This is a genomic window from Pseudomonas sp. RC10, from assembly GCF_038397775.1.
GTDB classification, from domain to species: Bacteria; Pseudomonadota; Gammaproteobacteria; order Pseudomonadales; family Pseudomonadaceae; genus Aquipseudomonas; species Aquipseudomonas bambusae.
Window position 1 is genome coordinate 6,187,348 of sequence record NZ_CP151650.1, and the last position, 115,343, is coordinate 6,302,690.

General features: G+C 60.2%; 87 protein-coding genes, 2 tRNA genes and 1 riboswitch (2 of these 90 only partly in view). Of the genes, 37 read left to right on the top strand and 52 right to left on the bottom strand.

The window, feature by feature from the left end:
- Window positions 1–1,869: the 5' portion of a ribonuclease R gene (gene rnr / locus AAEO81_RS27835; protein ID WP_341960305.1), read on the bottom strand. The gene continues 765 nt to the left of window position 1, outside the view; 1,869 of the gene's 2,634 nt are visible here — the first part of the coding sequence; it begins with the start codon at window positions 1,867–1,869; the stop codon falls past the left edge of the window.
- A 226-nt stretch (window positions 1,870–2,095) separates the two neighbouring features.
- Between rnr and AAEO81_RS27840 the strand changes: the two genes are divergently transcribed.
- Together AAEO81_RS27840 and AAEO81_RS27845 are read left to right on the top strand one after the other, a co-directional pair.
- Window positions 2,096–2,182: transfer RNA gene (locus tag AAEO81_RS27840), tRNA-Leu, on the top strand.
- A gap of 219 nt (window positions 2,183–2,401) precedes the next feature.
- Window positions 2,402–2,488: transfer RNA gene (locus tag AAEO81_RS27845), tRNA-Leu, on the top strand.
- Between the two features lie 159 nt (window positions 2,489–2,647).
- On the opposite strand, the gene AAEO81_RS27850 is transcribed toward AAEO81_RS27845, so the two are convergent.
- From AAEO81_RS27850 to AAEO81_RS27905, 12 genes are all read right to left on the bottom strand, one after another.
- A complete protein-coding gene (locus AAEO81_RS27850; RefSeq protein WP_341960307.1) occupies window positions 2,648–4,582 on the bottom strand; it encodes a methyl-accepting chemotaxis protein in 1,935 nt (644 codons plus the stop codon).
- 150 nt (window positions 4,583–4,732) lie between these two features.
- Window positions 4,733–6,025 carry an adenylosuccinate synthase gene (locus AAEO81_RS27855; RefSeq protein ID WP_166596010.1) on the bottom strand — a complete coding sequence of 431 codons (1,293 nt, stop codon included), beginning with the start codon at window positions 6,023–6,025 and terminating at the stop codon, window positions 4,733–4,735.
- Window positions 6,026–6,079: 54 nt separating this feature from the next.
- Entirely contained in the window at window positions 6,080–7,267 is a 1,188-nt protein-coding gene (locus AAEO81_RS27860) for an ATP phosphoribosyltransferase regulatory subunit (RefSeq protein WP_166596011.1), read from the bottom strand.
- A 294-nt stretch (window positions 7,268–7,561) separates the two neighbouring features.
- Complete coding sequence (gene hflC, locus AAEO81_RS27865) at window positions 7,562–8,431, bottom strand: protease modulator HflC (RefSeq protein WP_166596012.1); 870 nt, start codon at window positions 8,429–8,431, stop codon at window positions 7,562–7,564.
- Complete coding sequence (hflK, locus tag AAEO81_RS27870) at window positions 8,431–9,609, bottom strand: FtsH protease activity modulator HflK (RefSeq protein ID WP_341960309.1); 1,179 nt, start codon at window positions 9,607–9,609, stop codon at window positions 8,431–8,433. Before hflK ends, hflC begins: the two co-directional genes overlap by 1 nt.
- 96 nt (window positions 9,610–9,705) lie before the next feature.
- Window positions 9,706–11,007: a ribosome rescue GTPase HflX gene (gene hflX, locus AAEO81_RS27875; protein WP_166596014.1), complete on the bottom strand. Its 1,302-nt coding sequence runs from the start codon at window positions 11,005–11,007 to the stop codon at window positions 9,706–9,708.
- 12 nt (window positions 11,008–11,019) lie between these two features.
- Complete coding sequence (gene hfq / locus AAEO81_RS27880; protein WP_010221594.1) at window positions 11,020–11,280, bottom strand: RNA chaperone Hfq; 261 nt, start codon at window positions 11,278–11,280, stop codon at window positions 11,020–11,022.
- Window positions 11,281–11,370: 90 nt separating this feature from the next.
- Window positions 11,371–12,342: a tRNA (adenosine(37)-N6)-dimethylallyltransferase MiaA gene (gene miaA / locus AAEO81_RS27885; protein WP_341960318.1), complete on the bottom strand. Its 972-nt coding sequence runs from the start codon at window positions 12,340–12,342 to the stop codon at window positions 11,371–11,373.
- The gene (gene mutL / locus AAEO81_RS27890; protein WP_341964637.1) at window positions 12,342–14,312 is read right to left on the bottom strand and encodes a DNA mismatch repair endonuclease MutL; all 1,971 of its coding nucleotides are present in this window, start codon (window positions 14,310–14,312) and stop codon (window positions 12,342–12,344) included. Before mutL ends, miaA begins: the two co-directional genes overlap by 1 nt.
- Window positions 14,313–14,338: 26 nt before the next feature.
- Window positions 14,339–15,778 (bottom strand): N-acetylmuramoyl-L-alanine amidase, encoded by a 1,440-nt coding sequence (locus AAEO81_RS27895; protein ID WP_218576229.1) that lies wholly within the window; start codon window positions 15,776–15,778, stop codon window positions 14,339–14,341.
- A 2-nt stretch (window positions 15,779–15,780) separates the two neighbouring features.
- Window positions 15,781–16,251 (bottom strand): tRNA (adenosine(37)-N6)-threonylcarbamoyltransferase complex ATPase subunit type 1 TsaE, encoded by a 471-nt coding sequence (tsaE, locus tag AAEO81_RS27900; RefSeq protein ID WP_166596017.1) that lies wholly within the window; start codon window positions 16,249–16,251, stop codon window positions 15,781–15,783.
- Window positions 16,239–17,735: an NAD(P)H-hydrate dehydratase gene (locus tag AAEO81_RS27905; protein WP_341960320.1), complete on the bottom strand. Its 1,497-nt coding sequence runs from the start codon at window positions 17,733–17,735 to the stop codon at window positions 16,239–16,241. Before AAEO81_RS27905 ends, tsaE begins: the two co-directional genes overlap by 13 nt.
- 62 nt (window positions 17,736–17,797) lie before the next feature.
- Between AAEO81_RS27905 and queG the strand changes: the two genes are divergently transcribed.
- Window positions 17,798–18,916, top strand: a complete 1,119-nt coding sequence (queG, locus tag AAEO81_RS27910; protein ID WP_341960322.1) for a tRNA epoxyqueuosine(34) reductase QueG — start codon at window positions 17,798–17,800, stop codon at window positions 18,914–18,916.
- Between the two features lie 106 nt (window positions 18,917–19,022).
- Here the strand turns inward: queG and AAEO81_RS27915 are convergent, their stop codons facing one another.
- Both AAEO81_RS27915 and orn read right to left on the bottom strand, forming a co-directional pair.
- A complete protein-coding gene (locus AAEO81_RS27915) occupies window positions 19,023–19,634 on the bottom strand; it encodes a trimeric intracellular cation channel family protein (protein WP_341960324.1) in 612 nt (203 codons plus the stop codon).
- A 104-nt stretch (window positions 19,635–19,738) separates the two neighbouring features.
- Window positions 19,739–20,275: an oligoribonuclease gene (gene orn / locus AAEO81_RS27920; protein WP_166596020.1), complete on the bottom strand. Its 537-nt coding sequence runs from the start codon at window positions 20,273–20,275 to the stop codon at window positions 19,739–19,741.
- Window positions 20,276–20,382: 107 nt separating this feature from the next.
- On the opposite strand from orn, the gene rsgA reads away from it, so the two are divergent.
- The 4 genes from rsgA (at window position 20,383) to AAEO81_RS27940 (ending at window position 24,174) form a co-directional block, all read left to right on the top strand.
- Window positions 20,383–21,414 (top strand): small ribosomal subunit biogenesis GTPase RsgA, encoded by a 1,032-nt coding sequence (gene rsgA / locus AAEO81_RS27925; protein ID WP_166596021.1) that lies wholly within the window; start codon window positions 20,383–20,385, stop codon window positions 21,412–21,414.
- A gap of 79 nt (window positions 21,415–21,493) precedes the next feature.
- Complete coding sequence (locus tag AAEO81_RS27930) at window positions 21,494–21,694, top strand: hypothetical protein (protein ID WP_341960325.1); 201 nt, start codon at window positions 21,494–21,496, stop codon at window positions 21,692–21,694.
- Between the two features lie 244 nt (window positions 21,695–21,938).
- The gene (locus AAEO81_RS27935; RefSeq protein WP_341960327.1) at window positions 21,939–23,894 is read left to right on the top strand and encodes an S-type pyocin domain-containing protein; all 1,956 of its coding nucleotides are present in this window, start codon (window positions 21,939–21,941) and stop codon (window positions 23,892–23,894) included.
- A 1-nt stretch (window position 23,895) separates the two neighbouring features.
- The gene (locus tag AAEO81_RS27940; protein ID WP_341960329.1) at window positions 23,896–24,174 is read left to right on the top strand and encodes a hypothetical protein; all 279 of its coding nucleotides are present in this window, start codon (window positions 23,896–23,898) and stop codon (window positions 24,172–24,174) included.
- 245 nt (window positions 24,175–24,419) lie between these two features.
- On the opposite strand, the gene motB is transcribed toward AAEO81_RS27940, so the two are convergent.
- Both motB and motA read right to left on the bottom strand, forming a co-directional pair.
- On the bottom strand, window positions 24,420–25,457 hold the full coding sequence (gene motB, locus AAEO81_RS27945; protein ID WP_166596022.1) for a flagellar motor protein MotB: 1,038 nt from the start codon (window positions 25,455–25,457) through the stop codon (window positions 24,420–24,422).
- 3 nt (window positions 25,458–25,460) lie between these two features.
- Complete coding sequence (gene motA / locus AAEO81_RS27950; RefSeq protein ID WP_166596023.1) at window positions 25,461–26,312, bottom strand: flagellar motor stator protein MotA; 852 nt, start codon at window positions 26,310–26,312, stop codon at window positions 25,461–25,463.
- A 211-nt stretch (window positions 26,313–26,523) separates the two neighbouring features.
- On the opposite strand from motA, the gene AAEO81_RS27955 reads away from it, so the two are divergent.
- The 4 genes from AAEO81_RS27955 (at window position 26,524) to AAEO81_RS27970 (ending at window position 31,915) form a co-directional block, all read left to right on the top strand.
- Window positions 26,524–28,059, top strand: coding sequence for an HDOD domain-containing protein (locus tag AAEO81_RS27955; protein ID WP_341960331.1), 1,536 nt, complete (start codon window positions 26,524–26,526; stop codon window positions 28,057–28,059).
- A gap of 44 nt (window positions 28,060–28,103) precedes the next feature.
- Window positions 28,104–28,919, top strand: coding sequence for a rhodanese-like domain-containing protein (locus AAEO81_RS27960; RefSeq protein ID WP_341960332.1), 816 nt, complete (start codon window positions 28,104–28,106; stop codon window positions 28,917–28,919).
- A 63-nt stretch (window positions 28,920–28,982) separates the two neighbouring features.
- Complete coding sequence (gene asd / locus AAEO81_RS27965) at window positions 28,983–29,846, top strand: archaetidylserine decarboxylase (protein ID WP_341960333.1); 864 nt, start codon at window positions 28,983–28,985, stop codon at window positions 29,844–29,846.
- A 281-nt stretch (window positions 29,847–30,127) separates the two neighbouring features.
- Window positions 30,128–31,915: a molecular chaperone gene (locus AAEO81_RS27970; protein WP_341960335.1), complete on the top strand. Its 1,788-nt coding sequence runs from the start codon at window positions 30,128–30,130 to the stop codon at window positions 31,913–31,915.
- Between the two features lie 129 nt (window positions 31,916–32,044).
- On the opposite strand, the gene serB is transcribed toward AAEO81_RS27970, so the two are convergent.
- Window positions 32,045–33,262 carry a phosphoserine phosphatase SerB gene (gene serB, locus AAEO81_RS27975; protein ID WP_341960336.1) on the bottom strand — a complete coding sequence of 406 codons (1,218 nt, stop codon included), beginning with the start codon at window positions 33,260–33,262 and terminating at the stop codon, window positions 32,045–32,047.
- A 131-nt stretch (window positions 33,263–33,393) separates the two neighbouring features.
- Here serB and AAEO81_RS27980 point away from each other — a divergent pair, with 131 nt between their 5' ends.
- A complete protein-coding gene (locus AAEO81_RS27980; RefSeq protein ID WP_341960338.1) occupies window positions 33,394–34,926 on the top strand; it encodes a histidine kinase in 1,533 nt (510 codons plus the stop codon).
- Window positions 34,927–35,168: 242 nt separating this feature from the next.
- Here AAEO81_RS27980 and AAEO81_RS27985 read toward each other — a convergent pair whose 3' ends face one another.
- From AAEO81_RS27985 to AAEO81_RS28025, 9 genes are all read right to left on the bottom strand, one after another.
- Window positions 35,169–35,876: a PqiC family protein gene (locus AAEO81_RS27985; protein WP_166596030.1), complete on the bottom strand. Its 708-nt coding sequence runs from the start codon at window positions 35,874–35,876 to the stop codon at window positions 35,169–35,171.
- A 180-nt stretch (window positions 35,877–36,056) separates the two neighbouring features.
- A complete protein-coding gene (gene parC / locus AAEO81_RS27990; RefSeq protein WP_341960340.1) occupies window positions 36,057–38,315 on the bottom strand; it encodes a DNA topoisomerase IV subunit A in 2,259 nt (752 codons plus the stop codon).
- 10 nt (window positions 38,316–38,325) lie between these two features.
- Window positions 38,326–38,847 (bottom strand): TIGR02281 family clan AA aspartic protease, encoded by a 522-nt coding sequence (locus AAEO81_RS27995; RefSeq protein WP_341960341.1) that lies wholly within the window; start codon window positions 38,845–38,847, stop codon window positions 38,326–38,328.
- Window positions 38,844–39,842 (bottom strand): esterase-like activity of phytase family protein, encoded by a 999-nt coding sequence (locus AAEO81_RS28000; RefSeq protein WP_341960343.1) that lies wholly within the window; start codon window positions 39,840–39,842, stop codon window positions 38,844–38,846. The genes AAEO81_RS27995 and AAEO81_RS28000 overlap by 4 nt, the downstream gene beginning before the upstream one ends.
- Entirely contained in the window at window positions 39,839–41,743 is a 1,905-nt protein-coding gene (gene parE / locus AAEO81_RS28005) for a DNA topoisomerase IV subunit B (protein ID WP_166596033.1), read from the bottom strand. The genes AAEO81_RS28000 and parE overlap by 4 nt, the downstream gene beginning before the upstream one ends.
- 90 nt (window positions 41,744–41,833) lie before the next feature.
- The gene (locus AAEO81_RS28010) at window positions 41,834–42,400 is read right to left on the bottom strand and encodes a YqiA/YcfP family alpha/beta fold hydrolase (RefSeq protein ID WP_341964638.1); all 567 of its coding nucleotides are present in this window, start codon (window positions 42,398–42,400) and stop codon (window positions 41,834–41,836) included.
- Between the two features lie 190 nt (window positions 42,401–42,590).
- Window positions 42,591–43,400, bottom strand: coding sequence for a 3',5'-cyclic-AMP phosphodiesterase (gene cpdA / locus AAEO81_RS28015; protein WP_341960345.1), 810 nt, complete (start codon window positions 43,398–43,400; stop codon window positions 42,591–42,593).
- Window positions 43,401–43,542: 142 nt separating this feature from the next.
- Entirely contained in the window at window positions 43,543–43,995 is a 453-nt protein-coding gene (locus AAEO81_RS28020; RefSeq protein ID WP_081563841.1) for a DUF1249 domain-containing protein, read from the bottom strand.
- Window positions 43,986–44,603 (bottom strand): NUDIX domain-containing protein, encoded by a 618-nt coding sequence (locus tag AAEO81_RS28025; protein WP_341960349.1) that lies wholly within the window; start codon window positions 44,601–44,603, stop codon window positions 43,986–43,988. The genes AAEO81_RS28020 and AAEO81_RS28025 overlap by 10 nt, the downstream gene beginning before the upstream one ends.
- A gap of 231 nt (window positions 44,604–44,834) precedes the next feature.
- On the opposite strand from AAEO81_RS28025, the gene AAEO81_RS28030 reads away from it, so the two are divergent.
- Window positions 44,835–45,581, top strand: a complete 747-nt coding sequence (locus AAEO81_RS28030; protein ID WP_341960351.1) for an RsiV family protein — start codon at window positions 44,835–44,837, stop codon at window positions 45,579–45,581.
- Here the strand turns inward: AAEO81_RS28030 and cytX are convergent.
- Together cytX and thiC are read right to left on the bottom strand one after the other, a co-directional pair.
- Window positions 45,550–46,839: a putative hydroxymethylpyrimidine transporter CytX gene (gene cytX / locus AAEO81_RS28035; RefSeq protein ID WP_341960352.1), complete on the bottom strand. Its 1,290-nt coding sequence runs from the start codon at window positions 46,837–46,839 to the stop codon at window positions 45,550–45,552. The genes AAEO81_RS28030 and cytX overlap by 32 nt on opposite strands.
- A 210-nt stretch (window positions 46,840–47,049) precedes the next feature.
- The gene (gene thiC / locus AAEO81_RS28040) at window positions 47,050–48,936 is read right to left on the bottom strand and encodes a phosphomethylpyrimidine synthase ThiC (protein ID WP_341960354.1); all 1,887 of its coding nucleotides are present in this window, start codon (window positions 48,934–48,936) and stop codon (window positions 47,050–47,052) included.
- 170 nt (window positions 48,937–49,106) lie between these two features.
- A riboswitch (TPP riboswitch) is annotated at window positions 49,107–49,211 on the bottom strand.
- A 166-nt stretch (window positions 49,212–49,377) separates the two neighbouring features.
- On the opposite strand from thiC, the gene AAEO81_RS28045 reads away from it, so the two are divergent.
- The 3 genes from AAEO81_RS28045 to AAEO81_RS28055 all read left to right on the top strand — a co-directional run bounded on the left by AAEO81_RS28045 (window position 49,378) and on the right by AAEO81_RS28055 (window position 51,373).
- Window positions 49,378–50,817, top strand: a complete 1,440-nt coding sequence (locus AAEO81_RS28045; protein WP_166596040.1) for a TolC family outer membrane protein — start codon at window positions 49,378–49,380, stop codon at window positions 50,815–50,817.
- A 78-nt stretch (window positions 50,818–50,895) separates the two neighbouring features.
- Window positions 50,896–51,123: a CopG family transcriptional regulator gene (locus AAEO81_RS28050; RefSeq protein ID WP_341960356.1), complete on the top strand. Its 228-nt coding sequence runs from the start codon at window positions 50,896–50,898 to the stop codon at window positions 51,121–51,123.
- Window positions 51,107–51,373, top strand: a complete 267-nt coding sequence (locus AAEO81_RS28055) for a type II toxin-antitoxin system RelE/ParE family toxin (protein ID WP_341960357.1) — start codon at window positions 51,107–51,109, stop codon at window positions 51,371–51,373. Before AAEO81_RS28050 ends, AAEO81_RS28055 begins: the two co-directional genes overlap by 17 nt.
- A gap of 2 nt (window positions 51,374–51,375) precedes the next feature.
- Here the strand turns inward: AAEO81_RS28055 and waaA are convergent, their stop codons facing one another.
- Both waaA and AAEO81_RS28065 read right to left on the bottom strand, forming a co-directional pair.
- Window positions 51,376–52,650 carry a lipid IV(A) 3-deoxy-D-manno-octulosonic acid transferase gene (gene waaA / locus AAEO81_RS28060; RefSeq protein WP_341960358.1) on the bottom strand — a complete coding sequence of 425 codons (1,275 nt, stop codon included), beginning with the start codon at window positions 52,648–52,650 and terminating at the stop codon, window positions 51,376–51,378.
- A gap of 14 nt (window positions 52,651–52,664) precedes the next feature.
- Window positions 52,665–53,549: a LysR family transcriptional regulator gene (locus tag AAEO81_RS28065; protein WP_166596042.1), complete on the bottom strand. Its 885-nt coding sequence runs from the start codon at window positions 53,547–53,549 to the stop codon at window positions 52,665–52,667.
- Window positions 53,550–53,656: 107 nt separating this feature from the next.
- Between AAEO81_RS28065 and AAEO81_RS28070 the strand changes: the two genes are divergently transcribed.
- The 4 genes from AAEO81_RS28070 to AAEO81_RS28085 all read left to right on the top strand — a co-directional run bounded on the left by AAEO81_RS28070 (window position 53,657) and on the right by AAEO81_RS28085 (window position 57,068).
- Window positions 53,657–53,989 (top strand): SMR family transporter, encoded by a 333-nt coding sequence (locus AAEO81_RS28070; RefSeq protein WP_341960360.1) that lies wholly within the window; start codon window positions 53,657–53,659, stop codon window positions 53,987–53,989.
- Window positions 53,990–54,065: 76 nt separating this feature from the next.
- The gene (locus AAEO81_RS28075) at window positions 54,066–55,241 is read left to right on the top strand and encodes an FAD-dependent oxidoreductase (RefSeq protein WP_341960361.1); all 1,176 of its coding nucleotides are present in this window, start codon (window positions 54,066–54,068) and stop codon (window positions 55,239–55,241) included.
- Window positions 55,238–56,059, top strand: a complete 822-nt coding sequence (locus tag AAEO81_RS28080; protein WP_341960362.1) for an aldo/keto reductase — start codon at window positions 55,238–55,240, stop codon at window positions 56,057–56,059. The genes AAEO81_RS28075 and AAEO81_RS28080 overlap by 4 nt, the downstream gene beginning before the upstream one ends.
- A gap of 37 nt (window positions 56,060–56,096) precedes the next feature.
- Window positions 56,097–57,068, top strand: coding sequence for a metal ABC transporter ATPase (locus AAEO81_RS28085; RefSeq protein ID WP_341960363.1), 972 nt, complete (start codon window positions 56,097–56,099; stop codon window positions 57,066–57,068).
- A 178-nt stretch (window positions 57,069–57,246) separates the two neighbouring features.
- Here the strand turns inward: AAEO81_RS28085 and hldE are convergent, their stop codons facing one another.
- Together hldE and msbA are read right to left on the bottom strand one after the other, a co-directional pair.
- Window positions 57,247–58,668, bottom strand: a complete 1,422-nt coding sequence (gene hldE, locus AAEO81_RS28090) for a bifunctional D-glycero-beta-D-manno-heptose-7-phosphate kinase/D-glycero-beta-D-manno-heptose 1-phosphate adenylyltransferase HldE (RefSeq protein ID WP_341960365.1) — start codon at window positions 58,666–58,668, stop codon at window positions 57,247–57,249.
- Window positions 58,669–58,985: 317 nt separating this feature from the next.
- A complete protein-coding gene (gene msbA / locus AAEO81_RS28095) occupies window positions 58,986–60,788 on the bottom strand; it encodes a lipid A export permease/ATP-binding protein MsbA (RefSeq protein ID WP_341960366.1) in 1,803 nt (600 codons plus the stop codon).
- 106 nt (window positions 60,789–60,894) lie between these two features.
- Here msbA and AAEO81_RS28100 point away from each other — a divergent pair, with 106 nt between their 5' ends.
- Complete coding sequence (locus tag AAEO81_RS28100) at window positions 60,895–61,554, top strand: toluene tolerance protein (RefSeq protein WP_341960367.1); 660 nt, start codon at window positions 60,895–60,897, stop codon at window positions 61,552–61,554.
- 11 nt (window positions 61,555–61,565) lie between these two features.
- On the opposite strand, the gene AAEO81_RS28105 is transcribed toward AAEO81_RS28100, so the two are convergent.
- The 7 genes from AAEO81_RS28105 to AAEO81_RS28135 all read right to left on the bottom strand — a co-directional run bounded on the left by AAEO81_RS28105 (window position 61,566) and on the right by AAEO81_RS28135 (window position 70,019).
- Window positions 61,566–62,780: an O-antigen ligase family protein gene (locus tag AAEO81_RS28105; RefSeq protein ID WP_341960368.1), complete on the bottom strand. Its 1,215-nt coding sequence runs from the start codon at window positions 62,778–62,780 to the stop codon at window positions 61,566–61,568.
- Window positions 62,777–63,661 (bottom strand): glycosyltransferase family A protein, encoded by an 885-nt coding sequence (locus tag AAEO81_RS28110; protein WP_341960369.1) that lies wholly within the window; start codon window positions 63,659–63,661, stop codon window positions 62,777–62,779. Before AAEO81_RS28110 ends, AAEO81_RS28105 begins: the two co-directional genes overlap by 4 nt.
- Before the next feature lie 159 nt (window positions 63,662–63,820).
- Window positions 63,821–64,777: a glycosyltransferase gene (locus AAEO81_RS28115; protein WP_166596052.1), complete on the bottom strand. Its 957-nt coding sequence runs from the start codon at window positions 64,775–64,777 to the stop codon at window positions 63,821–63,823.
- A gap of 68 nt (window positions 64,778–64,845) precedes the next feature.
- Window positions 64,846–66,255, bottom strand: coding sequence for a PIG-L family deacetylase (locus AAEO81_RS28120; RefSeq protein WP_341964639.1), 1,410 nt, complete (start codon window positions 66,253–66,255; stop codon window positions 64,846–64,848).
- Window positions 66,252–67,148, bottom strand: a complete 897-nt coding sequence (locus AAEO81_RS28125) for an antimicrobial resistance protein Mig-14 (protein ID WP_341960370.1) — start codon at window positions 67,146–67,148, stop codon at window positions 66,252–66,254. Before AAEO81_RS28125 ends, AAEO81_RS28120 begins: the two co-directional genes overlap by 4 nt.
- Window positions 67,148–68,278 (bottom strand): glycosyltransferase, encoded by a 1,131-nt coding sequence (locus tag AAEO81_RS28130; RefSeq protein ID WP_341960371.1) that lies wholly within the window; start codon window positions 68,276–68,278, stop codon window positions 67,148–67,150. Before AAEO81_RS28130 ends, AAEO81_RS28125 begins: the two co-directional genes overlap by 1 nt.
- Window positions 68,262–70,019 carry a carbamoyltransferase gene (locus AAEO81_RS28135; protein WP_341960372.1) on the bottom strand — a complete coding sequence of 586 codons (1,758 nt, stop codon included), beginning with the start codon at window positions 70,017–70,019 and terminating at the stop codon, window positions 68,262–68,264. Before AAEO81_RS28135 ends, AAEO81_RS28130 begins: the two co-directional genes overlap by 17 nt.
- Window positions 70,020–70,359: 340 nt before the next feature.
- On the opposite strand from AAEO81_RS28135, the gene AAEO81_RS28140 reads away from it, so the two are divergent.
- Complete coding sequence (locus AAEO81_RS28140) at window positions 70,360–76,449, top strand: membrane-targeted effector domain-containing toxin (protein ID WP_341960374.1); 6,090 nt, start codon at window positions 70,360–70,362, stop codon at window positions 76,447–76,449.
- A gap of 106 nt (window positions 76,450–76,555) precedes the next feature.
- Here the strand turns inward: AAEO81_RS28140 and AAEO81_RS28145 are convergent, their stop codons facing one another.
- The 8 genes from AAEO81_RS28145 to glnE form a co-directional block, all read right to left on the bottom strand.
- Window positions 76,556–77,995 (bottom strand): lipopolysaccharide kinase InaA family protein, encoded by a 1,440-nt coding sequence (locus AAEO81_RS28145; protein WP_341960376.1) that lies wholly within the window; start codon window positions 77,993–77,995, stop codon window positions 76,556–76,558.
- Between the two features lie 185 nt (window positions 77,996–78,180).
- A complete protein-coding gene (locus AAEO81_RS28150; RefSeq protein WP_341960377.1) occupies window positions 78,181–78,936 on the bottom strand; it encodes a lipopolysaccharide kinase InaA family protein in 756 nt (251 codons plus the stop codon).
- Window positions 78,933–79,667 carry a lipopolysaccharide kinase InaA family protein gene (locus tag AAEO81_RS28155; RefSeq protein WP_166596059.1) on the bottom strand — a complete coding sequence of 245 codons (735 nt, stop codon included), beginning with the start codon at window positions 79,665–79,667 and terminating at the stop codon, window positions 78,933–78,935. Before AAEO81_RS28155 ends, AAEO81_RS28150 begins: the two co-directional genes overlap by 4 nt.
- On the bottom strand, window positions 79,667–80,473 hold the full coding sequence (gene rfaP / locus AAEO81_RS28160) for a lipopolysaccharide core heptose(I) kinase RfaP (protein WP_341960380.1): 807 nt from the start codon (window positions 80,471–80,473) through the stop codon (window positions 79,667–79,669). The genes AAEO81_RS28155 and rfaP overlap by 1 nt, the downstream gene beginning before the upstream one ends.
- Entirely contained in the window at window positions 80,470–81,594 is a 1,125-nt protein-coding gene (locus AAEO81_RS28165; protein WP_341960382.1) for a glycosyltransferase family 4 protein, read from the bottom strand. The genes rfaP and AAEO81_RS28165 overlap by 4 nt, the downstream gene beginning before the upstream one ends.
- Window positions 81,594–82,658, bottom strand: a complete 1,065-nt coding sequence (gene waaC / locus AAEO81_RS28170; protein ID WP_341960383.1) for a lipopolysaccharide heptosyltransferase I — start codon at window positions 82,656–82,658, stop codon at window positions 81,594–81,596. The genes AAEO81_RS28165 and waaC overlap by 1 nt, the downstream gene beginning before the upstream one ends.
- A 1-nt stretch (window position 82,659) precedes the next feature.
- On the bottom strand, window positions 82,660–83,694 hold the full coding sequence (gene waaF, locus AAEO81_RS28175; RefSeq protein WP_341960384.1) for a lipopolysaccharide heptosyltransferase II: 1,035 nt from the start codon (window positions 83,692–83,694) through the stop codon (window positions 82,660–82,662).
- 233 nt (window positions 83,695–83,927) lie between these two features.
- Window positions 83,928–86,879, bottom strand: coding sequence for a bifunctional [glutamate--ammonia ligase]-adenylyl-L-tyrosine phosphorylase/[glutamate--ammonia-ligase] adenylyltransferase (gene glnE, locus AAEO81_RS28180; protein WP_341960386.1), 2,952 nt, complete (start codon window positions 86,877–86,879; stop codon window positions 83,928–83,930).
- Between the two features lie 386 nt (window positions 86,880–87,265).
- Here glnE and aceE point away from each other — a divergent pair, with 386 nt between their 5' ends.
- The 4 genes from aceE to msrA all read left to right on the top strand — a co-directional run bounded on the left by aceE (window position 87,266) and on the right by msrA (window position 95,585).
- Window positions 87,266–89,914, top strand: a complete 2,649-nt coding sequence (aceE, locus tag AAEO81_RS28185; protein ID WP_341960388.1) for a pyruvate dehydrogenase (acetyl-transferring), homodimeric type — start codon at window positions 87,266–87,268, stop codon at window positions 89,912–89,914.
- Between the two features lie 151 nt (window positions 89,915–90,065).
- Window positions 90,066–91,724: a dihydrolipoyllysine-residue acetyltransferase gene (gene aceF, locus AAEO81_RS28190; RefSeq protein WP_341960389.1), complete on the top strand. Its 1,659-nt coding sequence runs from the start codon at window positions 90,066–90,068 to the stop codon at window positions 91,722–91,724.
- Between the two features lie 372 nt (window positions 91,725–92,096).
- Window positions 92,097–94,790, top strand: coding sequence for an EAL domain-containing protein (locus AAEO81_RS28195; RefSeq protein ID WP_166596067.1), 2,694 nt, complete (start codon window positions 92,097–92,099; stop codon window positions 94,788–94,790).
- A 135-nt stretch (window positions 94,791–94,925) separates the two neighbouring features.
- Entirely contained in the window at window positions 94,926–95,585 is a 660-nt protein-coding gene (gene msrA / locus AAEO81_RS28200) for a peptide-methionine (S)-S-oxide reductase MsrA (RefSeq protein ID WP_166596068.1), read from the top strand.
- 130 nt (window positions 95,586–95,715) lie between these two features.
- On the opposite strand, the gene rlmJ is transcribed toward msrA, so the two are convergent.
- Window positions 95,716–96,558, bottom strand: a complete 843-nt coding sequence (gene rlmJ / locus AAEO81_RS28205; RefSeq protein ID WP_341960390.1) for a 23S rRNA (adenine(2030)-N(6))-methyltransferase RlmJ — start codon at window positions 96,556–96,558, stop codon at window positions 95,716–95,718.
- 328 nt (window positions 96,559–96,886) lie between these two features.
- Here rlmJ and AAEO81_RS28210 point away from each other — a divergent pair, with 328 nt between their 5' ends.
- Window positions 96,887–97,153 carry a hypothetical protein gene (locus AAEO81_RS28210; protein WP_166596070.1) on the top strand — a complete coding sequence of 89 codons (267 nt, stop codon included), beginning with the start codon at window positions 96,887–96,889 and terminating at the stop codon, window positions 97,151–97,153.
- A gap of 151 nt (window positions 97,154–97,304) precedes the next feature.
- On the opposite strand, the gene AAEO81_RS28215 is transcribed toward AAEO81_RS28210, so the two are convergent.
- Together AAEO81_RS28215 and AAEO81_RS28220 are read right to left on the bottom strand one after the other, a co-directional pair.
- Window positions 97,305–98,408, bottom strand: a complete 1,104-nt coding sequence (locus tag AAEO81_RS28215; RefSeq protein ID WP_166596071.1) for a GlxA family transcriptional regulator — start codon at window positions 98,406–98,408, stop codon at window positions 97,305–97,307.
- Between the two features lie 526 nt (window positions 98,409–98,934).
- Complete coding sequence (locus tag AAEO81_RS28220; protein ID WP_341960391.1) at window positions 98,935–100,311, bottom strand: L-serine ammonia-lyase; 1,377 nt, start codon at window positions 100,309–100,311, stop codon at window positions 98,935–98,937.
- A gap of 478 nt (window positions 100,312–100,789) precedes the next feature.
- On the opposite strand from AAEO81_RS28220, the gene AAEO81_RS28225 reads away from it, so the two are divergent.
- From AAEO81_RS28225 to AAEO81_RS28260, 8 genes are all read left to right on the top strand, one after another.
- Window positions 100,790–101,737, top strand: a complete 948-nt coding sequence (locus AAEO81_RS28225; protein WP_166596073.1) for a choline ABC transporter substrate-binding protein — start codon at window positions 100,790–100,792, stop codon at window positions 101,735–101,737.
- 64 nt (window positions 101,738–101,801) lie between these two features.
- Window positions 101,802–102,650, top strand: a complete 849-nt coding sequence (gene choW, locus AAEO81_RS28230) for a choline ABC transporter permease subunit (RefSeq protein ID WP_178115732.1) — start codon at window positions 101,802–101,804, stop codon at window positions 102,648–102,650.
- Window positions 102,647–103,828 (top strand): choline ABC transporter ATP-binding protein, encoded by a 1,182-nt coding sequence (gene choV, locus AAEO81_RS28235; RefSeq protein WP_341960392.1) that lies wholly within the window; start codon window positions 102,647–102,649, stop codon window positions 103,826–103,828. The genes choW and choV overlap by 4 nt, the downstream gene beginning before the upstream one ends.
- 266 nt (window positions 103,829–104,094) lie before the next feature.
- Window positions 104,095–104,694: a transcriptional regulator BetI gene (gene betI, locus AAEO81_RS28240; RefSeq protein WP_341960393.1), complete on the top strand. Its 600-nt coding sequence runs from the start codon at window positions 104,095–104,097 to the stop codon at window positions 104,692–104,694.
- A gap of 85 nt (window positions 104,695–104,779) precedes the next feature.
- The gene (gene betB / locus AAEO81_RS28245) at window positions 104,780–106,252 is read left to right on the top strand and encodes a betaine-aldehyde dehydrogenase (protein WP_341960394.1); all 1,473 of its coding nucleotides are present in this window, start codon (window positions 104,780–104,782) and stop codon (window positions 106,250–106,252) included.
- A gap of 230 nt (window positions 106,253–106,482) precedes the next feature.
- Window positions 106,483–108,183 carry a choline dehydrogenase gene (gene betA, locus AAEO81_RS28250; RefSeq protein WP_341960395.1) on the top strand — a complete coding sequence of 567 codons (1,701 nt, stop codon included), beginning with the start codon at window positions 106,483–106,485 and terminating at the stop codon, window positions 108,181–108,183.
- 219 nt (window positions 108,184–108,402) lie between these two features.
- Window positions 108,403–109,845 carry a TldD/PmbA family protein gene (locus AAEO81_RS28255; protein ID WP_341960396.1) on the top strand — a complete coding sequence of 481 codons (1,443 nt, stop codon included), beginning with the start codon at window positions 108,403–108,405 and terminating at the stop codon, window positions 109,843–109,845.
- Window positions 109,845–111,170, top strand: coding sequence for a metallopeptidase TldD-related protein (locus AAEO81_RS28260; protein WP_341960397.1), 1,326 nt, complete (start codon window positions 109,845–109,847; stop codon window positions 111,168–111,170). The genes AAEO81_RS28255 and AAEO81_RS28260 overlap by 1 nt, the downstream gene beginning before the upstream one ends.
- Window positions 111,171–111,214: 44 nt before the next feature.
- Here the strand turns inward: AAEO81_RS28260 and AAEO81_RS28265 are convergent, their stop codons facing one another.
- Entirely contained in the window at window positions 111,215–112,186 is a 972-nt protein-coding gene (locus AAEO81_RS28265) for an IS110 family transposase (RefSeq protein ID WP_341958838.1), read from the bottom strand.
- 470 nt (window positions 112,187–112,656) lie between these two features.
- Here AAEO81_RS28265 and mdtD point away from each other — a divergent pair, with 470 nt between their 5' ends.
- Both mdtD and dbpA read left to right on the top strand, forming a co-directional pair.
- Entirely contained in the window at window positions 112,657–114,099 is a 1,443-nt protein-coding gene (mdtD, locus tag AAEO81_RS28270; RefSeq protein ID WP_341960398.1) for a multidrug transporter subunit MdtD, read from the top strand.
- Window positions 114,100–114,374: 275 nt separating this feature from the next.
- A protein-coding gene (dbpA, locus tag AAEO81_RS28275) for an ATP-dependent RNA helicase DbpA (RefSeq protein ID WP_341960399.1) crosses the window boundary here: on the top strand, window positions 114,375–115,343 show its 5' portion. It continues 411 nt past the right edge of the window; only the first 969 of its 1,380 coding nucleotides appear in the window; its start codon is at window positions 114,375–114,377; the stop codon falls past the right edge of the window.

Sequence of the window (115,343 nt, forward strand, 5' to 3'; positions counted from 1 at the left end):
GCGCGCTTTCGGAATCGACGCTGCGCCTGCACGACGCACGTGCGGCGTGTCTTGCTTGGAACGGATGACGCTGCGAATGGCGCGGTGCGTCAGCAAGTCCGGGTAACGACGAATCGGCGAGGTGAAGTGCGTGTAGGCCTCGTAATTCAGGCCGAAGTGGCCGTTGTTATCCGAGCTGTACACCGCCTGGCTCAGCGAGCGCAGCATGACGGTCTGGATCAGGTGGTAATCCGGACGGTCCTTGATGGTTTCCAGCAGCGCCTGATAATCCTTCGGCGTCGGGCCGTCCTTGCCTTTGTGCAAGGACAGACCCAACTCACCCAGGAACGCGCGCAGTTTTTCCAGGCGCTCAGGCGGCGGACCGTCGTGGACGCGGTACAGCGCAGGGATTTCATGCTTCTTGAGGAACTCGGCAGTGGCCACGTTGGCGGCCAGCATGCATTCCTCGATCAGCTTGTGCGCATCGTTGCGGGTCGTCGGGCGAATCTCGGCGATCTTGCGCTCGGACCCGAAGATGATCCGGGTTTCCTGCGTTTCGAAGTCGATGGCGCCACGCGTGTGGCGTGCTGCCAGCAGCACCTTGTACAGCGCGTAAAGCTGCTTGAGGTCCGGGATGACCTCTTTGTAATCGCCGCGCAACTGCCGGGCTTCGCTGGTTTTCGGGTGTTCCAGAATCGAACTGACCTTGTTGTAAGTCAGCCGCGCGTGGGAGTGGATCACGGCTTCGTAGAACACGTAGTCCGTCATTTCGCCGGATTTGGAGATAGTCATCTCGCAGACCATCGCCAGACGGTCGACCAGCGGATTCAGCGAGCAAAGGCCGTTGGACAACTGCTCAGGCAGCATCGGTACGACACGCTCGGGGAAGTACACCGAGTTGCCGCGAACCTGGGATTCGGCGTCGAGCGCGGAGCCGATCTTCACGTAACTGGAGACGTCCGCAATCGCGACGTAAAGTTTCCAGCCACCCGAGAACAGACGTAGCTTGCCCGGCTTGGCTTCGCAGTAAACCGCATCGTCGAAGTCGCGAGCGTCTTCGCCGTCGATGGTCACGAACGGGAGGTGGCGCAGATCGACGCGGTGCTCTTTGTCCTTTTCCTCGACTTCCGGTTTGAGCTTGGCGGCTTCTTTGAGCACGGCTTCAGGCCAGACATGCGGAATGTCGTACGTGCGCAGCGCAACGTCGATTTCCATGCCCGGCGCCATGTAGTTGCCCACGACTTCGACCACGTCGCCCTGCGGCTGGAAGCGCGGAGTCGGCCAGTGAGTAATCTTCACTTCGACGAACTGACCCACGCGGGCGTCGGCATTGCGACCTGGCGTGATCAGCACTTCCTGCTGAATCTTTGGATTGTCGGGAACGACGAAACCAATGCCGCTCTCTTCGAAGTAACGACCCACCACGGTTTCGTGAGCGCGGGAAACGACTTCAACGATGACGCCTTCGCGACGACCGCGACGGTCCAGGCCGGAAACGCGGGCCAAGGCACGGTCGCCATCGAACACCAGACGCATCTGGGCTGGGCTCATGAACAGGTCGTCGGAGCCGTCGTCAGGCACGAGGAAGCCAAAACCGTCGCGATGACCGCTGATGCGACCGAGGATCAGGTCCAGCTTGTCGACCGGCGCGTAGGTGCCGCGGCGGGTGTAGATCAACTGCGCGTCGCGTTCCATCGCACGAAGGCGACGGCGCAGGGCCTCGATCTGATCTTCAGTCGTCAGACCAAACTCTGCGACCAGCTCTTCACGGGCAGCGGGCGAACCGCGCTCGGAGAGATGCGCCAGAATCAGCTCACGGCTAGGAATGGGGTTTTCGTATTTTTCCGCTTCACGAGCGGCCTCGGGATCGAGGGACTGCCAATCGGCCATTAGAATGAGTTCACCTTATCTGTATGCAATTAGTTTGGCATATACCCGATTGAAACGCGAAGGCAGCGTTTGTTGAGGCTTTTCGCTATTTCAAAAAAAATTTCACGCCGGGGGTTTACAGCTTCTATCCTCATCCGTAAGATGCGCCCCACAACGACGGCACTGCCACGTTGTAGTTGAAATCAAGCGGCTTTTTGAAAAATAAGTCGTATGAAATCAACGAATTGCCCAGATGGTGAAATTGGTAGACACGCCAGCTTCAGGTGCTGGTGACCTTACGGTCGTGGAAGTTCGAGTCTTCTTCTGGGCACCAATTCAACGAAACCGAGCCAAGTGCTCGGTTTTGTGCTTTCTGGGATTTGAAAGTTCTTTTCCGAGCAGCTCTGAGGGTAGATCAGTTCCCCTCTCCTGTCCTTCCTGCCTTTGACAAACCTGCGAGCTTATCGCGCTTGCAATCAAAACCGCCTCTCCCGCTAAAATTTCTCAAAATTATGTTGCACTAATACGAAAAATCTAATTAAATCAGCGCCATGCCCAGGTGGTGAAATTGGTAGACACGCCAGCTTCAGGTGCTGGTGACCTTACGGTCGTGGAAGTTCGAGTCTTCTCCTGGGCACCAAACAAAACAAAACCGAGCCAAGTGCTCGGTTTTGTGCTTTTCGGGGTTTGATAATTCCCCTCCTCCGCAAAAGCCTGGCATGCCGGCGAAGGCAATCTCTCGATTGCCACCTCCGCCAGGCCAGCCCGCTACAGAAATACGCTACGACCTATAACCCGCCTACGCCCGGAATTGCCCAAGACTCGCTTTCAACTGCGCGGCCAGTTTATCCAGCGTCTTGCCACTGGCCGTCGTTTCGACAACAGCCTGGGCAGCTTTCTCGGCCTGGGCATGAATCACTTCCACGCGACCACGTACCGCCTGCGCCCCTTGCGCCTGATGCTCTGCTGCGCGGGTCGCCAAACCTATCGCCGCATGAACCTGCTCAACGGAGTCCTGAACGGTTTTCTGCAGGCGGGCACTGTCGCGCAGCACTTCCAGCCCCTCCTTCGCTTTGCGGCCTGCCAGACCGATGGTCGCGACCGCTTCTTTAGCACCCGATTGCAGCTTGGTGATGTGTTCCTGAATATCGCCAGTGGAGCTTTGAGTTTTGCTGGCCAGCGCGCGAACCTCATCGGCCACGACTGCGAAGCCGAGCCCCGTCTCACCCGCACGTGCCGCTTCAATGGCGGCGTTAAGCGCCAGCAAGTTGGTTTGCTCGGCGATGCCGTGAATCACTTCCAGCACCACCTCGATCTGCTCGCTCTGCTGCGCCAAACGCTCAATGACCTGCGCGCCGGTCTCGACCTGCCCTGCCAGTGCCTCGATCAGATTGCCGACCTGGGTCGACGTCCGCGTGTTCTCATCCGTAGCCTGGCGAATGTCGACCACCTGCCGCAGTGCAGCCTGCATCGCCTGACTCTCGGCTTGCGCCTCGTCTGCCATCTGGGCCAAAGCGTGGAGGCTCGCGGCCACTTCGTCTCGCTGCAACTCGGCAGCCGCATTGGCACCGGCGTTGCGCTTGCTCATGGCACCGATCTCAACACCCGTTTGCTGAGCGACATCACCCGCCTCTCGAACGATGGGTTGCAGCTTGTCCACAAAACGATTGACCGCCGCCGCCATGTCGCCAATTTCGTCATTACTGTTGAGCTTGACCCGCTTGGTCAGGTCGCCCTCGCCCGCCGCCAGATCATCCAGCGCACGATTGAGCAATTGCAGACGCAGCACGACACGACGCCCCAGCACCACCGCCAGCACGATCAACACAATCAGACCCACCAGCGCCAGGCCGACACCGATCCTCCAGCGCAATGTTTCAGCCGCCGCCTGAACAGTGGAACTGGTATTGGTGGCCATCGCCGACGCAGCGCCCTGCGCGGTCTGTAGACGCGAACGCAGCGCCGCAGAGCTTTCCGCCGCCGCGCTGCCGAGACTTTCAGAGACCAACTGCTCGCCATTGCCAATCAGCGCCGTGAAACGCTTGTCGAGCGCCACCAGATTCGTCTCGACCGCTGCGGTTGAAACGCCCATCCGCACCTTGCCGATTTCAACGCCATTCGGGCTGATAGAGGCCTCGACGTAATACACCGATGGGTCTTTCTGCGCAGCATTCAAGACCTTGTCCATCGCCCGCTCACCCTCGCCCTTGGCCAACAACGCCTTGATCGATTCGTTCTCGCGGTTGAGGTAGCGCGTCAGGTGCTCGCCCTGGGCGTCGTCGTAAACAACGAACAGCACGTTAGGATTGCGCTGGGCGCGTCGTGCGAATTCAGACAGCGTCGGGGTGTCGCCATCCCACATCGCACGGGGTGCGACAGCCGCGAGCAGCTCTGCCATGTCGGTGGCGGAATCCTTCAAGTCCGTCTCCAGCGTCGCACGCAGTTGCTTCTGCTCATCCTTCAGACGGGTCGACAATCCCGCACTCAAACGCTGCCGGGTATTTTGCGAAAGGCTGTCGAGACTGGACGTTACATCACGGCTCGCCTGTTCCAACTCGCCGGACAAGTGTTGCGAATCTACACCCAGTCGGGCGCCCAGATCGGCCTCAAGCGCAGTAACGGTGCTCCGGGTCAGGGCGACCGCCACCAGCACTTGCACCAATAGGGCAATGCCGAGAGCAATGAATACGGGCCGCAGCAAGCGACTGCGGAGAAGCGAAAGGACGGCTGACACTGGAAATTCCCCCACCACAAACGCCATTAAAATGATGGCATTTCTAATGACGGTATTTACAGCAAGGGCCGTGCCGTTCTCATGACGGGAATCAGGCAGGCAAAAGAAAGGGCCGCCTTAGCGACCCTTTTCTTTCATATCAACGGGTTATCAACCGAACGGGTGACGCAGAACGATGGTTTCGTTGCGGTCCGGACCTGTCGAAATAATGTCGATCGGCGCGCCGACCAGCTCTTCGAGGCGCTTGATGTACGCACGAGCGTTGGCAGGCAGCTCTTCCAGCGTCTTCGCGCCCAGGGTCGATTCCGACCAGCCAGGCACCTGCTCGTACACCGGCTCCAAACCGATGTAGCTGTCGGCGTCGGTCGGCGCTTCGATGACGGCGCCATTTTCGTTCTTGTAACCCACGCAAATGTTGATGGTTTCAAGACCGTCCAGGACGTCCAGCTTGGTCAGGCAGATGCCCGAGATGCTGTTGACGTCAATGGCGCGACGCAGGATGACGGCGTCGAACCAGCCGCAACGACGGGCACGGCCGGTAGTCGCGCCGAACTCATGACCGCGCTTGGCCAGAAAAGCACCGACGTCGTCGAAGAGTTCGGTCGGGAACGGACCGGAACCCACACGCGTGGTGTACGCCTTGGTGATGCCCAAGATGTAGTCGATGAACATCGGACCGACACCCGAACCAGTGGCAATACCGCCAGCAGTGGTGTTCGAGCTGGTCACGTACGGGTAGGTACCGTGGTCGATGTCCAGCAACGAACCTTGAGCGCCTTCGAACATGATGTCTTTGCCAGCGCGACGCATTTCATGCAGCGCGGCGGTGACGTCCAGCATCATTGGTTTGAGCTGTTCGGCGTATTCCATGCACTCGTCGAGTGTCTTCTGGAAGTCGATGGCTGGCTCTTTGTAGTAATTGACCAGCACGAAGTTGTGGTAATCCAGCAACTCGCCCAGCTTGGCGGCGAAGCGCTCGCGGTGGAACAGGTCGCCGATGCGCAGGCCGCGACGGGCCACCTTGTCTTCGTAAGCCGGGCCGATGCCACGACCGGTGGTGCCGATCTTGTGCTCGCCGCGGGCTTTCTCGCGGGCCTGATCCAGCGCAACGTGGTAGGACAGGATCAGCGGGCAGGACGGGCTGATGCGCAAACGCTCGCGCACCGGAATGCCCTTCTCTTCCAGCTTGGTGATTTCACGCATGAGCGCGTCAGGTGCCACGACCACACCGTTACCGATCAGGCACTGCACGCCTTCGCGCAGTACACCGGACGGAATCAGGTGCAGAACGGTTTTCTCGCCATCGATCACCAGGGTGTGACCGGCGTTGTGGCCGCCTTGATAGCGAACTACCGCGGTAGCATGTTCGGTCAGCAGATCAACGATCTTGCCTTTGCCCTCATCACCCCATTGGGTGCCCAGGACTACGACATTCTTACCCATAACACTTGTCCTCATTCACGCAAACTGGGTGCCGGCTGCCGCCGACTGGAAAACTCAAGAGGCCAGCGGCAGTACCTGCCAATGCTCGCCGTGCTGAATCAATTGCCGATCGCAATCGGCTTCTTTCGCTGCCGCGACCGATTGGCCAGGCAATGCCTGAACCACGCGCTGACCTTCGCTGCGCAGTTGGCAGACGGTCTGCCAGAGTGCGGCGTCGGTGCTGTCAGGCATCCAGATACCGCCAGACGGTAGCTCGATCGGCGCCTGCCCCAGCGTGACCAGGGTTTTCAAATCGGTGGAGAAACCCGTTGCCGGACGCGCACGCCCGAAATCGGCACCGATGTCATCGTAACGACCGCCTTGGGCGATCGACTGGCCGACACCCGGCACGAACACCGCAAACACCACACCCGTATGGTAGTGATAGCCGCGAAGCTCGCCGAGGTCGAAGTACAACGGCAAATCAGGGAAACGAGCCGACAGACGTTCGGCGATTTCCACGAGGTCGTCCAACGCCTCGATGACCGGCGCAGGTGCCTTGGCCAGACGCTCGCGGGCAGCAGCCAGCACATCGCGGCCACCGCACAGATCCACCAGGGCCCGCAACATGGCGGCCAGATCAGTTGGCAGGTTCTCGGTCAGCGTGATGACTTCGTCGATGGCTTTGCGCTGCAAAGCATCAAAAAGCTGTTGCTCGACTTCACCCGACAACCCTGCCGCACGGGCCAGACCGCGATAAATGCCAACATGGCCCAAGTCCATGTGGACGTCAGGCACATCCGCGAGCTTAAGCATAGCCAGCATCAGGCTGATCACTTCGACGTCGCTGCTCGGACTGGCATCGCCGTACAACTCGGCGCCCAGTTGAATCGGGCTGCGCGAGGACGACAGGGCGCGGGGCTGGGCATGCAGCACGCTACCGGCGTAGCACAGACGGCTCGGGCCTTCGCGGCGCAGGGTATGCGCGTCGATGCGGGCGACCTGAGGCGTGATGTCCGCCCGGAAGCCCATTTGCCGACCCGACTGCGGATCGACCACTTTAAAGGTGCGCAGATCCAGATCCTGGCCAGCACCTGTGAGCAGTGATTCAAGGTATTCGATGTGCGGGGTAACGACGAACTCATAGCCCCAGCTCTGAAACAGATCCAACACCTGACGACGCGCCACTTCTATGCGCGCAGCTTCCGGCGGCAGTACTTCTTCGATGCCATCCGGCAGCAGCCAGCGGTCAACCGTTGCCATTACGCCTTTCCCCTATGATCCGGGCGGCCAACCCTTGGGCAAGCCTTGAGTGAAGCAGACAGCGCCTGCGAACCCTGTACGGGGATTCGTTATCCCTATACAAAGCGAGCCGCAACTTGAGCGGCACTGTCCTCGAAAAAACTGCCGCGCACGAAATACGCCACGGCCAATCAATCGTGTAGACGCAAAAAAGCCGGGAATTTCCCGGCTGCCGCATCATACACACGTTTTGCCGCGTGATCACCCCGCCGAGCCGTTTTGCCGCCCGGCGGAGTCATCGATCACGGTGTGCGATTACGGTTTGGCTTTCTCCAGATAGCGAAAGAATTCGCTGCCCGGATCAAGCACCATCACGTCGCTTTTGTTGGCGAAGCTTTCACGGTAGGCACGCAGGCTACGGTAGAACGCATAGAACTCCTGATCCTGCCCGTAGGCCTTGGAGTAGATGGCAGCGGCTTGTGCATCGCCATCACCGCGTGCCTCTTCAGACTCACGATAGGCTTCGGCCAGCAACACGCGGCGTTGACGATCGGCGTCAGCACGAATGCCTTCAGCCAACTCGTTACCCTTGGCGCGGTGCTCGCGAGCTTCACGCTCACGTTCGGTGCTCATCCGCTCGAATACGCTGCGGTTCACTTCCTTCGGCAAGTCGATGGCCTTGACCCGGACGTCGATGACTTCGATGCCCAGTTCTTTTTCGGCCATCCTGTTCAGCGAAGCGGTGATGTCAGCCATCAGCGCGTCACGCTCGCCCGACACAGCTTCGTGCAGGGTGCGCTTGCCGAACTGATCACGCAGACCCGACTCCAGACGACGGGACAGACGCTCGTCGGCGATCTGCTTCAAGCCCGATGTCGCGGTGTAGAAACGCTCAGCGTCCTTCACGCGCCACTTGGCGTAGGCATCGACCATCACGGCTTTCTTTTCCAGCGTCAGGAAGCGCTGAGTCGGCGCATCCAGCGTCAACAGACGGCCGTCGAACTTGCGCACCTGGTTCACATAGGGAACCTTCACGTGCAGGCCCGGCGGAACATCCGCCTGAACCACACGACCGAATTGCAGCAACACAGCACGCTCGGTCTGAGCGACGATGTAGAAGCTGTTCCAGGCGACAACCGCCAGCACGACACAGACAATCAGGGCGACCAGAGATTTATTGCTCATCAGCGAGTCTCCCTAGTGCGCGTGTCGCGTTGCTGTTGCAGATCCGCAGCCCGAGAGCCCGGGTCCACAGCAGTGGCCGAAGCCCCGCTCGACGACGATGTCGAACCGTTACGACTGCTTTCGATCATTTTGTCCAATGGCAGGTAAAGCAGGTTGTTCTGACCCTTGTCGCCGGTCACGAGCACCTTGCTGGTGTTGCTGAAGACTTCTTGCATGGTGTCCAGGTACAGGCGTTCGCGAGTGACTTCCGGCGCCTTGCGGTACTCGGCGACCAATTTGGTGAAGCGGTCAGCCTCACCCTTGGCACGCGAGACGACTTCGTCGCGGTAACCATTGGCGTCTTCGACGATGCGCTGGGCCTGACCACGGGCTTCGGGAATCACACCGTTGGCGTAGGTTTCGGCCTGGTTACGCGAACGCTGCTCGTCTTCACGGGCACGAATCACGTCATCAAAGGCTTCCTGAACTTCACGGGGCGCGGCTGCGCTCTGCACGTTCACCTGGGTCACGGTAATACCGGTGCGATAGGTGTCGAGGAAACGCTGAAGGCGGTCCTTGATCTCGCTGGCCATCAGCTCACGGCCTTCGGTCAGCACCTGGTCCATGGCAGTCGAACCGACCACATGACGCAGAGCACTTTCGGTAGCGTGTTGCAGGCTGACTTCAGGCTGATCGACGTTCAGCACGAAATCCTGCAGGTTGGTGATCTTGTACTGCACGGTCAGCGGCACTTCGACGATGTTCTCGTCTTCGGTGAGCATCTGGCCCTGCTTGCTGTACGCACGCTCGCGGGTCACGTTTTCGAGGTACTTGCGATCGAACGGCGGGAAATAGATGTTCAAACCCGAACCGACGGTTTCGTAGTATTTGCCGAAACGCAGAACGACCGCCTGCTCTTGCTCGTCCACCACATAAATCGCGTTGTACAGCCAAATCGCGAGCAGCACGACGAGGCCGATGCCGAGCAGGCCAAAACCACCGCCTTTGCCCGAACCACCGCCACTGCCGCCGCCGTCACTACTGCGTTTCTTACCACCACCGAACAACCCATTCAGGCTTTCCTGCAGCTTTCGGAAGGCCTCGTCGAGATCTGGTGGCCCCTTGCGGTCGCCGCCCTTGCGCTTACCACCCCAAGGATCCTGATTATTCGAGTTGCCACCCGGCTCATTCCAAGCCATAGCGCTCTCCATCTGATAAAGCAAAGACGCGCCCGCGGCGCGCCGACCAATGCTACAGAATGCCCATCAAAGCAGCACAACCGCTTCTTCAGGCTTTTATTGCAAAGTGTGTTGCTCGATGAATTCCAGCGGCTGCAGTCCTTCGCGACTCACCAGGCGATTGAATTCAATTCGGGGTAAACGTACCGCTAACAGGCTTTGACCTTCTTCGTCGTGCTCTTCACTCTGCACCGCGCCGAGTTGGAAGAACTGGGCACGAAGCCGGGCGAAGCGTTGCGACAAACACAGCGTGCCAACGAACAGGTCGCTTCCCAAGAGCTCGGCCACGGCCTGTTTGATCAAGTCCAGACCGCGACCGTCACGAGCAGAGACCCAGACACGCTGAGGCTTGCCGTCGGGATCGCGCTGGATCTGAGGCTCGACACCCTCAAGCAAATCGAGTTTGTTATAGACCTCCAGTATCGGCAAGTCTTGAGCACCGATCTCGCCCAGCACCGCCATGACCTGTTCGATCTGCTCCAGGCGATCCGGCTCATGCGCATCGATCACATGCAGCAGAAGGTCCGAGTTGCTCGACTCTTCGAGCGTCGCCCTGAAAGCCTCAACCAGCTTGTGTGGCAGGTGACGAATGAACCCCACCGTATCGGCAAGCACGATCGGCCCCAAATCGTCGATTTCCAGACGGCGCAGGGTTGGGTCAAGTGTGGCGAATAACTGATCAGCAGCGTAGACGTCGGAATGGGTCACTGCATTGAACAACGTCGATTTACCGGCGTTGGTGTAGCCCACGATGGAAACGGTCGGAATGTCGGCACGGGAACGGCCGCGACGGGCCTGATCACGCTGACTGCGTACCTTTTCCAGACGGCTCTTGATTTGACGCAGACGCACCCGCAGCAGACGACGGTCCGTCTCCAGCTGGGTTTCACCCGGGCCGCGCAGACCGATACCACCGCCCTGACGCTCAAGGTGAGTCCACCCACGGACCAGGCGCGTACTCATGTGTTCAAGCTGCGCCAACTCGACCTGCAACTTACCTTCATGGGTTCGTGCGCGCTGGGCGAAGATGTCGAGAATCAAACCCGTACGGTCAAGCACGCGACACTCGAAAACGCGTTCGAGGTTACGTTCCTGACTGGGTGTAAGGACATGATTAAAAATGACGATATCTGTTTTTTCGGCGTGGACCAGGTCGCGTAACTCCTCGACCTTGCCGCTGCCTACCAGATATTTGGCCGTGGGCCGATGCCGTGGCACGTTGATGAACGCAACGATATCGGCACCCGCCGAAAGGGCCAACTCCCGGAACTCCTGCGGATCTTCGCGCGCCTCAGGGTCCTGGCCATCCAAATGAACGAGGATTGCCCGCTCACCACCACCGTGGCGCTCAAAGAACAAGGCAGACTCCTATCAGGCGTTACCTGGCTCAGCATCACCCTGTTCGGATTCGGTAGCGCTAGGCAGACGAATTGGACGAACTGGAACGACGGTAGAGATGGCGTGCTTGTAAACCATTTGGCTGACAGTGTTCTTCAGCAAAATAACGAACTGGTCGAAGGACTCGATGGTGCCTTGCAGCTTGATACCGTTGACCAGATAGATCGAAACCCCAACCTTTTCTTTACGCAAAGTGTTCAGGTAAGGGTCTTGTAGCGAATGCCCTTTTGACATGTGCCGCACTCCTTTAAGGATCAATAGAATAAATTCGAAAACATTGGCTTGGGCCGTTACCCCCCAAGGATAGACGGCTATTGCAAGGACTCAGCTCAATATGGAGACCGATCCCAGGTATTTCAAGGTGCGTGGCAGATTGTCGCAAGCCAGGCTGTCCAACCAGTGTAAATTTTCCCAGCTTCGTAACCAGGTGAACTGTCTCTTGGCCAATTGGCGCGTGGCGATGATGCCGCGTTCCTGCATCTCGTCCCGCGTCAGCTTGCCGTCGAGATGGTCCCAGACCTGGCGATACCCTACAGCTCGTATAGACGGTAAATTCGAGTGCAGGTCACCCCTCGAACGTAACGCTACGACTTCTTCAACGAATCCTTCATCAAGCATTTGCCTGAAACGCAATGCGATCCGGTCATGCAGTACCTTGCGATCCTGCGGAGCGATCGCGAGATTTGCGACAGTATAGGGCAATTGATGTCGCCCCGAACCGCCAGCTTGAGCAGTTTGCGCACTTTGTTGCTCACGGTGTGCGGTCATGCTCATACCACTGACCCGGTAAACCTCAAGCGCTCTCATCAGCCGCTGTGGGTCATTGGGATGAATCCTCGCCGCCGACACCGGATCGACGCTTGCCAACTCATCGTGCAACGCCTGCCAGCCGCGGCTGGCCGCTTCGGCTTCAAGTTGCGCCCGGACCTCTGCGTCAGCCGCGGGCATGTCGGCCAGGCCCTCTAATAGAGCCTTGAAATACAACATGGTGCCACCGACCAGCAGGGGAATTTTTCCTTTGCGGGTGATTTCAGCCATGGCCTCCAACGCGTCAGTGCGAAAATCCGCCGCGGAATAGCTCTCCGACGGGTCGAGAATATCGATCAGCCGGTGGGGATACTTGTCCAAAAGCGCTTTTGACGGTTTGGCGGTGCCGATGTCCATGCCGCGATAGACCAGCGCCGAATCGACACTGATCAGCTCGCAGGGCAGCACCTTGGTCAGCTCGATGGCCAGGTCGGTCTTGCCGGCGGCGGTCGGCCCCATCAGAAAGATGGCTGGAGGAAATGCACTCATCAGCGACCGCGCAAGAACAGTTTGTCGAGGTCATCCAGACCCAGCTGGGTCCAGGTCGGTCGGCCATGGTTGCACTGGCCGCTGCGCTCGGTGTTTTCCATGTCGCGCAACAGGCCGTTCATCTCCGGAATCGCCAGGCGCCGGTTCGCTCTCACCGCGCCATGACAGGCCATGGTGCCAAGCAGCTCGTTCATGTGCGCTTGTACCCTGTCGCTGGTGCCGTACTCCATCAGGTCGGACAACACGTCATGCACAAGACGGTTGGCTTCGGCCTGTTTGAGCAATGCGGGAATCTGTCGGATCGCCAGGCTTTCGGGCCCCAGGCGCTGCAACTCGAACCCTAGTTGCTGGAAGGTCGCCATATGCTCTTCGGCGCAGTCTGCTTCACGCTGGCTGACGGCAATCGACTCTGGCACCAGCAGCGGCTGCCCGCTCAAGCCCTCGCTGGCCATGGCGATTTTCAGGCGCTCGTACATGATCCGCTCGTGGGCGGCGTGCATGTCCACCAGCACCAGTCCGTGAGCGTTCTCAGCGAGGATATAAATGCCTTTGAGTTGCGCCAGCGCGTAGCCCAACGGCGGGATATCCCCTTGAGATTCCGGCAACGGAACGCCGACTGCATTGCCCGGCGTCGCCTGCGCTCCCGGAAGCGGAGCAAAGAACGCGCTGTAAGCCGCTCGCGCTTCTTCGGCAGGCAACACAGAAGAAGGGCGCGGCGTGTACTGATACTGATAACCCGCGCCAGCGCCGGAACCCGCCGCAGGGCCATCGCCCGCGGTGTTTGGGGTACTCCACGCCGAGCCTTGCGGGGTTTCCAACACATTGTTGGCCAGACGCATCTCGCCTTGCGGGCCGAACTCGCCCGCTTCCGGCCCGGTCGGACGCACCAGCGCCGTGACCGAGGTCGTGCCAGCAAGCTGGTCTTCCGGGCGGACATCGCCCAAAGCCCGATGCAACGTGCCGTACAGGAAGTCATGCACCATGCGCCCGTCGCGGAAACGGACTTCGTGCTTGGTCGGGTGCACGTTGACGTCGACCACCGCAGGGTCGACCTCAAAGAACAGCACGAACGTCGGATGACGGCCATTGAACAACACGTCGCGATAGGCTTGGCGCACCGCGTGGGCCACCAGCTTGTCGCGGACCGCCCGGCCGTTGACGAAGAAATACTGCAAGTCAGCCTGGCTGCGAGAGAAGGTCGGCAGCCCCACCCAGCCCCAGAGTTTCAGGCCGTTGCGTTCGACCTCGATCGGCAGCGCCTGCTCCAGAAAGCCCGGACCGCAGACCGCCGAGACGCGTCGCGCCCGGGCCACGTCATCGCGGGCTTCATGAAGACTGAGAATGGTCTTGCCGTTGTGGCGCAGATGAAACGCGACGTCGAAACGCGCCAGCGCCATCCGTTTGATCACTTCTTGAAGGTGATCGAATTCGGTTTTTTCGGCCTTGAGGAATTTACGGCGCGCCGGGGTGTTGAAGAACAGATCACGCACTTCGACCGATGTGCCCACCGGGTGCGCAGCTGGTTGAACGCGAGAGGCCATATCACGCCCCTCGGTTTCCACTTGCCAGGCCTGATCGGCATCGCGGGTGCGGGACGTCAGCGTCAAACGGGCCACGGAGCTGATCGACGCCAGCGCCTCGCCACGAAACCCGAGGCTCATCACACGTTCGAGGTCTTCCAGTTCGCGAATCTTGCTGGTGGCATGTCGCGCCAAGGCCAGCGGCAGGTCGTCGGACGAAATGCCACCACCGTCGTCGCGCACGCGCAGCAGCTTGATGCCCGCTTGTTCGACATCGACATCGATTCGACGGGCTCCGGAATCGAGGCTGTTTTCCAGCAATTCCTTGATGACCGACGCCGGACGCTCGACCACCTCACCTGCCGCGATCTGGTTTGCCAGCCGCGGACTGAGCAATTGAATGCGCGCAGCTTCGGCGGCCGGGCCGTCAACGCTTACGCTGACGTCCAGGCCTTCTTCATCGAGCAGCAGACCCGTCACGGCTCACCCGCCAGTTCCGCGCTTGGAATCTTCAATTGCTGACCGACTTTCAATTCATCGGAGCTGAGATTATTCGCCGAACGCAACGTTGCCATGCTCATGTCGTAACGGGCCGAGAGCATGCTCAGCGACTCACCCGGACGTACCATATGCTCACGCGGCCCCATGGCCAGCTTGCCGTTGTCCCTCAGCCAGGCGATGTAGGTGCCCTGTGGCGGATTCTGCTGGAAGAACTGCTTCACGCCCGCCGTGATCGAACGCGCCAGCGCCTGCTGGTGGCTGGCACCTTGAAGCTTGCTGGCCTCGGCCGAGTTGGAGATGAAGCCGGTTTCCACCAGGATCGATGGGATGTCGGGCGATTTGAGCACCATAAAGCCTGCCTGCTCGACCCGCGCCTTGTGCAGCGAGGTCACGCGGCCAATGTTGGTGAGGACTTTCTGGCCGACGTTGAGGCTCGACGTCAGCGACGCGGTCATCGACAGGTCGAGCAATACGCCCGCGAGCATGCGGTCTTTGTCGTCCAGGCTCACAGCACCTGCCCCACCGATCAAGTCGGAGCGGTTTTCACTGTCTGCCAGCCAACGCGCAGTCTCGGAGGTGGCACCGCGCTCGGACAACGCAAATACCGATGCCCCGAACGCCGCCGAAGACGGCGCGGCGTCAGCGTGAATCGACACGAAAAGGTCAGCCCCTTTGGCACGGGCGATTTCAGTGCGTTTACGCAACGGGATGAAGTAATCGCCAGTACGGGTCAGCTCGGCGCGATAGCCCTTCTCGGCGTTGATCTGGCGCTGCAATTCCTTGGCGATCGACAGCACCACGTTCTTTTCTTTTTCGCCTCGGCTGCCTGATGCACCCGGGTCTTCACCACCGTGTCCGGCATCGATGACCACCACAATGTCGCGCTTGCCGTTCGGCACAGGCGTGAGCTTGATTTCAGGCTTCGACGGGCTGACCGGCACCGCTGGCGTTGCCGGGGCTACGGTGGCCGGGGTGTCGGCGACGGTCGGCGGCGGGTTGGCGTCGGCAGGGTTGTCGTAGAGATCGACTACCAGACGATTGCCGTACTGCTGATTCGGCGCCAGCGTGAAGCTTTTCGGGGTCACGGCCTTTTTCAGGTCGATGACCACGCGCAGGTCGTCCGGCGTGCGTTGCGCTGAACGCATGCTGGTGATCGGCGTGTTGGCGGTCGGGATGTTCAGCGCACCGCCCAGCGTCGCGCCGTTGATGTCGATGACCAGACGGTCCGGAGACTGAAGGGTAAAGACGCTGTGCTGAACCGGGCCAGACAGGTCGAAAACCAGTCGAGTGTTATCCGGAGCACGCCATAAGCGGACACTTCGTACCTGTGAAGCGGCCAACGCGTCGACGGCCAGCGTCGTCAGCAGCAGTCCAATCACAGTAACCAGCGCGCGCATGCGCATACCTAACCCCATATCTATTTGAATTCCAAAGCCAAAGCGGCACACCACTTCTCACCGCGCGAGCTTTCAGGGCTCAGAGTCAGCGCTCGACCTTCCGCGTGCGGCCTAATGGTAATGATCAGGTCAGGCTTTGGCAAAAAGCCCGCACCGAGATTGGGCCATTCGATCAGGCAAAGGGCCTCCCCTTCGAAGTAATCCCGTATGCCGAGGAATTCTAGCTCTTCTGGATCAACAAGTCGGTAAAGATCAAAGTGATACGCGCGATTTCTCCCAATCTCGTAAGGTTCCACGAGGGTGAACGTCGGGCTTTTCACCGCGCCGACATGGCCCAGCCCACGGATGATTCCCCGCGACAGGGTGGTCTTGCCAGCCCCCAGATCGCCTTCAAGAAAAATAATTCCATTGCTTTCAGTGACTTGGGCAATCCGCGCACCAAAGTCGGTCATCGCCTCTTCACCCATCAGGTGCAGGGTTAACTCAGACACGGTTGTTGCTCCTCCAGAAGCCTACGAATAACAGGAATCAGATCAGCGGCAACCATCCCGCGCCCACTGGCCCCGCATAGTTCTCCCGCCAGCGCGTGAAGCCAGACGCCGAGGCAGGCGGCCTCGAAAGCGGGCATTTTTTGCGCCATCAACGCGCCAATGACGCCCGCCAGCACATCGCCCAAACCGCCCGTCGCCATCGCCGGATGACCGTGATTGGCCAGCGCCAGATCCCCAGCAGGGTTAGCGATCAGGCTGCCGCTGCCCTTCAAAACGCAGACAGCGTTGAATTTCCGGGCCAGCGCTCGCGTCGCAGCGGGCCGATCGACTTGAATTTCCTGAGTGCCAATGCCCAGCAAACGCGCCGCTTCCCCAGGGTGCGGCGTGATCACGCAATCCTTGGGCAACTGCACCAGACCGGCGGCCAGCTGATTCAGCGCGTCAGCGTCCCAGACTTGAGGCCGTTCGGCATTGGCGGCGGCAGACAACAGGCTGCGGCCCCAACTGTGCTGCCCCAATCCTGGCCCGACGACCAACACGCTGGCGGGCTCGATCAGCGCCATCAGTTGATTCGCCGAGCTGATGCCAGCGCTCATGACTTCGGGAAACCGCGTCAACGCAGCGGTAACGTGTTCGGGACGGGTCGCCAGCGTGACCATCCCCGCGCCGCTGCGCAAGGTGCTTTCCGTGGACAGCAGGGCCGCGCCGCCGAAGCCAAGATCGCCGCCAATGACCAACACGCGACCAAACTGGCCTTTATGGGCCGTGCGAGGACGAGCCTTGAGGACGGGCAGATTAAATGTATCGAGACGTTTAACGCTGACGGGCGCTTGCCCGACGATGGCCGGATCAGCCTGTAAATCGTCGAACACCAGCTCACCGACACGATCAGGCGCATCACCGGTGAACAGGCCGACCTTGAGACCAATGAAGGTCACCGTCAGATCGGCACGCACCGCCACGCCCAGCGTGTGGCCCGTGTCCGCGCACAGCCCCGACGGGATGTCGACTGCCATGACCGGCAAACGACTGTCGTTTATGGCGTGAATGGCGGACGTGTAGGGGTCGCGCACATCGCCCTTGAGACCCGTCCCGAGCAGCGCATCGACGACGATCCCGCTCAGCACTTGTTGCTGCCACGGCTGGATGTCGACCTGATCACTCGCCGCTTCTTTATAAGCAGTCTCGGCATCGCCCTTCAGCGCCGAGCAATCGCCCACAGCCAGCACCGTCACCTGCCAGCCTGCGCGCTTGGCCAAGGCCGCAATCAAATAGCCATCGCCCGCGTTATTGCCATGGCCTGCCAGCACTGTCAGTCGCTGACCGTCAGGCCAATGGCGACGGATTGCGCGCCAGGCGGCGTGGGCTGCGCGCTGCATGAGTTCGAAGCCGGGCGTGCCTGCGGCAATCAGGCGTGCGTCGAGGTCGCGGACCTGCGCGGCGCTGTACAGTGCGTCGGGAAATGGGGGTTTGCTGTGCAACATGCGTCTTTGGGCTCCGATGTCTGGCAGAATTATACGCACCTGCGCCCCGGTGTCCTCCCTGCATGTCCGCGATAACTGTAGATCCAGCCACACAATCCGCGCCCTTGTCGGCTGCGGCGCTGTCCGAGCTTGCCCAATCCATCAAGGACTGGGGGCGCGAACTCGGCTTCCAACAAGTGGGTATCTCGGGGCTGGATCTGGCGGAACATGAGCAGCATCTGGAGCGCTGGCTCGAAGCCGGGTATCACGGCGAGATGGACTATATGGCAGCGCACGGCAGCAAACGTTCGCACCCGGAGGAATTGGTGCCGGGCACGCTGCGAGTGGTGTCGCTGCGTATGGACTATCTGCCGGGCGAAACGCAGATGGCGCAATTGCTGGCTCAGCCAGAAAAAGCCTATGTCTCGCGTTATGCCTTGGGCCGCGATTATCACAAGCTGATTCGCAAGCGCGTGCAGCAACTGGCCGAGCGTATCCAGCAAGCCATCGGCCCCTTCGGTTTCAGGGCGTTCGTCGACAGCGCCCCGGTGCTGGAAAAGGCCATCGCCGAACAGGCCGGTCTGGGCTGGATTGGCAAGAACACGCTGGTGCTGAATCGCAAAGCGGGCAGCTATTTCTTCCTGAGCGAGTTGTTCGTTGATTTGCCGCTGCCGACCGATGCCCCTCATGCCACCGAACATTGCGGGCGTTGCAGAGCTTGTCTGGACGTGTGCCCGACCAACGCGTTCGTCGGGCCATACGTGCTGGACGCCCGGCGTTGCATTTCTTACCTGACCATCGAATTGAAAACGTCGATTCCCGAAGAGTTGCGCTCGATGATCGGCAATCGAGTGTTCGGCTGCGACGATTGTCAGATCGTCTGCCCCTGGAATCGCTTCGCCCGGCCCACCGATCAAAACGACTTCAAACCCCGCCACGGCCTCGATAACGCCGAACTGACGACGCTGTTTTTGTGGGATGAGACGACGTTTCTCAGCAATACCGAAGGCTCGCCATTGCGGCGTGCGGGGTATGAACGGTGGTTGAGGAATCTTGCGGTGGGGCTGGGCAATGCGCCTTCTACCATTCCGGTGATCGAGGCATTGAAAGCGCGCCTGAATGATCCGTCAGAAATGGTGCGCGAGCATGTGGAATGGGCGTTGCGGCGGCATGGCGTTAGCCAGCCAACTCAAAACCTGTAGGAGTGAGCTTGCTCGCGACAGGGTTCTTTCAGACGCTGCATCTTTGAATGTGCTGGAGAATCGCGAGCAAGCTCACTCCTACAAAAGTCTCCACCCAGTCTCAAATTCAATGCCCATCCTTGTACACAAACTTGGGCATTTCCCAGCGATACTTGATCGCCAGCAGACGCAGCAACAGCCCACCCGACAGGGTAATCAGCGTGCCCTGCTCGATCGGCAACCCCACCCACTGACACAACAAGAAGCACCACGCCGCAGCGAACGAGACACTGGCGTACAGCTCGCGCCGGAAGATCAGCGGGATGTCGTTGCAGAAGATGTCTCGCAAGATGCCGCCAAAAGTCCCGGTGATCACCCCGCTGACCGCCGCCACCAGCATGCCTAGCCCCATGTCCAACGCCGTCGTGCAGCCGATGATCGTAAACGCCACCAGACCCAAGGCGTCGAGCACCAGGAACAGCGAGCGGAGGTGGCGCATCAGCGGTGCAATAAAGATCGTCACCAAAGCGGCCAAAGTGGTGAGAATCAAGTATTCCGGGTGTTTCACCCACGTCAGCGGATAGTGGCCCAACAGCACGTCGCGCGCCGAACCGCCTCCCAGCGCCGTGATGCAGGCAATCAGCACCACGCCAAACCAGTCCATGCCGCGACGTCCGGCAGACAGCGCGCCAGTCATGGCCTCGGCAGTGATGGCGATCAGGTAAAGCATCAACAGCATGGTGGCGATCCGTGCGAAAGAGGGACGCAGTTTGAAACGCTTAGAAGCGCTTGCCCGCGGTTACGGTGTTCCTGTCACGGGCAAGCAAACGCCTAGTCGACGCGTCAGACTTTGATGAAATGCTCGCGATAAAAACGCAACTCGGCGATGGATTCACGAATGTCGTCCAGTGCCAGGTGGGTGCTGCCCTTCTTGAACTTCAGCTCCGGCGACCAGCGTGCCGCCAGCTCCTTGAGCGTCGAAACATCGAGGTTGCGGTAATGGAAGTAGTTTTCCAGCGTCGGCATGCGCTTATAAAGGAAGCGGCGGTCCTGACAGATGCTGTTGCCGCAGATCGGCGAGCTGCGCTCCGGCACCCACTGTTTGATGAAATCCAGAGTCATGGCTTCGGCTTCAGCGGTGGAAATCGTGCTTTCGCGCACGCGCTGGGTCAGGCCCGAACCGCCGTGCTGACGGGTGTTCCACTCGTCCATGCCATTCAACAGGTCATCGCTTTGATGCACGGCGATGACCGGGCCTTCGGCCAGGGTGTTCAGCTCGCTGTCGGTGATGATGGTCGCCATCTCGATGATGACGTCGTTGTCAGGGTCCAGACCGGTCATTTCCAGGTCGATCCAGATCAGATTCTGCTTGTTCTGCATATGTCGGCTCCTCAGCGTAGGCGCGCAGTTTAGCGTAGCCGAGCGTGCTAGACTCCCCCGCGCTTTACCCAATTAGCAGCTTTTGCATTCCGGATCTCAGAACACCCATGGCCAAACGCCAACTCAACCGCCGCCAAAACTGGCGCATCGAAAAGATTCAAGGCGAGCGCGCTGCCCGTGCCGCCAAACGTGAATCCCAAGCACTGGAAACGCTGGAAGGCGGCGACCTGGGTCCCGAGCAGACGGGGCTGGTCATCGCTCACTTCGGCGTTCAGGTGGAAGTCGAGGCACAGGAAGGCGAACTGAGCGGTCAGGTGTTCCGCTGCCATTTGCGGGCCAACCTGCCAGCGCTCGTAACCGGCGACAGAGTCGTCTGGCGGGCAGGCAATCAGGGCATTGGTGTGATCGTCGCGCAATTGCCGCGCAACACTGAACTGTGCCGCCCGGACACCCGGGGCCAGCTCAAGCCGGTGGCCGCCAACGTCGACATGATCGTCATCGTGTTCGCCCCCGCGCCTGAACCTCATGCCAACTTGATCGACCGGTATCTGGTGGCTGCCGAACACGCCGGCATTCGCCCGCTGTTGCTGCTGAACAAATTCGACCTGATCAACGACGAGAATGCCCCGGCGCTGAATGCGCTGCTGGCGGTCTATCGGACATTGGGTTACCCGGTGCTGGAAGTGTCGGCTCATCACGGCAACGGCATGCAACAGTTGCAAGACTTGCTCGACAGCCACATCAGTGTGTTCGTTGGTCAGTCAGGCGTGGGCAAGTCGTCCCTGGTCAACAGCTTGTTGCCGGAAGTCGGCACGCGGGTCGGGCCTTTGTCGGAGTATTCCGGCCAAGGCACTCACACCACGACCACCGCCCGCCTGTTCCACTTCCCCCGTGGCGGCGATCTGATCGACTCCCCCGGCATTCGTGAATTCGGCCTGGGTCATGTGAGCCGCGCTGACGTCGAAGCGGGCTTCATCGAATTCAACGACCTGCTGGGCCGCTGCCGCTTTCGCGATTGCAAACATGATCGCGAACCGGGGTGTGCGCTGCTCAAGGGTTTGGAAGATGGCCGCGTGCAGCAACAGCGGATGAACAGCTATCGCTCAATCATCGCGAGTTTGCCGGATAGCAGTTACTGAGCCCGAGAGGGCTTTCAACTGACATGCCATAAAACCTGTGGGAACCTGCAAGCCGGTGCTACAGAAACGTATGGAATCTATGGAATCACGCCTGAAAACACAAAATGCCGCGATCACCGCGGCTTTTTTTCGTCTGAACCGAATGTCAGTTCTCGGTTTGGTGGATCTTCAGCTGCCCGTGACCAAAGATACCAAGCGTCTGCCAAATTTCGTCAGGCTGGGTGTAGTTCATCAAATCAACGCAAGCTTTGCACCATTGGATCAGCAGTTATCAAACTAGTTAACCCCAAAAAATAATAGCTACTTCCAACATTATCCATTATCTACAACTTCATCTCTAAAACGGCCACCTCAAAGATTTTCACTGCGCTCCCTATACAAGCAATCATTATCAAATAAAAAAATAACGTTTGCCAGACGCCCTCTTTGTATGCAACGTGGAAATGCACCACGCACCAGCAACACGATTCTGCATATGACTTTTATTGCACTGAATAAATAAATTAAGAAAAGGAATTATCATCATGCCCAATCAGATTGAACTGCCACCTATTGTCATTCGGCCCGACCCACCACCTACGCCATCGCCAATTATTCCCACTTTCCCAATTGATACCCTTAGGCCACTCCCAATGGATCCGCGACTTTCCCATATCGCATCAATTGAGGAACTCGCAAAAAAAGTGAGTCTTCGATCGGAGGAAGCCGTTATCCCACTGTGTGGAATAACCAAATATGCTATGGAGTCGATTGACGCGCTTCACGCAGAACATATTCAAAATCTACAAGAGGATTTGGCCAAAGAAATCACCATGCGCATGGACGAAAGTGCGCTTCCCTTATCAGAACATTTGCTACTCAAGAGGAGCATAATCCAAGATCTTATCGCATCCAAAAACAGCAGCCTGCAGCTGGAAATCCAAATTTCAAACTCCTTCTTTGGAATCAGTCCGCTCAATCGAAACTTTGTAGATGTGGTTAACGAGATTCAGCGCCGCAAAAATCCCCTTGACGTGTTCAAAGCCTGGACAACTTCCTACACGGCGGCTCGATCTGTCGCGGTCTTGACGGATGCCATCAGGATCTTGACTGAACAATCAGCTGCACTGGACGCCCAGATTTCGGCAGCTCAGGCCCAACAGCAGGAACAAGCCGCATTGGCGGCAGCACAGGCACAGCGGCTCGCTGAAGAACAGGCGCAAATGGCTGCTCAAGCGGCTGCGCAAGCACAACGGCAAGCCGAAGAACAGGCAGCTCAGGCCGCTGCTGAAGCACAGCGTCAGGCTGAAGAACAAGAGCGACTGGCAGTTGAAGAGAAACATAGACTTGAGAACCAGGCCACCGCTGCAGGCTTGGCTAACACCTACCACCTCAAAGGCGCGGTCTCCGTTACCCGACCACTGTTCATAACAACGGAGGGCGTCATCGCTGTCGCGGAAACCACGGCGCTTACGCTGCAAGCTGCTATTCGGGCAGCGATTGCAGGTCTGACGGCAGCGGCTGCCAGTGTCGCATCAGGCTTGTTCGTGGGTGTCTCAGCGCTGATATACTCGCCCAAGCTTGGCAATGGGGAGCTCTCCCCAAACTATGCCTTCAGCACCCCTTTGTCCGACATATTGCCGGAAGATACACAAGACCTGCATGCCGTCGCAGCAGCGGAAGGCTCAATCGAACTGCCGTTCCGGCTCAGCTCCAAAACCACCGATCAGGGCGACTCAGAACTAATCGTCGTCAATATTGGAGCATCTAACCTGCACGCGTCGGTGAAGGTCGTTGCAGCTACGCATAACTCGCAGAGCAACACCTTCAGTGTCCAGATTTCAGACACCCCTCCTAAGACCCTCATCTGGACACCCGCTGAGGCACCCGCGAACAGTTCGACTACGCTTCCAGTTGAGGAGCAAGTGCCTTCTGTTATTCCAGGTGCGAGCGTAACGCCCGTCGAGGGGCGGATCGATACATTCCCCCAAGTCGCTGAGATAAGCTTTAATGACTTGATCGTCACTTTCCCAATAGAAACGAGATTGCCTCCTATCTATGTGATGGTTAGCAATCCTTACGAGGGGGCCAATACCAAGGGAAAATATAGCGGACGAATGTATAACCCAGATAACGCAGGTGGCCCGATAAAAAACTTGAGTTGGGAAGATGCTATCATCACTCAAGAAGGTATTGATCTGATCAAGCTGCATACGGGGCGATTTAAGGAGTCTGCGGGTAACAGCGTGATGATTGATCGACTGAACAAGATCCTCGAGGGAAAGATTGAATCTACAGACGTGGACAAACGATTCTACACTCACGAGATTAGAGAGCTTGAGCGCTACAGAGCGCTTGGCGTCAAGGACGAGGTAGAAGGTAATGTATGGAATGATGCCCACGCTGCGACATTGGAAGATTTTAAATTAAAAGACGATCCCGACTTGCTTTATACAGCCGAAGCGACTGATGCTTATCTCAAACAGGAATATGGGGAATAACATGACCGACATTAACGATATAGTCGTAGCGGAAAATCCAACCGACGTCATCCTATTCATTACAAGAAATAACAACGCCATTTCATATCCCAGTTTAGATAGACTATATAGCCGGAACAAATGGATTCATTTCGCGAATAACTTGGAACTGCAACAGCTCGTAGACAACATGGAGCAGGAAGGCTTGATTTCGCGCAGTAATGGCGGCATAAGAAAAGGTCCCAAGTGGAGAGCTCCTTCATTTCTCAGCGAAAACAAATATCCTATAAAAAGCTCTTGAGCTCAGTTCAGAATATCCGCCTCTGAAAGGATTTTCCTCGATCCATCATACTTGGACATGAAACGTTCACTATTGCCTATACTTAAAACAGCAATGAACGAACGCTAATCAATCGCTGAGTGCGAGTTTGCCGGACAGCGGGTACTGAGCCGTACGCACTCTCCTACTCCCACAGGGAAGTGTGTTACCCATCTGAAAACAAAAACGCCGCGATCATCGCGGCGTTTTTTTGTTCGAACCGGGTATCAGTTCTTGGTCTCGTCGATCTTCAGTTGCCCCTGATCGAAGAGGTTCAGCTTCTGCCGAATCTCATGGGGCTGAGCGTAGGCCTGGGGATCGACGGCTGGCGCTGCGGTCGATGCCCCCGGTTTGGCGCCCGGTGCTGTCGGCGAGGTCGGAGCGGGAGCAGCATCCGATTTAGGCGCGTCCCCCGTCCCTTGTGCACCCTCAATACGCTGCTGGGCCTTTTTGGTCAGGACCACGATATCGATACGACGGTTGATCGGGTTGGTGGGGCTGTCCTTGTCATAAAGCGCCGACGACGCGTAGCCCACCACACGAGCGACCTGAGGATCAGGATAGCCACCGGCAGTCAGCGCACGGCGAGCGGCGTTGGCGCGGTTGGCCGACAGCTCCCAGTTACCGAAACCGTTGTTGCCCACGAAAGGCGTCGCATCGGTGTGACCACTCACGCTGATCTTGTTCGGCACCGCTTTGATGGTGTCGGCCATGGCCAGCAGAATGTCTTCGAAATACGGTTTCAGACGCGCGCTGCCGATGTCGAACATAGGCCGGTTTTCAGCGTCCATGATCTGGATACGCAGGCCGTCCTGAGTGATCTCAAACAGGATCTGATCCTTGAACTTCGCCAGTTGCGGGTTCTCGTTGACCTTGGTCTGCAGCTCCTGCAACAGCATCTCCAGCCGCTCTTGCTCGACCTGCTCGGCCGCTGCGTCTTCCTTGTCGGCGTCCACGGGCACCTTGTCCGGGGCGGGGGTGGATTTCACTTCAGGGTTGAGCGTCTGGTCGGGCGACATCTCAGGCGAACCGCCCAGGTCGATCACGTAGGGCGAGCCGCTGTCCGAGAACCCGACCGGGTCTTTGAAGTAACCGGCAATGGCGATCAACTGCTCGGGCGTGGCCGAGGACATCAGCCACAGCACGAGGAAGAACGCCATCATCGCCGTCGCGAAGTCGGCGAAGGCGATTTTCCAGGCGCCGCCGTGGTGGCCGCCGCCGAAGCGCTTTACGCGCTTGACGATAATGGGCTGATTATTTTCCATGGATCAACGACCGCGAACAGCTTGTTCCAGCTCGCTGAAGCTGGGGCGGTGCGCTGGATAGAGAACCTTGCGACCGAATTCGACAGCCAGTGAAGGCGGCACGCCTGAGGCCGAGGCCACCAGCGATGCCTTGATCGACTCGAACACGTTCATTTCTTCTTTGGCGTCGTGGGCCAGACACTGAGCCAGTGGGCCGAAGAAGCCGTATGCCGCGAGAATACCGAAGAACGTACCGACGAGCGCCGCACCGACGTGCATACCGATCGCGGCCTTGTCACCGGAACCCAGGGACGCCATGGTCACCACGATACCGAGTACCGCCGCCACGATACCGAAGCCGGGCATACCGTCCGCCACACCGGTGACGGCGTGAGAAGGATGCTCCAGCTCTTCCTTCATGCTCAGCAGTTCCATGTCGAACAGGCCTTCCAGCTCGTGGGGAGCCATGTTGCCGGAGGACATGATGCGCAGGTAATCGCAGATGAACGCGATCATCTTGGTGTCTTTGAGCACGCTGGGGTATTTGGCGAAGATCGGGCTGTTTTCAGGCTCTTCGATATCGCCTTCGATGGCCATCATGCCTTCGCGGCGGCTCTTGTTGAGGATCTCGTAGATCAGCCCCAACACCTCCAGATAGAAGGCGTGAGTGAAGCGTGAACCGAACATCTTCACGGACTTCTTGATCACGTGCATGGTCATATAACCCGGGTTCGCCTGCAAAAATGCACCGAACGCGGCACCACCGATGATCAACACCTCGAAAGGCTGGATCAACGCAGCAATTTGACCATGGGAAAGTACGTAGCCGCCGAGGACGCTCGCGAAAACGACGATGATGCCGATAATTTTTGCCATAGATAAAGAATACTTACTGAGTCGGGTTCATGGTCATTGTGCGAGAAGCGTTCAAAACTCTTGTTCTACTTATCGGCATGAGTGCGCCAGACTATAGTGAAATCAAGCGAAAATCCTGCCTGGCGTCTGGCCCGGGTCTAGCAGCACGAAGGCCAGCATGATGCCATCATTCGACGCCGATCAAAACCTCCCAGCCGTACGGGCCTTGTGAATGCAATCAGATAAAGCCTCCCCGCTCCTCGTTCCGCAGACACTCGATGCCTGGGTCAAGCAGCTAGACAGTCTCGCCCTGCCTGTTCCCGCCGTCGCGCATGCGAAGGTCAATGCCGCGCTGAACGACAGCCGCAGATCGCTGCGCGAGATTGCTGACTTGATGCAGGACAGCCCCGCGCTGGTTCTCAGCGTGCTGCGCGAAGCCAATGTGCACAGCGGCGGCCTGACCGAACCGGCCGAAAGCCTCGAAGTGGCGCTGAACAGACTCGGGCTTGCCCGCACCGGCACTTTGCTTGCGCGATTGCCGAGCGTGGAACTGCAACAAATCCCGGTCGCACTGCGCCAACTGCAACTGATCAGCCAGCACGCCACACAACAGGCGTACGGGCTGTTTGCGAATCAGTTGGCGCGCCTGTGGCAAGACATTCATTTGGGCAGCCTGCTATTCCTCGCGCCACTGTGGCCCATGGCACTGGCCTATCCCAAGTTGCTGGAAGAGTGGGAATTGCGGGTTATCCACAAAGGAGAGTGCGCCAAGACTGTGGAAAAAGCCTTGTTCGGCGTGCGCCTGGTGCAACTGTGCCAGGCATTGGCGGAGCGTTGGCAACTGCCGATCTGGGTCACACAGGGCTATCACCTGCTGATGCGCGAACAGCGCAGTCTTGTGAAGGTGTTGCGCATCGCCCACGAGAGCGATGATCCGCTCAAACAACAGCAAGCGCTGGATGCCGATCTGCCTTTGCGCCGCTGGTTCAATCAGCCCGCCAACACCATTCTTCTGGCCAATGGCCTGGCGCTATCGGCACAACAAGCGTGGGACTCGCCGCACAATCTGCGCTGGCAATTGCTGACCAGCCTTTATTTGCAACAGCCCTTCGATGACCTTCAACAACAGGTGCACCAGAACGCCGCTGCCAGCGCTCGTCAACACGCAGCGCCCGGCGTCTGGCATCCGGCCGAAGCGTTGCTGTGGCCTTGGGACACCCGCCGCGTCCACAAAGGCTTGCTGCCCGCGCCACCGCCGTCCGCTGAAGCGCTGCAAGTCTGGCGCAAGCACTGCGGCGACCTGCTCAAAGAGCCCAGCGCCTTCACCAATGCCATGCACCTGACGACCACGGCGCGAGACGCTCTGATCGCATCGGGCATGCAACGGGCCGTGCTGCTGATGATCGACCGTAAAACCGACACCCTGCGGGTGCATCAAATCGCCGGCGTGGACAAATCCGCCGCCGCGCTGCTCATCCCTTATAAAGACAGCACGGTCCTGCAACGCCTGTTGGCCCAAGCCACACAATTGCGTCTGAACGCCAGCAACAACGCCCAGTTTTCGGCCTTGCTGCCCCCGCAACTGCGCAATCTGTTTTCGGGTGAAAACCTGTTGATCCGCTCACTGGCCAGCAATGGCCGGGTCATCATGGTGATCGTCGCGGATCAGGGGGGTGGGCCCTTCTCGGAAGTGACGGTGCAAGCCTTCGGAAAAACCGGGCAATGCATAGAGAAAGCGCTGACAACCTTTAGCCATCGCAATGGCTGACGGCTGAGCTACAATTCGCCTCTTTTCATGATCTGGAGACACCCATGTCTGCCTTCTCAAGCTTGCCGCTGGTCATCGAGCCCGCAGACCTGCAGGCACGCCTCGGCGCTTCAGAACTGATCCTGGTCGACCTGACCAGCGCCGCCCGCTATGAAGCCGGTCATGTCCCCGGCGCTCGTTTCGTCGACCCTAAACGTACCCAACTCGGCCAACCTCCCGCGCCAGGCCTGCTGCCGACTCAGGCGCAGCTGGAAGCGCTGTTTGGCGAGCTCGGTCACAACCCGAATGCCGTTTATGTGGTGTACGACGACGAAGGCGGCGGCTGGGCCGGGCGCTTCATCTGGCTGCTGGACGTCATCGGCCATTCGAAATACCACTATCTGGACGGCGGCCTATTGTCCTGGCAGGCGGAAGGTTTGCCGCTGTCTACGGAAGTGCCCGCCCCTGCTGGCGGTACGGTGCCAGTGACGATTCACGACGACCCCACCGCCACCCGCGAATACCTGCAAAGCCGACTGGGCGCTGACGACCTCGCCATCTGGGACGCACGTGGTCCTACCGAATATTCAGGCGAAAAGGTCGTGGCAGCACGCGGCGGCCATATTCCAGGCGCTGTGAACTTCGAATGGACGGCGGGCATGGATCAGGCCCGCAGTCTGCGCATCCGCAAGGACATGCCGCAGATTCTGGAGAGCCTGGGCATCACGCCGGACAAGGAAGTCATCACCCATTGCCAGACACACCATCGCTCAGGCTTCACCTACCTCGTCGCCAAGGCGCTGGGTTACCCGCGAATCAAGGGTTACGCCGGTTCGTGGGGCGAATGGGGCAATCACCCGGATACGCCCATCGAGAAGTAATCGCTCACCCGGCACCCCCTATCTCGACCTTTGAAAAGCCTTTTGAACGCTTTAGGAACCTTGATGAAACAGCGTCTGTTTATCCTTTTCCAATACCTGCTTCCCCACCATCTGCTGTCACGTCTGGCGGGCTGCGTTGCCGAGTGCCGCGTGCGCTGGTTCAAGAACGCCTTCACCCAGTGGTTCGCACGCCGCTATAACGTCGACATGTCCCAGGCCCTGGTGGAAGACGTCACGGCGTACCCACACTTCAACGACTTCTTTACCCGAGCCCTCAAACCGGGGGCACGCCCGCTGGACGAAACACCGGGCGCGATCCTGTGCCCTGCCGATGGCGCGGTGAGCCAGTTGGGCCCTATCGACCACGGCCGGATTTTCCAGGCGAAGGGCCACAGCTACAGCGCACTTGAGCTGCTGGGTGGCGATGCACGCTTGTCCGCGCCGTTCATGGGCGGCGAGTTCGCCACTATTTACCTGTCGCCGAAGGACTATCACCGCGTTCACATGCCATTGGCAGGCACGTTGCGCGAGATGGTCTACGTTCCGGGTCGCTTGTTTTCGGTGAACCAGACCACAGCGGAAAACGTCCCGGAATTGTTTGCCCGCAACGAACGCGTGGTCTGCCTGTTCGACACCGAGCGCGGCCCAATGGCCGTAGTGTTGGTGGGCGCGATGATCGTGGCCTCCATCGAAACCGTCTGGGCGGGCCTGGTAACCCCTCCAAAGCGTGAACTGAAAACCTTCCGCTATGACGAAGCCGCACGCGCACCCATCCATCTGGAAAAGGGCGCCGAGCTGGGGCGCTTCAAGCTAGGCTCGACCGCCATCGTGCTGTTTGGCCCGAATCAGGTGAAATGGGCAGCGGAACTGGCAGCCGGTTCGCCGACTCGAATGGGTCAATTGCTGGCGATCCCTTCTCGGGCCTGATTCTTGCCTGACAAACTTTGAAACGGTTTATTGGCGGGCCTGTGGTTGAGAGCACAGCCCGCCGCTGGTCAGCCAAGCGCCTTTGTATCCTTATTGATACGGTGTCACATTGACATTAAGGGCTGCCCTCATGGCCCAATGCTGGTACAGTCTCTCGTCAGTCTTGTAGGAAACTTCGCTTTCAATTGACGTAAACTTGCTCGTTTAGCTCGGTCACGCGTGTCATGCATGCGATCGCTTGTAGTCATCTGAGCCAGTAGTTGTTGGAGTTTGCCTGTCACATGAGTAACTTAAGCCTCCCACTGTTGTTGCGCGCCCCTGTGCCGACGCAGTCGAGCCTGTCGTTCTGTGACGCAACGCCGAAAGACCTGAAGCGCTGGATCGCCACTCTCCCTAAAGCCAACCTCGGTGAAATGGCTCGCCAGCTGTATCAAGGCCTGGGCGAACTCAACCAACTGCTGACCCCCAGTGAAAACCGGCTGCAATTGCTGGAGCTGCTGCGTCCTGAAGTTTTCTTCGTGTGCAAGCACCTGGAACGTCACTTCCTCAACCAGTCGGTCGTGCTTGAAGAACGCCCTCGCAAAGTCGCCAATCTGTGCCAGGCCCTGCAAAACCACCTCGCCATTGGCTACAAGCAAATCATCGCCAGAGTCGCGCCCAAACTCACTCGCGACCGCACCACGCTGCTGACCACTGCCCTTCAACGCGCGCTGCATTGCCTCAATGGCCCGCTGATCCGCGCCAACCAGCTTTATTGCCCGGTGCAAGACGGTCTGTGGCTCGAACTGCATCAGATCTACCAGATTGCTCGCCAGAATCAGTTGCACAACGTTCCAGTGGCTGACAATCAAGCGCACCACACTCGCACGCTGACCGTCGAACAGACGTACGTCGTGGCGTTGCTGATGGGGTGCTCCCGCTGCAACCAAATGCGTCAACACAACATCGGCAAACTGGCCGATGCGCTGGACGCCTGGAGTTCGATGGTCACGCTGCAACAGCCGGTCGATGACGCCAGCCTGTACGCCGTGGCCCATGGCACCGATACCGCGCCGCGCTACACCACGCTGTACACCGATGATCAGCGCGGCAATCTGCTGGGCATCAACCCTCGCCCGCTTTCGGCAGCCTTGCAGCGCTACATCGAAATGCCGATTGAACAGCGCTCGCAGTCTTACCTGCACGTGCCGCCAGGCCTTTCACTCGATGTGTTGCAACACCTCGCCGCCGCGTGGGGCGATGTGTCGGAGCGTGCTTTCCAGCGCACGGCCGGGCAAGGCACGTTGACCGTCTGCGTTGGCATGAGCGCCCTGCACTATTTTGTCGGTGGCAAAAAATGCTTCAGCGATCTGCTGCTGGTGCCTACCGTGACCGTGAGCAAGGTCGCTGAATACAGCTTGCAGCCGCTTGAGCCCGCGCGCCACGACCCATGGGCACAGGCGATGGACGTTCAGCGCACCGGGTCGTCGACGTCCATGTTGCCGTTCGAAGAGATCGAGTATCAGCGCGAGGAAGCGGACGGCGGCGCCTCTGCGCTGGATGGTCAGAAGAGCTTTCCCACCTACAACCTGAACATCGTCAACCACAGCCCTGGCGGCTATTGCCTGGCTTGGCCGAAAGACGTTCCCGATCAGCTGCAGGCGGGCGAGATGATCGGCATTCAGGATCACGGCCACGGCTGGAGTATCGCAGTGGTGCGCTGGGTGCGTCAGGTGCGCAGCGGCGGTACGCAGATGGGGGTTGAGCTGATTGCCCCGTTCGCACAGGCGTGCGGCATGCAGTTGCTGCGTGCCGAACAGAGCAGTCAGTACCTGCGAGTGCTGTTGCTGCCCGAAGTGCGCGCCATTGATGTGCCTGCCACCGTCATTGCGCCTCGCTTGCCATTCGACGACGGCAATAAAGTGATGATCAACAGCAGCGGCGACGAGCGCCGGGCGACCCTGAGCAATCGCAAGGCGACGACCGGCAGCTACAACCAGTTCGAATACGAAATTCTGGAAGGGCCGAAGAAAGCGACGCCAGAAGCGGGGCCAGAGCAGGAATTCGATTCGTTGTGGACGGTGTTGTAAGCCTAAGCCCTTCCCTGAAGGAGTGAGCTTGCTCGCGATAGGCTATTTCAGTCACCTCATGCTTTGCTGGTTCCACGCATCGCGAGCAAGCTCACTTCTACAGAAAGCGCTCCATCCAGAGGCGGTGTTTTACAGACTCCGCCCTTCCCGATCGCGGAACCCCAGCAGATACAGCACCCCGTCCAGCCCCAGCGTCGAAATCGCCTGCTTGGCAGACTGTTTAACCAGCGGCTTGGCACGGAACGCAACGCCCAGACCGGCAATGGCCAGCATCGGCAAATCGTTCGCGCCGTCGCCAACGGCAATGGTCTGCTCCAGACTCAAACCTTCCTTGATCGCCAGCTCGCGCAACAGGTCAGCCTTGCGCTGCGCATCGACAATCGGCTCGACGGCCACGCCGGTGCATTGGCCGTCCACCACTTCCAGCTCGTTGGCGAAGATGTAGTCGATACCCAGTTTCGCCTGCAACTGACGGGCGAAGTAGGTGAAGCCGCCTGACAGAATCGCGGTCTTGTAGCCCAGTCGCTTGAGTTCGGCGAACAGGTTTTCAGCGCCTTCGGTCAAACGCAGCGAGGCGCCGATTTCATCCAGCACTTTGATATCAAGGCCTTTGAGCAACGCGAGACGCTCTTTGAAGCTGGCGCGGAAATCCAGCTCGCCCCGCATCGCACGCTCGGTGATTTCCGACACACGCTCACCCACGCCGTGGGCCTTGGCCAGTTCGTCGATGACTTCAGCCTCGATCAGCGTCGAATCCATGTCGAACACGGCCAGACGACGATTGCGGCGGAACAGGGAATCCTGCTGGAACGCGATATCAACGTTCAGCTCTTGCGCCACGTGCAGGAACTCGGCGCGCATCTCCTGTGCATCAGCGGGTTCGCCGCGCACGGAAAACTCGATGCAGCCCTTGCCCTTGTCACTGGGCATGTCCAGCGGCATGCGCCCGGACAAACGGTCGATGCGATCAATATTCAGGCCGTATTTGGCGGTGATCGCACTCACGGTCTGCAATTGCTCGGCCGTGACCTTGCGGGTCAGCAGCGTCACGATGTGCCGGTCTTTGCCCTGATCGTCGACCCAGTGCTGGTAGTCGTCTTCGCTGACGTGGGTGAACAGCACCTGTAAGCCCAGCTCATCGACCTTCGACTGCACCCCATCCAACACCTTTGAGCCGTCCTCGGTGTCCGGAATCTGGACCAGAATGCCAAACGAAAGCGTGTCATGGATCACCGCCTGACCAATATCCAGAACATCGGCGCCGCCGCGAGCCAGTACGCCAGTAATGGCCGCCGTCAGACCCGGACTGTCTTCGCCAGTGATGTTTATCAGGACAATTTCGCGCAAGGCGCACCCCCGCAGGTGGAAAAAAACGGCATTCTACTCACTTTCAGTGACCACCGGGCACAGTGAGCGCTTTGCCGTCTCTGGGTCGCTCGCTATACTGCGCCCCAACTTCTCCAAGAGAGCCGTGCTCAGTGAACCGGCCCACGCCAGTAAAAACCGATAATTTCTTCTTGCTGATCTTCCGGGCTCTGCGTCATCGACGCGTTCCGATTGCTTTGCGCATCGCCAGCCACAACGTGATCCTCGTCGCGCTGGCGCTGGTGATCTATGCCTGCGTGATGGGTTTGCAGTTCAAGCAGGCCATGCACGAACAGGCAGATGCGCTAGGCCAGGCCCTGACCACGCAAACGGCAACTTCCGCCACTGAGCTGCTGGTGTCCAACGACATCCTCAGCCTCAACGTGTTGCTGGGCAATCTAGTGAAGAACCCGCTGGTGGCCCATGCGGCGATCTACAGCGTTGATAACCGCATCCTTGCCGAAGCCGGTCAGCGTCCGAAAAACGGGCTGTTGGGCGAAGCCGAGGGCCTCTACGAAATCAAAGTGACGTTCCAGGACGTGGTCGCGGGCACCTTGCGCATCAGCCTGGACATGTCCCAGTTCCAGCAGCCTTTGCTGATCAGCCTGCAAAGCATGGGGATTCTGGCCGGTATTCTGTTGGCACTGGCACTCGCCTTGAGCCTGCGTCTGGGACGGCACATTTCCACGCCGATGCTGCAACTGCGCATGTGGCTGCGTTACATCGATCCATACACCCCCGCGACTGATCGTCAGGATGAAATCGGTGATCTGGCCCGTCAGCTCAAGGCGTCCTATGCACCGCCGGAGCCTGAACCGGAACCCATTCCCGAGCCGGAGCCTGTTGCGCAAGAGGACGACGACAACTCGCCTGAGTTCGATGCCAGCGAGCTGACCGACCCTGAGTTCGACGAAGCACCGAAGCCCCGCGCCACGGCGATCCCGGCGCGACGCATCATGGCCGAGGAGGATGAGGAGGACGAAGAAGACCCGTTCGCCGATCTGCGTGACAACACGCCCGTGGTTCAAAAACCTGCGCCACGCCCTGTTCTGCCAGTGGCTCCGTCGCAGCCGCAATACAGCGCGGTGCTGGCCGTTCAGCTGGGTTCGCAGGAGCAATTGCGCCGTCTGCCTCGCGCTCGTTTGACCGAACTGTTGGAGCGTTATCGCGATTGCATCGATCAGGCGGCGTCGCTTTATGACAGCGAGTTGCACACCCTGAACGACGGCAGCTCACTGATGGTGTTCAGCACCCAGGACAGCGGCGACGATTACCTGACCAACGCCATCTGCTGCGGCGAATTGCTACGCGCCCTGAGCCACGCCTTGCAGATCGAAGTCGCGGACAGCGGCATCACGCTGCAATTGCAACTGGGTCTGACACTGGGCGAAGGCTTGCACGGCATGAATCAGATCGACCTGCTGCTGACCGAAACCGCGCAAGACGCGTTGGCCCTGTCGCAACACAGCCGTAACTTGCTGCTGGTCGAGCGCAAGATCAGCGAAGACCACACCATCCGCCAACGCGCCCGCATTCGCCCCATCGCCAGCCCTGAAGGCGCCAGCTGTGTCGAGCGCCTGATGGAACCGTATCCGTCGATGCTGGAGCGCCAGTTGGCGCGCATGCATGAGGCGCGCAAGGCCTGACCCCTGCGCCGATCCCCCTGTAGGAGCCGGCTTGCTGGCGAACGCGGTTTGTCGATGACATTCATATCGACTGACACACCGCCTTCGCCAGCAAGCTGGCTCCTACGGCCTGCGGCCAGAATCAAATGCGATCTGCGCCCCCCCCTTTAACGATCAAAACAACGTCTGTAGCTGCACGGCTTCATGATTTCATCACCCACAAAAAAGCCCGCATCGCTGCGGGCTCTTTGTTTGTCGCTGACTCAGAACCGGTAGATTTCCAGGTCTGTGCGAATCGGCGATGCCATCGGGATCTTTGGCTTGTCCTGATCGACGCGGGTCTTGGCCGGTTGAGCGGCTTTCTTGGGCTCTTCCGCGACCAACGGCTGACTGGCCACCGGTTTGACTGCCACGCTCAACTGATCGGCCAGACGCTGTAACAGCACGCCTTGAGCCTTGACCTGCGCCGCAGAGGTGCCCGCATGAGGCTCTTCCAAGTGAACCAGCTTGCTGTCGCGCACGGTCCCGCGACGGTCTAGTAAACGCCACTGAGCGTCGAGCACCGCGGGTTGATTCACACCAGAATCCAGACGGGTGATCGACAGTACGACCTGCACATCCGGGGTGAAATTCGCGGCCGCAGGTGCCATGACGACCCGCTGGCTGTCCAGCTTCCACGCCAACTGGCGCAGCAGCAATTGATCGATATCAGAGGACAGACTGCCCGCCCAGCGCCCGTCAGCCGAGGCCGTCAGGCTGCCGTCGGGTTGGCGTTGCAGTAATGTCTCGCGTTGCAGATAGTCAGCAACGGAAACCGGACCCAGCAAAACAGCGACTCCGGCACTTTGTTTCGGTTGCCCAGGTTCGCCACTGTCCAGCTGATAGAGCGATTGGGGCTGATGAACGCTGCACCCGGCCAAACCTAGAACGCCGGTCAACAACAGAACAAAAGGAACGCGTAGAAAATTCATCATTCCGTCCAAGTGGCCCCGCACGGCGGCCACACTGTCAAATACTCAAGAAAAACATGAAGGCACACAGCCACGCCCGCACCTCAAGACGACATATCATCCGTGAATATGCGCGCTGACTCCAGCGATTCTGCGTCGATCTTCGTGACGAAACGAAGATCGGCAGCTGAAATCACCGGTTTAAGTAGCGCTTTCCACCAACAAAGCGTCTACGCGCTGGAAGCCACGCGGTAGCTTATTGCCACGACGGCCACGTTCACCTTTGTAATGTTCAAGGTCATCCGGCTTCAGCGAAAGCGTACGCTTGCCCGCTTGCAGCACCAAAGTGGAGCCTTCAGGAATGACAGCCAAGTCGGTCACATACTCTTCACGGCTGGCGACGCGCTCGCCCGGAATACCGATGATCTTGTTGCCCTTGCCTTTGCCCAGTTGCGGCAGATCGCTGATTTTGAACACCAGCAGGCGACCTTCGGTCGTGACCGCCGCCAGCCAATTCTGCTCACGATCCGGCACGGGGCGCGGCAGGATAACCTTCGCACCCGACGGCAGGCTCAACAGCGCCTTGCCTGCCTTGTTCTTGGCTTGCAGATCCTCGCCCTTGACCACGAAACCGTAACCGGCGTCCGATGCGATCACGTACAGCGCGTCGTCGTCCGGCAGCAGCACGCACTCGAAGGTGGCGGCAGGCGGCGGTGTCAGACGGCCCGTCAACGGATCGCCCTGCCCTCGCGCAGACGGCAAGGTATGCGCCGCCAGCGAGTAGCTGCGGCCGGTGGAGTCGATGAACACGGCGAACTGGTTCGAGCGCCCCGCCGCTGCCGCTTTGAAGCCGTCGCCCGCCTTGTAGGAAAGCCCGGTCGCATCGATGTCGTGGCCCTTGGCGCAGCGCACCCAGCCTTTTTCCGACAGCACGACGGTCACCGGTTCGGTCGGCATCAGTTCGTTTTCGGACAACGCCTTGGCTTCGGCGCGCTCGACGATTGGCGAGCGACGGTCATCGCCATAGGTTTGTGCGTCAGCAATCAGTTCGCTGCGGACCAGCTTGCGCAGCTTGGTTTCACTGCCCAGCAGCGCCTGAAGCTTGGCCTGTTCCTTGAGCAGCTCGTCTTGTTCGCCACGCAGCTTCATCTCTTCCAGACGCGCCAACTGACGCAACCGGGTGTCGAGGATGTAGTCGGCCTGGATTTCAGACAGGTCGAAACGCGCGATCAGCTCGGCTTTCGGGTGCTCGGCGGTGCGGATGATGTGGATCACTTCATCCAGGTTCAGGTACGCAGTGAGCAAACCTTCCAACAGGTGCAGACGCTTCTCGACCTTGTCCAGACGGAATTGCAAGCGGCGGCGCACGGTGGTGAGACGGAATTGCAGCCATTCGGACAGCAGCGTCTTGAGGTTTTTCAGCTGCGGCTTGCCGTCGAGGCCGATGATGTTGATGTTCACCCGATAGCTGGATTCCAGCTCGGTGGTGGCGAACAGGTGTTGCATCAGCTCTTCGGGATCGACACGGTTGGAGCGCGGAATGATCACGATGCGGCAAGGGTGCTCGTGGTCCGACTCATCGCGCAGGTCAGCGACCATCGGCAGTTTCTTGGCCTGCATCTGTGCGGCGATCTGTTCCAGCACCTTGGCACCGGAGACCTGGTGAGGCAACGCGGTGACGACGACGTCGCCGTCTTCGACGCGATACACCGCACGCATGCGCACCGAGCCACGGCCGGTTTCGTAGATTTTCAGCAGGTCGGCGCGCGGCGTGATGATTTCCGCTTCGGTCGGGTAATCCGGACCCTGTATGTGCTCACACAGCTGTTCGATGGTGGCCTTGGGCTCATCCAGCAGACGGACACAGGCCGACGCAACTTCACGCAGGTTGTGCGGCGGCACGTCGGTGGCCATGCCCACGGCGATACCGGTAGTGCCGTTGAGCAGGATGTTCGGTAAACGGGCTGGCAACACCGCCGGCTCGTCCAGCGTGCCGTCGAAGTTCGGCACCCAGTCCGCCGTGCCTTGGCCCAGTTCGGTGAGCAACACTTCGGAATAGCGGGACAAACGCGCTTCGGTGTAACGCATGGCGGCGAACGACTTGGGATCGTCCGGCGCACCCCAGTTCCCCTGGCCGTCCACCAGCGTGTAGCGATAGCTGAAAGACTGGGCCATCAACACCATGGCTTCGTAGCAGGCCGAGTCGCCGTGGGGATGGAATTTACCCAGCACATCACCGACGGTACGCGCCGATTTCTTGTGCTTGGCGTCGGCATCCAGACCCAGCTCGCTCATGGCGTAGATAATGCGCCGCTGCACAGGCTTCAGGCCGTCGCCGATATGCGGCAAAGCGCGGTCCATGATCACGTACATGGAGTAGTTGAGATAGGCCTGTTCGGTGAAGTCAGCCAGCGACCGGCGTTCTACGCCGTCCAGGCTGAGGTCAAGGGAGTCGCTCATGCGGGCCTCATCATTTTGTCGTCTGACGCAGCAGCAAGGTGCCGCCGCGCTGTGTGAATTCGAGTTGTTGGATGGCGCTCATACCCAGCAGCACCTGATCACCGTCCAGACCGGGCACCACGAGGGCGCGCACATCGTTCAGGACGATATCGCCGATTTGCAGCCGCTTCAGCGTGGTCCGGAAAGCGTCAGTCCGGCCATTGGCCGTGCTGACTTCCACCTTGGCGCCGCGCTCAAGTCGCAGTGTCTGCGCGACACCTTCGGGAATCGCGACGTTGGTCGCCCCCGTGTCGAGCATGAATTCGACGGGGTGCGCATTGATCTGCCCCGTCATGACGAAATGCCCCTGACGATTGCTCGCCAGTCGCACTTCGACATAGCCATCACCGTGTTCCGAGGTGACCGCCGTATTCGGATTTTCCTGATGCTGCTCCCACTGACCAAAAAACCGTGTCGCCAGAAACAGCCCTGCCGCCCAGACAATGATCAGCATCAGGCGCCCGGCGCGTTTACCGGGAGGCCCTTGCGTCAAGGCTTGCTGCTCCAGCCACCCTCCGGCGCATCGAAACGCCAGACAATGGGCCGTTTTTCGCCATCGGCCCGGGCACCGAAATTGTTGTCGATGCCTACCCAGGCGCCGGTGTCATCGATGATCAGCGCTTCGGTGAGGCCGTATTTCTGATCGTAGAGCCGGTTTGGCAGCAAGGCCTCTTTGGCAAACGACCAGCAAGTCTCCAGCTTTCCGGTTTCCAGCGTGCGGCGACAGATGCGATAAGCCGCGCGCTCCAGGGTGTAGAGTTTGCCTTTGTACAGTGAGATATCGGAAAAGTCCTTGGCGACGGATTTGCCCCCCAGCTGTGGCGGCAAGGTGTCAGTGCCGGACTCCATGCGCAGAATGCAGCTGGTACCGCATGCCCAACCGTCGTTGCCAAGCTTCGCGGTCAACAGCCCACGTTTTTCGCGTTCGGCGGCGAGCCAGATCTGGTCGCCTGCCGGGCTGATGGCGATGCCTTCAAAAATAGCGTTGAAATGCTGAAGCATGCCCGCCGCCTGGGCTTCCACGACCAGTTTCTTCGGCAATGGCAACCAGCTTGCCGCGCCCTCGACGGGCACTTTCAGCACCGTCGCGAATCCTTCGCTGACCAGATAACGATTGCCCGCCGCATCACAGGTCACGCCTTCGAAATCCAGGTCGCCGCCCCGTAGCAGCGACGCGGCCTTGGCCATGTTGCGCAGCGTGCCCGACAAACCGCTGTCCGGAATCGGCGGAATTTCAAGCTTCAGCGCCTTGGCTTTCCAGACCGTCGCCGACGTGTCGAGGCTGTACAGAATCTCGTCGTCGCGATCCGACACCGTCCACAGCACGCCATTGCACGACGCCAGCCCGGACAGGTTGCCGCCGATCATGTCGTCGACTGCATGTTCGGACAGCAACTTGAGCTCGGGCAGTGGCTTTTGCGCCACCGGCTGCGCAGCAAATACAGGCATGGCGGTCAGCATCAGCGCTGCCAGCCATGCTCGGATCAAACCAGCACCTCGGCCAGATTGCCCTTGGATTCCAGCCAGGTCTTGCGATCACCTGCGCGCTTCTTGGCCAGCAGCATGTCCATCATCTCGGACGTCGCTTCGAAATCGTCCAGCGTCAGTTGCACCAGACGACGGGTGTTCGGGTCCATGGTGGTTTCGCGCAGTTGCGGTGGGTTCATTTCACCCAGGCCTTTGAATCGCGTGACTTGCGGCTTGCCGCGTTTCTTTTCGGCCACCAGCCGGTCAAGGATGCCGTCGCGCTCGGCTTCGTCGAGAGCGTAGTAAATCTCCTTGCCCAGATCGATGCGGTACAGCGGCGGCATGGCGACGTACACATGGCCAGCGTCCACCAGCGGACGGAAATGCTGGACGAACAGCGCGCAGAGCAGCGTGGCAATGTGTAGGCCGTCGGAGTCGGCGTCGGCAAGGATGCAGATTTTGCCGTAGCGCAGTTGACTCATGTCCGCCGCGCCCGGATCGACGCCGATGGCGACCGCGATGTTGTGCACTTCCTGGCTGGCAAGGACTTCGCCGCCATCGACTTCCCAGGTGTTCAGGATCTTCCCGCGCAACGGCAGGATGGCCTGGAATTCCTTGTCTCGCGCCTGTTTGGCCGAGCCGCCTGCAGAGTCACCCTCGACCAGAAACAGCTCGGCGCGCATGGGATCCTGACCCGCGCAATCCGCCAATTTGCCCGGCAATGCCGGACCTTGGGTGATGCGCTTGCGCTCGACCTTTTTGCTCGCTTTCAGGCGACGGCCGGCGTTGTTGATGGCCAGTTCGGCCAGTTGCATGCCCATTTCCGGGTGCGCATTGAGCCAGAGGCTGAACGCGTCCTTGACCACACCGGACACGAAGGCCGCCGCTTCACGAGACGACAGCCGCTCCTTGGTCTGGCCAGAGAATTGCGGCTCCTGCATCTTCATCGACAGCACGAACGCGATGCGCTCCCAGACGTCTTCCGGAGCCAGCTTCACGCCACGCGGCAGCAGGTTGCGGAACTCGCAGAACTCGCGCATCGCGTCGAGCAGGCCCTGACGCAAACCGTTGACGTGGGTGCCGCCCTGGGCAGTGGGGATCAGGTTGACGTAGCTTTCCTGAACGCTGTCGCCGCCTTCCGGCAACCACAGCAGCGCCCAGTCCACGGCTTCCTTGTTACCCGCAAAGGCGCCACAAAACGGCTCTTCCGGCAGGCGCAGGAAATCGTTGACCGAGTCCTGCAAATAGGAGCGCAGGCCGTCTTCGTAATGCCACTCGACTTTTTCGCCGGTGCTTTTGTCTTCAAAGCTGACCAGCAGCCCTGGGCACAGCACGGCCTTGGCCTTGAGCACGTGTTTGAGGCGGCTGACGGAAAATTTGGGGCTGTCGAAATACTTGGGGTCCGGCGCGAAATACACGCTGGTGCCGGTGTTGCGCTTGCCCACGGTGCCGACCACGGCCAGTTCGGTGGCCTTGAAGCCGTCGGCAAAGGTCATTTCGTATTCGTTGCCGTCGCGCTTGACCCGCACCCGCACTTGGGTGGAGAGCGCGTTGACCACGGAAATCCCCACGCCGTGCAAACCGCCGGAGAACTGGTAGTTCTTGTTGGAGAATTTGCCGCCCGCGTGGAGCTTGGTGAGAATCAGCTCGACGCCCGAGACGCCCTCTTCCGGGTGAATGTCCACCGGCATGCCGCGACCGTCGTCGGCCACTTCCAGGGAATTGTCGGCGTGAAGAATCACCTGCACCGATTTGGCGTGGCCCGCCAGGGCTTCGTCGACGCTGTTGTCGATGACTTCCTGGGCCAAGTGGTTCGGCCGAGAGGTGTCGGTGTACATGCCCGGCCGCTTGCGAACCGGGTCGAGGCCCGAGAGGACTTCGATGGCGTCTGCGTTATAAGAGCTAGCGCTGGGATTGGCCATGGGGTCTCGTCATCAAGTCGTTCATGAAATGTCGGAATGACACTGTTCTACAGGTTTGTTTCAGTCAGCGCTTCGATTCTGGCGCTTCATTCAGAGCGTCGACAGATCGATCGCCTGCAACAGCTCCGGAGCGAATCCAGCGATGGCCAGCAGGGTGGGCATTTTTTCTGCGAACCCCTGAAAGCTGTGATCGCCGCCGGCCTCGATGCGCAAGGCACAGGCCCGATAAAACGCCTGCGCCCGTTTGTAATCCAGCGTCTCGTCACCGGTTTGCAGCCACACCTGAATGCGCTGCGGGTCCTGTGGGGCGGGCACTTCAAGTTCAGCCAACGCATCCACGTGATCGTGCGTCAGCTCCCAGCTTTCGCCGGTGTAGAGGTTCGTTTGAGTGCCCAGAAAACCGTCGAACAGCTGGTGCGGATTCACTGCCGGATTGATCAACACAGCCTTGAGGCCATGTCGCTCAGCCAAGTGAGTCGCATAGTAGCCGCCGAGGGAGCTGCCGACCAGTAATGGCCGCCCGCCCAGTTCGTCGATGGCGGTTTCGAGCTGTGCGATGGCCTGGCGCGGATGATGATGCAGCTCCGGCACGCGCAGTTGCTCACTCAGACCGAGACGGTTCATCAGCCCGGACAGCTGCGTGGCCTTCTTCGACATCGCCGAGCTGTTCAGGCCATGTATATAAAGCAGTGTCGAGTGATGGTGATTCACGCCGTGGCCTCCAGAAGCTGCGAGTCGGGTGAAAGCCGACGTTCTGGCTCTCACAGGGCAAAGCCACGCAGTTTACAGGGACAACGGCGTGAAGACTCGTTCGATGATGATTTACCGCGAATTCAGGACGTTTCCTTCAATAGCCCGAGCCACTGAGGTCGACTTCGAACAGAGTCGGATCGATGCGCGACACCCCCGTTTCGATCTGCCCATCGTCGAGCAGGCGCAGCCAGCGGTAACCGGGGGCCAGCGAATCAAGGGCGAAATCCACGCTGTTCGGCGCGAACTGAATACAGGTGGAAGGCGACGCCATCAGCCGCACGCCTTGGCGAGGCTGATCGAACTCTTGATGCACATGGCCCCAAAGCACTGCGCGCGTTTGTGGAAAACGTTCCAGCACGGCAAACAGCGCCTCTGGATTGCGCAGCCCGATCGGCTCCATCCACGCCGCACCAATCGGTACTGGATGGTGATGCAAGCAGACCAGATGATGACGCTCCGGCGCTTCGCTCAAGGCCTGCGCGAGCAATTGCAGCTGCTTGTCCTCCAGATAGCCGGGAACGGAGCCTGAAACCGCCGAGTCCAGCATCGTGATGCGCCAGTTACCGACATCGACGACCGGGTCCAGGAATTCGCTGCCCTGGGCTCCTATCGCCATCTCGCGGAGTTCGTCGTGATTGCCGGGAATCCAGCGCTTCGGCGCATCCAGTCGGTCGCTTTCGGCACGAAACGCCTGATAAGACTCGACCGAGCCATCCTGCGACAAGTCGCCGGTGGCGAGCACCAGATCGATATCAGTCTGCTCGGCGAGCACCAGATCGACCACAGCCTTGAGGCTGTCGCGGGTTTGCATGCCCAGCAGTTGGCCGTCCGCTTCAGCGAACAGGTGACTGTCGGACAGTTGAACCACCAACACGGAGGACGGGTTTGAAGGTGCGCTCGGCAATGGCCATCTCCTTGAGCAGGTATGGCCGGATTATGGTGTCTGATTGTTACGACGGCAAACCCGGAACAGCGTGGCAGTTCTCATTTGCGCAACAGACCAGGGGAAAACAGCGCCCCCTATAAGCTCGCCGGTACACCCGGACTTAGCGAACCGCCTCAAACTCATGACCGCACGCCAGACAATGACTCAGCCATTCACCCAAGAACAGATTCAACTGGGCCTTTTCGTCCGGCTGGTGCATGTCGGCGTTGGGGTACGGATAGATCCCCCGGAAACGCCGTGCATGTTCGGCGCCGATAACTTCGGCCATGCGGGCGTCGTGGTAGACCTGCACTTCGAGGACGGGCACGGGCAGCCAAGGCAAGCTGTGCTCCTGGCGCACGAGCAAGGTCGAGGTGTACGGGCAGTTCTGCACCACTTCAACCGCCAGCACGCCCAGCATTTGATCGCCTTGAGTGACAGCCACCCGGCGAGAGCGTTGTTCATTGCGCATGTCAGGTAACAGACGCATCAAGCGCGCGTAGTTCGCCTCACAGGCTGCTTGCAGCCCGGCGAGGTCGACACGGTAGCGCTCGCGCAGAAGATTCACGACCACAGCCCCCTGATTTCGGCGCGATTCAGCGCCAGCCACTGTATTGCGATGATAGTTGCCGCATTGACGATGCGTCCGTCTTTTACGGCTTGCATCGCGTCATCGAACGACCAGACCGACACACGGATGTCTTCGGCCTCTTCCTCCAGCCCGTGCACCCCACCTGCCCCCGCGCTTTCACATTTGCCCAAGTAGAGGTGAACGAATTCATTGCTGCCACCGGGCGACGGAAAGTATTTGGTGATCTGCCACAACGCGCTGAAGACAAGCCCAGCTTCCTCTTCTCCTTCGCGGTGAGCAACCTCCTCGGGCTGCTCTTTTTTATCGATCAACCCGGCGACCATTTCGATCAGCCAAGGGTTGGGATGCTTGCCAACCACGCCGACCCGGAACTGCTCCAGCAGAACCACTTCGTCGCGCTTCGCGTCGTAGGGCAGCACGCACACGGCATCATGACGCACGAACAGCTCGCGCTTGATTTCCGGCCCCATGCCGCCGTCGAACAGCTCATGGCGCAGGTGCAGACGGTCCAGCTGGTAGAACCCCTTGAAGCAGGTTTCGCGGTGGACGATCTCGTGCTTCGTGGGTGTCGATTTAGCGGTATCGGTCATAGATCTCTCACTGCAAAGCACTTGTGACTTCGCGCCATCCTAACGTGCTGCCACGCGGGATGCAGCCCCCGGACTTGGCAAATCCGGCACTCAGGGTAGACGAAGGCAGGGGAATGGCACTCTAATCCGCCCAATGGCGAACTGATTGCGCCACAGACAGTCGAAGCCTGTTGCCGTTACCCCTCTGTGATGGCCCTTTATGGCCCTTATATGCCAACGCCAAGGATCACCATGTCGTTTCTGAAGATCGTTTCAATGGCCTGCCTGGCCCTGATACTGGGTGCCTGCCAGAGCTTTTTCGAACCCAACATGCGAAAGCCGCTGACCGTTCAGCGCGACGCGTCCGAGCTGATCAAGCCGGGCTGCACCACGGATGACTGCCCGTTGGTGAACATCGACACCGTGCACTTTCCGGATGAACCGAAGCTGGACGGCATTGTGCAGCGCACTCTGCTGCAATTGACCCGCAGCGACACCGACGGCCCTGTGCCGCCGACGCTCAAGGCCTATCAGGAGCAGTTCCTCGCCCGCGCCCCGGCGCGCAACGCCAGCTATTTGCAGGCGAAAGTACGCGAGCAGCATGACGGTCTTGTGGTGGTTGAGCTGTCGAGCTACCTCGACGCTGGCGGCGCCCATGGCGACCCGGGCCGCGCGTTCATCAACTATTCCCGTCAACAGCAACGCGTGCTGACGCTGGCCGACATGCTGGTGCCAGGCCAGGAAGCGGCCTTCTGGGCTAAAGCGGAGCTGGCACACCAGGCCTGGCAAATCAACGTCAAGCTGGACAAGGACACCGAGTTCCAGGAGATGTGGCCATTCAAGCGCACTTCCAACGTCGCCCTGACGTACGGTGCCGTGATCCTGAAATACCCGGTCACCACCATCGCTCCGTACGCCATGGGCCACATCGAGCTGAAGATTCCGTATCCGCAGCTCAACGGCATCCTCAAACCGGAACTGTTCCCCGGTCGGAGTTGATCGCCTTGCTCAGCGCCAGTTGCAGCACGCCAGCCACGATAAGGGCTGGCAGTGTTGCACCAACGTTGGGGTAAAGGTTCGCCAATACGTGGTAAGTCGCGATGCCGCCGACCCACGCCAGCAGCGTCATCCAGCGCAAACCCACCGTCGCGGTGCCATGGCTGCGATGGCGCAGGATGAAGTGATCCACCAGCACTACGCCAAACAGCGGCGCGAACACCGAGCCGATCAGCAGCAGGAAGTTCTGGTACTGCGCCAACGGCGCGAAACAGGCGATCAGCGTGCAGATCACGCCGATAGCCAGCGCCAGATGCTCGACTTTGGCTTTCAACAGAATCCCGCTCGAAACCGCTGCCGAGTGAATGTCGGCGAAAGCATTTTCGGACTCGTCGAGCAAGATCAGCAGCAGCGGAATGCCCATCCCTGCCCCGGCCAGTGCCAACAGCAGTGCATTCGCTTCACCGCTTGGCGCGAACGCGAGGGTGTAGGCGACGCCCAGGGTCATCAGCCAGAAGTTGCCGATAAAGAAGCCCAACACCGTGCCGCCGAACACGCCGGTGCCGCGTTTGCCGAAGCGTGAATAGTCGGCGATCAGAGGCAGCCACGACAGCGGCATGGCGATGGCGATGTCGAAACCCACGGCAAACGGCAGCGAGCCATCGCCCGCTCGCGACCAGAGTGCGGCGAGATCAGCCTTGGCGAACAGGTTCCAGGTCAGCCAGACGCACGCCGCCAACAACAGCCAGATCCCCCACTTGCGCAGGATCTGCCGCACAAAGGTGAGCGGGCCACTGACCGCCAGCAGGGTTGCCAGGCCGCCGAACAGCAGCGTCCAGAGCAGCGGGTTTGTCCACAAGCTGCCTTCATTAAAAGCGCCCGCAGCGAGCAGGCTGGCCGCATCGCGCATGACGATGATCTCGAAAGACCCCCAGCCCACCAGTTGCAACAGGTTGAGAATCGCTGGCACGCCTGCGCCTTTGGTGCCAAGGCTGAGCTTAAGCGCGGCCATTGACGACAGGCCGGTGTCGCTGCCGATCACGCCCACGGCGGCGAGCAGCAAAACGCCCACCAGCGTGCCGAGGAAGATCGCCAGCATCGAGTCGGACATGCCCAGCCCCGGCGCCAGCAGCGCGCCGGTTTGCAGGACCATCAGGCCGATGCCGAGGGAGAACCACAGGGAAAACAGATCACGCCCGCCGAAGACTCGCCTGCTGGCGGGGACGGGGATATCGGGTGAATAGGTGCTGGGGGTGTTCACATTAAGATCCCTGGAAAAGCAGTGATGAGCTTCAAGCTACAAGCTGCAAGTAAAAGCAAAAGCAAAAGCAAAAGCGGATCTGCGGCGGCTTGTAGACTGCCGCTCGCGGCTAGATCAAAAGAAGCAGTGAAAAGCTTCAAGCGGCAAGCTACACGTTTGAAACCAAAGCAGGTCTGCTCTTGCTTCTAGCTTGCGGCTCGCCGCTCGTGGCTAGATTTTCTTGTACAACTGGCTGCCTTCCTGCTTGAACCGCTCGGCCTGCTCGCGCATGCCTTCGGCCACTGACAGGTCCACCGCCTCGATCTTCTGGTTGGCCGCGTATTCACGGACTTCCTGGGTGATCTTCATGGAGCAGAATTTCGGCCCGCACATGGAGCAGAAATGCGCGACTTTGGCCGAGTCTTTCGGCAGGGTTTCGTCGTGGTACGAACGTGCGGTGTCCGGGTCCAGACCGAGGTTGAACTGGTCTTCCCAACGAAATTCGAAGCGTGCCTTGCTCAGCGCGTTGTCGCGAATCTGTGCGCCCGGATGACCTTTGGCGAGGTCGGCGGCGTGGGCGGCGATCTTGTAGGTAATGATCCCGGTCTTCACGTCGTCTTTGTTCGGCAGGCCCAAGTGTTCTTTCGGCGTGACGTAGCAGAGCATCGCGCAACCGAACCAGCCGATCATCGCCGCACCAATGCCCGAAGTGATGTGATCGTAGCCCGGCGCAATGTCCGTGGTCAGCGGGCCGAGGGTGTAGAACGGCGCCTCGTCGCAGCACTCCAGCTGCTTGTCCATGTTCTCTTTGATCAATTGCATCGGCACGTGGCCGGGGCCTTCGATCATGCACTGTACGTCGTGCTTCCACGCGATCTTGGTCAGTTCGCCGAGGGTTTCCAGCTCGCCGAACTGCGCTTCGTCGTTGGCGTCGGCAATGGAGCCCGGACGCAGGCCATCGCCCAGCGAGAAGCTGACGTCGTAGGCCTTCATGATTTCGCAGATTTCGTCGAAGTGGGTGTAGAGGAAGTTTTCCTTGTGATGCGCCAGGCACCACTTGGCCATGATCGAGCCGCCACGGGAAACGATGCCGGTGACGCGTTTGGCGGTCAGCGGCACGTAGCGCAACAGCACGCCCGCGTGGATGGTGAAGTAGTCGACGCCCTGCTCTGCCTGCTCGATCAGTGTGTCGCGGAACAGCTCCCAGGTCAGGTCTTCAGCGACGCCGTTCACTTTCTCCAGCGCCTGATAGATCGGCACAGTGCCAATCGGCACCGGCGAGTTGCGGATGATCCACTCGCGGGTTTCGTGAATGTGCTTGCCGGTGGACAGGTCCATCACGGTGTCCGAGCCCCAGCGAATGCCCCACGTCAGCTTCGCCACTTCTTCTTCGATGGATGAACCCAGCGCGCTGTTGCCGATGTTGCCGTTGATCTTCACAAGGAAGTTACGGCCGATGATCATCGGTTCCAGTTCGACGTGGTTGATGTTGGCCGGGATGATGGCGCGGCCACGGGCGATTTCTTCGCGCACGAATTCGGCAGTGATCTCTTTCGGGATGCTCGCGCCGAAGCTGTGGCCGGCGTGTTGCTGCTTCAAAAGACCGGCAGCGCGGGCCTCTTGCAGCTTCATGTTTTCGCGGATGGCAACGTATTCCATCTCGGCGGTGATGATGCCCTGACGCGCGTAATGCATCTGGCTGACGTTGGCCCCGGCCTTGGCGCGGCGCGGGTTGCGCACGTGGGCGAAGCGCAGTTTGGTCAGCTCGGCATCGGCCAGACGCTGCTGCCCGAAGTCCGAGCTAAGGCCGTCGAGACGTTCGGTGTCGCCGCGATCATTGATCCAGGCCGAACGCACGTCGCCCAGGCCCTTGCGTACGTCAATGACGACGTTGGGGTCGGTGTACGGGCCCGAGGTGTCGTACACGCAGACCGGCGCGTTGATCTCGCCGCCGAAGTCTGTAGGTGTGACATCGAGGCTGATTTCACGCATCGGCACGCGGATGTCCGGGCGGGAGCCTTGAACGTAGATTTTTTGCGAGCGGGTGAACGGCTGCACCGACCCCGAATCGACTTGGGCGGATTCACTCAGATTGGCGTTTTTTAGTGTTGTACTCATCACGGGCTCTCCAGACATCATCCAGCGGCGGATTGATTTGTCGGAGCGTGAGCCTGATTCGAACGGACGGATGCACCCTGAGACGACACGGATGCTGAGAATCGAAAAACGAGGACTGTTCAAAAATTGAACAAAGACGACCCCGGACGACACTCAAGAGGACTCGCCGGGAGACGAGAAATCTTGTTCCCTACGCAGGCGCTAACCTGATCAGGTTCAACGGGATCCGGATTATCCGATCTCAGCCTCATATCAAGGCACCCCGACAAGAACGGCGCCAGTCTAGACGCGTGACGGGGCAAACGCCAAGCGAGGAATTCAAACGCTTGTTAAATGGCCGATATGGCGGATTGTTGTAGGGATCGCGCGGAACTACACTCGCTACGCGACGCCAAAAGCCGTCTGCACTGAATCAGCGACAACAACTACTAGGGAATGTCTATGCTGCGCAACTTTTCACTGGCCATTGCCGTGTCGTGTGCGTCGAATGCAATGGCCGGGGCAGCGGACTTGCCTCTGCCGACCAAGACCGGTCTGGTCAGCGTCTACCAGGAAGCCGTCAACAACAACGCCGACCTGGCTGCGGCCCGCGCCAGCTATGACGCGCAGAAAGAAATCGTGCCCCAGGCCCGCGCGGGTCTGCTGCCGAACATCTCAGGCGGTGCCGACGTGAACAACACGCGCACCAAGATCGACGAGCCGTCTGCCGTGATCAATCGCAGCGGCACGGTTTATCGCGCGACCCTGAGCCAGCCGATTTTCCGCGCCGATCGCTGGTTCCAGCTCAAGGCCGCCAAGGACGTCAACGAACAGGCGATCCTGCAACTCTCGGCCACCGAGCAGAACCTGATCCTGCAAAGCGCTGAAGACTACTTCACCGTGCTGCGCGCCCAGGACAATCTGGCCTCGACCAAGGCCGAAGAAGCGGCGTTCAAGCGCCAGCTCGATCAGGCCAATGAACGTTTTGATGTCGGCCTTTCGGACAAGACCGACGTGCTGCAAGCCCAGGCCAGTTACGACACCGCCCGCGCTGCGCGCATTGTCGCCAAGCGTCAGGTGGACGATGCGTTTCAAGCCTTGGTGACCCTGACCAACCGCGAATACAACGCCATCGAAGGCATCGTGCATACCTTGCCGGTGCTGGCACCGACACCAAACGACGCCAAATCCTGGGTCGATACCGCCTCGCAACAGAATCTCAACCTGCTTGCCAGCAATTACGCCGTCAGCGCCGCTGAAGAAACCCTGCGCCAACGCAAGGCCGGTCACGCGCCGACCGTCGATGCCGTCGCCCAGTACGAGAAAGGCGACAACGATCCGCTCGGTTTCACCAACCCAAACTACACCGGTCAGAGTTTTCACGGCAGCGTCGAACAACGCACCATCGGCCTGCAAGTGAACATCCCGATCTACAGCGGCGGCCTGACCAGCTCGCAAGTGCGCGAAGCCTACGCCCGCCTCGGCCAGACCGAGCAACAACGCGAAGGCCTGCGCCGTCAGGTGGTGGAAAACACTCGCAACCTGCACCGCGCCGTGAACACCGACGTCGAGCAGGTCCAGGCACGCAAACAGTCGATCATCTCCAACCAGAGCGCGCTGGAAGCTACCGAAATCGGCTACCAGGTGGGTACGCGCAACATCGTTGACGTGCTGGACGCGCAACGCCAGCTGTACGCCTCGGTGCGCGATTACAACAACACCCGCTACGACTACATCCTCGACAACCTGCGTTTGAAACAGGCCGCGGGCACATTGAGCCCGGGGGATTTGCAAGATCTGTCGCGCTTCCTCAAACCGGACTACAACCCGGACAAAGACTTCCTGCCGCCGGATCTGGCGAAAGAGGCAGCGAAGAATTTTGAAAGGCCGTCGGAGCGGTAAAGCGCCGAATTGAAAGCCCGGCGACACCCGAGTAACATCCCCGCGATACAGTGAATACACGTATCGCGGAGTTATCGCATGCCTACCTCAATCCGCCTCGCCCCCGAGACCGAACAGCGTCTGGATTTTCTGGCTGCCAGTACCGGGCGCACCAAGGCTTATTATCTGCGGGAGATCATCGAGCATGGCCTCGCAGAGGTGGAAGACTATTATCTGGCCGCCGAAGTGCTGGAGCGCGTTAGAACGGGCAAGGAAGCGACCTACCCATCCAAGGATGTAAGGAAAGAGCTTGGGCTGGACGATTGAGTACACCGAAACCGCAAAAAAACAGCTCAAGAAACTTGATAAGCAAACAGTACGACGCGTCGTCGATTTCATGGATGAACGCGTTGCCGCCAGACAAGACCCTTACAGCACAGGCAAAGCACTGACAGGCCCTTTCGGAGGCCTGTGGCGTTACCGGGTTGGAGACCTGCGCGTCATCTGCGATATCCAGAACGGCGCATTAAGGATTTTGGTCATCGAGGTAGGCAATCGCCGAGAGGTGTACCGATAAGGTCACCTCAGCAACAGCCCAATGCCTCCCAACAATCTGCTCAATGCCCCCTGATTGGCCTTCATCACCGCCAACCCCGCATCCGCCATCGCTTTAGCCTGTTCGGGCTGCTCGATCAAGCGCTGCACCACCGCTGCCAATCCCGCTGCATCGCTCACCTCTTCCAACGCCCCGGCATTACGCAACAGGGCGGCGATTTCGAGGAAGTTGAACAGGTGCGGGCCGCTCAGGACAGGTTTATCCAGTGCTGCAGGTTCCAGCAGGTTATGCCCGCCGTTGGGCACAAGGCTGCCGCCGACAAAAGCGATGTCAGCCAACGCATACAGAAACAGCAGCTCGCCCATGGTGTCGCCCACCAACACCGATGTCGTATTCGTCACAGGCTCGGACGTCGAACGCCGAACGCTGGAAAAGCCCTGCTGCTGGCTCATTTCGAACACGCTGTTGAAGCGTTCGGGGTGACGGGGCACCAGGATCAGCAGCGCATCGGGCCGGGTTTTCAGCAGTTGGCGATGGGCTGACAACACCACCTCATCCTCACCGGCGTGTGTACTGGCCGCGATCCATACCGGGCGGTTCGTGGTCTGCCAATCCGCACGCTGCTGAGCCGCCCGCTCCAGCAATTGCGGGTCGATGGTCAGGTCGAATTTGATCGAGCCGGTGACCGTCACGCATTCCGGGCGAGCGCCGAGGTCACGAAAGCGCTGGGCTTCCGTTTCTGTCTGCACAGCGATCAGGCTCATTTCGGCAAGCATTGGACGGGTCAGTTTGGCGAATTTTCCGTAGCCTCGCGCCGAACGCTCTGACAACCGCGCGTTCGCCAATACCGTCGGAATACCCCGTTTCGCACACTGGTGAATGTGGTTGGGCCACAGCTCGGTTTCCATGATCACACCGATCTTTGGCCGGACATGGTCGAGAAACCGCCCCGCTGCCCACGGAAAATCGTACGGCAGGTAGCAATGCTGAACCCGAGGCTCGCTGGCGAACATCGACTGGATGCGCTCGGAGCCGGTCGGCGTCATGCAAGTGATGGTGATCGGCAATTCGGGATAGCGCGTCAGCAAGGCGCGAATCATCGGCGCAGCGGCGATGCTTTCCCCCACTGAGACTGCGTGGACCCAGATGCCGCCCTTCTGCATCGGCGGCAATCCACGGGCGAAACGCTCGCCAATACGTCGTGCGTAAGCCGGGGCTTTGCGCGCCCGAAGCCACAGGCGCAACGCGATCAAAGGCAGGCCGAGGTGAAACAGAAATGTGTAGAGGGTTCTATTCATGGGCGCGGAGTTTATCAGCCAATGGCCTTCAAATGATGCGTGAAACATTCAGCGAGCCAGCGTGCGGCTGGCCCCAGTGGCTCGTCGCGGCGCCAGACCATTTCAACGACCAGCGCGGGTGGCGTCCATTCACTGCTCAGTTCGAGCATCTGATTTTGATAGGTCGGGTATTGCACCACATGGCGCGGCAGCCAGGCCCAGCCCAGCCCGCGCATCAGCAGCTCAGCCATGGCGTAAAAACTGTCAGCGCGCCAGACCTGCGGGCTGATCTGTTCGCCGCCGGGGTATCCGCTTTGTTGCGGGGTGATCAGCAACTGGCGATGCCGCGCCAGTTTCTGTCGGGTGATGGCGGTTTCGCTGGCCAACGGATGTGTAATCGCACAGACCGTGACCATCTCCACGCTGCCGAGCACGCGCCGTTCGAGGGCTTCGGGCATTTGTTCGTGATGGAACAGCAGACCGAGGTCGGCCTTTCGCTCCAACAGCTTACGCGCCACATCGCCCTGAGCACCGCTGGCCAGTTGAACCTCAACGCTGGGGAAACGCTCGTCCAGCGCTTCGAGGCTGTCCAGCACCGGCTGATAGGGCATTGCTTCATCAAGGGCCAGCCGCAAACGTGCTTCTTGCCCGCGCATCAGGGCCATGGCACGGCCGTCGAGCCGGTCGCATTGCCGCAACAATTCCCGCGCCTCTTCGAGCAAGGCACTCCCTGCTTCTGTCAGGCGAGGCTGGCGTCCGCTGCTGCGATCGAAAAGGCTCACCCCGAGGTCGGTTTCCAGCATCGCAATCGCGCTGCTGACCGCCGACTGCGCACGCCGCGACTCCCTCGCCACGGCGGAAAACGAACGCTGCTCAGCCACGCTGACAAACAAACGGATCTGTTCGAGGCTCCATTCCATGATCTGCCAACCTATCAGCCGTTGAGATAGGTAATGACTTTACCCCATCTGAGCAACGGCTAAAATCGCCGTCATTGAAGAATGCATCTGCCCTGAGGGTTATCGCCATGTCCGCCTACTACTTGCTCGCCATCGCCATCTGCGCCGAAGTGATCGGCACTGTTTCCATGAAGGCCGTCAAAGGCCTGAGCACTCCGCTGCCGTTGCTGCTGGTGATCGTCGGTTACGCCGTGGCGTTCTGGATGCTGACCCTGGTGGTGCGCACAATCCCGGTGGGCGTTGCCTACGCGGTCTGGGCCGGAATGGGCATCGTCATGGTGAGCATCGCGGCGCTGATCATCTACGGCCAGAAACTCGACCTCCCTGCCATCGGCGGCATGACCATGATCGTGGCGGGTGTGGTGGTGATTCAGCTGTTCTCCAAAACGGCCGGCCATTAAGAGGGCATGAAAAGCGGGTGATGGAGAAGCTGCTTCCCTTATAATGGCGCGATTCGTTTCGTCACCTGAGGTCTCCATGCCATCTGCTATCTCCACTGACGTCCTGATTGTCGGCGCGGGCGTTGCCGGTCTCTGGCTCAATGCGCGGCTGCGTCGCCAGGGGTTTTCGACAGTGGTGGTGGAGAGCGCCAGCCTCGGTGGCGGACAGACGTTCAAGTCTCAAGGCATCATTCACGGCGGCGCCAAATACGCGCTGCACGGCGCGCTGTCCGGTGCGTCGGAGGCCATCGCCGACATGCCCCGCCGCTGGCGCGAAGCGCTGGACGGCAAGGGTGAACTGAATCTGTCGGGAGTTCGGTTGCTCTCCGAAGCCCACTACCTATGGTCGCCAGGCACCATCGCGGGCAATCTCACCAGTTTCTTCGCCAGCAAGGCCGTGCGCGGTCGTGTGGATCAGGTGAAGGGCAACGAGCTGCCTCCCGCTCTGCAAGACCCGCGCTTCAAGGGCAAGGTCTATCGCTTGGCCGAGCTGGTGATCGACGTGCCGAGCCTGGTGCAGAAACTCGCTGAACTCGCCGGAGACAGCCTGCTGGCAGGCGAAAAAATCGAGCCGTTGCTGCACGAAGGCGAACTGGTGGGCTTGCGGGTCGACGACCGTGATATTCATGCCCAGCGCGTGGTGCTCAGCGCAGGCGGCGGCACGGCCGATCTGCTCAAGGCACTGAACGTGAATCACCCGGCCATGCAGCGTCGTCCGCTGCACATGGTCATCGTCAAGGGGCCGACACTCAAGCCGCTGTACGCTCATTGCCTCGGCGGCGGACCGAAACCGCGCATCACCGTGACCACGCACCCGGCTGCCAATGGTGAGTGGGTCTGGTACTTGGGCGGGGACATCTCCGAAGCCGATGGCGTGGCTCGCGAACCGGCCGAGCAGATTGCCTTCGCCAAGAAAGAACTCGCGCAATTACTGCCGTGGGTCGATCTGAGCCAGGCGCAATTCGCCACATTGCGAGTGGACCGCGCCGAGCCACAGCAGACCGGACTGGTCCGTCCGGACAATGCCTTCCTCGACGTGCAGGGCCGTCTGATGGTGGGCTGGCCGACCAAACTCGCCCTCGCGCCTGACTTCGCTGACCGCGTGCTGGCCTCGCTCTCCCGTGATGACATTCACCCGATCCCGCAGCCGCCGTATCCGAATCTGCCCAAACCGCCACTGGCCGTACCGGCGTGGGATGAGCTGCTGCCATGAAGACCCTGCACGATCTGCATCGACCACTGGGCGGCCTCGGCATCGAGGTGTCTCCCATCGGCCTGGGCACGGTCAAGCTGGGTCGTGATCAGGGCGTGAAATACCCTAACGGCTTCACCATTCCCGACGACGACGAAGCGCGCATGCTGCTCAAGCTGGCGCGGGACTTGGGCATCAACCTGATCGACACCGCTCCGGCGTATGGCCGGAGCGAAGAGCGCCTCGGCCCGTTGTTGCGCGGCCAGCGTCAGGATTGGGTGATTGTCAGCAAGGTGGGGGAAGAGTTCGAAGCAGGTCGGTCGAGCCATGACTTCAGCGCTGCGCAAACGCGGATGTCAGTGGAGCGCAGCCTCAAGCGTCTGGAAACCGACTTCATCGACTTAGTGCTGGTGCACTCCGATGGCAACGATCTGCACGTTCTCAACGAATGCGACGTGTATCAAACGCTGGCTGAACTGAAGCGCGAGGGCAAGATTCGCGGCTACGGCTTTTCCGGCAAAACCGTCGAGGGTGGGTTGCTGGCGTTGCGGGAAGGCGATTGCGCCATGGTCACCTACAACCTCAACGAGCAGGCCGAAAAGCCGGTGCTGGACTACGCTGCTGTCCACGGCAAAGGCATCCTGATCAAAAAGGCGCTGGCCAGCGGGCACGTTTGCCTGAGTCCCGGCGTAGATCCGGTGCAGGCGAGTTTTGAACTGCTGTTCGGGCATCCTGGCGTCACCGGTGCTATCGTCGGAACGATCAATCCACTGCACCTGTCCCACAACGTGACCACTGCTGCTGCCGTGCTACATAACCCGCTTCTTAGTCGCTCCTGATGCCAGGCGGCCGACCCCAACGCAAGAAGGAGCCGATATGCCGCGAACCCTGATAAGAAAGAACCCCAGCAACTTCAAGACCCTGCCCCTGTTCGTCGAAGCCACCCCCGAAAGCCTGAGTTACCAGAGCGTGGGGATGCCGCTCAATTTCTCCCAGACCCTGCAACGCCGTCGCAAGATTGAGGTGGAGGACAGCGAGCGGTTTTCGGCTGAACTGGCGAACCTCGGTGTCTCGGTGCGGCTGACGCTGAATTGGCAGAATCGGGATTATTGGGTGCTGGTGCGCCAGCGTCGTCAGGACCGTGGCGACGTGGTGTTGAAGCTGATTTCCGGTTACGTCCCCGCCCATGAACTGAACCTGCCGCTGCACACGGCGATTCAGGAAGTGGCCGAAGAATGCCTGATCGAAACTCCGCAAGGCTGGCTGGGCGGACGTTTCAACGATACCTGGCTGCCCGCGCCTTACGCGGCTGCGTTGCATTATCGCGAGGCCATGCCCTTTCGCCTGAGCCCTCTGTCTGGCGCTGCCCGTCCGGTGCGCTGCGGCGCCATGACGCTGATCGAACGCCCTCGCGCTTATGTTCATCTGCCGACGGCCTCGTTGCAGTTGATCTACGACATGCGCCTGGAAGTGCCGAAAGAGGCCCGTCCGCTGAGCCTGTTTCACGTCGATGAGGCGCTGGAAAACGATCAACTCGTCGCCCGGCTCAATCGCAGCAAACCCGATCTGTACCTGATGCCGCTGGAGAACGGATCGCCGCTGCCAGAGTTGTATACGCTCAAGAACGACAAGCTCACGCCTGCAGGCACGCGAGGGTTGTACCTGGCCGAGAGTTTTGCGGCGCAGGAAGGCTGGGTGGTACGTGAAGAGCGGATTCGCTGGAAGGACTGGCTGTTGCAGCAAGGGATGGTGCCGCCGAAAGCGAAGAAGACCGGGATCAAGCGCCGGTTGAAAGTGGGGGCGAAGCAGCTGCTGCGTATTGCGCGGCAGAAGCTGCATAAGTCGTAGTCATCGAAGTTTCCATCCGCGTTGCACACCCCTGTAGGAGCGAATTCATTCGCGAGGCGCAGGTACGTCCGACAAATAGACGTCGACTGTACGGGCCTTTCGCGAATAAATTCGCTCCTACAGGTAGCAAGCGTCCGCCTTTGGTTATCCGAACGCTAACGCCTTCGTTACAGGCAGATCACTGCCCGCGAATCTTCTCGACAATCGCCGTGGTCGAGCTGTTCTCGACCAACCCCAGCACCCGAACCTCCCCGCCATACGCCTGCACAATCGACGCACCGACGACCTGATCCACGCTGTAATCCCCGCCTTTGACCAGCACGTCCGGCTTGACGTGGGTCAGCAGGTTTTCGGGCGTGCCTTCCGGGAAGCTGATGACCCAGTCCACGGCCCCCAGACCAGCCAGCACCGCCATGCGACGGTCGACGCTATTGATTGGGCGGCCCGGGCCTTTGAGGCGGCTGACCGACGCGTCGTCGTTAACCGCAACGATCAAACGATCGCCTTGGGCGCGAGCCTGCTCCAGGTAGGTCACATGTCCGGCATGAAGAATGTCGAAACAACCGTTGGTGAACACGATTTTTTCGTCGTGGGCACGGGCGTCGTCGATGGCCAGCAGCAGTTGGTCGAGGCTCAGCACGCCACGCTCGGAACCTTCGGCGCGCTGAATGGCGCGGCGCAGCTCAGGCGCGCTGATGGCCGCCGTACCCAGTTTGCCGACCACGATACCAGCCGCCAGATTGGCCAGCGCCACCGCATGGGGCAATTCTTCACCGGCCGCGATGGCCGCTGCCAGCGTGGATATCACGGTGTCGCCTGCGCCAGTCACGTCAAACACTTCGCGGGCTCGGGCAGGCAGGTGCAACGCCTGCTGATCGGGACGTAACAGGGTCATGCCGTGTTCGCCACGGGTGACCAGCAACGCTCCCAGTTCAAGCTCGGACATCAATTGCGCGCCCTTCGCGACCAGTTCGGCCTCATCGACACAATGGCCAACGATGGCTTCGAATTCGCTGAGGTTCGGGGTGATGACGCTGGCGCCACGGTAGATCGCGAAATCCTTGCCTTTCGGGTCCGCCAGCACAGGAATGCCCCGGTCGCGAGCGGCCTTGATCAGCACTTGATGGTTTTTTAGCGCGCCTTTGCCGTAGTCGGACAGGACCAACACCTTGACGCCCTCAAGCAGGGAATCGACTTCATCGCTCAAAGCGAGCGCGTCGGTGGCGAACGGTTGTTCGAAATCGATGCGCAGCAGTTGCTGATGGCGGCTCATGACGCGCAGTTTGACGATGGTTGGCTGATGAGCGATCTGCTGGAAACGTGCAGTCACGCCTGCGGCCTTGAGGCTGTTGCTCAAGCTTTCAGCGGCTTCATCCTGACCAGTCACGCCAACGAGGGAGGCTTTGGCACCCAGTGCGGCGATGTTCAACGCCACGTTGGCGGCGCCGCCCGGACGGTCTTCGATCTGATCGACCTTGACCACTGGCACCGGGGCCTCAGGTGAAATCCTTGAGGTACCGCCATGCCAGTAGCGGTCGAGCATGACATCGCCCACTACCAGAACTGGTGCCTGATCGAAACGCGGCATGGACAACTTCATCGAACAACCCGTAACTAAGAATGAACAGGGGCGGAATCTTAGCACAGGGTTTCAATGGCTTGAGGCAGGAAGGGAAACTCGGCGTGACAGTCAGTGCCGATCACGGGTGTAGGAACGACACAACGCCATGTAGGAGCGCGCTTGCCCGCGAACTGGGTTGTGTCATTCGGTATTTGCGTATCTGGTCTGGCGCTATCGCGAGCAAGCTCACTCCTACAGGGTTGAAGGTCGCCCCGACATGTCGGAACAACCCGGTTCGTTGTAGGAGTGAGCTTGCTCGCGATGACGGCTGGCCACGCAAAATTAAGGACAGTCGTTTACACCGCACCGACCGGCGCAGGCTCATCAAGGCCCATGGCGTGCAGTCGGGCGTAGTAGCCGTTCTGCGCCAGCAGCTCGGAATGGGTGCCGCGCTCTACGATGCGGCCCTGATCCATCACCAGAATCAGGTCGGCGCGTTCGATGGTGGACAGGCGGTGCGCGATGACCAGCGTGGTGCGGCCTTTCATCACGTGGTCCAGCGCGGCCTGAATGTGGCGCTCGGACTCGGTGTCCAGCGCCGAGGTCGCTTCGTCGAGAATCAGCAGCGGCGCGTTTTTCAATAAGGCACGCGCAATGGCCAAACGCTGACGTTGGCCACCCGACAGCAGTACTCCATTTTCACCCACCTGCGTATCAAAGCCTTCGGAGAGCTGATCGACGAACTCCTTGGCATAGGCATCCGCTGCAGCGGCTTCGATGTCGGCACGCGGCGCATCGGCCAGATCACCGTAGGCGATGTTATTGGCAACGCTGTCGTTGAACAGGGTTACGTTCTGATTCACCTGAGCCACATGCTTGCGAAGGTTACGCAAGCGATAGTTCTCGATCTCGACGCCATCGAGCAGTATCTCGCCCGAAGTGTGGTGATAAAAGCGCGGAATCAGGTTCGCAAGCGTCGATTTGCCACTGCCCGAGCGGCCGACCAACGCAATCATCTGCCCCGGTGCTGCCGAGAAGCTGATGTCGTGCAAAACCTGACGCTCGGTTTCGGGGTAGGTGAAGCTCAGGTTGCGCACTTCCAGATGGCCCTGCACCCGCTCCAGTTCGACCGTGCCGGTGTCCACCTCAGCCTCTTCATCGAGCTGTTCGAAGATGCTTTCGGCGCCCGCGACGCCTTTCTGGATCGTCGAGCTGACTTCGGACAGCTGACGAATCGGCTTCGGCAGCAAGCCCGCCGCCGTGATGTAGGCCACCAGATCGCCCGCCGTCGCATCGCCACGCAGCCACAGCACCAGAAACATCAGCACGGCCATGGCGGTGTAGATCACCAGTTGCAGCATCGGGGTGTAGATCGACCCCGTCTTGGTCATGCGCAGCTGTTTGTCGGTGTTGCTGGTGGAGGCCTTGGCGAAACGCTCTTCTTCATACGCCTCGCCGCCAAAGCTGCGAACGACGCGATAGCCCTGAATGGTCTCGGAAGCGACGTGGGTCACGTCCCCCATCGCCACCTGGATTTTCTTGCTCTGCTTACGGAATTTCTTGCTGGAGCTGCCGACCATCACGGCGATCAGCGGCAGGATCGCCAGCATGACAATCGTCAGTTTCCAGTTCATCCACACCAGATAGAAGAACAGGAACACGATGGTCAGGCCTTCACGAATCACCACTTTGATCGCGTCGGTCGCCGCACCGGTGACCATGGTCACGTTGAAAGTAATGCGTGAAATGAGGTGCCCGGAATTGTGGGTGTCGAAATAGCGATTAGGCAGGACCAGCAGTTTGTTGAACAACTCGACCCGCAGGTCATGGACCAGGCCCAGCGAGACCTTGGCCAGAAAATAGTTACCCAGATACGACCCCAAACCCTGCCACGCCGCGATCAAGACGATCAGCAACGGCACGGCCTGCAGCAATTGCAGGTCCTTGAGGTACGGCGTGTCGGGAAACAGCGCCGCTTCGGGATTGGTCAGTCCATCGACGAAATATTTGAGAATGCCGGCCAGCATGGGCTGGGTCGAGGCGAAAATGACGAAGCCGACGATGCTGAGCAGAAAGACACCCACGTAAGGCTTCACGTAGGTCAGCAGTCGGAGATAGATTTTCAGGCTTGAGGATTCGCGTTTCTCTGGCGTGCTCATAGTCATCGATACGATAAAAAGAGCCGGAATACTAACACATGGGCAGGGGGTTGGGCCTCGGGCGGCAGGCTGGGGTATGATGGCGGCCATTTTCGAAGGAGCCCGCATGCGCGCACTCGCCTACTCTGACTACCAAGCCTTACGCAGAGATGCCGAAGTCATTGAAGCCGACTTCTTCGGAGACAAGGTGCTCCGCCTCACCGACGGCAACTTCATGAAGCTGTTCCGGCGCAAACGCCTGATATCCTCCGCAGCGTTCTTTCCCTACGCCAATCGTTTTGCCAAAAACGCCCTGACCCTTCGCAAACGCGGCATTCCCTGTCCCGATGTGCTGGACACCTACCGGGTAGCGGATATTGCGCGCGACGTGGTGCATTACCAGCCGCTGCCCGGGCTGACCCTGCGTCAACTGATCGCCGACCCCGCGCATTTTCAGGACGCCACGCTGCTGCGCACATTCGGTCGTTTCGTGGCTGAATTGCACAATCAGGGCATCTACTTTCGTTCGCTGCACTTGGGCAACGTGGTGATGACCCCGGAAAACGAATTGGGGCTGATCGACATCGCCGACATGAAGACTCTGCGTCGTCCGCTGCGCAAAAACCTGTGCCTGCGCAATTTCCAGCACATGCGTCGCTACAAGAGCGACCATGCGTGGCTGCTTCAGCAGGATGGGGATCTATTCTTCGAGAGTTACATCGAGCACAGCGCGCATCAGTGGAAACGCCAACTGCTCAGCGAGCACCTGGCGCTGGCGAAGGCGTAACGTGGGAATGGCTAACTGAGCGCGGCCTTCTTCTCGGATTTACCAAGGCACAGCGACAGCACGAACGGCATCCACACCACCATCCACATGGCGCGCGCCCGGCCAAATACGGTGAACACGTCAAACTGCACGGCGACTGTGGCGAATACCCAGATCATCAGGATGGCCATGCCCAACGCCTCGTTGCGGTGACGCCAGGCACGCAGGCCCAACCACAGCCACAAGACGATCCACAGCACCGTAAACGGGATGCCGTACTGCACGGCCGTGTCGAGTATCAGGTTGTGACAGTGGCCGAAGATGACACCGCCGGCCGAGACTTCGTAATCACTGCTCAGACCAATGCCCAGCCAAGGGCGTTGGTGAATCAAGTCGATGGCCCCCCTGATCAGCACCGTGCGCTCGGAATCGCCCCGCTGCAGGATCGACGGTTCAAAAATGGCCAGGGCGACGGCGGCGACCAGCGCCAGAATCGCGAGGGTACGATAGAACCGCCCGCCACCCAGCAACACGACCACGGCGGCCACGGCCATCAGCGAAACAATCGAGCCCCGGCTGCCGGTCAGGATGACGAAGGCGACCGAACACGCCTGAAGCAGCGCCCATAGAACGCGCCCACTGTTTTTTTGCGGCCACCACGTACAGCTGAGCACCACCAGTGCGGCGATGGTGTAACCCGCAGGGTTGGGGTTGTCCATGAAACCGCCGAAGCCGTACATCCGGTCGATGCCACGCATCGGGTAGGCGATCAGCGCCGCCAGGGAGTAAAGCCCCCCCAGCCCACCCCACAGAATCAGCATGCTTTGCAGGGGCCGATTGAACGTCCGCCCCCAGACGATCCAGCCCAGAATCAGCATGAGAAAGAACAGTTCGCGCTTGATGATGGTCAAGTAGCGCTCCGCCCCGTCACTCCACGCGAGCGAAATCAGTGACCAGACGAACAACAGCAGAAACAGCCAGAGCTCGCGGCGGTTGAGTACCGTATGGCGAAATTCGTGGAAATAACGAGCGATCAGGTACAGGCAAGGCAAGTAAACGAACGCAGTCAGCAGCCAACTGTAGAACTTCATCGTGGGCGTCAGCAGAACGCCCGCGACACTCCAGAACAACCCGAAGGCCAGTACCACACCGGCCACGCCAAGATGCGCGCTGACCGTACGAAGCTGCTCACTACCCTGTGTGAAAACGCGGCTAACCCATGGCTGATTCTGTAGGGACTGACTCACTGTGCACCCTTGGGCTTACGGTATTTGAAAACGAAGTGTCGGAACCGCTTCCATGTCACGCGGTTCCAGCGGTGCACGGGCACACTGGCGAACAGGCTGCGGGCGAACGGTTTGTCCGCCACGACCGACTCTTTCAACGCCTTGTTGATGATCGCCAGACGGCCCGCTTCATAGGCGGGATTGTCCTGGTAGGCCTCGATCACTTTCAGGTCATAGATCAGCTGACTCTTATACGCCGTCTTGGAGATGTTGGTGTCGTGGCGTCGATACAGCGTGACCCGGTCCGGCAAAATATGCACCTGATAGCCCGCCTTGGCGATGCGCAAGGTCATCTGGAAATCCTGGACCTTGATTGTGGGGTCATAGCCGCCCACGTTGTCGATGGCTTCGCGCCGGTACATGGCGACCGGGCCGCCGACGGCATAGGCATCGGCCAACAGCTCGTCGAAGCTCCAGCGTTGGACCGGCGCATGGCTGGCCACCTTGTGCTTGAGGGGGTTGCCAACGGAGTCGATGTAGATGACCTTCGCACCGAGCAACCCCACTTCCGGGTGCTCTTGCATGTAGCTCACCTGGCGGCGAATTCGTCCGGCCAGCATCACGTCATCGGAATCGTGGGTCACCACCAGATCGCCACGGGCGTGGCTCAAGGCTTTGTTGAGCGCGGCGCTGACGCCCTGGTTGTCCTGCTGATAGAACTGAAAATCATGAACCCGGCGCAGCGCTTCGATTTTCTCCGCGCTGGCGTCGGTGGAGCCGTCGTTGACGACGATCAGCTCAAAATTGTCGTAGTCCTGCTCCAGCACACTAAGCAGGGACTCCTCGATGTAACGCTCATGGTTGAAACACGGCACTAAAATCGAGACTAATGGCCATTTCATACCCGCACTCGATCCTTGGCTTCTGGCTGCGCCTTCAATGGCCACATTTCTGAAGGCTGACGACGGATGTCCTGGCAACCTGACAGTGTGAAAAATGGCATGCGGAGATTATCTGGTTTCAAATTAATATCATTATTTTCAGCGCATGAACCGTTCAAATCAAATCCCTAATGCTGCCCGCAGCCTCTCGACACCGCTCACTGGCGCCTGCTCGCGCAATGCCGGCTCAAGCTCACGCACGATGCGTGCGCCAATCGCCCCGAATCCAAACTGAGACACTGCCAGATCGCGCCCGTTGACCGCAATACGCGCAGCAAGACTCGGATCATCCCGCAGGATCGCGAGCTTTTTCTGTAATTGGGGTATGTCGCTGTAAAACACCACGTTGTGCATGTCTTGCAGGCCTAGCGCACGGCTCTCGGCGTCGCCTTGATCATACGCAAACAGCACACAACCACAGGCCATTGCCTCGAAATTCTTGATCATGAATTCGCCCATGCCGACGTCTGCACTCACGAAGAAACGGATGCGGTTCAGGGTGTCGCCATATTCCTGGCCGGACTTGGTGCGGGTCACCACCAGTTTCTCGACCTGGCCAAGCTCGTCGAGCAATGCCTTGCGACCGCTGTAGGCGACGCTATTGGTGCTGCCGACGAATGCCAGTTCGATGTCCCGCTCACGGCCTTGGTCGCTGAGCAACGTCTGATCGTAGCCCTTCGGCACGAACACCGCGTCAAAACCTTCTTCTCTCAGGCGCTCGCTGACCACGAAACCGGAACTGAGAACGCGCACCCACGGCAGCTTGCGGTAATGCGCGCTGAACTTGCCGGTGTATTTGCAAGGGATGTAGTTCTGATAGGCATCGTGTTCAAGGATCACCAGATTGGGGACTGTACGGATGAAGCCCGCCTGACGGATTTCCTGCTTGAACCGCAGGAAGAACACGATACGGTCGTATTTCTTGACGTCCACATGCTGGCGGAAATAGCGGCGCAGGTTGCGCTGCTCGTCAGAGGTCAGCCAACGCAGGTCACACTCGCAATGGGCTGCGACGCCTTCGTAAAGACGATCCAGAATGGCACGTTGCTCTTTCTGGACCAGAAACAAAACCTTCATGGGCTTCCTTTTAAAACCAGATCACTACCCGCCCGGCCGCTCATTCCCCGTTTCGGGGCAGAGGGCAATCAGATTTCCTTGCGCCAGAACAGTTCGTGCCGGCGCACGGCCTTTCTGAAAAATTCGTTTTCGCCTTCCGCTGGCCAGTGGCGACCGGCCAGCTTTTTCTGCAACCAGCGCCGAATGCGACGTTTGAGCGGCGCCGGCGGCTGCAGGTCATGCATCATACCCAAGGCCATGGCCTTGTCTCGCTGCCGTTCGGTATCCAGCTCGATACTGTAAGGCACCAGTTCCTGCGCAGGATCGAACACCGGCGGCAAGGCGACCCCGCTATAGACATCGCCCATCGGCCAACGATCGTTGTCATGAAGATGATTCGCGTAACCGAGTATCACGCTCGGTTGCCAGGCCAGTCCTTGCAACGCTTCCAGCACCGCCGCCTGCGAACAGATGTGGTCTGGATGCGGGTCGATGGTGGCGTGAGGCATGACCAACACTTCAGGCCTGGCCTCCAACAGCAGCGCGCGCAGATCGGCAATCAGGTTATTCCACGTCGGTGCGCCATCGGCATCGCCCGGCAACGTCAGCGTATTGAACTGCCTGAACAGTCGGGTATCGCTCAAATCCGCTTCCCGGGAGGCGATCGGCTGATCGGGCGCCGCCTGCATCGCAGGCAATTGAAGGCAGAAGTAGCCCAGCTGAAAGCAGCGGGATTCGGGCACTCCAGCCCAGCGCGGGACGGTGATGCTGTCCCACGCACGCAGCCGGCCCTTGGTCCGCGCCGCTTCGGCCGGGCCCATGCCCATTTGCTGATAATGCTCGGCCTCGATTTCACCCGCGGTGAGTGTGACGATCCAGCTTTCGTCAGCCTGGCTGTACAGACCAAATGCCGCCAGTTCGGCGTCATCGGCATGGGGCGCGATAACCATCACACGCTGGCGGCGGGCGTCGGGATGGGCAAACGACCACAGCCGGGGCTCGCCCTGAATGCTGCAGCGGCGCCCGCGAATACGCAGCTCGTTGGCGGTCAGCGCCGCGCCGAGCCCGGTGAGGTTCAGATAGCGAAGCCCCTTCACACTCCGCTCGAAAGCTTGACTGTCGTGCAGATCGCCGCCGATCAACTCAACCGATGGGTCGAAGAAGCGCCCCAGCCATGAGCTCTTGATGCGCAACGCCAGAATCAGGGTTTCATCGCCGCTCAGCGGGGGCAGTTGATCGACCAGCAACCGATCACCCTGCACGCTGACCCCTGCCACCTCGTTCTGCGCGGGCAGCCGATACTGATAGTCGTCGCTCGGCGCGTAGAACAGATGATCGGAAAACCAGGCCTCATGAGCGACCCAACCCAGTACCGCCAACACCAGCGGGAGCCACCAGGCGACGAGGACGCCAACCAGCAGTAAAACCACCAATGCCACCAGCAGCGCCACACGCTTGTTGCGGCGGTGGCGCTTGAGCAATGCCTGTTTGCGGCTCAACGTTGAAATACCGGGACAGGGTTGCACCAACGATCCTTATACTCACGATCGGCGCGACCAAACGAGAAACGCAAGGCCTTGCCCCGCGCCCGTGCTTCTTCCCAGGCGCTTTGCGTGTTGAGAAAGCTCAACACGCTGCCAGGACTGAAATCGCGGGTTTCGGGGTCAACGCCGCCGTTGACGTATTCGATGCTGATCCACTCCGGCGCTTCGACGCGGTAGATCAGTTGAATGGCAATGGGCGCGTCATTCAGAAAGATCACCGAGCCGATCAGCAGATCGCGCAGCAGCTCGACCACCTCGGCCATGCGCTCGGCGCCCGTGGCAGCGAACCCCCACCGGCGCTGAAACAGATCGCAGTACATGCGGGCAATGTCGGCGCTGTTGAAGTCGGTGATCGGACGCACCACGCCGCCCGCCTCTTCCAGCAGACGCAGCTCGCGGCGCTGGTTGTAGCGAAACTTCTTGGAGAGGTCTTCGGGTGCGCGGGCCATCGCCAAAGACTCGGTCTGCGGCAGGAGTTCGGCAAAACGCCCCTGATTCAGCTCCGAAAGATAACGGCCGCGATGACGCAACGGGGCTTGGGTATCGGCAGCGGCGGGCAGAATCAGCTCAGCATTGCCCAGATCGAACAGGCCTTTTTTGCCGCGGCTTTTCAGCACGTCTTTGGACAGCGCCAGCGAACGCCCCCACGTCGGGATCGCGGCTTTCAACTCACCGCCTTGCGACCAGCCCAGATAACGCACGGGGATGTCAGCCAACCCGGCCAATCGCTCAACCACCAGAGGATGCGTGGCGACACTGCCGCCAAATCGGTCCCAGGCGCCCTGATACGCAGCCGCGTCGATGGGTGTCCAGCCACGTTCTCGCCAGGCTTGAAAACGATTGAGCATCAGGACTCCGCAGTCAGGTCGGTGACTTGCGGCAAACGCCAGAAGACGTTGCGAACGGCGTCGTCTGAGAACCGTTCACGCACACGATCCAGCATCATCTCGGCACAGGCATTTCGCTGTTCGGCATCCAGTCGCGACAGGTGCGCCAGGCCTTGGGCCAAGTGCTCGGCGTCGCCCAGCGGGAAGAGAATACCCACGCTTTCGACCACTTCCTTGGCACCGCCCGCCGCCGTGGCAATCACCGGCACGCCCGCGACCATGGCTTCCAGCAAGACCATGCCGAAGGGTTCGTGATCGGAACTGAGGGCGAACGCATCGAACGCCTTGAAATAGCGGCTGGCCAGAGGCACCTGACCCAGCAGCATGACCTGCCGACCAATGCCCAGCTCCATCGCCAGCTCTTTCAGGTCCTGCTCAAGACGCCCCTTGCCCAAAATCACCAGTTGGCTGTCAGCGGGCAGGCTGGGAAGTGCCTGCGCAAAACCGCGCAGCAGCGTGGCCTGATCCTTGTCAGGGTGAAGACGACCGACGTTTCCCACGACCCACGAGCCTTGCGGCAAGCCCAACGCTTCGCGAGCCTCTTCGCGTGACACTTGGCTGGCGGCGAGTTGATCGATGTCAATGCGGTTATAAAGCGTTTGAATACGTCCGGTCGGCCATTTCGGCAGACACTTGCGCATATCGTCCCGCACCGCATCGGACACGCCGAGCAGGCTCAAACGCATGCGAAACAGGTGAGCGAACAGTTTTCGGCTGCGTCGCTCGTAGTCGCCAAAGGCGTGATGCACGCCGATCACCGGCAAACGGGTGGCCAGCAGGGCGATGTAGATCGGCTTGAAACGGTGTGCGATGCAGAACGCGAAATCCCGGGAGGCGGCGATTTTGCGCAAGTCGCGGATGGCGCCCAGCTTCAGGCCACGAATGGCCTTGGAGCTGTATTCCATGAACAGGACTTCATCCGACGAGCAGCCCGCTGCGACATCAGGGTCGGCAGCGCCCGTCAGGAATACCGTAGTGACCCGGTATCCCTTGCCCGCGAACAGGCTGGCGTATTGACGGGCACAGTCGAGGAACGGCCCGTCATAGCCGTGGCAGAACTGCAACACATGGCGCTCAGCCGAGCGTGTCATAAGCGTCCGCGCCGTCTTTGACCACCAGGATGTCTTCCATGATCAGGTACTGCAGATCGGAGCCGAAGAACATGTTCAGCGCGTCGGTTGGCGAGCAGATCATCGGTTCGCCGCGACGGTTGAGCGAGGTGTTCAGCGACACGCCGTTGCCGGTCAGGCTTTCCAGCGCCTTCATCATGTCGTAGTAACGCGGATTGTATTCGCGCTTCAGGACCTGGGCACGGGACGTACCGTCTTCGTGAACGACTTCCGGCACGCGGGTCTTCCACTCTTCGGCGACTTCGAAGGTGAAGGTCATGAACGGCGCGGGGTGATCGATCTTGATCATCTGCGGCGCCACGGTGTCGAGCATCGACGGGCAGAAAGGCCTCCAGCGCTCGCGGAACTTGATCTGGTGGTTGATGCGGTCGGCCACACCGGCCACGCTCGGGCAACCGATGATCGAACGACCGCCCAACGCACGTGGACCGAACTCCATGCGTCCCTGGAACCAGGCCACGGGGTTGCCGTCGACCATGATTTTGGCGATCTGCTCCGGCATGTTGTCGAGCTTGCGCCACGCAGGCGCGCTCGGGTGACGGGCACAGGCGGCGATCACGTCTTCGTTGCTGTACGAAGGGCCGAGGTAGACGTGTTCCATCTTCTCGACCGGCACGCCACGGGCGTGAGACACATACGCTGCTGCACCGACGGCCGTACCGGCGTCACCGGACGCGGGCTGAACGAACAGCTCTTTCACTTCCGGACGGGCGATGATCTTCTGGTTCAGCTTGACGTTCAGCGCGCAGCCACCGGCGAAGGCAATCTTGCCGGTTTCCTTGAGAATGTCGCCCAGGTAGTGATCCATCATCTGCAGCGCCAGCTTCTCGAACAGCGCCTGCATGCTGGCCGCGTAGTGAATGTACGGCTCGTCGGCAATGTCGCCTTCGCGCTTCGGACCCAGCCATTCGATCAGCTTCGGCGAGAAATAGAAGCCTTTGCCTTTCTCTTTATAACGGCGCAGACCGATGACGTTGGCGTATTCGGTGTTGATCACCAATTCGCCGTTTTCGAAGCTCGCCAGACGCGAGAAATCGTATTTGGACGCATCGCCGTATGGCGCCATGCCCATGACCTTGAACTCGCCGTCGAGCATTTCGAAGCCGAGGAACTCAGTGATCGCACCATACAGGCCACCGAGGGAATCCGGGTCGTAGAATTCCTTGATCTTGTGGATCTTGCCGTTCTCGCCATAACCGAAGAAGGTCGTGGCGTACTCACCCTTGCCGTCGATGCCCAGAATCGCGGTTTTCTCTTTGAAACCGGAGCAGTGATAAGCGCTGGAGGCGTGAGCCAGGTGGTGCTCGACCGGCTCGATCTTGACTTTTTTCGGGTCGAAACCCAGTTGCTCAAGGCACCAGACGATCTTGTTGCGATAGCGTTTGTAGCGACGGTTGCCCATCAGGATGGCGTCGAGCGCGCGGTCCGGGGCGTACCAGTAACGCTTGGCGTAGTGCCAACGCGCTTCGCCGAACAGGCTGATCGGGGCAAACGGGATGGCCACCACATCGACATCAGACGGTTTGATGCCAGCCTGCTCAAGACAGAACTTCGCAGACTCGTACGGCATGCGGTTCTTTGCGTGCTTGTCGCGAACGAAGCGCTCTTCCTCGGCGGCTGCAATCAGCTTGCCGTCGATGTAAAGGGCTGCGGAAGGATCATGGCTAAGGGCGCCGGACAGGCCAAGGATCGTCAATGCCACTAGGGTCTAGCCTCTTAAAGTCTGCAAGCAGGCGTCGTGCGCCTGACAAATAAGGTGCGCCTGGCGCGGGTGCGGCGGGCAGCTAAAGGGCGGGATTATAGCGTAATGAACTGCGATATGGCGCGGGCCGAACAAAACCGCTTCAGGACACGCGACGACGCTGACCTGGCTCAGTATTACCCAGCATCAGGGGCGATTATCGAAAACCCGGCTTGATGCCGTGCACTACATATCTACCGCCATTTCCTGATCGACTCGTGATTGATTCGCTCCATGAATCATGCGGCCTGCCCGCGCCATGGATGCCCTGCCGGACAGGGCGAATCAGGAACCTTACATCATGCAGACGTTTACTCCCACGCGGCCCTCGCCCGCACTCACCCACCCTGCCGCTGCCAGTGCGCTCAAGCGTCTGACCGAGTCCTGCGAAACGCTGACGACTGAGCTGTTGCAGCTTTCCTCTCCACACGCCGCGCTGCTCGACGCCCTGAAAACGGGGGAACAAACCGCCATCGAGCAAGAAACCGGCACGCTGCTGGATACGCTGGACACCTACTGGCACACCAAAAGCGCCCAAGGTCAAAGCCGACGCAGACTGTTCACCACCTTGTTCGAAAAAGCATTACGGGACGAGGTCGCGCTCAAGTCCCATGAAAATGACTTGCTGCCGAACGCCCTGGAGTGTCTGCCCGGCTCGCTGGACACAGACGCACAGGACCAACCTACCGTCTGCGCACTGCACATTGCCATCGAGGCGGACACCCTGGCGGAAATCCATGGTGCGCTGGTCATGAGCCTCGCGTCGGGCCGCACTCTGCTCGCGCTGCCGGGCAGCGGCATGTCGGAGTTCGCGACACAGCGATCCATGCTCGACACGGTCGCGCACTGGCTCAACGACAACGCGTTGCGGTGGGGCTTGCTCATCAACGCCGAACAGCGTCATCAGGATGCCCTGTTTGCGGCCACGGACGATCCGGACGTGTATCTGGAGCATTTCGATTCAAACGATGTGCAACTGCGCCTCGTCACAGGAAACCCTTATCGCCACGCCATCCAGCGCTTAATCGAGAAACAGCGCGCAGACGTGTTGTACGTCTGCGGCGAGGGACGGAACCCGGACTCGACCCTGCACGCGAATCAGATCGAAGGCGCGGTGAGCCTGTCAGGCGTGTTCGGCCCCCGGGCGATGCTAGAGCGACGCGAGCTGACTCTGGCCGAGCACAAGGCGCGAACGGCGCTGCCCGACTGGATCAAACTGGCCTCGGGCGAAGACCTGGACGAATACCGTCAGCGTCTGAAACGTTTTGAGGACGGGCATACCGCATTGGCGAGCGCGCTGAACGGTGCGGCATCAGCGGAGCAATACGCGAAGGTGAGCTTGCGCGCACGCCTGGCCAGCGACCTTGGTTATGATCTGGCGCCCGAATCGATCACAGTCAGCACCCGTCGGACCCTGCCGGTGACGCGTGAGACCTACACCGTCACCCGCACCCTCCCGGAACTGGCGTTGTACGGTCTGCACCCGAATGACCTGAGCGAAGGCTCGGAATTCCTGACCCACACCACCGTGAATATCGACGGCCGCCCCGTCGGAGCTACCCATGCCTCGCTGACTCCAGCGTATGCCGGGCGAGTGGTCGATGAACTGAAACTGCGCTTGAGCTTTGCAGAGTACCAGCGCGAAGCCTATGCAAAGCCGGCCAGCCAGAAACTGATGCGTGAGCTGCTCGACCTGCAAATCGCCGAAGCCGCGTATGTCGCCAAAATGCAGGGGCATCTCTCGCTTGACGACTTCAACGTGGTAACCGCAGTGACTGAGGGCGTGCTCACCGCCACCGACCAGGTGTTACGCATTCAGCACATCAGGATCAATAACCGGGCCACGCTGAGTCGCACCCTGGTGTTCCGAAAGGAAAACGCGGCGGGCGAACTGCAACGGCTGATCATGTTCGCCTCGGACGCCCCTCGCCCTCAGCTGTTCCAGAGTTTCAACAGCGAGACGCAAATGCTCCACGAACTGGTGGCCTGGACCGCCAGCCCGGAAATGACCCGCTACCTCATCGACCAACTGAATGTGGCTGATCGTCCCGCGCTCAATTCCACCCTCGACGCACTGCGTGAGAAGCCGTTTCCTCGCGCCGATTTTTTGCGCCTTGTCACTCAGGAAAGCTACGACAACGCGCTGCAAACCCTCGTCATCCAAGGGATGAACGTGGTGCGCTCGCAGAACGAAGCCTACACCCCGAACTGGTACATCCGCGCCAGCAGTGAACAGCGTCAGCAGCTGCTGGCGCTGGAGGACGCGGCCAACGGGGCGGTCATGAACTATGCCGCGCAGCCGCACACACGGGTTCAGGATTTCGAAGACTATGTTCATCAGCGCGCCAGCGAGAAGATTTGTCAGTTACTGAAGGTGCCGCCGGGAACGGTCGATCCTGATCACATCATCGTGAAGACCGAGCGTGAAACCCTGAGCTACACCGCAATGATGCGAAACGGCTACGACGACAGTTTTGGCGTGTTTAAACCCACGGCCGACACGACGGCCACGTTCAGCGGTCCGCAGGGCATCGACCTCAGCCCGTTGACGCCCGCCTCCGTTGCCGGGTCGGTTCGGGGAAAATGGCTCGCCGACGCTTATGGCGATCTGGTGAAACGCACGCTGCTTGATCCGCAGTCCGAAGGCTACGGCTACCGACGCCAGACCCGCGCGCTGATCACACGCCTGAACATGCAGGCCGCCGCCCTGCGCAGCCTGCTGAAGGGGCACATCGACGAAACGCAGTATGAGTGGCTGCAACAGAGCATCCGCCATCTGAACGACGCGACGCCCGAGGTTCGCGCTCACCACCCCGTCTATCCATTGCAGATCCACATCGACAAGCCTTTCATCGCGCTGCACATGGGCGGGATCAGTCAATTGGTGGTCACCGACACGAACCTGATCCACGTTGAAACCGTCCAGGGTTGCTATGCGCTGATGCCGACGGCAGTCAGGCTGGGGGCGCTGCTGTACACGCCGAATGCGCCGGACGGTCTGGAGTTCAGGGCCTTCAGTTCGTTCGTTGATTCCCTCGGCGCGCCGGGGATGATCGATTACTACAAGGACCGCTGTCGCATCAACGCCCGCCGCGTGCTGTCGTTTTTCCTGAATGACATGAAAACAGGCAATGGCAATAAACGACCGGTGCTGCCTGCCGAGCCTATCGCCGACTTCGCGCAGGTCTGCTTCAACCGAAAGATCGAACGCAAACTGCGCGACGCCGAAGAAACCTCCACCAATCGCCATGACATGTTGAGTCAGGTGATCTGGAACAGCGTGGACATCATCGCCACCGTAGTGACGGCGCCCTTTCCACCACTGAGTTTTGCCGTGGGTGTGGCCCTCGCGTTACGCGATGCAGGCAAGGCGGTTGAGGCACTGGCCGGGCATGAGCCGGAATCGGCGTCGGGCCTGTTTCTCGCGGCAGGGTTGAACTTGCTGGGGGCTTACGGCGACTTGAAACAAGGACTGAAAGGCTTTGGCGGCGTCGCACGCAAACTGGCCGAGCGCTCGAAACAGGGGGCACGTCCTGCAGCGCTGAAAAAACCGTCACACACACGGATGAAGTTGCATCCGGTGAAGCTCGAAGACGAACACTTTCTCCTCGGCCCGCCCAATGCCAAGGGGCAGGCGCAGGTGTATGACAACGCCGGCTTCGAACCGGATGACGCCTTCCCGACTGGTCACTACGCCAGCAAGAACGACGACGGCGTCTGGCAGCCACTGGATCAACCCTCTGCGTCCTCGTCTTCCAGCGCAGTCAATGACTACCGCGTCACCGGCGTGTCCCTGCAGGATCTGCCGCGAGTGACCGAAGGCCATGCCAACGGCGTGAGCCTCGGCCAGGGCAAGCATTACATCGAGATGAACGGCGAGGTGTATCAGGTGCACTACGACGCCAGCCTGCATTGCTGGCACATCGTCGATCCGCAGAACCCGTTCGCGTTCTTTGGCCGCCAGCCCGTGCGTTTGAACGAACAGGGACAGTGGCAACGCATCTTGCGCTCGGGCTTGCGCGGCGGCAATGACACTCCCGGCACGTTCAACCCTCTGCGCGAAGATACCCATGCAGGCACCCCAGATGCAGGGCTGCACGCGTGGGAGTTACCCGCCAATCTGCAACCGCACATGGAAGAGATTTTGACCGGCACGTCCATGGACCCCGTGGCGTTGGGTCTGGAGGATTTCTTCGCGGCCTACTACGGCGATATGCGCCGAACCTATAGCGAGCTCAGGGAAATACTGTATCGCGACGCTCAGGCGTTCTTCGCCGAACCGATCGCACTCCCGGCGCGTCCCGCCCTTCCCGCCGTCGATGCCTCGACCACGGTCGGCGACTTTCTGGAGAGTGCCTTTGCCAACAGCAACGGTCTGGTGTTCGGTGAAGCCCCCAAATCCATCGCCAGCAAACGCCTGCTGATGACAAACATGAAGACCCTCGCCGAGCAGCGAGTCGAGGTGCTGTACATCGAGCATGTGTTCACGGACAAGCACCTGCGCAAGCTGGCGAAGTATCGCGCCAAGGGCAGCCGGGTTCGCGCCGGATCCCATGAGATCAAGGCTCATCTCAGGTACCTGAACAACAAGGCGCTGGATAACCTGAGTCGCGAATTCGACTATTACCACCTCATCAAAGAGGCCCATCGTCACGGGATCGAGGTGCGTCCCTTGAATTCGTCGGTGAGTTATCCGGTCATGGCGTTCCCGGTGTCGGGGGCCGCCGGGGATAGCGCTGCTGCTCAAAAAATGAGCAATTTCTTCGGCCACAAAGTGATCGGCAGTGACGCGGCCGCCGAACCGACCCGACGCTGGGTGGCCTTGGTCGATCAGAAGCTCGCCACGACCCATGAGCACGTCCTCGGCATCGCTGAGCTGGAAGGCGCCATCAGTGTGCGTATCGAAGATGTACCTGCAGGCCGGGCAACGAAAATCAGTCAGGAAGCCACGCTGGTCAACACCGAGACGAACATGGCGTCGAGCGATTTCAAGATCGAGTTCCCCTCTTCCAGCCTGGCAGAACCTGCAACGGCTCCCGTGAATGCGGCGTCGCCTCCGGCTGCTATCCCTCAGTCCTCCGGGGCGCAAGCCTCAGGAGCCAGCCTTGGATTTCAGTGGGACGAAGCTACCGGCTGGCAGCACATCGACCCTGAGCAATGGCTGCCAGAGACGCCGCCGACCGCGCTTCAGCAGTCGCTCGCCGACCCGCGCTACGACATGCCATTCGAGTCGCACGCCATCTTGTATGAGCTGGCGTATAAGGAGCATCGAGGGCTAAACAGTGAGTATTTTTTCTTCAATGAACGCCTGAATGACGTGGAGGACGTTTTCTTTGGCCTGCGGACGAAACTGCGCCACGACGCGCGCGAAATTCTGACAGCCGATCTCCCCCCGCGCCCGACGATGCCTTCGGTGGAGCCGGCGCTGAGCGCCCCACAGTTCATTCAGCGCCTGTACGAGCACACCGATGGAATGGTCGTCGGGGAGTTTCATGCGTCCGTGGGCAGCAAAAAATTCCTCATCGACAACCTGCCACTGCTGGCGGAACAACAGGTGAAAACCCTGTACATGGAGCATCTGCTGACCGACCTGCACCAACTGCACCTGGACCGGTTTCATGAAACGGGCCAAATGAGCAATGAGCTTTTGAACAGCCTCCAGCGTCTGGATCGAGGTCAGTTGACGGATCCGGCCAGGGCTTACAATTTCGAGATGCTGGTGATCAAGGCGCGAGAGCACGGTATTGAGGTCCGCGCCATCGATTGTGCAGCGAGCTACCACCTCAAGGGCGTACGCGAGACCAAGACCACTCGACAGGAAATGATGAATTATTTTGCGTCCCGGACGATTCGTCGACATCAGGCGGTTGTCGGGCGGCACCGCTGGGTCGCGCTGGTCGGCAACAGCCATTCCAACCGTTACAACCGCGTTCCGGGGGTGGCCGAACTGGAAGGCGCCATCGGCGTGCGGGTCGATGACGTGGCACCGGGCACCTCGCAGGGCATCGTTCGAGATCCGGGCGAAAGCGCCCGGGCGTCGATGACCCGAGCAAACGCATTCGTGAAGGGGGATTTCAAGCTCGAAGTGGAGGTGCCGGGCAGGATCAATCAAGTCAGCCCCACCCGCATTCTGGCGCCACAACCACTGTCACTGGAGCAACGCCTGGCACGGCCGGGCATGTTCGTGACCGAACTGGAACTCGATGACGTGTACGTGATTGTCCACAGGGCGAGAACGGGCGAAATCTTGCGCACGCCGGTGCAGGTCGATTCTGCGGGCAAGGTGTTCGTGGATCGTCCGGCGTGGCTAGCGGTACATCTGCAACCCTATGATGACCTTGATGCCCTGATTCTGGCGCTTGAAGACATCAACCTGACGCGAGTGGGGTAAGCCTTTAGCAGCACGGTGGGCCGGCGGTGGCGCCATTGAAATCGCTGCCGCCGGCGAGTCGGACTGCTACAGGGACGGATGTCGTTAGGACGTCTGCCCGACTCCCTCACACCGCTTTTGGCAAGCGCTGTTCCAGCAACTGGTGCAGCGCGCTGTCGGCAGGCCAGTTGCGCATGAAACGCGCGCGGTCCTTGGCGAACGCGGCGGCAAACGCGCTTTGCGAGCCGTGCTGGCACATCGCGTCGAGGTCGATCAACGCCCAACGGTCCTGATGCCAGAACACGTTATGGCCCTTGAGGTCGCCATGGCTGATGCGCTCGCGAATCAATTGCTCGAACAGTGCGTCCAGCGCCTGCAATTCGTTTTCAGGCGCCTCGCCCGATGCAACATAAGGCGCGAAACGTTCGATGACGTCCGGGCCCGGCAGGTATTCGGTGACCAGATACGCCTTGCGCCGCAGCCAGAAAAAACGCTGCTCCAGCAAGGCCAACGGCTTGGGCGTGGCGATGCCGAGGAACATCAGGCGACTGCCCTCGCGCCATGAATGCCAGGCGCGGCTGGGGCGCCAGAAGCGTTTGAGCCAGTGGGCGAAGTTCTTGATGTTGTAGCGCTTGATCACCAACGGTCGGCCATCAACCTCAGTTTTCGCCACACTGGCGGCGCCGCCCGTCTTGTAGAGGTGGCCGCTGTCGATCAGGGTGTCGGCCTTGTCCAGCACCGGCAGCATCGCCGCCTCTTCCTCGCGACGAATTGCCCGCAGACCAAATGGGCCGTCCGATACGCTGAACAGGCTGCACTCGCGCCCGATCTTGATCAGGTAATCCCGCAGTCGCCAGGCGCTGACCTTGTCGATCTGCTTGTGCAGCGCTTCCACCGGCAGCGCGTGCTCGCCATTGCTCAGAAGGTAGTAGACCAGCAGTTCTTCAGTGAACGGCGCCAGGGACTTGGGCAACTGAGCGAAAAACACGCCGAGGTTTTCCAGGACTTTTGGGCGGGACAGCGGCTTGCCCGCTTCTTCGACCCGAATTCCGGCGCCGTCGATCAGGTACAGCTGGCCGTTCTGTCGCAGCAGGTTGTCAAGGTGCAGGTCTTCTTGCCAAAGGCCCTTGGCGTGCATGTGCCCAACGGCGGCGAGGGCTTCGCTCAGCACGGCGGTTTGTTCGTCGGCCAGCGGCGGCAGGTGCTCGACGGCTTTCCAGGCTTCGCCAAGGCTTTCAGCCTGATCGAGGAATTCGAAAAGGAGCCAGCCGCCTTCGCCTTCGTTCAGCCCTTCGGCCAACAGCAATGGCGTGGTCAAGCCTTGCTCGGCAAGGAGCTGCACCCCGGCGCGCTCACGCTGAAAATGCCGAGGCGCCTTGCTGCCCACCAGCAATTTAGCGAGCACCGGACGCCCACGCCATATGCCCGCGCCCACGTAGCGTTGGCCCGGCAGCACACGCAGCAGGCTCAACAGCTGCAACTCGGCGGGACCCGCCGCATCCGCCAACGCAATGCTCATCGGCAGCGTCGGGGTACGACCGGCGTTTTTCAGTTCAGACAAACGCATCGGCGCCCTCTTCGATCAAACATGAATGCAGTACATATCTACAGCGTCACAGGGACTCGCTTCTGCCCGAGGGGCGTAGGAGCCGGCTTGCTGGCGAATGCGTCAGGTCAGCAACATATAGGGTGACTAACACGGCGCATTCGCCAGCAAGCCGGCTCCCACAATGGACCTCATCACCACTCACATCAGCGTCCGCTGCGCTTATGACTGCCGCGCTTCGCCAACCGCTGCCACCAGGAATCCACCAGCCCACTGTCACCCGGCGCCTGTAAGTAGGCGGCGAGCAGTTCGCGGATTTCGGCTTCGTTCCACATCGGTGCGCGCCGTAGCAAAGGCTCGATGTCCTTGACCCGATCCCGTTGGCCGAAGATTGACTTGCGGGTCTTCTCAAGGTCGATCAACTGCGCCTGATAGGCGCTGCCTTTGGCTTTCATGAAAATGTGCTTGGGGTAAAAACAGCCATGCACCTGACCAGCCTTGTGCAACGTGCGCGCCAGTTGACCGCAGGCTTGCAGAATCGCCAGGCGTTGAGTCGCGGCCAGCGCGTCCCACTCGCTCAACAGCGTGTCCAGATCGGTCCAGCCATCCAGCGCCCGAGTCATCAGAATGGCCCGACGCTCGCCATCGACCTTTTTCTCGCCATAAAACACCGCATGCAGCGCCGGAATGCCGAGCTTCTGATACAGGCTGATGTTGCGAAACTCGCGAGAGAACGACGGCTCGCCAAACGGGTGATGCAGCGTGTGCGTCAGGTAATTGCTCTGACGCTTGAGGTAATAACCGGAGCCTTCAAGCTCCAGACGAAACACGCTGCTCCAGCCGCCGCGCCCGGTGTTGGGTTCGTCCACGGCGTCGAGCTGCACGTCCCACAGCGAATCGAAATCGGCCAAACCGTGGCGCTCCAGCAAGCCACGGTCGGCGTCAGCGATGAAAACACTCATTCCCGCCCCTCGAAAAAGCTGACGATGTGTCGAATGCGCTTCTTGTCCGATGCGTTCAGGCGCTCGCGCCCACGGTATTGCAAATAGAAGCGCAGGCGCTGGGTCGCGGACAGGTGATATTTAGCCACCTTGTCCAGACACGCCAAGTCCTTGGTGATCCGATAGCGCAGCATGAAACTGACCCAGAATGCGCCGTTCGGGCAATCGATCAGAAACACCGTCGAGCGGTCGTCCACCAACAGGTTGCGCCACTTCAGGTCGTTATGGGTGAAGCGATGATCGTGCATGGTCCGGGTGTAGCGTGCGACCTGCTGGCTGATTCGGTCCACCCAGGAACGGTTGTCCAGACGCTCGTCGTGGACCCGCGCCAGCTCCGACAAATCCTCGGTGCGCGGCAGTTCGCGGGTGATCAACGCGCCGCGATCATACGCGGCGCCCCGGCGCTCAAGGCCCCAGGCGATCACCTCGGCTGTCGGAATCCCCCACTTGGCGAAACGCTTGAGGTTCTGCCACTCGGACTTCACGCGAGGCCGCCCCAGATAACGGCGCAGCCCTTTGCCCGCCGCGACGTAACGTTTGACGTAGTAATTCACGCCACCACGCTCCACGCGAATCACTTCCGACAGCGGGTCGCGGGTCAATCGCTCGCCTTGCAAGGCAAACACGGCGTCCAGCGATCCAAAGTCAGCGGCCAGCTCGGCGTATTCCGGTTCAAGGTTCCACCCCGCCATCAGAGCGCATCCCCGTACCGCAATTTGCGCTGATAGAGCTTCTCGGCCTTGGCCTCCAGCCACACCAGCAACGCCGACTCTTCAGCCAGAATCTGGCGCAGCGGCTGCTGGAAATAGCCTTTGAGGAAACGCATTTTGTCGCGGCGGGTCAGGCCGATGTCCAGCGCCGAGAAATACAGCGCGGCCAGGTCCTTGTTGCGCCAGCGTTGAGTGATCTGATCCCGCGTCTGCGCACGGTGCAGGTCGATCACCGACAGCTTGAAGCTTTCCGGGGTGACCGGCGTGTCGGTATGCAGCAGGAAGTGGCACAGGTAGCAGTCGCGATGGTTGACCCCGGCGCGGTGCATCATGCCGACCAGCCGTGCGACTTCAGCGATATACGCCCACTTCATGCGCGGCTCGGGTGGCTGTTTCACCCAGTTGATGCTGACGTCTTCCATGCTCTCGGTCGGCGCCAGCTCTTCGGTGACGATGAACGAATGCTGCGCGGCCGGGTTGCTGCCGCGCTCGCCATAGGCCACGGAGGTCATGGTCGGGACGCCGACTTCCGTGAGGCGGTTGATCGCGTCGAATTCCTTGCCCGCGCCCAGCACCGGCAGTTTGGCGGTCAGCAGATTCTTCGCCACTTCACCCCAGCCAATGCCGCGATGAATCTTGACGAAATAGCCGCGGCCATCGACTTCAGTGCGCAGCGTGCGACGGTTTTCCAGCTCGCGGTACACCTGACCTTGCAACGCCTCGACGGCTTCGAACGCGTCGCGCCCGGCCCAGAGGGACTTGAAGGGTTCAGCGAGGATCAGTTTCATCCGTGGTGCTCCGCCAGAATCACATCCGCAGCGTGCTGCGGCATGCTGTAAAGGTCAGCCGTGTCAGCGAACGCCAGCCCGTTCTTGCCCCAGGCCGAGCGAGCGGCATCGTCTTCGAGCATGCGGCTCAGGTATTGATTGAGCTGACTCTGCTCGAACGGCTCGTCGAGGACCAGACCGCTGTCGGCTTCGGCGATGTAATGGGCGTAGCCACACACCGCGCTGACCAGCACCGGCAGGCCCGCGACCAACGCTTCGAGCAGCACCGTGCCGGTGTTCTCGTTGTACGCCGGGTGAATCAACAGGTCGGCGCCCAGCAGGAAGCGCGGGATGTCGCTGCGGCCCTTCATGAAGGTCACGTTGTCGCTCAGGCCCAACGTCGTGCTCTGCAACTGGAAGACTTTCGGGTCGTCCTGACCGATGACGAACAGGCGCGTGCGTTTGCGCAACGCCGACGGCAAGGCCGCGAGGGCTTTCAGGCTACGGTCAACACCCTTGGTCTTGAAGCCGGAGCCTATCTGCACCAGCAGCAGGTCGTCGTCAGCCAATTTGAATTCGCGTCGGAATTCGGCGCGGATCTCGGCGGCATTGGTCGGTGCGCGACGGTCTTGGGAAATCCCCGGCGGCAACAGGTGAAAGCGCTTGAGCGGCGTGTCGTAGTGCTTGATGAACAGCGGCTGCTGCACTTCGGAAATCATCAGCACTTCGGTTTTCGCGTCTTTGGCGAACACCGAGCGCTCGTAATCGGCGAAGTGGCGATAGCGGCCCCAGTATTTGTACAGGCCGTGACGCAGGTTCTGCGCCTTGTCTTCATAACAGCCGTCGGCGGCGTAATACACGTCCAGACCGGGCATTTTGTTGAAGCCGATCAGACGATCCACCGGGCGCTTGGCCAGGTCGGCGTTCATCCAGTCGGTGAGTTTTTCATTGCGGCGATGATTGAAGATCGCCTTGACCGGCGCCACCAGCACTTCGAAGCCGGGCGGCACGTCACCTTCCCAGATCAGCGTGTAGACGCGGATCGAATGCCCGCGCTGCTGACACTCCAGGGCGATGCGCATGAAATCACGCTGCAAGCCGCCGAAGGGAAAGTATTTATAAAGCACGAATGCCAGTTGCATCACGGATGTTCCTTTGCCAGCAACAGCGAGCCCAACTGGCCCGCTACTCGCTCGGGATTCAGGCGAGTGAAGCACATCGGCCACTCGCGTTCGGTATCGACCTGACGCTGATCTTCAGGGGTCGGTCGATAAGTGCATTTCTTTTGCAGGCACGGCGCGCAGGCCGGGTAATCGCCTGCGAGGTGAACCTGCGACTTGCCGTAGGCGCCGGTCAGGCCGGGGTTGGTCGGGCCGAACAGTGAAAGGGTCGGCACGTCCAGCGCCGCTGCCAGATGCCCGAGCCCTGTGTCCACAGCGACGCAGCCTTGCGCGCCGGCCAGCACTTTAGCGACGCCTGCCAGATTCAATTTGGGCAGCACAACGGCTTTATCAAGTCCCTCGGCGATACGCTCAGCGCGCGCTTTCTCGGCAGGGTTGCCCCACGGCAGGTGCACTTCCAGACCCTGACCGATCATGCGCTCGGCCAACTGGCGCCAGTACAGCTCGGGCCAATGTTTGGTGTCCCAGGTCGTGCCATGCAGAAACAGCACAAAAGGCGCGCCGCTTTCACTGCTCAGTAGGCGACTGCGATCCAGCCCGTAATCCCCCAGCCCCGCCGGAACTTGATAGCCCAGCGCTTGAGCGAACAATTGCCGCAAACGCTCGACCGCGTGCTGACCGCGTGCGACCGGGTACGCGTGGTCGTAAAAGCGTGCAGCGAGGGGTTCGCGGGCCGAGTCTTTATCCAGCCCAGCAATCGGCGCCTTGACGTAGCGCGTCAGAAACGCGCTTTTCAGCAGGCCTTGCGCATCGATCACCAAATCGTAACGAGTGTCACGAAGACGCTGTTTGAACTGGCGCCATTGGCCGTTCTTGAAGGTCTGCCACAGGTTCTTGCGCCAACGCCGGATTGCCACCGGAATCACGCCGGACACCGCCGGGTGCCAGGTCGGGATTTCCGCAAAGCCTTCCTCCACGACCCAGTCGAACTGGATGCCGGGGATGGCCTTGGCCGCATCGGTCAGCGCAGGCAGGGTATGAATGACGTCACCCAGCGACGAGGTCTTGATCAGCAGTACCCGCAAGTCAGGCGACCTCGACCGGCGTGCCACCCAAGTGGCTCAACGACGTGATGACCGACTCGGGCTCCAGCAGGCGCAGGCAGTTGTAGTGCCCGAAACGGCAGGTGCGCTCGAAACACGGGCTGCACTCGATGCCCAATTGCACGATCTCGACCTGATCGGCCAGCGGTGGCGTGAACCCCGGCGAGGTGGAACCGTAGACCGCCACCAACGGACGGTTGAGCGCAGCGGCGACGTGCATCAAGCCGGAGTCGTTGGAGACGACCGCATCGGCGCAGGACAGCAAATCGATGGCTTCGGCCAGTGACGTGCCGCCGCTGAGGTTCGCCGACTCTTCGCGCAGGCCGGGAATCAGTCGTTCGCGAATGCTCTCGCCCACCGCGTGATCATTCTTGGAGCCGAACAGCCAGACCTGCCAGCCCTCGCGAATCTTGGTCTCGGCGACCTTGGCGTAGTGCTCGGACGGCCAGCGCTTGGATTCGCCGAACTCGGCACCGGGACACAGCGCCAACACCGGACGGTCAAGGGTCAAACCGAATTTGGCGAGCGCGGCGTCGCGGCTGGCGGCTTCAATTTGCAGGCTGGGTTTCGGATAAGGGCGCGGGATTTCCGCGTCCTTGTCATAGGCCAGGGCCATGAAACGCTCGATCATCAGCGGATATTTCTGCTTGTCCAGCACGCGCACGTCGTTGAGCAGGCCATAGCGGAACTCGCCACGCCAGCCAGTGCGTTTCGGAATACCGGCGAAGAACGGCACCAGCGCCGATTTCAGCGAGTTGGGCAGCAGAATCGCTTGGTCGTACTGGCCTTTCAGGGACTTGCCGATGCGACGACGGGTCGCCAGTTCCAGCGCGCCGTGGCCGAGCGGAAAGCTCAAGGCCGTGCGCACTTCGGGCATGCGCTCAAGGATCGGCCGACTCCACTCGGGGGCCAGCACATCGATTTCGCACTGCGGGTGACGCTGTTTCAGGCACTGGAACAGCGTTTGCGCCATCACCATGTCACCGACCCAGCTGGGCCCTACGATCAGAATTCTCATGCTCAATCCAAAAACGACCAGAAACGAGCAGGGAGGCCCATCAGACTGCGTGACGCTTCCACACAGCCTGACGCCTCCCTGTCATAGCTTTATATAGGTCCGCAAACATCCGGACTTGCAGTGTTTGGGCTGGCCCTATCGCGAGCAAGCTCACTCCTACAAGAAACGAGCGTACCTGTAGGAGTGAGCTTGCTCGCGATAGGGCCAGCAGTCATCTCAACTTTTCAGACGACTCAACTCAACCCCAACTGCCCCCAGACCCGCATCACTTCACGCCGCTCGCTGGCGAACTGATCACCGCTGACCGCGCCGGCCTCTTTCTGCAGGGCCTGTCGGTGTGCGGCGGAACGGTACGCTTTATACACCTCACGCAACAGGCTCGCGTCGGCGGCGGGCATCAGCCCTGCCTCTTCCAGGCCTTCGAGAATGCGGATGTTATCGGTGTATCGAAGCAGCGCGGGGTGCTCTCTGGACCACGCCAAGGCCGCGTATTGCACCATAAATTCGATATCGACGATACCACCGGCGTCCTGCTTGAGATCGAACGACGACGAGGGTTCGAAGGCATTTGCCCCCTTCCCGGCAAGCGTGCCCTTGGTTCCGAGGTTGTCGCGCATCTTGGCCCGCATGTCGCTGACTTCCTGTTGCAACGTCGCCAGATCACGCTCGCGCCCCAGCACCGACGCACGCACACCTTCAAATCCCTTGCCCACATCCGTGCTGCCCACCAGCACCCGCGCACGGACCAGCGCCTGATGCTCCCACGTCCAGGCTTCGTTCTCCTGATAGCGCGAAAACGCCCCCAGCGAACTGACCAGCAGACCCGCCGCGCCCGAGGGCCGCAGGCGCATGTCCACTTCGTACAACTGGCCGGAGTTAGTCTGCGTGGTGATCAGGTGAATGATCCGCTGACCCAGTCGTGTGAAGAATTGCGCGCCGTCGATCGGCTTCGGCCCGTCAGTTTCCGCCTGGGGATCACCATCATGGATGAACACCAGGTCCAGGTCCGAACCATGCCCCAGTTCAATGCCGCCGACTTTCCCATAACCGACAATCACGAACCCCGGATCGCACAAGGTGCCATCAGGACGGCGCGGCGCACCATGACGTGCGACGGTGTGCCGCCAGGCCAGTGCCAGCACTTGCTCAAGGATCGCCTCGGCCAGCCAGGTCAGGTAATCGCTGACCTTCATCAACGGCAGGCTGCCGGTGATCTCCGACGCTGCAACGCGCAGCCGGTGCGCCAGTTTAAAGTGACGCAGCGCCTCCATTTGTTGCTCCAGATCATCCTCGGGGATGCGCGTCAGTCGTTCGCGGAGTTCGGCGGCGAGCTCCAATGCCTGCGGCGGGCTGAACAAACGACCTTCGTTGAGAAGCTCATCGAGCAGCAGCGGGAAGCGGGCGATCTGCTCGGCGATCCAAGGACTGGCGGCGCACAACGTCAACAAACGCCGAAGCGCGCCGGGGTTTTCAGTAAGCAGCACCAGATACGCCGAACGCCGGGCGACGGCTTCCACCAGCGGCAACACCCGTTCCAGCACCAGATCGGGGTTGGCGTGTTCGACCGCCTGAGCCAACAGTCGCGGAATGAATGCATCGAGCCGTTCGCGCCCCAGTCGCTGCATCGAGCGCAATTGCGAGCTGTTGCGCAGGTTATTCAGGTGTTTCAGGGCTTTCTGCGCATCGACGAACCCGCCGTCTTGCAATTGGCGGCAAGCGGCTTCTTCGTTTTGAGACTCTTCCCACAGCGGCAGCCACTCGCCGCCGACAATCTCTTCGCCGCCGTCTTCCTGACCCTCTTCCTCGTCGGGGTCGGCAATCACTTGGCGGAAATGCCAATCGACCCGTCCGCGCCAGTACATCAGCTGCGCGTGGAAGGCGTCCCAATCAACAAACCCCATGATGAAGGCAATGCGCGCCTGATCGCGGTCGTCTTCGGGGAGCATTTGGGTCTGGCGGTCGGCAATCGCCTGAATGGCGTGCTCGGTGTAGCGCAGGAATTCGTAGCCTTCGCGCAGCTCAGTGATGACCGCCGTGGGCAGATAGCCCTGCCCTTCCAGCGTGCGCAGCACCTTGAGCAGTGGCCGCTGTTGCAGGCTCAGGTCGCGTCCGCCGTGAATCAACTGAAACGCCTGAGCGATGAACTCCACTTCGCGAATGCCGCCTGAACCCAGCTTGATGTTCGCGGCCATGCCTTTGCGCCGGACTTCCTGCTGAATCAGCTGTTTCATGGTGCGCAGCGCCTCGATGGCAGAGAAATCGAGGTAGCGGCGATAGACGAACGGTCGCAGCATTTCCAACAACTCGCTGCCCTTGGCCTGATCGCCACCGACGACCCGCGCCTTGATCATGGCGTAGCGTTCCCAGTCGCGGCCCTGGTCCTGGTAATACTGTTCCAGCGCGTTGAAGCTCAAGACCAGCGCGCCGGACGAACCGTAAGGCCGCAGGCGCATGTCGACGCGGAATACAAAACCGTCAACCGTCACCGGATCCAGCGCCTTGATCAATCGCTGACCGAGGCGAATGAAAAACTCTTGGTTGTCCAGTGGTCGCTTCACGCCCACCGTTTCACCGCCTTCGGGGTAGGCGAAGATCAGGTCGATGTCAGAAGAGAGGTTAAGCTCGACGGCGCCCAGCTTGCCCATGCCCAGGATGACCATTTGCTGGGCTTCGCCCGTACGACGGCCCGTCGGGACGCCGAACTGTTGGCAATGTCTGTCATACAACCATCGGTATGCGAGGTCGATACTGCCATCCGCCATGTCGGAAAGGTCGCGGCAGGTTTCGATCAGATCGGCTTGGCGTGTGAGGTCGCGCCAGATAATTCGGACTTGCTGACGCGTCCTTTGACGACGTAGATTACGCCCCAGCTCATCGTCGGTGGTCGCTTCGGCCACCGCGTTGGCGATGTGCTCACGCAGTTCATTGGCCGCAAAGCTGCGCTCCAGCTCGCCAGATTCAGCGAGGTCGAGCAGCATCTGCGGGTCGCGCACGACCTGTTCGGCGACAAAGTCGCTGGACGCGCAAACGCGATCAAATGCGGTCAGACGCTCAGCGGACCAGGCATCGAAAGTTGTCTGTCCGCCCTCGGTCATAGCGGTGAGCGCAGCGCGAAAGGATTGCTGCGCGCGCGAGGCCAACGGCAGAAGGACGGCCGGCAGATTGGCCAGCGAGGGAAGGCTCATGGTCTATCCTTGATCGGCGTTCAAAAGGCTACCCGCCGAGGGGTTTTCCCCTACAAAACGGACTGGACTGTCGAACAAAGGTTAAAAATTGCTGGCATTTGCCTGTTATTGGTTGCCAGCATGATTAGTCAGCTGATCTTTTTATGGTTTCTACCAACATTTTTCATTTGATTCATCGCAATACATGAGCGAAAACATCGTTCAGCTGTAGTTTTACTACTGTATATACAAGTCAAAAAGCTGAAACGGCTGGAGATTTGTAGTAAAACTACACAACGCCGGGTACCACTCCGGTCTCCAAGAATTTTTACGTCGTCTGCCCACAAGGCCAGTCGCAACAAACTCAGGCAACCGATTCTGGAAGCCTTTCCGCCCTGGAGCAAGCCATGCAAGACCTCGATCCCGTCGAAACCCAGGAATGGCTGGACGCCCTGGAATCGGTTCTCGACAAAGAAGGCGAAGACCGTGCTCATTATTTGATGACCCGTATGGGCGAGCTGGCCACACGTAGTGGTTCGCAGCTGCCGTACTCCATCACCACGCCATACCGCAACACCATCCCTGTTACCCGCGAAGCACGCATGCCCGGCGACCTGTTCATGGAACGCCGCATCCGTTCGATCGTTCGCTGGAACGCCCTGGCGATGGTGATGCGCGCCAACATGCAAGACCCAGATCTGGGTGGCCACATCTCCACCTTCGCCTCCAGTGCGACCCTGTATGACATCGGCTTCAACTACTTCTTCCAGGCCCCGACCGAAGAACACGGCGGCGACCTGATCTACTACCAGGGCCACGCCTCGCCAGGCATCTACGCTCGCGCCTTCCTCGAAGGTCGCTTGAGCGAAGAGCAGATGCTGAAATTCCGTCAGGAAGTGGACGGTGGCGGCCTGTCGTCGTATCCGCACCCGCACCTGATGCCTGACTTCTGGCAGTTCCCGACCGTTTCCATGGGTCTGGGTCCGATCACCGCGATCTACCAGGCACGCTTCATGAAATACCTGGAAAACCGTGGCTTCATCCCGGCTGGCAAGCAAAAAGTCTGGTGCTTCATCGGCGACGGCGAGTGCGACGAGCCGGAAACCCTGGGCGCCATCTCCCTGGCCGGTCGTGAAAACCTCGACAACCTGATCTTCGTCATCAACTGCAACCTGCAGCGCCTCGACGGCCCGGTTCGCGGCAACGCCAAGATCATCCAGGAACTGGAAGGCGTATTCCGTGGCGCCGCCTGGAACGTCAACAAGGTCATCTGGGGCCGCATGTGGGACCCACTGTTCGCCCAGGACGAAGACGGCCTCATGCAGCGCCGCATGGACAAAGCCATCGACGGCGAGTATCAGAACTACAAGGCCAAAGACGGCGCGTACGTTCGTAAGCACTTCTTTGGCGACGATCCAGAGCTGCTCAAGCGCGTCGAGAACCTGTCCGACGACGAGATCTGGAAACTCAACCGTGGCGGCCACGACCCGTACAAGGTCTACGCGGCGTACCACCAGGCGGTCAACCACAAAGGCCAGCCTACCGTCATCCTCGCCAAGACCATCAAGGGCTACGGCACCGGTGCGGGCGAAGCGAAGAACACCGCGCACAACACCAAGAAAGTCGATATCGAGTCGCTGAAGAAATTCCGTGATCGCTTCGACATTCCGCTGAACGATTCCGAACTCGAATCGCTGCCGTTCTACCGTCCGGCCGAAGACAGCGCGGAAATGAAATACCTGCGCAAGTGCCGCGAGAAATTGGGCGGCTCCCTGCCTCAGCGCAACCGCGGCAACATCAGCATCCCGACGCCGTCGCTGGACACGCTGAAGTCGGTGCTCGATGGTTCGGGCGACCGCGAAATCTCCACCACCATGGCGTTCGGTCGTATCCTCGCCTCGATGGTGAAGGACAAGGAACTGGGCAAGCGCATCGTTCCGATCCTCGCCGACGAAGCCCGTACCTTCGGTATGGAAGGCATGTTCCGTCAGTTGGGTATCTACTCGCCAGTCGGCCAGCTGTACGAGCCAGTCGACCGCGACCAGGTCATGTACTACCGCGAAGAGAAAGACGGCCAGATCCTGCAGGAAGGCCTCAACGAGGCAGGCGCGTTCTCCTCGTTCATCGCGGCGGGTACGGCCTACAGCAACTACAACACCCCGATGCTGCCGGTCTACATCTTCTACTCGATGTTCGGCTTCCAGCGTATCGGCGACCTGGCATGGGCCGCTGGCGATGCTCAGACTCGTGGCTTCCTGCTGGGCGGCACCTCCGGGCGTACCACGCTCAACGGTGAAGGCCTGCAACACGAAGACGGTCACAGCCACATTCTGGCCAGCACCATCCCGAACGTGCGCAGTTATGACCCTGCCTATGCCTACGAGCTGGCAGTGATCATGCAGGAAGGCACGCATCGCATGATGACGCTGCAGGAAAACGTCTACTACTACATCACCGTGATGAACGAGAACTACCATCAGCCAGCAATGCCGGCCGGTGTAGAGCAAGGCATCATCAAGGGCATGTACCTGCTGGAAGAAGACAAGCGCGAAGCGGCTCATCACGTACAACTGTTGGGCAGCGGCACGATCCTCAACGAAGTGCGTGAAGCGGCGAAGATCCTGCGCGAGGAGTTCAACATCGGCGCCGATGTCTGGAGCGTCACCAGCTTCAACGAACTGCGTCGCAACGGCCTGGCCGCCGAACGCAGCAACCGCCTGAAGCCAGGCCAGAAGCCACAATTGAGCTACGTTGAAGAGTGCCTCAATGGTCGCAAAGGCCCGGTCATCGCATCGACCGACTACATGAAACTGTTCGCTGACCAGATCCGTCAGTGGGTTCCGACCAAGGAATACAAAGTCCTGGGCACCGACGGCTACGGCCGTTCCGACAGCCGCAAGAAGCTGCGTCACTTCTTTGAAGTCGATCGCAAGTTCGTCGTGCTGGCGGCCCTGGAAGCCTTGGCAGACCGTGGCGATATCGAACCGAAAGTCGTGGCGGAAGCCATCACCAAGTTCGGCATCGACCCGGAAAAACGCAACCCGCTGGACTGCTAAGGTCTGCGCTGAAGATCGTATAGAGCGCTGACAGATTGCGCGAAGCAGCCGACGATGCGGAATTTACTTCGGGTAAATGAGCATCCAGGGCTGTTTCGTTGCTACTGGACCGGCGCAGTCGAGTGAACAGGTTCTCCTGAGGAGAGACATTGTGAGTGAGCTAATTCGTGTACCCGACATCGGCAGCGGTGACGGTGAAGTCATTGAGTTGTTCGTCAAGGTTGGCGACCGCATCGAGGCCGACCAGAGCCTGCTGACGCTGGAGTCGGACAAGGCGAGCATGGAAATCCCTGCGCCGAAAGCCGGTGTGGTCAAGAGCCTGAAAGTGAAGCTGGGCGACCGCCTGAAAGAAGGCGACGAACTGCTGGAGCTGGAAGTGGAAGGCGACGCCGCCGCTGCGCCTGCCGCCGAGCCTGCTGCTGCCGCTCCGGCTGCTGCCCCTGCTGCCGCTGAAAAGCCTGCGGAAGCGGCTGCCCCAGCACCGGCCGCTGCGCCTGCACCTGCCGCCGAAGCAACCGTTCAGGACATCCACGTGCCGGACATCGGTTCGTCGGGCAAGGCTCGCATCATCGAGCTGATGGTCAAGGTGGGCGACAGCATCGAAGCTGATCAATCCCTGATCACCCTGGAATCCGACAAAGCCTCGATGGAGATCCCTTCTCCCGCCGCAGGCGTGGTCGAAAGCATCAGCGTCAAGGTCGAAGACGAAGTCGGCACTGGCGATCTGATCCTGAAACTGAAAGTCGCGGGCGCAGCGCCTGCCGCCGCTCCTGCTCAGGCGGCTGCACCGGCTCCGGCCAAGGCTGACGCACCGGCTGCGGCACCGGCAGCGGCTCCTGCACCGAAAGCTGAAGCAGCACCTGCTCCGGCAGCGGCCCCGGCAGCGAGCGGCGCGAAAGTCCACGCTGGCCCGGCTGTTCGTCAGCTGGCTCGCGAGTTCGGCGTTGAGCTGAGCGCCGTGGCTGCCACCGGTCCACACGGCCGTGTCCTGAAGGAAGACGTGCAGGCGTACGTCAAATCCATCATGACCAAGTCCAAGGAAGCGCCTGCTGCTGGCGGCGCAACCGGCGGCGCGGGCATTCCTCCGATCCCGGAAGTCGATTTCAGCCGTTTCGGCGAAATCGAAGAAGTGCCGATGACCCGCCTGATGCAACTGGGCGCGTCCGGCCTGCACCGTAGCTGGCTGAACATCCCGCACGTCACTCAGTTCGACCAGGCCGACATCACCGACCTGGAAGCTTTCCGCGTTGCGCAGAAAGCCGTCGCTGAGAAAGCGGGCGTGAAGCTGACCGTGCTGCCACTGCTGCTCAAGTCCATCGCGCACCTGCTCAAGGAACTGCCGGACTTCAACAGCTCGCTGGCCCCAAGCGGCAAGGCGGTCATCCGTAAAAAGTATTTCCACATCGGTTTCGCGGTGGATACGCCGGACGGCCTGCTGGTCCCTGTGATCAAGAACGTTGATCAGAAGAACCTGCTGCAACTGGCTGCTGAAGCCGCTGAACTGGCTGAAAAAGCGCGCTCCAAAAAGCTGTCGGCCAACGACATGCAAGGCGCCTGCTTCACCATTTCGAGCCTGGGCCACATTGGCGGCACCGGCTTCACGCCGATCGTCAACGCGCCGGAAGTCGCCATCCTGGGTGTCTCCAAGGCGACCATGCAACCGGTCTGGGACGGCAAAGCCTTCCAGCCACGCCTGATGCTGCCGCTGTCGCTGTCCTACGATCACCGCGTGATCAACGGCGCCGCAGCTGCACGCTTCACCAAGCGTCTGGGCGACGTGCTGGCCGACATCCGCACCATCCTGTTGTAAGCCGTACAAGGCCCGCCTCTTGCGAGACGGGCCTTCGCTGTTTTTCGAGCTGCCACGCTCGTACCTCAACCCCGCCCATTTGGCGGGGCTTTTTTTGGGCGTGGGAAGAGTCTGTAGGGCAGACATCCCCCGGGAAATCGGGTATTAACAGACTTGGAAGCGCCTCAGAATCACGAATAACAACCACTTACCCTCTCTTTCCGACAAATCCGACCAACAACCTTCAGTTAATGTGCGATTTGCCGACAGATTTATAGCACTAAGCCATCGCGCTCACTTGTCAGCCCGTTCGCCATGATGCAACCTTGCGACACGCGATTTCACAATGGGCGCCTGCCCATGCGCGACAGTACTCTTAAAGCGAGTTCCTTCATGAAAAGCCAACCTGATGCTGCCGCCCGATCGGCAGCCGAGGTCGTGACGCAATTGCCGGTGCCCTCGCGGCTCGGCATGCTGCGTTTCGAGCGGCTGAATGAAGCCAGCTGGGCGATGCTGTACCTGGACCCCAGCTGTGAAAAGCAATTCGACATGCCCGCCGTGGAGCTGTGCGCCCTCATCGGCGCGCCCTACGCGAGCCTGATGGAGCCGGAAGCGCGCTATCAGCTGCACGACGCCATCCAGATGCAGATGGCCAGCAACTCGCATTACGTCATTCGCTACACCCTGCACACCACACGCGGCCCATTGGGTCTGCTGGAAGTCGGCGAAGGCTATCGACAGCATAACCGCGAGCTGCTGCGGGGCTATCTGATGGTGGTCGACGAAGTGTTCGACGCCAGCGAGCTGACGTTCAGCCCCGATCTGGAAGTGCAGAACTCAAGGCTGCAAATCGCGCTGGAGCTCAATCAGCGTGCGCAACACGAGCAGTTGCAGCACCTGGAGCGTGTTCGCGCTCAGCAAAGCCTGATCCTGCGTCTGGCGAAACACCGCTACAGCTCCAGCAACTCGTTGCAGGAAGCCGCCGAGCTGATCACCAAAAGCGCCTGCGAAATCTACGACATCGCCCGCGCCGCGATCTGGAACCTGAACGGCCAAACGCTGGAGCCCATCGCGGAATACCGCCGCGACACCGACGAATACCTCACCGCCCGGCCCATCGACATCAGTCGCTTCCCCAGTTATCTGGAAGCGTTGCACACCAGCCGTGCCATTGATGCGAACGACTTCGAGCAAGACCCGCGCACGAAGGAACTGGCCGAAAGCCTACTGCCGCGCCAGATCAGCGCGATCCTCGATGCCAGCGTGCGCATCGACGGACAGGTGGTCGGCGTACTGTGCCTGGAGCACACCGAAATAGGTCGCGAGTGGCAATCCGATGAAATCGCGTTCGCGGGAGAGCTGGCCGATCAATTCGCCCACGCCATCAACAACCACAACCGCCGCACCGCCACCAACGCCCTGCACCTGTTTCAGCGTGCGGTCGAGCAAAGTGCCAACGCGTTTCTGCTGGTGAATTGCGATGGCGTGGTTGAGTACGTTAACCCGAGCTTCACGGAAATCACTCAGTACTCCGCTGATGAAGTCCACGGCCACCGCCTGTCGGAACTGCCAGCGCTGGAGAATCTGAACTCTCTGCTGCTCGACGCCAACTCAAGCCTGGCCACCAGCAACAGTTGGCAGGGTGAGTTCAAGAGCCGTCGCAAGAACCTGGAACCGTACTGGGGCCAGTTGTCGATCTCCAAGGTCTATGGCGACAACCGCGAACTGACGCACTACATCGGCATCTACGAAGACATCACTCAAGCCAAGCTCTCCCAACAGCGGATCGAGCGCCTGGCCTACACCGACAACCTGACCAATCTGGGCAACCGCCCCGCGTTCATTCGTACCCTCGACGAGCATTTCGCCCGGGACATCGAGACGCCGATCAGCCTGTTGCTGGTGGACATCGACAACTTCAAGCGCATCAACGACAGCCTCGGCCACCAGACCGGCGACAAATTGCTGATCAGCCTCGCACGTCGCCTGCGCAACAGCCTCAGCCCGACCGGCATTCTGGCGCGGTTTGCCAGTAACGAATTCGCCGTTTTGCTGGACGACACCGGCCCTGACGAAGGTCAGCGCATCGCCAGCCAGGTGCTGACGACGCTGGACAAGCCGATGTTCGTCGACAACCAGTTGATCAGCGTCACCGGCTCCGTGGGCCTGGCCTGCGCGCCGTTGCATGGCCGCGATCCTCAGACCCTGATGAAGAACGCAGGCCTGGCGCTGCACAAGGCCAAGGCCAACGGCAAGCATCAGGTACAGGTGTTCACTGAAGCGCTGAACGCAGAGGCCAGCTACAAACTGTTCGTCGAGAACAACCTGCGCCGCGCCCTGACCCAGAACGAGCTGGAAGTCTTCTACCAACCCAAGCTGTGCCTGCGCACCGGCCGGTTGTTGGGCATGGAGGCGCTGCTGCGCTGGAATCACCCTGAGAAGGGCATGATCCGCCCGGACCAGTTCATCAGCGTGGCCGAAGAAACTGGCCTGATCATCCCGATTGGCAAGTGGGTGGCGCGCCAGTCATGCCGCATGAGCAAGCAACTGACCGCCGCCGGTTACGGCAAGCTGCACGTGGCGATCAACGTCTCGCCCAAGCAGTTCTCCGACCCGGATCTTGTCAGTTCGCTGGCCAGTATCCTGCGCGAAGAACAGCTCGACCCTTCCCTGTTGGAGCTGGAGCTGACCGAAGGCCTGCTGCTGGAAGCGACAGAAGACACGCGCTTGCAGTTGGAATCCCTGAAAACCCTGGGCCTGACCCTGGCCATGGACGATTTCGGGACCGGCTATTCGTCGTTCAGTTACCTCAAGAAATTCCCCATCGATGTGATCAAGATCGACCGCAGCTTCATCCGCGACATTCCGGATGACCAAGACGACATGGAAATCACCTCGGCCGTTATCGCCATGGCGCACAACCTCAAGCTCACCGTGGTCGCCGAAGGCATCGAGACCGCCGAGCAATTGGCCTTCCTGCGCCGCCACCGTTGCGACGTGGGTCAGGGCTATCTGTTCGACAAGCCGATCCCTGGCGAAAACCTGATCGAAGCCCTGCGCCGCTACCCTCGCGGGCCATTGGCCTGATTCAACGTCCCCGTCCTACGCCTCCCGTCGACACTTTCCCCTCCTGACGATGTGCGGCAAACTTGTCGCCTACAGTTGAATCAGAACATTCTGACCCCACTAACGGCAGTCACCTGTCCAGAGAGGATTGACCTCATGGCTCTGCGTTCGGAAATTCTTGTGAACAAAAACGAAATGCCTACCGCCCAGCAAGCGCTGCCGGGCCGTGAAACCCCGATGGCCCTCCCTGAAACCCACTTCGTGAATGGCCGTCCGCTGCTCGGGCCGTTCTTCGAAGACGTGGAATTCGCGATTTTTGGTCTCGGTTGCTTCTGGGGCGCCGAGCGTCGTTTCTGGCAACGTGATGGCGTGATCAGCACAGTCGTGGGCTACGCGGGCGGCTTCACGCCGAACCCGACCTACGAAGAAGTCTGCTCGGGCCTGACCGGCCACAGCGAAGTCGTTTTGGTGGTGTACGAGCCTGCGAAAGTCAGCTACGACGAATTGCTGGCGATGTTTTGGGAACTGCACAACCCGACTCAGGGCATGCGCCAGGGCAATGACATCGGCACTCAATACCGCTCGGTGATTTACGCCACCACGCCCGAGCAACTGGACGCGGCGCAGGCGAGCGCCAAGGTTTTCCAGGCTGAACTGACCAAGGCCGGTCTGGGAGAGATCACCACCGAAATCGACCAGGCGCCGACCGTGTATTTCGCCGAGGCGTATCACCAGCAGTACCTGGCGAAGAACCCGCAGGGCTATTGCGGGATTGGCGGGACCGGGGTGTGCATGCCGGCGAGCTTGAATCCTTAAGGCTCGACACATCCCCTGTAGGAGTGAGCTTGCTCGCGATGCGGCGTATCAGTCACGTTTGACCAACCTGACAGACCGCAATCGCGAGCAAGCTCACTCCTACAAGGATCGGGGACACCCGGGAAACCACTCAGGATTCGGCAATCAACCAATCTATCCGCCAATCACCCTGGGTCTGCCCCAACTTGCTGGCCAGCCACGGCAGCAGTTCGCGCAATTCCTCTTCCAGTCCCCACGGCGGGTTAGCAATCGCCAGGCCCGAGCCGTTCAGGCTGTTCGGCGTGTCCAGCGGGTGCACCAGCAACTCCACGCGCAGCAGCTTCGGCGCGCCGGTTTCCGCCAGTTCCTGATAGAAACGCTTGAGCGCGCGCTGGTCCTTGATCGGGTACCAGATCGCCGCGACGGTCTGGCGCATGCGGCTGATCGTTTCTTTCAACGCCACGGAACAGCGTTTCATCTCGTCCAGTTGTTCGAACGGTGGATCGATCAGCATCACGGCGCGTTTTTCCTGCACAGGCAGCAGCGCCCTCGGCACGTGCCAGCCTTCACCCAGGTGCACAGCAACGCGGCGGTCGTATTTCATGTTGTCTTTGAGCAGGGCGCCGTCTTCGGGGTGCTTCTCGTTGAGCAGCACGCGGTCCTGCTCGCGGGTGACGCGCCGGGCCAGCTCAGGCGAACCGGGGTAGTAGCGCAACTCGCCGGTCTTGCGGTTCATGTGACGGATGACGTCCATGTAACCGGCAGCGGCGGCGGGAATGTCATCCGCTTCCCACAAACGACCGATGCCCTCGATCCACTCGCCGGTGCGAGTCGCCTGATCGCCTTGCAGGTCATACAGCCCGAGGCCTGCGTGGGTGTCGAGGTAGGCGAGCGGCTGCTCCTTGCGCGACATCAGCGCGATCAAGCGAGTCAGGACGATGTGTTTCAAGACGTCGGCGTGGTTGCCAGCGTGGAAGGCGTGACGGTAGTTCATGGCGGCTCCTGGAAGGCTGCGGAGTTTACCAAAACCGTCGACGTTGCGCAGACCGCCCGTAGCCTGGCGAAGATCGCCAAACGTCAGGCAAAAAAAGCCCCGGTTAAGCCGTTACAAAACCGGGGTTGAGGGACTTGCGCGGGCTAGAGGGTGACCAAACCGTGGCCCGAGCAATGTTGAATGACGCCATTATGCCGAATTAACTAAATGGTTACATAGCTGAAACCGACACAGTGATGTGCATGCCAGACATTGCCGACGACAGGTATTGCCGAGCGTGCGGCGCACTACCAGAATCGGCTCAACCTCAATAAAAGGAGCGAGCGTCATGATGCATGCAGACCTGATCGACCAAGACGATCTTCTCGGTCAACTCAGATCCATCGGCTTTGAAATGCCATCAGGCGCCACCGCCGAACAGGCCTGCGCCCAAGCGGTTTGCGGCCTGACCGAAGACCGCGCCCGTGCGTTGCGTCAGTTGGTGGAGAAAATGCTCAGCGGCAGCGCGACCATCCTGCCAGCGGTGCGCCAGGCGATCGATCAGCAGTTGTTGCCCGCGTTGGCGACGTATAACAAAGGGCGCGCACAGGCCTGAGCACGCCCTGGAAACTGTGGGAGCGAATTCATTCGCGAAAGATCGTACAGCTGATAGAAATCTGTCGGATGTACTGGCCGATCGCGAATGAATTCGCTCCCACAAGGGGTCATGCGCCCGGCACATAACCCCAATATTGTCCCGCCTGCTTTTACAGCCTCACACTCGCAAACGTCGATTCATTCCGCGCTTGGCTCAAGGCCGACAACGGGCCGGACAGCGGCGCCAGCACCATGGCTTGCGGAATCGGCATCATCGCCACTTGCTGTGCAGTGTTGGAGCCTACGCGTTCGTCACGCGGCGGAATGCCGAAGTATTCGCGGTAGCACTTGGAGAAGTGCGGCGTGGAGACGAAGCCGCAGACCGACGCCACTTCGATAATCGACATCGGCGTCTGCTTGAGCAGCTGACGCGCGCGGATCAGGCGCAGCTTCAGGTAATAACGCGACGGCGAGCAATGCAGGTATTTCTGGAACAGCCTTTCCAGCTGACGTCGCGACACCGAGACGTAGACGGCCAGTTCGTCGAGGTCGATCGGCTCTTCGAGGTTGGCTTCCATCAGCGCAACGATTTCCTGCAACTTCGGTTGGTTGGTGCCGAGCATGTGCTTGAGCGGCACGCGTTGGTGATCCTGCTCGTTGCGGATGCGCTCGTAGACGAACATTTCCGAGATTGCGGCGGACAGTTCACGCCCGTGATCGCGGCTGATCAGGTGCAGCATCATGTCCAGCGGCGCGGTGCCACCGGAGCTGGTGAAGCGGTTACGGTCGAGGGTGAACAGACGGGTGCTCATGGCCACGCGCGGGAAGGCTTCCTGCATCGCGGCCAGACATTCCCAGTGCACGCTGCAATCGAAACCGTCGAGCAGACCGGCGCATGCCAGTGCCCAACTGCCGGTGCAGACCGCGCCCAGACGGCGGGACTGGCGCGCCTGGCTTTGCAGCCAGCTCACGTGTTCGCGAGTCACCGTGCGTTGAATGCCGACGCCGCCACAGACGATCACGGTGTCCAGCGCCGGTGCCTTGTGCATGGCCGCGTCGGGGGTAATTTGCAGACCGTCGCTGGCCCAGACCTGGCCGCCGTCGACGCTCAGTGTGGTCCAGCGATACAGCTCACGGCCAGACAACTGGTTGGCCATACGCAGTGGCTCAACCGCAGATGCGAGAGAGATGAGTGTGAAATTGTCCAACAGCAGAAAGCCGATGGATTGAGGCGCACGGTTCTGGGGTTGAGCCCCGGAGTTGAACGAAGTCATCACGGTATCTCCTCACACGAAAAGCGGTTGATGGCCCCAATTAGAGGCTCTTGTTGTTTTGCCCTCGTCAGTGGAGAGCTTTGTCTATTGCAACGCAAATGCCATGCCTAAAGTTGAATGGGCATTCAATAACTTCTGATAGCGACGTCGCGATGCGTCTATTCGGGAGCGACATGGGTGTTCCGTTAGCGACCTATCGATCCGGGAGCCTTGAGAACATTGGGCGGGGTGAGCAAATCGGTATCACTTGTGTGAAAAACCCCGAGATCAGACGCTGAGGGAGTGTCACCCAGTGCACGGCTGACCGACGGTAGGTCGGTGGCATGCATGCGTTATGGCTTTGCGCCATGACCCCACACTTCACGCGCCAAAAGGTAGCGGCGGATTTGGCGCGTGAGCGAAAAGCGAGCAGAAGCGATTAAGCAAGGCATGGTCTGTTGGGATGCCAAGGTTATCTTTTGAGAAGACTTGGAATTTATGTGGGAGACGCCGGAGGTTTGGCGTCTGCCTCACAAGGGATATTGACTCAGCACTCCACCGCGCTGACTGCCAACCCGCCGCGCGACGTTTCTTTGTATTTGTCGTGCATGTCGGCGCCGGTGTCGCGCATCGTACGGATGACGCGGTCCAGCGAGATGAAGTGCTGGCCGTCACCACGCAATGCCATTTGTGCCGCGTTGATGGCCTTCACCGCCGCAATCGCGTTCCGTTCGATGCACGGCACTTGCACCAGACCGCCCACTGGATCGCAGGTGAGACCCAGGTTGTGTTCGAGGCCGATTTCGGCGGCGTTGCACAGCTGCTCAGGCGTAGCCCCCAGAATGTCGGCCAGACCCGCAGCGGCCATGGCGCACGCCGAACCAACTTCGCCCTGACACCCCACTTCCGCGCCCGAAATCGACGCGTTCTTTTTGCAGAGGATGCCGATCGATGCCGCGCCGAGGAAATAATCCACGACGTTGGCTTCGCTGACTTCATCGCTGAATTTCACGAAGTAATGCAGCACGGCCGGAATGATCCCCGCCGCACCATTGGTCGGCGCCGTCACCATGCGCCCGCCCGCTGCGTTTTCTTCGTTGACCGCGAGGGCGAAGAGGTTGACCCACTCCATTGCGCTCAGGGTCGAGCCGATGACGTTGGGCTTACCCAGCTCTTGAAGGCTGCGGTGCAAACGCGCGGCACGACGACGCACGTTCAAGCCACCTGGCAACACGCCCTCTTCTTTAAGGCCGTGCTCGACGCAATCTTGCATCGCTTTCCAAAGTCGCATGAGCCCGGCGCGAATCTCTTCTTCGCTGCGCCAGACTTTCTCGTTTTCCAGCATCAGTTCCGAGACACGCAGGTTGTGCTTCTCGCACAGACGCAGCAGTTCTTCGGCGCTGGAAAAGTCATAGGGCAAAACCGTGCTGTCGGCATCGAGCACGCCGCTGGCCGCCTGTGCCTCGTCCACCACAAAACCGCCGCCCACCGAGTAATAGGTGTCGCGATGCATCTCGCCGCTCGCATCGAAGGCGATCAGCGTCATGGCGTTAGGGTGATAAGGGAGGTTTTCGTCGATGAGCAACATGTCCCGCTGCCAGACGAATGCGATCGGATGATCGCCGTTGAGCTTCAGGGTGTCGGTTTCGCGCAATTCGGCGATGCGACGGCCAATGGTGGTCGGGTCGATTGCGTCCGGCCATTCGCCCATCAGGCCCATGATCACGGCGTTGTCGCTGCCGTGTCCGACACCGGTTGCCGACAGCGAGCCATAGAGGCGCACTTCGATGCGTTCCACGTGCGCCAGCTTGTCGCTTTCACGCAGGCCCTGAACGAACAACGCGGCGGCGCGCATCGGCCCCACGGTGTGAGAACTGGATGGGCCGATACCGATCTTGAACAGGTCGAACACGCTGATAGCCATTTACCGCAAACCTCCGAAGAACAGGGCTTCCGGCGCGCCAAGCGGCCGGAGACGGAGCTGCTACGCTTCTAGCTGCAGTCCATCGAGATGTCGGCATCATCAGCCTTTTATCTGGAGGGACGGCGTCTCACACCGACTCACTCTTGTCCACGAACGCCGCGGCTGATGATCCGCAGGGGGCAGCACTGTGCGTGGAGAAAGTGCCACTGTTTTCGACACTTTTTGCCGCAAGGACACTCGAAAAGCGTTCGGCGGACGGGGAAAAAATCTGTAAGCGACGTCACTGACACTGGATACGACCCCCTCTGTACTGGTTACGACGCACCCTGTAGGCGTTTGATTTTGGCTGTTACATGATCGTTGTCGACTCAATCGCCAGACGCAGTGATAGAGCTGTTTTTCCACTTGACTCGCCGACACCAAAAAAACGCGTCAGCCCTGACTGATGACGAGAAGAAAGCACCTAAGGAGTCCAACCATGAAAGGTTCACATAAGCTATTGCTAGGCGTTGCGTTGAGTCTGCCGATGCTGGCCCAGGCCGCAGAGCCCGCCGCTTGCCAGACGGTCAATTTCTCTGATGTCGGCTGGACCGACATCACGGCCACCACGGCCACCACCAGCGTTGTCCTCCAGTCGCTGGGCTACAAAACCAAGACCACGATGATTTCCGTGCCCGTGACCTACAAATCGCTGGCCGATGGCAAGAACATGGACGTGTTCCTCGGTAACTGGATGCCGACCATGGAAAACGACATCAAGGCTTACCGTGACGCAGGCACAGTCGAAGTGGTGCGCACCAACCTCAAGGGCGCCAAATACACCCTGGCCGTCCCGCAAGCGCTCTACGACAAGGGCCTGCACGATTTCGCCGACATCGCCAAATTCAAGAAAGACCTCGACGGCAAAATCTACGGCATCGAGCCTGGCAACGACGGCAACCGCCTGATCCAGAGCATGATCGACAAAAACGCCTTCGGCCTGAAAGACGCAGGCTTCAAGGTCGTCGAATCGAGCGAAGCCGGCATGCTGTCGCAAGTGGACCGCGCCTCCAAACGCGACACCGCCGTGGTGTTCCTGGGCTGGGCACCGCACCCAATGAACAAGCGCTTCAAGATCCAGTACCTGACCGGCGGCGACGACTTCTTCGGACCTGACTTCGGCGCTGCAACCGTCGCGACCAACACACGCAAGGGTTACAGCCAGGAATGCAGCAACGTGGGTCAGTTGCTGAAGAACCTGGAATTCACCGTCGACATGGAAAGCGAGCTGATGGGCAACATCCTCGACGACAAGATGAAACCGGAAGCAGCCGCCAAGGCGTGGCTGAAGAAAAACCCGCAAGTACTCGACACCTGGCTGGCGGGTGTCACCACAGTGGACGGTAAACCTGGCCTGGATGCCGCTAAAGCCGAGCTGACGAAGTAACTCGACACGCAGGCGGGCGCGCCCGCCTGTTGTCCTCTTTTCATCCCGCACGCGGACAATCGATATCATGCTGACTGATCATAAAATCCCCCTAGGCCAGTACATCGCAGGCTTTGTCGAATGGCTGACGCAACACGGCGCCAGCACCTTCGACGCCATCGCTTCGTCGCTGGAATCCATGATTCACGGGCTTACCGGTGGCCTGACCTGGTTTAACCCTTTCGTTCTGATCGGCTTGATTGCTCTGCTTGCTCACTTCATTCAGCGCAAGTGGGGCCTGACCGCCTTTGTCGTGATTTCCTTTCTGCTGATCCTGAACCTAGGCTATTGGCAGGAAACCATGGAGACCCTGGCGCAAGTGCTGTTCGCCACCCTGGTCTGCGTGGTCATTGGTGTGCCGCTGGGCATCGTCGCCGCACACAAACCGTGGTTCTACACCGCGATGCGCCCGGTCCTCGACCTGATGCAGACGGTCCCGACTTTCGTTTACCTGATTCCAACCCTGACCCTCTTCGGGCTGGGCGTGGTGCCGGGTCTGATTTCGACGGTGGTGTTCGCGATTGCCGCGCCTATCCGTCTGACCTATCTGGGCATCTGCGATGTCCCGCAAGAACTGCTCGACGCCGGTAAAGCCTTCGGCTGCTCCCGCCGTCAACTGCTGTCCCGTATTGAACTGCCCCACGCCATGCCAAGCATCGCGGCCGGTATCACCCAGTGCATCATGCTGTCGTTGTCGATGGTGGTGATTGCGGCACTGGTGGGCGCCGACGGCCTGGGCAAACCCGTGGTCAACGCACTGAACACTGCTGATATCGCACTGGGCTTCGAAGCGGGCCTGGCGATCGTACTGCTGGCGATCATGCTCGACCGTATCTGCAAACAACCCGACGCTAAAGTGAGGGCCGACGCATGAGCATCATCAAATTCGACCAGGTAGACGTCGTCTTCTCCAAAGACCCGCGCGAGGCTCTCAAGCTGCTGGATCAGGGCCTTGCGCGGCCGGAAATCCTGAAGAAAACCGGCCAGATCGTCGGTGTTGAAAAAGCCAGTCTGGAAATCAACAAAGGCGAGATCTGCGTACTGATGGGCCTGTCCGGTTCGGGCAAATCCAGTCTGCTGCGCTGCATCAACGGCCTGAACACCGTGAGCCGTGGCTCACTGTTCGTCGAGCACGAAGGCAAGCAGATCAACATCGCGAACTGCACGCCCGCCGAGCTGAAAATGATGCGCACCAAGCGCATCGCGATGGTGTTCCAGAAGTTCGCCCTGATGCCCTGGCTGACCGTTCGCGAGAACATCAGCTTCGGTCTGGAAATGCAGGGTCGCCCTGAGAAAGAACGTCGCCAGCTGGTAGACGAGAAGCTCGAATTGGTCGGCCTGACTCAATGGCGCAACAAGAAGCCCGACGAACTGTCCGGCGGCATGCAGCAACGTGTGGGCCTGGCCCGTGCGTTGGCAATGGACGCCGACATTCTGCTGATGGACGAACCGTTCTCGGCACTCGACCCTCTGATTCGCCAAGGCCTGCAAGATGAACTGCTGGCCCTGCAGAAGAAACTCAGCAAGACCATCGTGTTCGTGAGTCACGACCTGGACGAAGCCCTCAAGCTCGGCACCCGCATCGCGATCATGAAAGACGGCCGGATCATTCAGTACAGCGTGCCGGAAGAAATCGTGCTCAACCCGGCGGACGAATACGTGCGGACCTTCGTGGCCCACACCAACCCGCTGAACGTGCTGTGCGGTCGCAGCCTGATGCGCCCGATCAACGATTGCACCCGCATCAACGGCTCCCAAGTGTGCCTGGACCCGGGCAACGATTCGTGGATCGATCTGGCCGACGGCAACACCATCAAAGGCCTGCGTCAACACGGCGCGCCAGTTGACCTGCAAAGCTGGGAACCGGGTCAGTTGGTAGAGAATCTGGGCCGCAGACCGACCGTCGTGCACTCGGACATCGGCATGCGCGAAGCCCTGCAGATCCGTTACCACACCGGCAACAAGCTGGTGCTGCAAGAGAACAACCAGTTGGTCGGCATCCTCGGCGACAGCGAGCTGTACCACGCGCTGCTGGGCAAGAACCACGGCTGACCGCACAAACGCTTCACGCAAAACCTGTAGGAGTGAGCTTGCTCGCGAAACGTCAGTAGATCCAACAAATGGAGTGACTGACAGAACGCAATCGCGAGCAAGCTCACTCCTACAATTGATCGTTTCAACAAGCTGATTCGGCATATTTCGTGCCCTTTCCGCACGCCCACTGTTTTTTCTTGATTGAACGTTCAATTAAAAAGCAATAGACTGGAGGCCGTTTTTCAGTCCTTAACGATCACTCGGCGAGCCAAGGAGACTCACAGATGCCCAAGGTCGGTATGCAACCCATTCGGCGCCAACAACTGATCCAGGCCACGCTCACGGCGGTGGACCAGGTCGGCATGGGCGACGCCAGCATTGCGTTGATCGCCAAACTGGCGGGGGTCTCCAACGGCATCATCAGTCACTACTTTCAGGACAAGAACGGCCTGATCGCAGCGACCATGCGCCACTTGATGAACGCGCTGATCGTTAACGTCGCCGAGCGGCGTCAGGCGCTGACCGATGACAGCCCGCGCGCGCATCTGAAAGTGATCATCGAGGGCAACTTCGACGCCAGCCAGGTCAATGGCCCGGCGATGAAAACCTGGCTCGCTTTCTGGGCCACCAGCATGCACTCGCCGACGCTGCATCGCTTACAGCGGATCAACGATCACCGCCTGTATTCGAACCTGTGCTGCCAGTTCCGCCGCGTCTTGCCGTTGGAACAGGCGCGCACCGCCGCTCGTGGTCAGGCGGCGTTGATTGACGGCTTGTGGCTGCGTGGCGCGCTTTCGGGTGACGCCTTCGATACCGAACAGGCGCAACAGATCGCCTACGAATACATGGATTTCCAACTGGCAAAAGCGCCGCGCCGATCCTGATAGGGACGGCAAGCGGCCCGACAACGATTGGCACTGCGCTCGGCGCATCCGGTCAACGCCCATCACAGACAACTGCGAGGACTTTATGGCCCGTTTCGAATTGCAAAAACTCTACATTGACGGTGGTTACGTCGACGCCAGCGGCGATGCGACTTTCGAAGCCATCAACCCGGCCACCGGCGAAGTGCTCGCCAAGGTCCAGCGGGCCACTCAGGCAGACGTCGAACGTGCCGTGACCAGCGCTGAAAAGGGCCAGAAAATCTGGGCCGCGATGACCGCGATGGAGCGTTCACGCATCCTGCGTCGCGCCGTCGATATCCTGCGCGAACGCAACGACGAACTGGCCGAGCTGGAAACCCTCGACACCGGTAAAGCGATCTCCGAAACCAAATACGTCGACATCGTCACCGGCGCCGACGTGCTGGAGTATTACGCAGGTCTGGTCCCTGCCATCGAAGGCGAACAGATCCCGCTGCGCGACACCGCGTTCGTCTACACCCGCCGTGAGCCGCTGGGCGTCACCGTCGGCATCGGCGCTTGGAACTACCCGATCCAGATCGCCCTGTGGAAATCCGCACCGGCCCTGGCCGCCGGTAACGCGATGATCTTCAAGCCGAGCGAAGTCACCTCACTGACCACCCTGAAACTTGCCGAAATCTACACCCAGGCAGGCGTGCCGAATGGCGTGTTCAACGTACTGACCGGCAGCGGCCGTGAAGTCGGCACCTGGCTGACCGAACACCCGCGCATCGAGAAAGTCTCGTTCACTGGGGGCACCGACACTGGCAAGAAAGTCATGGCCAGCGCGTCGAGTTCGTCGCTCAAGGAAGTGACCATGGAACTGGGCGGCAAGTCGCCGCTGATCATCTTCGACGACGCCGATCTGGACCGCGCAGCCGACATCGCGATGATGGCCAACTTTTACAGCTCGGGTCAGGTCTGCACCAACGGCACCCGCGTGTTCGTGCCGAGCGCGTTGAAGGCTGCGTTCGAAGCGAAGATCGTCGAGCGCGTGAAGCGCATCCGCGTCGGCAACCCGCAAATCGACACCACCAACTTCGGCCCACTGGTCAGCTTCGCCCACATGGAAAGCGTGCTGGGCTACATCGCCAAGGGCAAGGAAGAAGGTGCGCGCCTGCTGATCGGCGGCGACCGTCTGACCCAGGGTGAATTCGCCCAAGGCGCCTTCGTGGCACCCACCGTGTTCACCGATTGCAGCGACGACATGACCATCGTCAAAGAAGAAATCTTTGGCCCGGTCATGAGCATCCTCAGCTACGAGACCGAAGAAGAAGTGATCCGCCGCGCCAACGACACCGAGTTCGGCCTGGCCGCCGGTATCGTCACCCGCGACATCACCCGTGCGCACCGTGTGATTCATCAGCTCGAAGCAGGCATTTGCTGGATCAACGCCTGGGGCGAGTCCGACGCGAAGATGCCGGTTGGTGGTTACAAGCAATCGGGGGTCGGGCGCGAAAACGGGATCAGCTCGTTGGCGCAGTACACGCGAATCAAATCGGTACAGGTCGAGCTAGGCGATTACGTTTCGGTGTTCTGAACCCGGCCTTACGCCATGACCCGATCTCTGTAGGAGTGAGCTTGCTCGCGATGACGTTGGCACAATTTGCATCTTTGCCGGCTGACCCGCCGCTATCGCGAGCAAGCTCACTCCTACAGGTCCAGATCTCGCTTCGGCTAGCGCACTAGCATGGGGTGCTAGGGGTAGAGCAGCCACACCGCTCCCCCTCCCCTCTCTCATTGGCCATTTTCTCCAGAGGGAGTTCTTCAATGTCCCAGGAATTCGACTACATCATCATCGGCGCAGGCTCGGCCGGTAACACCCTGGCCGCCCGTCTCACCGAAGACGCGGGCGTCACGGTCCTTTTGCTTGAAGCCGGAGGCCCGGATTACCGCGCCGACTTCCGCACGCAAATGCCTGCCGCCCTCGCCTTCCCGCTGCAAGGCCGGCGCTACAACTGGGCGTACGAAACCGACCCTGAGCCGCACATGGACAACCGCCGTATGGAGTGCGGTCGTGGCAAGGGCCTGGGTGGCTCGTCGCTGATCAACGGCATGTGCTACATCCGCGGCAACGCGATGGACTACGACGGTTGGGCGAAACTGCCGGGCTTGGAAAACTGGACCTATCTCGACTGCCTGCCCTATTTCCGCAAGGCCGAAACCCGCGACATCGGCCCTAACGATTACCACGGCGGCGAAGGCCCGGTCAGCGTCACCACGCCGAAAGCGGGCAACAACCCGCTGTTCCACGCGATGGTCGAGGCCGGTGTGCAAGCGGGCTATCCGCGCACCGACGACCTCAACGGTTATCAGCAGGAAGGCTTCGGTCCGATGGACCGCACCGTCACGCCGAATGGCCGTCGCGCCAGCACCGCGCGTGGTTATCTGGACGAAGCCAAGCAGCGCTCGACGTTGACCATCGTCACCCATGCGCTGACCGACCGCATCCTGTTCGACAACAAACGCGCCGTCGGCGTGGCGTATCTGGTGGGCGACAGCGACACCCGCATCGAAGCCCGCGCACGCAAGGAAGTCATCGTCAGCAGCGGCGCGATTGCCTCGCCTCAACTGCTGCAACGCTCCGGCGTCGGCCCTGCAGAGCTGTTGAAAAAGCTCGACATCCCGGTGGTCCACGACCTGCCCGGCGTCGGTGAAAATCTGCAAGACCACTTGGAGATGTACCTGCAATACGCCTGCAAGGAACCGGTCTCGCTCTACCCTTCCCTGCTCTGGTGGAATCAGCCGGCCATCGGCGCCGAATGGATGTTCCTCGGCAAAGGCATCGGCGCCAGCAACCAATTCGAAGCCGGTGGTTTCATTCGTTCCCGCGAGGAGTTCGAGTGGCCGAACATTCAGTACCACTTCCTGCCGGTAGCGATTAATTACAACGGCAGCAATGGCGTGAAAGAGCATGGCTTCCAGGCCCACGTCGGTTCGATGCGCTCGCCGAGCCGTGGCCGCGTGCAGTTGAAATCGAAGAACCCGCGCGAGTACCCGAGCATCCTCTTCAACTACATGGCCACCGAGCAGGACTGGCAGGAATTCCGCGACGGCATCCGCCTGACCCGCGAGATCATGCAACAGCCTGCGCTGGACCCATACCGGGGTCGCGAGATCAGCCCTGGCATTGAGGTGCAGACCGACGAGCAGCTGGACCAGTTCGTGCGCGAACACGCCGAGACCGCGTTCCACCCGTCGTGTTCGTGCAAGATGGGCACCGACGAAATGGCGGTAGTCGATGCTGAAGGTCGCGTGCATGGCATGCAGGGTCTGCGGGTGGTCGATGCGTCGATCATGCCGATCATCACCACCGGCAACCTCAACGCGCCGACGATCATGATCGCCGAGAAAATCGCCGACAAGATTCGCGGCCGTACACCACTGCCGCGCAGCACCGCCAAGTATTTCGTGGCGGGTGATGCACCGGCGCGTGGCAAGCCGATGCGCGAGGTTGGCTCGACAGCTTGACGCTTATAATCGTGCCTAGACGCAAAACCTGTAGGAGTGAGCTTGCTCGCGATCGCGTTTTTTCAGTCACCACAATGGTGCCTGGCAATCGGTGATCGCGAGCAAGCTCACTCCTACAGTTACGCGTGGGCATGAACTTTAGTTCTCTCCCCCGCCGCAGAGCCCTTCCGCGCTATGATTCGGCCCATTGCCCTCCGAATCGCCAAGGAGACATCCTGCATGTTCGACTTCTCCGCTCAACTCAAGCAGCGGTTTGCCGCCCTGCAGAGCAGCGCCCAGTTCTTCTCGCTGCGCTACGTCAAACAGACCAGTCAGCACCTCTCAGTGCGCAAGAACGTCCCCGAGCCGCCGCAATTGAGCACCGACGAAGGCGTGATGCTGACCGTGCGCGTCAACGGCGTCGAAGCCTACGCTGCGACCAACGACATCTCGCAACGGGGCCTGCAAGCCGCACTCGAAAGGGCCGAAGTTCAGGCGCGACAGCTGGCCACTCATTCGCTGCTCGATCTGCGCGAACACGCCGTCGCCACCCATCGCGCCGATTACCTGTCGCCCAACCTCACCCGTGCCTTCCCTTCATTGAGCGATTGCTACGCGTTGCTCGGTCAGGAATCCGCCGCCGTGCCCAAGGACGAGCGCCTGGTGAACTGGCAGGTCAGCCTCGGCCTGGAAAACGTCGAACAGATTTACCTCAACAGCGCTGGCGCCGAGATTCGTCAGGCCCAGCGCTTCGTCTTCCCCGGCCTGAGCGTCACTGCCTACGATGGCCAAGACAGCCAGACCCGCAGCCTTGGCCGCGATAACTTCGGCCAGCAAGGTGGCGCGGAGGTCATCACGTCCTGCGGCATCATCGGCGCAGCGGCCAATGTCGCGGATCAGGCGCTGCAACTGATCATGGCGCCCAACACCCCGACCGGCCCACGCGACCTGCTGCTGACCCCGGACCAGATGATCCTGCAGATCCACGAATCCATCGGCCACCCGCTGGAGCTGGACCGCATCCTCGGCGACGAGCGCAATTACGCCGGCACCAGCTTCGTCAAAACCAGCGACTTCGGCACCCTGCAATACGGCTCGGACCTGCTCAACGTGACGTTCGACCCGGAGATCCCGCAGCAACTGGCGAGCTACGGTTTCGACGACGACGGCACACCCGCGAGCAAGCAATTCCTGATCAGGAACGGCGTGCTCGAACGGCCTCTGGGCGGTGCGCTGTCGCAATACCGCAGCGGCATGGAGGGCGTCGCCAACAGCCGCGCGTGCAGCTGGAACCGCGCGCCCATCGACCGCATGGCCAACCTCAACATCGAGCCGGGCGACCAGTCGATGCAGGCGCTGATCGGCGGCATCGAACACGGCATTCTGATGAGTACCAACCGTTCGTGGTCAATTGACGATGCGCGCAACAAATTCCAGTTCGGCTGCGAGTGGGGCCAGTTGATCGAAAACGGCGAACTCAAGGGCGTGGTCAAAAACCCGAACTATCGGGCCATTTCCGCGCAGTTCTGGCGCAACCTCAGCGCCGTCGGCGACGCCAGCACGTTTCAAGTCTTGGGCACGCCCAACTGCGGCAAAGGCGAACCCAACCAAGTGGTGCGCGTGGGCCATGCTTCGCCTGCCTGCGTGTTCGCCAACGTCGATGTGTTCGGAGGTGACGCCTGATGTCTCATCAAACCCAATTCAAGGCGCTGGTCGAATGGCTGAACGGCGCGGTCACGCCGCAGGAACGTTTCACTCTCAGCTACAACGCCGAGGCGTCGGACTTCATTCGGTTCAACCATGCCAAGGTCCGTCAGGCCGGGCATGTGCAGCAGGCCAACGTGTATTTCAAGCTGATCGAAGACGGTCGCCACGCGGACCTGAACCTGACGCTGTCCGGCGATGAAGCTTTGGATCGTCAGCGTTTGGGCGAGGCACTTCATCAACTGCGCGAGACGCTGGCACTGTTGCCGGTCGATCCCTATCTGCTGCTCAACGAGAATGCCTGGCAAAGCAGCAACGTTCAGGACTCGCCGCTGCCCGACAGTGCCCACGTGGTCGAGCAAATCACGCAGCTGGGCGAGGGGCTGGACCTGGTGGGCATTTACGCAGCCGGGCCGATCTATCGCGGTTTCGCCAGCTCCAATGGGGGGTTCGGCTGGCATCAGGCGAACAGTTTCAACTTCGACTGGAGCCTGTTCCACGAGAACGGCCAGGCGGTGAAAGCCAACTACGCCGGCCATGCCTGGAGCGACGAAGCGTTCGCGAAACGTTTCGCGCTGGCCCGCGAACAATTGACGTATTTAGAGCATCCCTCGCACCCTCTCGCGCCGGGCCAATACAGGGCCTACCTCGCACCCGCAGCGCTGGAAGAAGTGATGAGCATGCTGTGCTGGGGCGGTTTTTCGGCGCAATCGCTGGCGGACAAAACCAGTCCGTTGCAACGTCTGTACGACGGTCACGCGACGCTGAATCCCTTGGTGAGCCTGGACGAACAGGTGACCGGCTCCCTGTCTCCGGCGTTTTCGGGCGAAGGCTATCCGCGCTCGGACCTGTCGTTGGTGGTCGAGGGCGTCGCGAAAGACCGGCTGATTGACTCGCGCAGCGCCGCCGAATACGGCCTCACCGCTAACGGAGCCGGATGGGGGGAAGCGCCTGGCGCGTTGAGCATGAACGGCGGCTCGCTGGCGCTGGACGAAGTGCTGAAGGAACTGGGCACGGGGCTGTACATCAGCAACCTGTGGTACCTGAACTTCTCCGACCGCACCGCCGGGCGCATCACCGGGATGACCCGCTTCGCGACGTTCTGGGTCGAGGACGGCCAAATCAAGGCCCCAGTCAGCACCATGCGTTTCGACGACAGCATTTTCAGTTTGCTGGGTGGAGCGTTGGAGCAATTGACGAAGGAAAGGGAACTCATCCTCTCGGCGAGCACCTACAGTCAACGTCAGACGGCGTCGAATCTGCTGCCGGGGGCGTTGATCAGCAAGCTGACGTTGACTTTGTGACAACTCGCGGCTTACGCGAAACCCTGTAGATACCGTCTTGCCCATCACCGGGCAAGCGCAATTTCTGCGTCGAACGGCTTGCCCGATTTCAGCACGCCATAGACCAGATGCAGCAGCTTTCGCATTGCTGCACAGATGATCTCTTTTGGGGCTTTCCCATTGGCGCGCATCCGGGTCTTTAGCTCTCGCAACACCGCGTTGTGCTTTAGGCCAGCCATGCCTGGCATGTAAAGCCCGGCGCGCAGCCTTTTCGAGCCGGTTTTGGATATATGGGTCGGGCCTACCGACTCTCCCGAGCTAGCACAACGTGGGTCCAGGCCCGCAAAGGCAACGATAGATTTGGGGCCCTTGTAATCCAATGGGTCGCCGAGTTCGGCCAGGATCAGCGCTGCGGTCGTATCCCCCAGCCCGTCGATGGTCACGATCAGATCGCGCTTCTGGCGCAGGTCAGGATCGTCGTCAATATTGTCTTTGATCGCTTTCCTGGTCTCGTCGATCTGTTGCTTGACGTGGCTGATCACCGACTCGATCGACGCTTTGACCTTGTCTTCGGCGACATCCAGACGATTGCTTTCCATCTGCTGAATTTCCTGCAAATCTTCCAGTCGACGCACCAACGCGCGCAAGCGCCGACGTGGCGCGGGCTCCGGCACCCACTCGCGCAGTCTGGTGTGCTTGTCTTGCGCATAGCGGGCGATCAGCTTTGCATCGGCCTTGTCGGTTTTGACCCGGCGCAGCTCATCCTTGCCGTACTGGTGGAGGATCGCAGGGTTGACGATGCACACCCGGTATCCGTGAGCGTGAAGGCAATCAGCAACGCCCTGGTGGTAGACGCTGGTGGCTTCCATCACGACCCAGGCATGGGGCTCGGAGTGGGTGGTAAGCCAGTCGAGCAGCACCTGATAACCCTTGGGATTATTGGCCAGCCTGGCTTTGGTCCTGAACTTCCCGTTATCCAGCGGGGTGGCGATATCAAATGAGTTTTTGGCGATATCGATGCCAACAAAAGCAGACATGGCGCTCTCCAGAGTCGATTGCACACGATCATCGCGTCACCCGGTCCTGCCTTGTACATGCGTGCTCACGCCGAAGGCGCGCACTGGATACCGTTCGGACTTTTCGAGTGAGGTTGGAGAACCGGAGCTCTATCTACTTTGTAAGCTCTGAGGCCTTAGGAGCTGAACAGCTTCCCGGCTCTCCCTCGATGATCAGTCGAGAACTATGGCGCGATGAAACGCCAGAGTCGAGATACAAGGAGCTGGCTTGCCTGCGATCTGGCGCGAAGCGGCAGTAGAATCATACGCCTTGGCCCTTTCTGACCCACCGCGTTCGCCGGGTTTACTGCCGCTTCGCAGCAGATCGCAGGCAAGGTGGAGCGCCACCCCGGCAGCTCCTACGGCCTTCGGCCAGAAGCAGACCGAGATAACCAGCAATCAGCAACACCAAAGCGCCAACCCACAAAAATCAAAAAGGACCCACGATCCACATGCCGACCACCACGCCGCAACTGGACGCCAGAACTCTGCGCTGGATGCCTTGGGTCATTGCCATCGCCTTTTTCATGCAAAGCCTGGACGGCACGATCCTCAACACCGCGCTGCCGTCCATGGCCCGTTCGCTGTCCGAAGACCCGTTGCGCATGCAGTCGGTGATCATCGCCTACATGCTGACCATCGCCCTGTTGATTCCGGCGTCGGGCTGGATTTCGGACCGCTTCGGGATCAAGCGGATTTTCTTCAGCGCGATTCTGTTGTTCAGCTTCGGCTCATTGCTGTGCGCAGCGGCCAACACCCTTGGCATGCTGGTCGCGGCCCGGGTGATTCAAGGCTTGGGCGGCGCGTTAATGATGCCGGTCGGCAGGCTGATCGTACTGCGGGCCTATCCGCGGACGGAGCTGGTGCGCATCCTCAGTTTCATCACCATGCCTGCCTTGCTCGGTCCGCTGATGGGGCCTACGGTCGGCGGCTGGCTGGTGGAATACCTGAGCTGGCACTGGATCTTCCTGATCAACATTCCCGTGGGGATTCTGGGCTGCTTCGCGGTGCGCAAGTTCATCCCTGATCTCGTGGGCGGCGGACGCACGCGTTTCGATCTGGTGGGGTTCTCGCTGTTCGGCGCCTCGATGGTGCTGATCACCATCGCGTTGGAAGGCCTGGGCGAACTGCACCTGCCGCACCTGCGTGTGGTGATGCTGCTGTTTGGCGGCATGGCCTGTCTGGCGGCGTATTGGCTGCGGGCAGGCCATGTGGAATCCCCGCTGTTTTCTGCAGCGCTGTTCCGCACCCGCAGTTTCGCGGTCGGGATCATGGGCAACCTGTTCGCCCGTCTGGGGAGCGGGGCACTGCCGTTTCTGGTGCCGCTGATGCTGCAAGTGGCGCTGGGGTATTCGCCGTCCCACGCCGGGATGAGCATGATTCCGCTGGCCTTGGCCGCGATGTTCGCCAAGCCGTTGGCCACCCGCGCCATCGAGCGTCTGGGCTATCGCATCGTGCTGACCGGCAACACCCTTCTGCTTGGCGCGCTGCTGGCGAGCATGGCGTTGGTGGACGCCGACACGCCGTATTGGCTGCTGCTGATTCACCTGGCCTTCCTGGGCGGGGTCAACTCGTTGCAGTTCTCGGCGATGAATGCCGTGACGCTCATTGACCTGGATGACGCCAGCGCGGCGAGCGGCAATAGCCTGTTGTCGGTGGTGGCGCAGTTGTCGTTGAGCCTGGGCGTTGCGTGTGCGGCGGCGTTGTTGGGGGGCTTTACCGATGATGTGTCGACGGGCGAAGTCAGCAGTGTGTTGGGCGCGTTCCAGCTGACGTTCCTGTGCGTGGGGGTGTTGGCGATGCTTGCAGCGTCGATCTTCCTGCAGCTGTCGCCACGCATGCCGCCGGAGAATCCACCGCGCAAGCCGCAGACGGAGCCTGAAATCGAGGCGTGACCGCCGGGGCCACACGCCCCTTCCGGTCGGGCGCTGATCCCTCTCTGTAGGAGCGAATTCATTCGCGAGACGGGGTTACATCCGACAGATGTGTATCGAATGTACCGGCCCCTCGCGAATGAATTCGCTCCTACAGGGGGTCGGCATTCCTACAGCGGAGATCACCGGTGCATCCGACCCCGTCGAACCCCCCCCCACCATTTATCGCCCCCACCCCCAAGCCATGGGCTGCGACCTGATACACTGCGCGACATTTTGTTTTGCAGGCCCGTCCCGTGACCAACACCGCTTTCAACTCGCTGCCCCTTTCCGCCGCCATGCTGGCTAACCTGGAGTCCCTTGGTTATGCCGAGATGACGCCGATTCAGGCGCAGAGCCTGCCGGTGATGCTCAAGGGCATGGACCTGATCGCTCAAGCCAAGACCGGCTCTGGCAAGACCGCCGCGTTCGGCGTCGGGCTGCTTAACCCGATCAACCCGCGCTACTTCGGCTGCCAGGCACTCGTGCTTTGCCCGACCCGTGAGCTGGCGGACCAGGTCGCCAAGGAAATCCGCCGTCTGGCGCGCTCCGAAGACAACATCAAAGTCCTGACCCTGTGCGGCGGCGTGTCCTTCGGCCCGCAAATCGCCTCGCTGGAACACGGCGCCCACATCATCGTCGGCACGCCGGGCCGTATTCAGCAGCACCTGCGCAAAGGCTCGCTGATCCTCGATGGCCTGAACACGCTGGTCCTGGACGAAGCCGACCGCATGCTCGACATGGGTTTCTACGACGCCATCGCCGACATCATCGAGCAGACCCCGGAGCGTCGTCAGACCCTGCTGTTCTCGGCCACGTACCCGGTCGGCATCAAACAGCTGGCCTCCAAGTTCATGCGTGACCCACAGACCGTGAAGGTCGAAGCGCTGCACGCCGACAGCCAGATCGAGCAGATTTTCTACGAAATCTCCCCCGAGCAACGCCTCGAAGCGGTGGTGAAAGTCCTCGATCATTTCCGTCCACAATCCTGCGTGGCGTTCTGCTTCACCAAGCAGCAGGTGCAAGAAGTGGTCGATCACCTGACCGCCAAAGGCATGTCGGCCGTCGGTCTGCATGGCGATCTGGAACAGCGCGATCGCGATCAAGTGCTGGCGATGTTCGCCAACCGCAGCACCTCAGTGCTGGTCGCCACCGACGTTGCCGCACGCGGCCTGGACATCGATGCGCTGGACATGGTGATCAACGTCGAGCTGGCCCGTGATTCG

Coding starts and splice junctions, on each gene's coding strand:
- AAEO81_RS27855 (WP_166596010.1), bottom strand. CDS start 6,025: ATGGGTAAGAATGTCGTAGTCCTGGGCACCCAATGGGGTGATGAGGGC.
- AAEO81_RS27860 (WP_166596011.1), bottom strand. CDS start 7,267: ATGGCAACGGTTGACCGCTGGCTGCTGCCGGATGGCATCGAAGAAGTA.
- hflC (WP_166596012.1), bottom strand. CDS start 8,431: ATGAGCAATAAATCTCTGGTCGCCCTGATTGTCTGTGTCGTGCTGGCG.
- hflK (WP_341960309.1), bottom strand. CDS start 9,609: ATGGCTTGGAATGAGCCGGGTGGCAACTCGAATAATCAGGATCCTTGG.
- hfq (WP_010221594.1), bottom strand. CDS start 11,280: ATGTCAAAAGGGCATTCGCTACAAGACCCTTACCTGAACACTTTGCGT.
- miaA (WP_341960318.1), bottom strand. CDS start 12,342: ATGAGTGCATTTCCTCCAGCCATCTTTCTGATGGGGCCGACCGCCGCC.
- AAEO81_RS27895 (WP_218576229.1), bottom strand. CDS start 15,778: ATGGGGTTAGGTATGCGCATGCGCGCGCTGGTTACTGTGATTGGACTG.
- AAEO81_RS27905 (WP_341960320.1), bottom strand. CDS start 17,735: ATGTTGCACAGCAAACCCCCATTTCCCGACGCACTGTACAGCGCCGCG.
- queG (WP_341960322.1), top strand. CDS start 17,798: ATGTCCGCGATAACTGTAGATCCAGCCACACAATCCGCGCCCTTGTCG.
- AAEO81_RS27915 (WP_341960324.1), bottom strand. CDS start 19,634: ATGCTGTTGATGCTTTACCTGATCGCCATCACTGCCGAGGCCATGACT.
- orn (WP_166596020.1), bottom strand. CDS start 20,275: ATGCAGAACAAGCAGAATCTGATCTGGATCGACCTGGAAATGACCGGT.
- rsgA (WP_166596021.1), top strand. CDS start 20,383: ATGGCCAAACGCCAACTCAACCGCCGCCAAAACTGGCGCATCGAAAAG.
- AAEO81_RS27930 (WP_341960325.1), top strand. CDS start 21,494: ATGGAATCACGCCTGAAAACACAAAATGCCGCGATCACCGCGGCTTTT.
- AAEO81_RS27935 (WP_341960327.1), top strand. CDS start 21,939: ATGCCCAATCAGATTGAACTGCCACCTATTGTCATTCGGCCCGACCCA.
- AAEO81_RS27940 (WP_341960329.1), top strand. CDS start 23,896: ATGACCGACATTAACGATATAGTCGTAGCGGAAAATCCAACCGACGTC.
- motB (WP_166596022.1), bottom strand. CDS start 25,457: ATGGAAAATAATCAGCCCATTATCGTCAAGCGCGTAAAGCGCTTCGGC.
- motA (WP_166596023.1), bottom strand. CDS start 26,312: ATGGCAAAAATTATCGGCATCATCGTCGTTTTCGCGAGCGTCCTCGGC.
- AAEO81_RS27955 (WP_341960331.1), top strand. CDS start 26,524: ATGCAATCAGATAAAGCCTCCCCGCTCCTCGTTCCGCAGACACTCGAT.
- AAEO81_RS27960 (WP_341960332.1), top strand. CDS start 28,104: ATGTCTGCCTTCTCAAGCTTGCCGCTGGTCATCGAGCCCGCAGACCTG.
- asd (WP_341960333.1), top strand. CDS start 28,983: ATGAAACAGCGTCTGTTTATCCTTTTCCAATACCTGCTTCCCCACCAT.
- AAEO81_RS27970 (WP_341960335.1), top strand. CDS start 30,128: ATGAGTAACTTAAGCCTCCCACTGTTGTTGCGCGCCCCTGTGCCGACG.
- AAEO81_RS27985 (WP_166596030.1), bottom strand. CDS start 35,876: ATGAATTTTCTACGCGTTCCTTTTGTTCTGTTGTTGACCGGCGTTCTA.
- parC (WP_341960340.1), bottom strand. CDS start 38,315: ATGAGCGACTCCCTTGACCTCAGCCTGGACGGCGTAGAACGCCGGTCG.
- parE (WP_166596033.1), bottom strand. CDS start 41,743: ATGGCCAATCCCAGCGCTAGCTCTTATAACGCAGACGCCATCGAAGTC.
- AAEO81_RS28010 (WP_341964638.1), bottom strand. CDS start 42,400: ATGTCGAAGAAGGCCACGCAGCTGTCCGGGCTGATGAACCGTCTCGGT.
- AAEO81_RS28025 (WP_341960349.1), bottom strand. CDS start 44,603: ATGACCGATACCGCTAAATCGACACCCACGAAGCACGAGATCGTCCAC.
- AAEO81_RS28030 (WP_341960351.1), top strand. CDS start 44,835: ATGTCGTTTCTGAAGATCGTTTCAATGGCCTGCCTGGCCCTGATACTG.
- thiC (WP_341960354.1), bottom strand. CDS start 48,936: ATGAGTACAACACTAAAAAACGCCAATCTGAGTGAATCCGCCCAAGTC.
- AAEO81_RS28045 (WP_166596040.1), top strand. CDS start 49,378: ATGCTGCGCAACTTTTCACTGGCCATTGCCGTGTCGTGTGCGTCGAAT.
- AAEO81_RS28050 (WP_341960356.1), top strand. CDS start 50,896: ATGCCTACCTCAATCCGCCTCGCCCCCGAGACCGAACAGCGTCTGGAT.
- waaA (WP_341960358.1), bottom strand. CDS start 52,650: ATGAATAGAACCCTCTACACATTTCTGTTTCACCTCGGCCTGCCTTTG.
- AAEO81_RS28065 (WP_166596042.1), bottom strand. CDS start 53,549: ATGGAATGGAGCCTCGAACAGATCCGTTTGTTTGTCAGCGTGGCTGAG.
- AAEO81_RS28070 (WP_341960360.1), top strand. CDS start 53,657: ATGTCCGCCTACTACTTGCTCGCCATCGCCATCTGCGCCGAAGTGATC.
- AAEO81_RS28075 (WP_341960361.1), top strand. CDS start 54,066: ATGCCATCTGCTATCTCCACTGACGTCCTGATTGTCGGCGCGGGCGTT.
- AAEO81_RS28080 (WP_341960362.1), top strand. CDS start 55,238: ATGAAGACCCTGCACGATCTGCATCGACCACTGGGCGGCCTCGGCATC.
- AAEO81_RS28085 (WP_341960363.1), top strand. CDS start 56,097: ATGCCGCGAACCCTGATAAGAAAGAACCCCAGCAACTTCAAGACCCTG.
- hldE (WP_341960365.1), bottom strand. CDS start 58,668: ATGAAGTTGTCCATGCCGCGTTTCGATCAGGCACCAGTTCTGGTAGTG.
- msbA (WP_341960366.1), bottom strand. CDS start 60,788: ATGAGCACGCCAGAGAAACGCGAATCCTCAAGCCTGAAAATCTATCTC.
- AAEO81_RS28100 (WP_341960367.1), top strand. CDS start 60,895: ATGCGCGCACTCGCCTACTCTGACTACCAAGCCTTACGCAGAGATGCC.
- AAEO81_RS28110 (WP_341960369.1), bottom strand. CDS start 63,661: ATGAAATGGCCATTAGTCTCGATTTTAGTGCCGTGTTTCAACCATGAG.
- AAEO81_RS28115 (WP_166596052.1), bottom strand. CDS start 64,777: ATGAAGGTTTTGTTTCTGGTCCAGAAAGAGCAACGTGCCATTCTGGAT.
- AAEO81_RS28125 (WP_341960370.1), bottom strand. CDS start 67,148: ATGCTCAATCGTTTTCAAGCCTGGCGAGAACGTGGCTGGACACCCATC.
- AAEO81_RS28130 (WP_341960371.1), bottom strand. CDS start 68,278: ATGACACGCTCGGCTGAGCGCCATGTGTTGCAGTTCTGCCACGGCTAT.
- AAEO81_RS28140 (WP_341960374.1), top strand. CDS start 70,360: ATGCAGACGTTTACTCCCACGCGGCCCTCGCCCGCACTCACCCACCCT.
- AAEO81_RS28145 (WP_341960376.1), bottom strand. CDS start 77,995: ATGCGTTTGTCTGAACTGAAAAACGCCGGTCGTACCCCGACGCTGCCG.
- AAEO81_RS28150 (WP_341960377.1), bottom strand. CDS start 78,936: ATGAGTGTTTTCATCGCTGACGCCGACCGTGGCTTGCTGGAGCGCCAC.
- AAEO81_RS28155 (WP_166596059.1), bottom strand. CDS start 79,667: ATGGCGGGGTGGAACCTTGAACCGGAATACGCCGAGCTGGCCGCTGAC.
- rfaP (WP_341960380.1), bottom strand. CDS start 80,473: ATGAAACTGATCCTCGCTGAACCCTTCAAGTCCCTCTGGGCCGGGCGC.
- AAEO81_RS28165 (WP_341960382.1), bottom strand. CDS start 81,594: ATGCAACTGGCATTCGTGCTTTATAAATACTTTCCCTTCGGCGGCTTG.
- waaF (WP_341960384.1), bottom strand. CDS start 83,694: ATGAGAATTCTGATCGTAGGGCCCAGCTGGGTCGGTGACATGGTGATG.
- glnE (WP_341960386.1), bottom strand. CDS start 86,879: ATGAGCCTTCCCTCGCTGGCCAATCTGCCGGCCGTCCTTCTGCCGTTG.
- aceE (WP_341960388.1), top strand. CDS start 87,266: ATGCAAGACCTCGATCCCGTCGAAACCCAGGAATGGCTGGACGCCCTG.
- AAEO81_RS28195 (WP_166596067.1), top strand. CDS start 92,097: ATGAAAAGCCAACCTGATGCTGCCGCCCGATCGGCAGCCGAGGTCGTG.
- msrA (WP_166596068.1), top strand. CDS start 94,926: ATGGCTCTGCGTTCGGAAATTCTTGTGAACAAAAACGAAATGCCTACC.
- rlmJ (WP_341960390.1), bottom strand. CDS start 96,558: ATGAACTACCGTCACGCCTTCCACGCTGGCAACCACGCCGACGTCTTG.
- AAEO81_RS28210 (WP_166596070.1), top strand. CDS start 96,887: ATGATGCATGCAGACCTGATCGACCAAGACGATCTTCTCGGTCAACTC.
- AAEO81_RS28215 (WP_166596071.1), bottom strand. CDS start 98,408: ATGACTTCGTTCAACTCCGGGGCTCAACCCCAGAACCGTGCGCCTCAA.
- AAEO81_RS28220 (WP_341960391.1), bottom strand. CDS start 100,311: ATGGCTATCAGCGTGTTCGACCTGTTCAAGATCGGTATCGGCCCATCC.
- AAEO81_RS28225 (WP_166596073.1), top strand. CDS start 100,790: ATGAAAGGTTCACATAAGCTATTGCTAGGCGTTGCGTTGAGTCTGCCG.
- choV (WP_341960392.1), top strand. CDS start 102,647: ATGAGCATCATCAAATTCGACCAGGTAGACGTCGTCTTCTCCAAAGAC.
- betI (WP_341960393.1), top strand. CDS start 104,095: ATGCCCAAGGTCGGTATGCAACCCATTCGGCGCCAACAACTGATCCAG.
- betB (WP_341960394.1), top strand. CDS start 104,780: ATGGCCCGTTTCGAATTGCAAAAACTCTACATTGACGGTGGTTACGTC.
- betA (WP_341960395.1), top strand. CDS start 106,483: ATGTCCCAGGAATTCGACTACATCATCATCGGCGCAGGCTCGGCCGGT.
- AAEO81_RS28255 (WP_341960396.1), top strand. CDS start 108,403: ATGTTCGACTTCTCCGCTCAACTCAAGCAGCGGTTTGCCGCCCTGCAG.
- AAEO81_RS28260 (WP_341960397.1), top strand. CDS start 109,845: ATGTCTCATCAAACCCAATTCAAGGCGCTGGTCGAATGGCTGAACGGC.
- AAEO81_RS28265 (WP_341958838.1), bottom strand. CDS start 112,186: ATGTCTGCTTTTGTTGGCATCGATATCGCCAAAAACTCATTTGATATC.
- mdtD (WP_341960398.1), top strand. CDS start 112,657: ATGCCGACCACCACGCCGCAACTGGACGCCAGAACTCTGCGCTGGATG.